74 protein-coding genes, 1 rRNA gene and 6 pseudogenes (1 of these 81 running past the window's edge) are annotated in these 85,081 nt (G+C 37.0%); 63 read left to right on the top strand and 18 right to left on the bottom strand.

Annotated elements, in window-relative coordinates:
* Nucleotides 1-294 precede the first annotated feature (294 nt).
* Nucleotides 295-410, top strand: a 5S ribosomal RNA gene (rrf, locus tag J0N78_RS14795).
* Between the two features lie 244 nt (nucleotides 411-654).
* On the opposite strand, the gene J0N78_RS14790 is transcribed toward rrf, so the two are convergent.
* Nucleotides 655-1,155 (bottom strand): metallophosphoesterase family protein, encoded by a 501-nt coding sequence (locus tag J0N78_RS14790; RefSeq protein WP_209123870.1) that lies wholly within the window; start codon nucleotides 1,153-1,155, stop codon nucleotides 655-657.
* A 219-nt stretch (nucleotides 1,156-1,374) separates the two neighbouring features.
* Between J0N78_RS14790 and J0N78_RS14785 the strand changes: the two genes are divergently transcribed.
* From J0N78_RS14785 to J0N78_RS14770, 4 genes are all read left to right on the top strand, one after another.
* Complete coding sequence (locus tag J0N78_RS14785; RefSeq protein ID WP_247747335.1) at nucleotides 1,375-2,331, top strand: CAP domain-containing protein; 957 nt, start codon at nucleotides 1,375-1,377, stop codon at nucleotides 2,329-2,331.
* Nucleotides 2,332-2,479: 148 nt separating this feature from the next.
* The gene (locus J0N78_RS14780) at nucleotides 2,480-3,175 is read left to right on the top strand and encodes a hypothetical protein (protein WP_209123869.1); all 696 of its coding nucleotides are present in this window, start codon (nucleotides 2,480-2,482) and stop codon (nucleotides 3,173-3,175) included.
* A 581-nt stretch (nucleotides 3,176-3,756) separates the two neighbouring features.
* On the top strand, nucleotides 3,757-4,620 hold the full coding sequence (locus tag J0N78_RS14775) for a polysaccharide deacetylase family protein (RefSeq protein WP_307794948.1): 864 nt from the start codon (nucleotides 3,757-3,759) through the stop codon (nucleotides 4,618-4,620).
* Between the two features lie 29 nt (nucleotides 4,621-4,649).
* On the top strand, nucleotides 4,650-5,519 hold the full coding sequence (locus tag J0N78_RS14770; RefSeq protein ID WP_209123868.1) for an SDR family oxidoreductase: 870 nt from the start codon (nucleotides 4,650-4,652) through the stop codon (nucleotides 5,517-5,519).
* A gap of 234 nt (nucleotides 5,520-5,753) precedes the next feature.
* Here the strand turns inward: J0N78_RS14770 and J0N78_RS14765 are convergent, their stop codons facing one another.
* A complete protein-coding gene (locus J0N78_RS14765; protein ID WP_209123867.1) occupies nucleotides 5,754-6,398 on the bottom strand; it encodes a glycosyltransferase in 645 nt (214 codons plus the stop codon).
* A gap of 159 nt (nucleotides 6,399-6,557) precedes the next feature.
* Here J0N78_RS14765 and J0N78_RS14760 point away from each other — a divergent pair, with 159 nt between their 5' ends.
* The 5 genes and pseudogenes from J0N78_RS14760 to J0N78_RS14740 all read left to right on the top strand — a co-directional run bounded on the left by J0N78_RS14760 (nucleotide 6,558) and on the right by J0N78_RS14740 (nucleotide 12,312).
* Entirely contained in the window at nucleotides 6,558-6,896 is a 339-nt protein-coding gene (locus J0N78_RS14760) for a tyrosine-type recombinase/integrase (protein ID WP_209123890.1), read from the top strand.
* Nucleotides 6,872-7,552, top strand: a pseudogene (locus tag J0N78_RS14755) (cation:proton antiporter domain-containing protein); the annotation flags it as partial. The gene J0N78_RS14760 and the pseudogene J0N78_RS14755, both read left to right, overlap by 25 nt.
* A 412-nt stretch (nucleotides 7,553-7,964) precedes the next feature.
* A complete protein-coding gene (locus J0N78_RS14750) occupies nucleotides 7,965-8,744 on the top strand; it encodes a class II aldolase/adducin family protein (RefSeq protein WP_247747334.1) in 780 nt (259 codons plus the stop codon).
* Nucleotides 8,745-8,979: 235 nt separating this feature from the next.
* Nucleotides 8,980-11,115 carry an ATP-dependent Clp protease ATP-binding subunit gene (locus tag J0N78_RS14745; RefSeq protein ID WP_209123866.1) on the top strand — a complete coding sequence of 712 codons (2,136 nt, stop codon included), beginning with the start codon at nucleotides 8,980-8,982 and terminating at the stop codon, nucleotides 11,113-11,115.
* Nucleotides 11,116-11,283: 168 nt separating this feature from the next.
* Entirely contained in the window at nucleotides 11,284-12,312 is a 1,029-nt protein-coding gene (locus J0N78_RS14740) for an LLM class flavin-dependent oxidoreductase (RefSeq protein ID WP_209123865.1), read from the top strand.
* 138 nt (nucleotides 12,313-12,450) lie between these two features.
* Here J0N78_RS14740 and J0N78_RS14735 read toward each other — a convergent pair whose 3' ends face one another.
* The gene (locus J0N78_RS14735; RefSeq protein WP_209123864.1) at nucleotides 12,451-12,876 is read right to left on the bottom strand and encodes a DoxX family protein; all 426 of its coding nucleotides are present in this window, start codon (nucleotides 12,874-12,876) and stop codon (nucleotides 12,451-12,453) included.
* Nucleotides 12,877-12,992: 116 nt separating this feature from the next.
* Entirely contained in the window at nucleotides 12,993-13,361 is a 369-nt protein-coding gene (locus J0N78_RS14730) for a DODA-type extradiol aromatic ring-opening family dioxygenase (RefSeq protein WP_209123863.1), read from the bottom strand.
* 414 nt (nucleotides 13,362-13,775) lie between these two features.
* Here J0N78_RS14730 and J0N78_RS14725 point away from each other — a divergent pair.
* Nucleotides 13,776-14,720: pseudogene (locus J0N78_RS14725) on the top strand (aminotransferase-like domain-containing protein); the annotation flags it as partial.
* Nucleotides 14,721-14,942: 222 nt separating this feature from the next.
* Here J0N78_RS14725 and J0N78_RS26680 read toward each other — a convergent pair.
* The 5 genes and pseudogenes from J0N78_RS26680 to J0N78_RS25830 all read right to left on the bottom strand — a co-directional run bounded on the left by J0N78_RS26680 (nucleotide 14,943) and on the right by J0N78_RS25830 (nucleotide 16,352).
* On the bottom strand, nucleotides 14,943-15,239 hold the full coding sequence (locus J0N78_RS26680; RefSeq protein WP_483860601.1) for an AAA-type ATPase lid domain-containing protein: 297 nt from the start codon (nucleotides 15,237-15,239) through the stop codon (nucleotides 14,943-14,945).
* Nucleotides 15,234-15,494, bottom strand: a pseudogene (locus tag J0N78_RS26675) (sigma 54-interacting transcriptional regulator); the annotation flags it as partial. The pseudogene J0N78_RS26675 and the gene J0N78_RS26680, both read right to left, overlap by 6 nt.
* Nucleotides 15,440-15,660, bottom strand: a pseudogene (locus J0N78_RS26205) (sigma 54-interacting transcriptional regulator). The pseudogenes J0N78_RS26205 and J0N78_RS26675, both read right to left, overlap by 55 nt.
* The gene (locus J0N78_RS25835; protein ID WP_247747333.1) at nucleotides 15,660-16,175 is read right to left on the bottom strand and encodes a PAS domain S-box protein; all 516 of its coding nucleotides are present in this window, start codon (nucleotides 16,173-16,175) and stop codon (nucleotides 15,660-15,662) included. Before J0N78_RS25835 ends, J0N78_RS26205 begins: the two are co-directional and overlap by 1 nt.
* A gap of 18 nt (nucleotides 16,176-16,193) precedes the next feature.
* On the bottom strand, nucleotides 16,194-16,352 hold the full coding sequence (locus tag J0N78_RS25830) for a hypothetical protein (protein ID WP_247747332.1): 159 nt from the start codon (nucleotides 16,350-16,352) through the stop codon (nucleotides 16,194-16,196).
* 285 nt (nucleotides 16,353-16,637) lie between these two features.
* Here J0N78_RS25830 and pruA (J0N78_RS14715) point away from each other — a divergent pair, with 285 nt between their 5' ends.
* From pruA (J0N78_RS14715) to J0N78_RS26530, 13 genes are all read left to right on the top strand, one after another.
* Nucleotides 16,638-18,185: an L-glutamate gamma-semialdehyde dehydrogenase gene (gene pruA / locus J0N78_RS14715; protein WP_209123861.1), complete on the top strand. Its 1,548-nt coding sequence runs from the start codon at nucleotides 16,638-16,640 to the stop codon at nucleotides 18,183-18,185.
* Nucleotides 18,186-18,293: 108 nt separating this feature from the next.
* A complete protein-coding gene (locus J0N78_RS14710; protein WP_247747331.1) occupies nucleotides 18,294-19,211 on the top strand; it encodes a proline dehydrogenase family protein in 918 nt (305 codons plus the stop codon).
* A gap of 713 nt (nucleotides 19,212-19,924) precedes the next feature.
* Nucleotides 19,925-21,532: an ABC transporter substrate-binding protein gene (locus J0N78_RS14705; RefSeq protein WP_209123860.1), complete on the top strand. Its 1,608-nt coding sequence runs from the start codon at nucleotides 19,925-19,927 to the stop codon at nucleotides 21,530-21,532.
* Nucleotides 21,533-21,596: 64 nt separating this feature from the next.
* Complete coding sequence (locus J0N78_RS14700) at nucleotides 21,597-22,544, top strand: ABC transporter permease (protein ID WP_209123859.1); 948 nt, start codon at nucleotides 21,597-21,599, stop codon at nucleotides 22,542-22,544.
* A gap of 15 nt (nucleotides 22,545-22,559) precedes the next feature.
* On the top strand, nucleotides 22,560-23,465 hold the full coding sequence (locus tag J0N78_RS14695; RefSeq protein ID WP_209123858.1) for an ABC transporter permease: 906 nt from the start codon (nucleotides 22,560-22,562) through the stop codon (nucleotides 23,463-23,465).
* Between the two features lie 17 nt (nucleotides 23,466-23,482).
* Complete coding sequence (locus tag J0N78_RS14690) at nucleotides 23,483-24,484, top strand: ABC transporter ATP-binding protein (RefSeq protein ID WP_307794947.1); 1,002 nt, start codon at nucleotides 23,483-23,485, stop codon at nucleotides 24,482-24,484.
* Nucleotides 24,477-25,475 carry an ABC transporter ATP-binding protein gene (locus J0N78_RS14685; protein ID WP_209123856.1) on the top strand — a complete coding sequence of 333 codons (999 nt, stop codon included), beginning with the start codon at nucleotides 24,477-24,479 and terminating at the stop codon, nucleotides 25,473-25,475. The genes J0N78_RS14690 and J0N78_RS14685 overlap by 8 nt, the downstream gene beginning before the upstream one ends.
* Nucleotides 25,450-26,307, top strand: a complete 858-nt coding sequence (locus J0N78_RS14680; RefSeq protein WP_209123855.1) for a nitrilase family protein — start codon at nucleotides 25,450-25,452, stop codon at nucleotides 26,305-26,307. The genes J0N78_RS14685 and J0N78_RS14680 overlap by 26 nt, the downstream gene beginning before the upstream one ends.
* A gap of 12 nt (nucleotides 26,308-26,319) precedes the next feature.
* Nucleotides 26,320-27,714: an amidase gene (locus tag J0N78_RS14675; RefSeq protein ID WP_209123854.1), complete on the top strand. Its 1,395-nt coding sequence runs from the start codon at nucleotides 26,320-26,322 to the stop codon at nucleotides 27,712-27,714.
* Nucleotides 27,715-27,802: 88 nt separating this feature from the next.
* A complete protein-coding gene (locus J0N78_RS14670; protein ID WP_209123853.1) occupies nucleotides 27,803-29,227 on the top strand; it encodes an amidase in 1,425 nt (474 codons plus the stop codon).
* A 42-nt stretch (nucleotides 29,228-29,269) separates the two neighbouring features.
* Nucleotides 29,270-29,440: a hypothetical protein gene (locus J0N78_RS14665; RefSeq protein ID WP_209123852.1), complete on the top strand. Its 171-nt coding sequence runs from the start codon at nucleotides 29,270-29,272 to the stop codon at nucleotides 29,438-29,440.
* 1 nt (nucleotide 29,441) lies between these two features.
* Nucleotides 29,442-30,842, top strand: coding sequence for an amidase (locus tag J0N78_RS14660; RefSeq protein ID WP_209123851.1), 1,401 nt, complete (start codon nucleotides 29,442-29,444; stop codon nucleotides 30,840-30,842).
* 237 nt (nucleotides 30,843-31,079) lie between these two features.
* Nucleotides 31,080-31,190, top strand: a complete 111-nt coding sequence (locus J0N78_RS26530) for an amidase family protein (protein WP_209123887.1) — start codon at nucleotides 31,080-31,082, stop codon at nucleotides 31,188-31,190.
* A 286-nt stretch (nucleotides 31,191-31,476) separates the two neighbouring features.
* Here J0N78_RS26530 and ureC read toward each other — a convergent pair whose 3' ends face one another.
* From ureC to J0N78_RS14630, 5 genes are all read right to left on the bottom strand, one after another.
* Nucleotides 31,477-33,195, bottom strand: a complete 1,719-nt coding sequence (ureC, locus tag J0N78_RS14650; RefSeq protein ID WP_247747330.1) for an urease subunit alpha — start codon at nucleotides 33,193-33,195, stop codon at nucleotides 31,477-31,479.
* Complete coding sequence (ureB, locus tag J0N78_RS14645) at nucleotides 33,179-33,535, bottom strand: urease subunit beta (RefSeq protein ID WP_374193916.1); 357 nt, start codon at nucleotides 33,533-33,535, stop codon at nucleotides 33,179-33,181. The genes ureC and ureB overlap by 17 nt, the downstream gene beginning before the upstream one ends.
* Nucleotides 33,536-33,601: 66 nt before the next feature.
* Nucleotides 33,602-33,955: an urease subunit gamma gene (gene ureA / locus J0N78_RS14640; RefSeq protein ID WP_209123850.1), complete on the bottom strand. Its 354-nt coding sequence runs from the start codon at nucleotides 33,953-33,955 to the stop codon at nucleotides 33,602-33,604.
* A 27-nt stretch (nucleotides 33,956-33,982) separates the two neighbouring features.
* Nucleotides 33,983-34,555, bottom strand: a complete 573-nt coding sequence (locus J0N78_RS14635) for an urease accessory protein UreF (protein ID WP_307794949.1) — start codon at nucleotides 34,553-34,555, stop codon at nucleotides 33,983-33,985.
* A gap of 106 nt (nucleotides 34,556-34,661) precedes the next feature.
* Entirely contained in the window at nucleotides 34,662-35,474 is an 813-nt protein-coding gene (locus tag J0N78_RS14630; protein WP_209123849.1) for an urease accessory protein UreD, read from the bottom strand.
* 413 nt (nucleotides 35,475-35,887) lie between these two features.
* Here J0N78_RS14630 and J0N78_RS14625 point away from each other — a divergent pair, with 413 nt between their 5' ends.
* Nucleotides 35,888-37,927, top strand: coding sequence for a molybdopterin-containing oxidoreductase family protein (locus J0N78_RS14625; RefSeq protein WP_209123848.1), 2,040 nt, complete (start codon nucleotides 35,888-35,890; stop codon nucleotides 37,925-37,927).
* Nucleotides 37,928-38,176: 249 nt separating this feature from the next.
* Here the strand turns inward: J0N78_RS14625 and J0N78_RS14620 are convergent, their stop codons facing one another.
* Complete coding sequence (locus J0N78_RS14620) at nucleotides 38,177-38,602, bottom strand: organic hydroperoxide resistance protein (RefSeq protein ID WP_209123847.1); 426 nt, start codon at nucleotides 38,600-38,602, stop codon at nucleotides 38,177-38,179.
* Nucleotides 38,603-38,776: 174 nt separating this feature from the next.
* Here J0N78_RS14620 and J0N78_RS14615 point away from each other — a divergent pair, with 174 nt between their 5' ends.
* The 5 genes from J0N78_RS14615 (at nucleotide 38,777) to J0N78_RS14595 (ending at nucleotide 43,359) form a co-directional block, all read left to right on the top strand.
* Nucleotides 38,777-39,220, top strand: a complete 444-nt coding sequence (locus J0N78_RS14615) for a MarR family winged helix-turn-helix transcriptional regulator (protein WP_209123846.1) — start codon at nucleotides 38,777-38,779, stop codon at nucleotides 39,218-39,220.
* Between the two features lie 33 nt (nucleotides 39,221-39,253).
* Nucleotides 39,254-39,496: a hypothetical protein gene (locus J0N78_RS14610; RefSeq protein ID WP_209123845.1), complete on the top strand. Its 243-nt coding sequence runs from the start codon at nucleotides 39,254-39,256 to the stop codon at nucleotides 39,494-39,496.
* A gap of 302 nt (nucleotides 39,497-39,798) precedes the next feature.
* Entirely contained in the window at nucleotides 39,799-40,953 is a 1,155-nt protein-coding gene (locus J0N78_RS14605; RefSeq protein ID WP_209123844.1) for an acyl-CoA dehydrogenase family protein, read from the top strand.
* Nucleotides 40,954-41,295: 342 nt separating this feature from the next.
* Nucleotides 41,296-42,303, top strand: coding sequence for an NADP-dependent oxidoreductase (locus J0N78_RS14600; RefSeq protein WP_209123843.1), 1,008 nt, complete (start codon nucleotides 41,296-41,298; stop codon nucleotides 42,301-42,303).
* A 75-nt stretch (nucleotides 42,304-42,378) separates the two neighbouring features.
* On the top strand, nucleotides 42,379-43,359 hold the full coding sequence (locus tag J0N78_RS14595) for an NAD(P)H-dependent flavin oxidoreductase (protein ID WP_209123842.1): 981 nt from the start codon (nucleotides 42,379-42,381) through the stop codon (nucleotides 43,357-43,359).
* Between the two features lie 80 nt (nucleotides 43,360-43,439).
* Here the strand turns inward: J0N78_RS14595 and J0N78_RS14590 are convergent, their stop codons facing one another.
* Nucleotides 43,440-44,000 carry a CBO0543 family protein gene (locus J0N78_RS14590; RefSeq protein WP_209123841.1) on the bottom strand — a complete coding sequence of 187 codons (561 nt, stop codon included), beginning with the start codon at nucleotides 43,998-44,000 and terminating at the stop codon, nucleotides 43,440-43,442.
* Between the two features lie 186 nt (nucleotides 44,001-44,186).
* On the opposite strand from J0N78_RS14590, the gene J0N78_RS14585 reads away from it, so the two are divergent.
* From J0N78_RS14585 to J0N78_RS14565, 5 genes are all read left to right on the top strand, one after another.
* The gene (locus J0N78_RS14585) at nucleotides 44,187-44,498 is read left to right on the top strand and encodes a TIGR04104 family putative zinc finger protein (RefSeq protein WP_209123840.1); all 312 of its coding nucleotides are present in this window, start codon (nucleotides 44,187-44,189) and stop codon (nucleotides 44,496-44,498) included.
* Between the two features lie 679 nt (nucleotides 44,499-45,177).
* On the top strand, nucleotides 45,178-46,134 hold the full coding sequence (locus tag J0N78_RS14580) for an NAD(P)H-dependent flavin oxidoreductase (protein ID WP_209123839.1): 957 nt from the start codon (nucleotides 45,178-45,180) through the stop codon (nucleotides 46,132-46,134).
* Nucleotides 46,135-46,359: 225 nt separating this feature from the next.
* Nucleotides 46,360-46,791 (top strand): MaoC/PaaZ C-terminal domain-containing protein, encoded by a 432-nt coding sequence (locus J0N78_RS14575; protein WP_247747327.1) that lies wholly within the window; start codon nucleotides 46,360-46,362, stop codon nucleotides 46,789-46,791.
* A gap of 56 nt (nucleotides 46,792-46,847) precedes the next feature.
* Nucleotides 46,848-48,473, top strand: a complete 1,626-nt coding sequence (locus J0N78_RS14570) for an acetate--CoA ligase (protein WP_247747326.1) — start codon at nucleotides 46,848-46,850, stop codon at nucleotides 48,471-48,473.
* Nucleotides 48,474-48,681: 208 nt separating this feature from the next.
* Nucleotides 48,682-50,412 carry a CocE/NonD family hydrolase gene (locus tag J0N78_RS14565; RefSeq protein ID WP_209123837.1) on the top strand — a complete coding sequence of 577 codons (1,731 nt, stop codon included), beginning with the start codon at nucleotides 48,682-48,684 and terminating at the stop codon, nucleotides 50,410-50,412.
* Nucleotides 50,413-50,620: 208 nt separating this feature from the next.
* Here the strand turns inward: J0N78_RS14565 and J0N78_RS14560 are convergent, their stop codons facing one another.
* On the bottom strand, nucleotides 50,621-51,055 hold the full coding sequence (locus tag J0N78_RS14560; RefSeq protein WP_209123836.1) for an Rrf2 family transcriptional regulator: 435 nt from the start codon (nucleotides 51,053-51,055) through the stop codon (nucleotides 50,621-50,623).
* Between the two features lie 186 nt (nucleotides 51,056-51,241).
* On the opposite strand from J0N78_RS14560, the gene hmpA reads away from it, so the two are divergent.
* The 6 genes from hmpA (at nucleotide 51,242) to J0N78_RS14530 (ending at nucleotide 58,665) form a co-directional block, all read left to right on the top strand.
* Entirely contained in the window at nucleotides 51,242-52,477 is a 1,236-nt protein-coding gene (hmpA, locus tag J0N78_RS14555; protein ID WP_209123835.1) for an NO-inducible flavohemoprotein, read from the top strand.
* A 102-nt stretch (nucleotides 52,478-52,579) separates the two neighbouring features.
* Complete coding sequence (locus J0N78_RS14550; protein WP_247747325.1) at nucleotides 52,580-53,698, top strand: MFS transporter; 1,119 nt, start codon at nucleotides 52,580-52,582, stop codon at nucleotides 53,696-53,698.
* A 453-nt stretch (nucleotides 53,699-54,151) separates the two neighbouring features.
* Nucleotides 54,152-54,940 (top strand): VOC family protein, encoded by a 789-nt coding sequence (locus J0N78_RS14545; RefSeq protein ID WP_209123833.1) that lies wholly within the window; start codon nucleotides 54,152-54,154, stop codon nucleotides 54,938-54,940.
* A gap of 296 nt (nucleotides 54,941-55,236) precedes the next feature.
* The gene (locus tag J0N78_RS14540; protein WP_247747324.1) at nucleotides 55,237-56,358 is read left to right on the top strand and encodes an amidohydrolase; all 1,122 of its coding nucleotides are present in this window, start codon (nucleotides 55,237-55,239) and stop codon (nucleotides 56,356-56,358) included.
* Nucleotides 56,359-56,651: 293 nt separating this feature from the next.
* The gene (locus J0N78_RS14535; protein ID WP_209123831.1) at nucleotides 56,652-57,215 is read left to right on the top strand and encodes a GNAT family N-acetyltransferase; all 564 of its coding nucleotides are present in this window, start codon (nucleotides 56,652-56,654) and stop codon (nucleotides 57,213-57,215) included.
* 322 nt (nucleotides 57,216-57,537) lie between these two features.
* On the top strand, nucleotides 57,538-58,665 hold the full coding sequence (locus tag J0N78_RS14530; RefSeq protein WP_307794946.1) for a cysteine desulfurase family protein: 1,128 nt from the start codon (nucleotides 57,538-57,540) through the stop codon (nucleotides 58,663-58,665).
* Nucleotides 58,666-58,847: 182 nt separating this feature from the next.
* Here the strand turns inward: J0N78_RS14530 and J0N78_RS14525 are convergent, their stop codons facing one another.
* Entirely contained in the window at nucleotides 58,848-60,302 is a 1,455-nt protein-coding gene (locus J0N78_RS14525) for a sigma-54 interaction domain-containing protein (RefSeq protein WP_209123829.1), read from the bottom strand.
* 534 nt (nucleotides 60,303-60,836) lie between these two features.
* On the opposite strand from J0N78_RS14525, the gene J0N78_RS14520 reads away from it, so the two are divergent.
* The 22 genes and pseudogenes from J0N78_RS14520 to J0N78_RS14420 all read left to right on the top strand — a co-directional run.
* Nucleotides 60,837-62,030, top strand: coding sequence for an ornithine--oxo-acid transaminase (locus J0N78_RS14520; protein WP_209123828.1), 1,194 nt, complete (start codon nucleotides 60,837-60,839; stop codon nucleotides 62,028-62,030).
* A 32-nt stretch (nucleotides 62,031-62,062) separates the two neighbouring features.
* On the top strand, nucleotides 62,063-63,325 hold the full coding sequence (locus tag J0N78_RS14515) for a Glu/Leu/Phe/Val family dehydrogenase (RefSeq protein WP_307794945.1): 1,263 nt from the start codon (nucleotides 62,063-62,065) through the stop codon (nucleotides 63,323-63,325).
* Nucleotides 63,326-63,344: 19 nt separating this feature from the next.
* Complete coding sequence (locus J0N78_RS14510; protein WP_209123826.1) at nucleotides 63,345-63,596, top strand: biotin/lipoyl attachment domain-containing protein; 252 nt, start codon at nucleotides 63,345-63,347, stop codon at nucleotides 63,594-63,596.
* Nucleotides 63,597-63,651: 55 nt separating this feature from the next.
* On the top strand, nucleotides 63,652-65,199 hold the full coding sequence (gene pruA / locus J0N78_RS14505; RefSeq protein WP_209123825.1) for an L-glutamate gamma-semialdehyde dehydrogenase: 1,548 nt from the start codon (nucleotides 63,652-63,654) through the stop codon (nucleotides 65,197-65,199).
* Nucleotides 65,200-65,275: 76 nt separating this feature from the next.
* Nucleotides 65,276-65,596, top strand: a pseudogene (locus J0N78_RS14500) (proline dehydrogenase); the annotation flags it as partial.
* A 410-nt stretch (nucleotides 65,597-66,006) separates the two neighbouring features.
* Nucleotides 66,007-67,041: a mannonate dehydratase gene (gene uxuA, locus J0N78_RS14495; RefSeq protein ID WP_209123823.1), complete on the top strand. Its 1,035-nt coding sequence runs from the start codon at nucleotides 66,007-66,009 to the stop codon at nucleotides 67,039-67,041.
* Between the two features lie 11 nt (nucleotides 67,042-67,052).
* Nucleotides 67,053-67,904, top strand: a complete 852-nt coding sequence (locus tag J0N78_RS14490) for an SDR family oxidoreductase (protein WP_209123822.1) — start codon at nucleotides 67,053-67,055, stop codon at nucleotides 67,902-67,904.
* Nucleotides 67,905-67,918: 14 nt separating this feature from the next.
* Nucleotides 67,919-68,920, top strand: coding sequence for a sugar kinase (locus tag J0N78_RS14485; RefSeq protein WP_209123821.1), 1,002 nt, complete (start codon nucleotides 67,919-67,921; stop codon nucleotides 68,918-68,920).
* Between the two features lie 53 nt (nucleotides 68,921-68,973).
* On the top strand, nucleotides 68,974-69,174 hold the full coding sequence (locus J0N78_RS26525; RefSeq protein WP_247747323.1) for a hypothetical protein: 201 nt from the start codon (nucleotides 68,974-68,976) through the stop codon (nucleotides 69,172-69,174).
* Nucleotides 69,167-70,045, top strand: a pseudogene (locus tag J0N78_RS14480) (glycoside hydrolase family 2 TIM barrel-domain containing protein); the annotation flags it as partial. The gene J0N78_RS26525 and the pseudogene J0N78_RS14480, both read left to right, overlap by 8 nt.
* A 192-nt stretch (nucleotides 70,046-70,237) precedes the next feature.
* A complete protein-coding gene (locus J0N78_RS14475) occupies nucleotides 70,238-71,446 on the top strand; it encodes an MFS transporter (protein WP_209123820.1) in 1,209 nt (402 codons plus the stop codon).
* 310 nt (nucleotides 71,447-71,756) lie between these two features.
* The gene (locus tag J0N78_RS14470) at nucleotides 71,757-72,398 is read left to right on the top strand and encodes a bifunctional 2-keto-4-hydroxyglutarate aldolase/2-keto-3-deoxy-6-phosphogluconate aldolase (protein ID WP_209123819.1); all 642 of its coding nucleotides are present in this window, start codon (nucleotides 71,757-71,759) and stop codon (nucleotides 72,396-72,398) included.
* Nucleotides 72,399-72,411: 13 nt separating this feature from the next.
* The gene (uxaC, locus tag J0N78_RS14465) at nucleotides 72,412-73,842 is read left to right on the top strand and encodes a glucuronate isomerase (RefSeq protein WP_209123818.1); all 1,431 of its coding nucleotides are present in this window, start codon (nucleotides 72,412-72,414) and stop codon (nucleotides 73,840-73,842) included.
* Nucleotides 73,843-73,857: 15 nt separating this feature from the next.
* The gene (locus J0N78_RS14460; protein ID WP_209123817.1) at nucleotides 73,858-74,700 is read left to right on the top strand and encodes an HAD family hydrolase; all 843 of its coding nucleotides are present in this window, start codon (nucleotides 73,858-73,860) and stop codon (nucleotides 74,698-74,700) included.
* Nucleotides 74,701-74,741: 41 nt separating this feature from the next.
* Nucleotides 74,742-76,460 (top strand): glycoside hydrolase family 3 protein, encoded by a 1,719-nt coding sequence (locus J0N78_RS14455; protein ID WP_209123882.1) that lies wholly within the window; start codon nucleotides 74,742-74,744, stop codon nucleotides 76,458-76,460.
* 225 nt (nucleotides 76,461-76,685) lie between these two features.
* A complete protein-coding gene (locus J0N78_RS14450; protein WP_209123816.1) occupies nucleotides 76,686-79,004 on the top strand; it encodes a glycoside hydrolase family 2 protein in 2,319 nt (772 codons plus the stop codon).
* A gap of 294 nt (nucleotides 79,005-79,298) precedes the next feature.
* Nucleotides 79,299-80,765 (top strand): MFS transporter, encoded by a 1,467-nt coding sequence (locus tag J0N78_RS14445; protein WP_209123815.1) that lies wholly within the window; start codon nucleotides 79,299-79,301, stop codon nucleotides 80,763-80,765.
* Nucleotides 80,766-81,036: 271 nt separating this feature from the next.
* Nucleotides 81,037-81,645 carry an AraC family ligand binding domain-containing protein gene (locus J0N78_RS14440; protein ID WP_209123814.1) on the top strand — a complete coding sequence of 203 codons (609 nt, stop codon included), beginning with the start codon at nucleotides 81,037-81,039 and terminating at the stop codon, nucleotides 81,643-81,645.
* Nucleotides 81,646-81,652: 7 nt separating this feature from the next.
* The gene (locus tag J0N78_RS14435) at nucleotides 81,653-81,874 is read left to right on the top strand and encodes a helix-turn-helix domain-containing protein (protein ID WP_209123813.1); all 222 of its coding nucleotides are present in this window, start codon (nucleotides 81,653-81,655) and stop codon (nucleotides 81,872-81,874) included.
* Between the two features lie 55 nt (nucleotides 81,875-81,929).
* Nucleotides 81,930-82,817, top strand: a complete 888-nt coding sequence (locus J0N78_RS14430; RefSeq protein WP_209123812.1) for a sugar phosphate isomerase/epimerase family protein — start codon at nucleotides 81,930-81,932, stop codon at nucleotides 82,815-82,817.
* A 3-nt stretch (nucleotides 82,818-82,820) separates the two neighbouring features.
* Nucleotides 82,821-83,975 (top strand): Gfo/Idh/MocA family protein, encoded by a 1,155-nt coding sequence (locus tag J0N78_RS14425; protein ID WP_209123811.1) that lies wholly within the window; start codon nucleotides 82,821-82,823, stop codon nucleotides 83,973-83,975.
* 174 nt (nucleotides 83,976-84,149) lie between these two features.
* On the top strand, nucleotides 84,150-85,081 hold the 5' portion of the coding sequence (locus tag J0N78_RS14420) for a Gfo/Idh/MocA family protein (protein ID WP_209123810.1). 70 nt of this gene lie beyond the right edge of the window; 932 of the gene's 1,002 nt are visible here — the first part of the coding sequence; the start codon lies at nucleotides 84,150-84,152; its stop codon lies off the right edge, out of view.

Raw genomic sequence — 85,081 nt, 5'->3', positions numbered from 1 at the left:
GCGGAAATGCCTTGGTCAGATTTGCCGTGCATTGGAGCTTCAGAAGGCGAAGTGGTCACACTTCAACTGAGGAAGCGAAATGACACAAAAATCTAGGCATTGAAGCTGGACATTGAAAAGCGTTGAACTTGATCTAGCACATTATCCAGTTTTGAGAGAATCACTCTCAATAATTTAAGCAAGAAATTTGAGGCGGCAAGTTCACGAGTAGCGGAGTGTACGTTTGAAGGGTACATGAGCAACACAGTGGACGCAGTCAACGAAGAAATTCGCCGCTTATCAAAATTCGTAGAGTCTAGTGGCGATAGCGAAGAGGCCACACCCGTTCCCATGCCGAACACGGAAGTTAAGCTCTTCAGCGCCGATGGTAGTTGGGGGCTTCCCCCTGTGAGAGTAGGACGTCGCTAGGCATAAAGCACAATCCAATAGGGTTGTGCTTTTTTTAATACATAAAAAAAGGATGGCGAAATTCATTTAATGAGTAAACGAGGCGTAAATGTCATTCACTGTCCACGTACAAAATGAAAGATGAGCAAAAAGGGTATTATGGGATGGACCCCGAGCAAAGTCTACAGTCGGTTAGCTTCGCTACAACTGAAAATGAATATTTAAATGAATTTTCTAAGAAGACCCAAAAGATAAAGCTGAACTAACTTAATGATGTTTGTCGGCATAGAAAATGTGCTCAGCTGCCAATGTTTTTCCTATCCTCAAAAGGCCGTAGGAAAAGTTGGCTTGTCTTCGTTTATCTGTTGCAGATCCTGGGTTAAACAGTAGTATATCATTTACTTTTTTTAAAACAGGAATGTGTGAATGGCCAAAAATGATACAATCAACAACATCTTCTTTAAAGGCTGCTAACGCTCGCTTTTCTGTTGTTAATTTCTGTCCATGCCCATGAAAGACCCCAATTTTATAATTCCCAATTGGTAATATGAGTTTTTCTCCAAACCGCTGTTGAATTTCAAGGTCATCAACGTTTCCAGTTACTCCTTCTACTTTTGCATACTGAGCTAGTTCTTCGTACACGTCCATCGTTTGCCAATCCCCTGCATGAATAATTAAATCTGTATTTTGTAAATCTTCCACTAGTCGAGCCGGTAATTTTTTCGCTTTTTTAGGCATGTGTGTATCTGATATAACTATAATTTTCATCGTGGAAACTCCTTTATAAAAACGGTATAGCCATTTTTTATTAAAGTTTATCATAATAACCTGAAATAATTTATTTTTAGGAGCATAGAGCTGGTCAGACCTCATTGTTTTCGGTTTTTTGCCAAGATCTTATATTATTCTCGAAATTTACCAACTATATTTCATGTCCATAAAGAAAAATAATAACGTAAGAAATAAGCAGAAAAGGAGCTGACGATAATGAACAAAAGATATCTTTTGATTTCTATCATCGGATTCATGGTATTGCTTTTAATTGGATGTGGACAGTATGGTAGTAATGTTTTTGAAGCTGATCAAGGGGCACAAATACAAGGAGACGATGTGAGATATGGCCAGGTTTCGAGCCAAGAAACTACGATACCAAGTAAAGAGTATCCTCATACGAAACCTGTTCAAGTGCAACACGCAAAGTATGAGTTTATTGTTACAGATGGACATGAACAACATCAAGGAGGAAATGCTGCACAGTTAACTCGACAAGATATTGAGCGATTATTACCTAACGATATGGCGCGACTTCTTCCAGAAGGAGAACAATTATCTCATGAAGATATTGCAAAGCTGTTACCAGAAGGTGCTCAGTTAAGCCCTGAAGATATTCAACGACGTTTACGAGAAGGAGTTACACAGCAGCCAGGAGCACCGCAACAGACTGCGCCACAGCAGCCAGGTACTGCGCCGCAGCAACCTGATGCAACACCTCAACAGCCTCAGGAACCGACAGAACAACCTAAAGAAGAGCAAGCAACACCTACAAAGAATGAAAGAGCCGAAGGAATTAGTGAAATTGAACAGCAGGTGATTAACTTAACGAATGCAGAAAGAAGAAAAAATGGACTGTCTGATTTACAAGCAGATACTTCTTTAAGTAATGTGGCAAGAACAAAATCAAATGATATGCAGGAAAATAATTATTTTTCACATACGAGCCCTAAGTATGGCTCTCCGTTTGATATGATTAGAGACTTTGGTGTTGACTATAATGCAGCTGCTGAAAATATTGCACAAGGACAACAAACAGCAGAGCAAGTCGTACAAGCATGGATGAACAGTGCAGGCCACCGAGCTAATATTTTAAACGGAAACTTTACGCATATTGGAGTTGGACATAACAGTAATGGAAATTACTGGACACAGATGTTTATTAGCCGTTAAGTGAATATTAGCAAAAAGTGAACCTAATTGGGTTCACTTTTTGCTAGGATAGTACGAAAGCCACACCATGTTTCGGTTATTTTTGTGGATGAAGAAATAAGGTTTTTCCTCTATAATAAAGAGATGATTTTCGATTTAGGGGGAAGACATGAGTAAAATTGGATATATGTTTGTCGGAGCACTGTTTACGCTAATCATTTCATTTGGTTATGTCGTTTTTGCAGATAGCTTTAATTCTACAGAGTCTGTAATAGATCAAGATAAAGGGACTGTAAAAAATAATAACGAAGCTGAAGGTATTTCTACTTCCAGTGAAGTAGAAACAAACAAAGATGATCAAGAAATGTTTGAAGTCGTGAATGAAAATCCAGTGTATGTCCTAGCAAATCAGAACGAAAATGGACAAGATAGTAGCACTTTTAGTAAACAAGATGTTGTCCATTTACCTTCGCCTGAAGAAGAAGCAAAGGAAATACCAACAAAAGAGCTAAAGTACATGGAAAACGTAGTTGCACCATCTAATTTCTTAAAGGATATCGATAAACTTGAAATAGAAATTGAAAATGATCAAATTGAAATTGAGATTATGCAAGAACGTAAGAAGAAAGAGGTAAAGACTGAAGTTGAAATTGAACTAGAAAATGAAAAAACAAAATTGAATGGAGAAGAAGCAGAAGAATTTGTTGCACAACTGTTTGAATCTGTTGTGATTGAATCACAAGAGGACTTACAGCTTGCTGTAAAAAACATGCTAGCATCATATGGAGTGGATATCGATACCGTCGAAATGGAAATTAAAGTTAACACAAAGGATAAAGAATATGTATTCAAAAATCAGCCGTAGCTTCAATAATTGTTGATATAACAATAAATTATGAAAGCCCAAATCAATATGAGATTTGGGCTTCTAATGGATACGCTAATCCCCAGGTTTCTCCACGACAACCAGGACTACTTCCAATATAGCACCTTCTTTTTTATTACACTTCTATAGAAAGTCCTACCAAAATACATATTTCCTAAAAAAGTAAATAATAATATAGTATGATTAATTTGTTCTAATCAATAATAAGAACTAGAAAATGGCTAAAAAATTGCCCTAGTAAAAAAGTGTTTCTTAGAAGTGAGGGGTAAAAATGAAAGCTAGACGAAAAATGCCAATGTTCATTTATGTGTTAATAATCATCATTTTAATTTTATATATAATTATTCGCTAAATGAGAAACAAAAAAGGAACGGACTATTGACTTAGGGATCAGTAGTCCTTTTTGTTTTGAAGTGCATCTAGGAGAAACTTTTATTTATTCCGTTTATCTAGCACAGAAACCCAATAATTGAAGTTTCACTTTTTTGATCATTCTCATGTATAAAATGCCTTTTTGAATAAAAAATAACATGGTACTAAATGAATAAGGAGATGACTATGTGATAAAGAAAGTATTGCAGTGGTTTTTAATAACTGTTTTTTTGACGGGTTTTTTAGTTCAAACAAATATTGAAGCTAAGGCGAATGAAAAGCATGCTGATGAGGTCAATCAAGAGTGGTGGTTTAAAAAAGATAAAGACAACCCTAGACAAGTTGAAGGTTTGCCTAATCTAGAGGGTGGAGATGAAGAAGCGGTACGACGCCCAATCTCCAATATTGTTCTACAGCAGCAGTATCCAGATACAGTGATATTACGTGGTCCTGATACGGCAAATCGAGTAGCATTAACCTTTGATGACGGTCCTGATCCTCGCTATACTGAGCAAGTGTTAGATGTACTAGCCCAATATAATGTCCCTGCTACTTTTTTTGTAATGGGTGCTAGAGCAGAGGCGTATCCTGACATCGTTAGGCGGATGGTTAACGAAGGTCATATTGTCGGAAATCATAGTTATTGGCATCCAAACTTAGTAGATGGGGATATACCTACCCTTGAACACGAAGTCAACCAAACGGAGGAAGTGCTTAACAATATTATTGGGTACCGACCAAGTCTATTTCGTGCCCCATATGGATTTTTAGATAATCAAGCGGTTGAAAAATTAGCAGAAATGAACTATAACGTCATTGGCTGGTCGCTTGATACATTAGACTGGCGCGAACCACCACCAGAAGATATTGCCTTTAGTGTATTAAGTAATATTCATCCAGGGGCAATCGTTCTATTACATGATGGAGCAGAATGGGACGGAGATCGTACAAATACCGTACAATCTCTGCATCAGATCATACCTGAACTTCAGGAGTTAGGCTTCGAATTTGTTACAGTTCCAGAGCTATTAAACATTCCATATCAGAAGTAGCAGCAAAAAATAGGAAAGGAGTGCTTGGATTGTCCACTTCTAATCAACCTCATAAAACGTTTCCTGAACAGCATCAAAACCAACAACCAGGTATTGAATCGCAAATGAACCCGCATCCGACTGATGAAAATTATAGCTATCAAGGTTCTGGGAAATTGCAAAATAAAGTAGCAATTATTACTGGAGCCGATAGTGGAATCGGACGGGCCGTAGCGATTGGCTTTGCAAAAGAAGGAGCAGACGTAGTTAACGTGTACTTGAGCGAGCATTCGGATGCGGAAGAAACGAAGAAGCAAGTCGAAGAAGAAGGGCGCCGTTGTCTAAATATTGCTGGAGATTTAGGGGATGAAGCGTTTTGTCAGCAAGTTATTACAATGACGATCAATGAATTTAATCAACTTGACATACTAGTCAATAATGCAGCAGAACAGCATCCACAAACGGATTTTGAGAGCATCACTAGTGAGCAGTTAGAACAAACATTTCGAACAAATATCTTTTCATTTTTTTACTTAACAAAAGCGGCATTGCCACATTTAAAATCAGGAAGTTCCATTATTAATACAACTTCCGTTACGGCGTATAAAGGTCATGAAAAGCTGGTTGACTATTCTGCAACTAAAGGGGCAATTGTTACATTTACTCGTTCTCTTTCTCTTTCATTAATCAAAAAAAGGATTCGTGTCAATGGAGTTGCTCCTGGCCCAATCTGGACTCCGCTTATACCGTCTACCTTTACGCCAAAAGAAGTATCCGAATTCGGAAGCACGACACCGATGCAGCGCGCAGGTCAGCCGGTGGAACTGGCACCCGCGTACATTTATTTAGCAAGTGATGATTCCTCTTACATGTCTGGTCAAATTCTCCACCTCAATGGCGGTGTCATCGTAAATGGATAAAATTATTTTACTTTCATTATTGTATTAATGGGTGCAAGAGTTAAATAACAGAAGTTGTCGTTCTAAAACAAGAACAATTAGGTTTAGCATAACAACGATTTTTTTGTACATGGCATTTATTGAAATTACTTCTTTTTTGAAGCTTCTTACATTAGCCATTACAGGTTTAAGTAGTTGTTTTTGTCAAACTAAATTTAAAAAGAAGCTTCAGCTCAATGCTGGAGCTTCTTAGGATTATTTTTTAAACTTTTCCGGAAACTGTTTCACAACTCCCGAAGAGATAGCATCTGCCATTAAGATTATATGTGTAACCCCTTCATCAATCGAAACGATTCTCGCATCCCAATTTTTTTCTAAGCTCGCTGATAAGTCATTTGTTACTAATTCCAAATGCATATATAGTAATTTTTTTAGGTCTTCATTCTTTAAATGAGGGTTAGCACCACTAAGGAAAGCCGCTATATCATCAGCATTTCTATACCATTCTTTGTTTTGTTTATATACCATGTCTTCTTTCCTGTTTTTAGCTGCATCTACGATCTTGCCGGCAATAACAATATGCTCCTTAAACAAATCCGTAAGTTTGTTCCCGGCTTTCTCACCGTATAACGGCTTTACAGCATTACCGATATCCTCCTGATTTTTCAGAAGTCTCGACAGTACCTGCTTTTGATCCTCAGCTCCTGCTGTTGTTGCACTTGTAATATAATTACTTGTCCACAATACATGATCAATCCAAAGTCTCCGAAATTCATTTTTGAACTTTACCTCTGATTGGCTCATACATTGTTCCTGTGTTTTAGCTTCGGCACTAATTGACCCAGCTAACATGTTTAGAAGACATAATAAAGTCAATCCCATCAACAATAATTTTTTCATCAAACCTGCTCCTTCCAAAATGAAAAGTTTCTTTCTTATTATTGGTATAGGGGATTTTTTCATTCCTCAAAGTGTAAGAGTTACTTGAATAGGAGAAAGACATGGGAAGGTTACCTTTTGATTAACTTTGAATTATCATTGTTTTTTTAGTAAAAGAATATTATTTTTTTACAAGAACAAAAAAGTGATGAAACCAAACCTTATTATATAAACAACAAGGTAAAAAGTGCCTTAATTGAATATATAAACTTAGCTAAATTAAAAGCAGAAGATTACCTTTTCAAGTCACAGAAAAATAACCAACCAATAACTCGCCAACAAGCCTATCGAATTATTAATACTGTCGCTAGAGAAGTTGGCATTTCTAAAAAAATAGGTACACATACATTACGGAAAACATTTGGATACCATGCATACAGTAAGGGAATTGCAATTTCTTTATTACAGTCTATCTTTAATCATTCTTCTCGTGATTCAATGAAGGATTTGCATGGATGATGCAAATTTTAATGTTTATTATTTTGGGCTTATTAGTATTCCCTTCACAATTCCTATCAATAGATATTATCCTTAGAGGTCTCTTGCTTTCTATTATTCTAATTTTCATTGCTCGTCCTGTTGCTGTTTTCCTCTCGACTGTAAAAATGGGATTCGATTTAAAAGAAAAAGTTTTTCTTTCTTGGGCAGGATTAAAAGGGGCAGTTCCAATTGTACTCGCCACGTTCCCAATGACAATGGGACTTGAAAATAGTCAGTTATTTTTTAATGTTGTATTTTTCGTAGTATTAACTTCAGCTTTGATTCAAGGTTCAACAATTTCCTTTATTGCTAAGAAATTAAACTTAAATGGTCCGAGGAAAGTGGAAGCACCTCATTCTTTGGAACTCGTTTCTATTGGAAAAGCAAACGCTGAGATTATTGAATTTGTTGTAAATGAGCAGGCAATTATTACAGGGCAAAAGTTAAAAGAAATAACATTCCCTAATGATGTTCTAATAAGTGCGATTATCCGCACTGGTGATTTAGTAACCCCACATGGAGAAACAAAAGTTCAGCCAGGAGATATTCTTTATATTCTTGTATCAAAACAAAGAAAAAAAGAATTGAAATGTTTTTTGAATAAAAGTAAGGAAGCTGTTATTCCGTCAATTTAAGAAGTAACGGGTGTAAGAGTGTAAGAAGGGCTGCTGGTTGGCAGCTCCTATTCTTGTTGTGCTAAGGAGGCGTTAGTAGAATAAGAAAGGACATAACATATTTTATATGACTATAATGTTATATAATTTAATTTATCTAATCTTTATTTAATTTAGGTCTTGATAATTATTTATTCAAAATAGCTTTTTTTATAGGGGCTATTTCTTTAATGAAGGTTTTTGTAACTGAATCATTATTATAAAAGAGCTTATTTATAACTTGAATCTTCTGAAAAAACAGTATACTATAGTTTTAGATACTGACCGGTTGGTATAGTGTTAGAAGTTTATATACTACGGTAAGGCTTCTTGTTATGTTTTGTAAACGCTTTCTATATTTATTATCAAACGTTTGAAAGGGTGTATGCAAAAAATGGGGAAATCTTTTGAAAAAGTGATGTCACTAGATAATTTGATGCCAAAATTTGATTCAGTGGAAGAGGAAAGGGTCTATTTAAAGCAACGGTTAGCAGCTGCGTTTCGACTTTTTTCAAAATTCGGATTTGATGAAGGGGTAGCTGGACATATTACTGTACGCGATCCGGAACAAAAAGATCATTTTTGGGTAAACCCGTTTGGCATGCATTTTAGCCAAATTAAAGCATCAGACTTAATACTTTGTAATCACGATGGTGATGTAGTGGAAGGAAATCGTCCAGTCAATCGGGCAGCATTTGCGATTCATTCTCAAATCCATGCGGCACGTCCTGATGTGATCGCAGCTGCACATGCTCACTCTATCTACGGTAAAACATGGTCAGCTCTTGGTCGATTACTTGATCCGCTTACACAAGATTCGTGTGCATTTTATGATGATCACGTGTTATTTGATGATTACACAGGAGTCGTATTAGATACAGAGGAAGGAAAACGAATTGCCGAAGTACTTAAAAATCATAAGGCTGCGATTTTAAGAAATCACGGCATGTTAACGGTTGGTCGATCAGTAGATGAAGCGGCGTGGTGGTTTATTACAATGGAGCGTTCATGTCAAGCTCAGCTAATGGCAGAAGCTGCTGGAGCCCCTGTTTTAATTAATAGTGAATATGCTAAGCTGACGAGTACGCAAGTAGGCTCTGAAATAGCGGGATGGTTTAGCTTTCAACCACTTTGGGATCGAATTGTAAAAGAGCAACCTGATCTAGTGGATTAAACGATTGCTAGTTTAATAGTAAGAGGAGATTTTTACTGTTAATAGAGCTAAATTAATAAGTAAAATTTTTCCTGTATTATCCCTCTTGAAAGGTCAAAGAAAGTCAGATATAATAAAAATACAAAGTAACTAATCCAACCCCATTACACATGGGGTTTTATAAGAAATAAAAGGTCAAATATAGTCAAAGTCAAAAATTGAATTTTAAATCCAAACCTAAGAGGAGGTAGTTAAAATGTTATGTCAAAAATGTAAAGTGAATCAAGCAAATATTAAATTGAGTGTTATGGTTAACCAACAACATCAACAAGTTCATTTATGCTCTAAGTGTTACAACGAATCGTATTCATCACTTGGAGCGAACACTTTAAACTTCAATGATTATTTTAACGATTTCTTTTCAGCTGCAAGTCCATTCCAAAATGGCGGGCATAAGCAAACGGTGAAACAAATGCCGCCTCAGCAAGCAGGTGGGAACAGCTTTTTAGATCAAAACGGACGAAATTTAACTCAAGAAGCAAAAGAAGGCAGAATTGATGCGGTTATTGGTCGAGATAAAGAAATTGAGCGCACAATTGAAATTTTAAATCGCCGTAACAAAAATAACCCTGTACTAATTGGGGAAGCAGGAGTTGGTAAAACAGCGATTGCAGAAGGTTTTGCACTGAAGATTGTCGAAGGTCAAGTGCCAGCTAAATTAAAAAACAAACAAATATACACACTAGACTTGAACGCACTCGTTGCGGGTACGAGCTATCGCGGTCAGTTTGAAGAAAAAATGAAAGAACTCATTACTGAATTACAGCAACGAGAAGATGTTATATTGTTCATTGATGAATTGCATATGATGGTTGGTGCAGGAAGCTCTTCAGAAGGATCAATGGATGCAGGAAATATTCTAAAGCCAGCATTAGCTCGTGGTGACTTGCAAATCATTGGTGCAACAACACTAAAAGAGTATCGAATGATCGAAAAAGATCCAGCCCTAGAGCGTCGTTTCCAGCCTGTAATTGTTAAAGAACCGACAGAGGAGGAAGCGTTTGAAATTTTAAAAGGAATTCGTCCAACCTATGAAAAATATCATAATGTAAAATACTCTGACGACGTCCTAAAAGCTTGTGTGACGCTTTCGAAGCGTTATATCCAAGACCGCTTCTTACCTGATAAAGCCATTGACTTATTAGATGAAGCAGGCTCTAAGCTAAACCTCTCACAAGAGGAAACGGATAAAGGTCATATGCAGCAACGATTAAAAGAGATTGAACATCAAAAACAATTGGCTACACAACAAGAATTATATGAAAAAGCAGCAAAGCTTCGTGATGAAGAATTAGAAATCAAAGCTAAGCTAGCGAATGAACAAACGAAGGAACCAACTACAGAAGTGACAGTAGAGAACATTCAAGAAATTATCGAAAAAAGTACAGGTATCCCTGTGAGAAAACTGCAAAAAGATGAGCAATCGAAAATGAAAGATTTACCGAAAAGACTTGCGGAAAGAGTCATTGGGCAAGAACAAGCGATCGAGCAAGTTGCTAACGCGGTTATGAGAGCTCGTGTAGGATTAAAACCGAAGCATCGCCCAACAGCTTCATTCCTGTTTGTTGGACCTACGGGTACAGGAAAAACCGAGCTGACGAAGACACTTGCCAAGGAGCTGTTCGGAAGTAAAGATTCAATGATCCGCTTAGACATGAGTGAATATATGGAAAAACACTCTGTTTCTAAATTAATTGGTTCACCTCCAGGCTATGTTGGCCATGATGAAGCAGGGCAATTAACTGAACAGGTTCGTAGAAATCCTTATTCTATCGTTCTACTAGATGAAATTGAAAAAGCACACCCAGATGTCATGAACGTTTTCCTTCAAATCATGGAAGACGGTCGACTCACAGATAGCCAAGGAAGAGTTGTGAATTTTAATGAGACAGTTATCATCATGACGTCAAACGCTGGGGTAACGGATAAGAAAAAACCTGCGATCGGCTTTGGTTCAACTTCAACTGAAGCAGAAACGACGACTCAACTCGAAATACTCAAACATTATTTTAAACCAGAATTCTTAAACCGAATTGACTCAATTATTGAGTTTAAGCATTTGACCAAAGAAAACCTTGTACAAATTGTTGATATTATGCTTGATGAGCTAAAAGGATCGTTACAAGAACAAGGCATTTTAATCGATGTAACAAAAGAAGCAAAAGACAAAATCGCAGAACTTGGATACCACCCAGAATTCGGGGCAAGACCATTACGTCGTGTAATCCAAGATCAAATTGAAAATCAAGTAACCCAATTATTGATTGAAAAAGAGCAAATCGAAAAAATTACTGTAAACGTTGAAGATAACCAAATTAAAGTAAGTGAATAAGGAAAGAGGCTGCCACGGCAGTCTCTTTTCTATACCTAAAGTCGTATAACTAGAAAACGTCATCCATAAGTTGTAAAATGAATATCTGAAAGTTTATAAAGTATGTAATAAAAGCGCATTTACATAAAATTTGTAGCTTCATATAGAAAAATTTGAGAGGTGAAATTAATGTCTCGAAAACAATTAAAGGATATTAAATATTCTGTATTAGACTTAGCTCCGATTGTCAGTGGAAGTACGGCAGCAGATTCTTTTAAAAAAAGTTTAGACCTTGCCCAGCATGTGGAAAAGTGGGGGTATCACCGCTTCTGGGTGGCTGAACATCATAATATGCCTGGCATTGCTAGTTCAGCAACATCGGTATTAATCGGATATATTGGAGCGGGTACGTCAACGATTCGCGTCGGGTCCGGTGGGATCATGCTCCCTAATCATGCTCCACTAGTCATTGCTGAACAATTTGGAACACTAGAGTCGATGTATCCAGGGCGTATTGATCTTGGGTTAGGACGTGCCCCTGGAAGTGACCAACATACAGCGTTTGCATTAAGGAGAGATTTACGAAGTGGTCATGATTTTCCGGAGCAACTAGATGAATTACGAGCATACTTTGACCCGAGTTCTGTTGCTGGCCAAATGCAAGTTCGGGCGGTACCAGGCGAAGGATTACATATTCCTATTTGGCTTCTTGGTTCAAGTGGATTTAGTGCACAACTGGCAGGGAAGCTCGGTTTACCTTTTGCATTTGCCAGCCATTTTTCTCCTGAGTATACGATCCCTGCACTGAACTTATACCGCGAAAGCTTCCAACCGTCAGATGTATTATCTGAACCGTACGTAATGGTAGGAGTGAATGTCATTGCTGCTGATACGAATGAAAAGGCTCGTTGGCTATCAACATCCCACCAACAGTCATTTCTTAGTCTCATCAGAAATCGCCCAAGTCAATTACAACCGCCGATTGAATCGATGGAACAGCTTTGGACAAGTACGGAGAAAATGGCGATTGAAAAACAATTAGGCTCATCGGTCGTAGGCAGTCCAAAAATGGTTAAAGCAAAACTCCAAAACTTTTTGGATGAAACGGGCGCTGATGAAATGATAATCAATAGTCATATCTACGATCACGAAGACCGGTTACGCTCTTATGAGATAGTTAAGGAAGTATGGAATGACGAGGAAAAATTTTCTAAATAAACTGAATGAAGAACAAAATATTTTTTAGGTATTTAGCACAAAACTTATAGACAGCTATAAGCAAGTTCAACATATAAAATAAAAAAAAGTACCAGGCGCCTATACTACTTTAAAATAGTAAAGGCGCCTGGACTTACGTTATGCTACATGGCTATTATCTTTCTTATTGTTTGTAAATATTTTTTGATCTAAAGCATATAAGTGACTACCACTAAGGATCAGTGCAACGGACATAGTGAAGAAAGCCAAATCAAGTTCATAGCCAGCCATTTGACCATTTCCTAAAAATCCAATCGGTAGTTTTACTGTAATAAAAGCTCCTAGCATTAGTAAAGCAAATAAACTAGCAATCACCCGTGTACCTAGTCCAAGGATAAGAGCGATACCACCGACTAATTCAATCGTTGCTACAACATAAGCTAAAAATTCAGGAAGACCAATACTACCAAACCAACCTGCGATATTGCCAATCCCACTTTGAAACTTATCAAGCCCATGAACAAAAAAGCTTAACCCTAACACTACACGTAAAATCAATAAACTCCACTCATATTTCTTTTCCATTTTTTACAACCTCCATTATATTTAATAAATTACTTACAAAAAGAAACCAAATAGTTAAAATAAAGAGCTACTCAAGTAGCTTCCTTAAAATTCAAAACATATATGGCTAATTGTCCCTAATTCGTAGCCACGATATAACAATTTTGGTGTTTTTTCTCCAGCTCTTCCAAGCCTCTTTTCGTGTCTAATTGACTAGCAATCCCGTTTACTTTTAACATTTCTTGAAGCTGTGAAGCGACTTCTGTTGAGCCTTTTGCTGGATATTTGATGGCATACAGTTCCTCGGAGAACCCACCAAAATCATAAATCGTCTCATAGGTGTTATCTATAGACGAGATCGTAGCAACATCGTTTTCCCAATGAGCGGTAAAAAGGACAATGGCTTTAGGTTTTCCAATTTCTTGCCCTAGCTTTTGCAGAAATTGAGTGTAATCATTGTTCTCTATCGCAAGTGTTGGCGCACCATGACTAATAAAATAAGACATTATATCTCCACCTCCTAGGGTTTAATTAAACTTATTATTAATCAATAAGTTACTTTTAGTAACCAGTTACTTTTCGTAATTAAATATATAATGTATAGTGCAGATTGTCAAGCCGCTTTTAAAAGAAGAAGGGATAGTTATCGATCGTGTGTTTAAAAAATGGGAGAATGCCTAATTGGCATTTTCCTTATTTTCTGTAAAGACTAACTGAAAAGGGAAGATGTTCCTTTTGTTGAGACATTATGTGGTTCACTTTTGACAATAAACTAAAAAATAGTATCTCTATGTTATAATAGCGCTGGAACATAAAGCTTTAGAAGAAAAAATTTGAATTAATACTTAATAATATTATAATTATTGAAATTATGTTTTTAACTAACAAGTAGATATTTGAAATATGTTAGGAATGATTCCATGAATTGGACTCCAAATCGGAATGAAAAAAAGCCAATCTATAAACAAATTGCGGAATATATTGAAGGTGAAATTTCTTTAGGGAATTATTCGCCTAATAGTGTTTTACCATCTGAAAGAGAATTAGCTAAGAGGCTTTCGGTTAATCGCAGTACAATTGTTGCAGCCTATGATGAGCTTCAATCAATTGGATTAGTGGATAGAGTAAAAGGTAGTGGAACAAAGGTTAGTGGAGATATTTGGGGCTTACTTAATAAAAGAATTCCTAATTGGAACAAGTATGTTGAAGATGGTTCATTTCTCCCGAATTTTCCTATTGTCCAGCGACTTCGTCAACAAACTCAGGAAAATGACATTATTAATTTAGTTAGTGGGGAATTATCTTCTGATTTGTTCCCAGCAGAAAAACTGCAACAAATAATAACTTCGGTTTCTTTTAGGGAACATTTGGGTTATGATCACCCCCAAGGAAACGAATTTTTAAGAAGTACAATAGCACTGCATGTAAAAAAATATAAAAATATTGACACGAGTCCGTCATCAATTCTGATCACATCAGGGGCTCAGCAAGCGCTACATCTTATTGTCCAAGGTTTACTCAAGCCTGGAGATTCAGTTGCAATTGAAGATCCATCCTACTGTTATTCTTTACCTTTATTTCATTCAGCAGGATTAAAAATTTATCATTTACCAGTTGATGAAAAGGGTATAGATCCAGAGGATTTAATAGATGTCCTTCGTAAACATCGGATTCGAATGGTCTTCGTTAATCCAGATTACCAAAATCCAACTGGTACGGTTCTCAGCGAAAATAGAAGAAAATACCTTCTTGAGTTATCAGCTAAATTTGGAATCCCGATTATAGAGGATGACCCCTATAGTTTAACTGCTTATAATGGAAAGGTGAACCCCACTCTTAAATCAATGGATTCAAACGGAAATGTGGAGGTTTTTTTATTTTTTTCGGAATATTTTTAGTCAATTGGAAGGTTATCTTAAGAAAGAGTAAGGATAGAGTAAAGGTAGCTTAAATAAAGTATACTAGTTTGTCTTAGCCTACAACTTATTAGAGGGATACAAGATTAGGCTAGCAAGTAGATTGAACCTTCGGATGAAGATATGGGATACTAAACTGAAGAAGGGTTTGGTTAAAGCAATGGGGACTGTTCAAAATATCACTAGAGAAGTAATGCTATCATTAGTTAGGCTTGGGTGTTTGACAAAATTTTGCGGTAAATGATTTGGTTCAATTCGTTCTTTCTCATCAACTAAAATGATTAACCTTTCAATAATATTTCTAAGTTGGCGAACATTTCCTTGCCAAGAGTGCTGGAGAAACAAATACATGACTTCTGGATCGTTTTCTGGAATTGGCGTTTTATATTTAATAGAAAATTCTTGTAAAAATAATTGAACGAGTTCTGGGATGTCTTCTTTCCGTTCTCTTAGTGGGGGAACCGCTATTGAGATGACGTTCAGACGATAAAATAAATCTTCGCGAAACCGACCATCCTCTATCATCCTATCTAAATCACGATGTGTTGCAGCGATAATTCGAACATCTGTAGGAATTGGTTCGGTACCACCGACTCGGTAATATTGCTTTTCCTGCAATACACGAAGTAGCTTCACTTGAACTTCTAACGGTATTTCCCCGATTTCGTCTAAAAAGACCGTTCCACCCCTAGCCGCATTAAATTTTCCTTTTTTTCCTCCTTTACTGCCCCAGTAAAAGCGCCTTGATCATATCCAAAGAGATCACTTTCAATTAATGCGGTCGATATGGCCCCGCAGTTAATCGCAACGAAAGGGCGGCTGCCCGGTGACTCGATTTATGAATCGCTTCTGCGAACAATTCCTTCCCGACGCCGCTTTCTCCTGTAATTAATACAGTCGCATCGGTTTTGACACTTTTTCGACGAGGTGAAGTGCATCTTGTAGTACAGTGCTTCTTCCTTTGATTTTATTAAACGGGGACAAAGACTGTTCGTTTTGCACATTTCGTTCCAATTCATGCAGTGATGCAGCAGTTGAAGATAATTCGTCATTCAATTTAACAATGTCAGTAATATTTCGCTCCACCGATATGCCGCCAACAACCTCATCATCTACTAGAATAGGAGACATGTTAATTAAGACATGAACGTCAGGCTTCGGTTGGTTGTATTTTTTTATAACCCCTTTTCTGTCATGAATCGTTGACATGAGAACAACGGACTCCGTTTCAAAAAACGTCGTTATCGATTTTCCTTGGACGTCCGCAACAGTTAACCCATACATTTCTTCGGCTTTTTGATTCCAAGAGCGAATTACACCGTTCTCATCTACAACTGTAATTGCATCATCGACTGAATGAAGTAATGTATTGTAGTAGGTTAATAGTAACTTCCACTGCTTCAACATTTCGTTCACTATCTGTTAATATGGAATCCAGCCGACGATTTCCCCTTTATCATTTTCTAGTATGCTAGTAATCTCAGATAGCATCGTTCGATCTGAATAACGCATCATACTTGTATGAGCAGTACGGTTTTCTAAAGGCAATGCTAGTGAAGACAAAGGGATATCAAAACTCATCACAAACCCCTCCCGAAATGACTCGTATAACAATAGTGTATCCGTTTACAACAAATTAGACATAATTGTAAAACATTTAGACGATTTTTACATAATTGTATATTTATTTTTGCGATATATCTATCCCAATATTGATTTTAGTTCATTTTTTGGCTGCTTCAAAGTTGGCACAGTGATTGCAATAAAACAAGTGAGGTGAAAAGATAGACCTTTCACTCGTTCAGTTGTTCTTGAACCAACAGAATGTTCATACCCATATAAAAATTCTTCTTAGGAGTGATTTAATTGTTACCAACATATAAGCATGAGCCATTTACTGATTTTACAATTGAAGAAAATAAAAAAGCGTTTGAAGTAGCGCTTGAGTACGTAGAAGGACAATTAGGGAAGTCCTATGATCTTGTGGTTGGTGGAGAACGCATCTCAACAGAACAAAAAATTACATCCTATAACCCAGCAAATAAAGAAGAGATCATTGGAATCGTTTCAAAAGCAAACAAAGATATTGCAGAGCAAGCGGTGAATGCTGCTTATGAGACATTTGAGTCGTGGAGAAAAACATCCCCAGAAGAGCGTGCCAATATTTTAGTCCGTGCAGCTGCGATTGTTCGTCGTCGTAAACATGAGTTTTCTGCTTATCTTGTAAAAGAGGCCGGGAAACCATGGAAGGAAGCCGATGCGGATACAGCTGAAGCGATTGATTTTATGGAGTACTATGCTCGTCAAATGATTACAATAAAAGACGGGAAACCGGTAAATAGCCGTAAAGGAGAGCACAATCGCTATTTCTATACTCCGATGGGCGTAACCGTTGTAATTTCGCCTTGGAACTTTGCGTTTGCGATCATGGCAGGAACTACGGTAGCACCGATTGTGACTGGTAATACTGTTTTATTAAAGCCTGCGAGTACAACACCAGTTGTTGCTGCGAAGTTCGTAGAGGTTTTAGAAGAAGCAGGGCTACCAAAAGGAGTTGTTAACTTCATTCCTGGAAGCGGTGCTGAAGTTGGGGACTACTTAGTTGACCATCCGAAAACAGCATTAATTACTTTCACAGGTTCACGTGAAGTAGGCACAAGATTATATGAGCGTGCAGCAGTTGTCCATCCAGGTCAAAACCATTTAAAACGTGTCATAGTAGAAATGGGCGGAAAGGATACAGTCGTTGTTGATAAAGACGCAGACCTTGATTTAGCTGCAGAATCGATCGTCGTATCAGCATTCGGTTTCTCTGGACAAAAGTGTTCAGCGGGGTCTCGTGCAGTTATTCATGAGGACGTTTATGATGAAGTTTTAACGAAAGTTGTAAAGTTAACAAAAAATTTAACAGTAGGTGACCCGACGTCAAACAATAATTATATGGGTCCTGTCATTGATGAGGCATCTTTCAAAAAAATTATGGGCTATATTGAAATTGGGAAGGAAGAAGGACGCCTTGTAGCTGGAGGTACAGGTGACGCTTCGAAAGGATACTTCATCCAACCAACAGTATTTGCTGACTTAGATCCACAAGCTCGTATTATGCAAGAAGAAATTTTTGGCCCCGTCGTTGCTCTTTCAAAAGCGAAAAACTTCGACCAAGCCATTGAAATAGCCAATAACACGGAATATGGCTTAACAGGTGCAGTCATTACAAAAAATCGGGAGCATATCGAAAAAGCAAAACGTGATTTTCATGTTGGTAACTTATATTTCAACCGTAATTGCACTGGTGCGATCGTTGGATATCATCCGTTTGGTGGTTTTAAAATGTCAGGAACCGATTCAAAAGCAGGCGGTCCAGACTATTTAGTTCTGCATATGCAAGCAAAGACCGTATCTGAAATGTATTAATCGTAATAGCAGTGGAATGGTAGCATCATTTCACTGCTGTCTACCAAACTGAAATTATAAAAGAATGTTTAGTTAATAGGTGATGAGTTCATTTACGGAGGGGTAAATATGGTATTAGACCAACCTATGAAATTATTCTTTATGTATCTTTCGAAAAATAAGGCGATGAATAATGCTGCAAAACAGTGGGGCTTAAAATTCGGTGCATCTCAAGTAGTCGCAGGACAAAATATCGAAAGCGCCATCAAGAAAGTGAAAGAGTTAAATGCCAAAGGACTTGCATGTACATTAGATCACCTTGGCGAATTTGTTGAGAGTAAGGAGGAGGCGCTAGAAGCAACAGATTATTGCATTAAAACGTTAGAAGCGATCGCAGCATGTGGAGTAAAATGTAACCTGTCATTAAAAATGACCCAACTAGGTTTAGACATTAGTGACGAATTTTGCTTAGAAAATATGCGGTGCATCGTTCAAACAGCGAAAGACTATAACAATTTTGTTCGTATAGATATGGAGGATTACGCACACTGTCAACAAACGTTAGATATTTTGGCTAAGTTACGGCTAGAATTTGATAATGTCGGAACGGTCATTCAAGCATATTTGTTTAGGGCTGAACAAGACATTGTTGATTTACAAGGTGTTTCGTTAAGACTTGTTAAAGGTGCTTATAAAGAGTCTGCAGAGGTAGCGTATCAAGAAAAGAAACAAGTAGATGAAAACTATTTAAATATTATTAAAAAACATTTACAAAGTGGCAGCTACACAGCGATCGCAACACATGACCATCAAATTATTGATGAAGTTAAAAAATTTACGAAAGAAAATAATATCCCGAAAAGTCAAGTTGAATTTCAAATGCTTTACGGATTTCGTACTAACTTGCAACTAGAGTTAGTAAAAGAAGGGTATACAACACGCGTTTATGTCCCATTTGGACAAGACTGGTTTGGCTATTTTATGAGAAGAATGGCAGAACGTCCGCAAAATGTGAGCTTTGCATTAAGAGGATTAATTTCGAAGTAAAAAATTCATTCTATTTTTAGAGTAAGAAATTAAAGGTCATCAGTCATTTAACTCTGATTGACCTTTTTTTCATCTTTGAAGGTTGTTTGGATTATAAATTAAGAATTCAGGGTCTTACATCTTAAATTAGGATCATAAAAACTACATGAAAAACACTTTTTAATTATTCATGCTGTGGTTTTTGTAAACGCTAAAATAAAATTTACAGTTTTCTTTAGAATTTTCCTCGTATTAAAGATTGTTTTGATTTAATCTAATAGTTTTTTTATCTTTTTAAAATAGTGTAAAAAATTGTCTGTATTACAAATATGTGTTTAGGTTTTTAAATGCTATTCTAGAGGGAATATGGTCTTTATACAGGTGCTATCAGAATATAGGATAGTGCCTGTATTTTTAAGTAATATTATTATCCTAAAATAGTAATATCAAAAAAGAAGTTATTGAGTTTAAATATTTACATTTCTATATAATTTTTTATAAAAATCCTATATAACAACATAAAATTCGATTAATGATTAATTAATAAAAACCAAATCTTGTATGCGTTTTCAAAAATATACAAAAACACCCTGATGAAAATCCTATTTTTAAATAATATGTAATAAAATGTTACATTTTTTTAGACAACTCTCAATTTTGTGACTATTATGAAAACAGAAAAGGAGGTAAATACATAGAAAACATAATTCAAATTAAAAAAGGGGTTGAATGAATTGAAGAAAACTCTGTTGTCGTTGTTTACACTTATTGCATTAACTTTAGTTGCTGCCTGTTCATCTGAAGGGACACAATCAAATACCCCTAGTGAAGAAGGAGCTGAAGGTGGAGGAGATGGTGGAACGTTAATCATTGGTATTGAATCTGAAGCTGATGTATTGGATCCACATCGTGCAGGAGGATGGGTAACATTCAGAATTAACAGACAAATTCATGAGTCACTTGTAACAGGAGATTTATCAGATCCAAATGCAATGTACCCTCCAATAAAGCCAGGCTTAGCAGAATCATGGGATATTTCAGAGGATGGTTTAACATACACATTCCATTTAAGAGAAGGTGTTAAATTCCACGATGGAACTGATTTTAATGCAGAAGCCGTTGAATTCAACGTTCGTAGAGCGTGGGACCCAAGCTTTGAATACTACGATGCAAAAAGCGCTGGGAATTTAAGTCTAGTGTATGAAAGAGTAAAGGATATTCGTGTTGAAGATGAATACACTTTTGTATTTGAATTTGATGAACCTTTTTCAGCATTCCTAAGCTTGTTAACACAAGGTGGAATGGGATCGACTGGTATTTTAAGTCCAACAGCTCTGATGGAAGTTGGTAATGACCAGTACGCTGAAAATCCAGTTGGTACAGGACCATTTAAATTCGAATCTCGTGAAAGAGGACAAAGAATTGAACTCGTTCGTAATGAAGATTATTGGGGTGAAAAACCTAAGCTTAGTGGGGTAATTTTTAGACCAATTCCAGATGGATCAGCTCGTGTGTTAGCTTTAGAGTCTGGTGAGGTGGATATAATCGCTGTTCCAACACCAGATAGTGTTGAGCGTTTAGTGGATAGCGGATTTAAGCTTGAGCAATCTGCACCGCCACATTCATGGTATTTGAACTTTAACTTTGACCATCCTGCAATATCAGATTTAAGGGTTAGACAGGCAATTATCATGGCGATCGATAGAGAAGGGATGGCAAAGGATTTATTAAGAGGGACTGCAACCCCTTCAACAAGTGCGCAGGCACCTGCGAATTCAGCATATGATCCTGATTTTATTGATTATGAGTATAATCCTGAAAAGGCAAAAGAGTTATTAGAAGAAGCTGGATATGGTGACGGATTTGATGTTACGTTCCAAACGTCTATCGATGGTTCAGGTCAGCTTATTCCAGTGCCAATGGCTGAATGGATTCAAGCAGATTTAGCAAAAGTGGGCATCAATGTTACTTTGGACACTTACGAATGGATTACGTATTTAGGATTTTGGACCACAATGGAGCCAGAGGTGGGCTTTAATCAAATGTCATGGGGCATGTCAACACCATATTTCCTTTCAATCATCGGTACTGAGAATGGGATAGGAAATGCAGGTAACTACTATAATCCAGAATTCGATGAGCTCGTTGAGAAAGCAATAACAGAAGTCGACCCAGATGAAGCAGATGAATACTGGAAACAAGCGAATCAAATTTTAGCTGATGATGCTGCTTTTGCTCCAATTGTTAATGATACAGCACCATATTTAATGGCTGATTATGTTGAAGGATTTGTTGCACCAAATGAAGAGTGGTACGACCTAATTGATGTGACAATAAACTAAAACGAAAGTAGGTTGCTAGATATTATACTAGCAACCTACATTCTAACAAGATAGGAGGATATGTATGCTTGTTTATTTATTGAAAAGAATATTATCTATCATTCCCATCCTATTAGGTGTTTCATTCTTAGTGTTTTTGATGGTGTACTTGATTCCAGGCGATCCTGCTAGAATTATCCTCGGTCAAGCGGCAACAGAAAAAGCGGTACTTGAATTAAGTGCTGAACTTGGATTAGATCAACCATTTTTCGTTCAATACGGAATATGGTTACTGGACGTTCTTCAAGGAGATTTAGGAACTTCGATCGCAATGCGGATTCCAGTGGGAGACTTTTTATTTCCAAAATTAATTAATACATTAATTTTAACTGCAGGAGCACTTATTATTTGCCTTTTGGGTGGCGTCCTTATTGGGTTAGTTGCTGCGCTAAGAAAGTACACTTTCTTTGATCGTTTTATTATGTTTTTAGCTCAGTTTGGAGCTAACACTCCTGTTTTCTGGTTAGCGATTGTGATCATGTGGTTCTTTTCCATTCAATTAGGTTGGTTACCGTCATCTGGAATGTATAATATGAGAACTGGTCCTAGTTTTGGAGGTTTACTGCAACATATTATTTTACCAGCCTTTGCGACAGCAACAGTATCATTAGCAGTTATTGCTAGGTTAACGCGTAGTAGCATTATTGAGGTGTTAAATGCGGATTATATTAAAACGTTCCGTGCCAATGGGATACCAGAATCTAAAATTATCGGTAAACATGTATTTAGAAATATCCTTCCGCCACTATTAAACATGTCTGGATTACAAATTGGGTATTTGCTTGGCGGAGCTTTATTCGTAGAAGTTGTTTTCTCTTGGCCAGGAATTGGAAGTCAATTATATACTTCTATTAACGCTCAAGATGTTCCGATGATTCAAGCGGGTGTTTTATTTATTGCCATCAGTTTCGTAGTATTGAACTTGATAAATGACCTCATCGTAACGTCATTAAATCCAAGGTTAAAAAACTAGGAGGGTAAAAAGGAGATGTCAAAAAATTTAACTATTGATAAGCAGCCTGTAACAAATACGCAAATTTTTTTAGGGAGCAATGCATTTAAACAATCGATTCGAGTATTCAAAAAAGATAAGCTAGCGATTACAGGTGCTATTATTATCGCAATTGCAATAATCGCTTCGATCCTAGCACCTATTATTGCCCCTTATGATCCAAACGTAACGGATGGATCGAAACGATTAATGGGAATCGGGACAGCTGGCCATATTTTAGGGTTAGATGATCAAGGAAGAGATATACTGAGTCGGCTCATTTGGGGAGGAAGACTTTCATTAGTTTCTGCTATTGTTCCGATTTTGTTCATGTTTGCGGTGAGTCTATCTCTTGGGTTAGTTGCTGGATATTTCCAACGCCTTGGTGAAATCATCATGCGATTACTTGATGTTTTGTTTGCATTTCCAATGGTTTTATTAGCAGTAGCAATTGCTGCGATTGTTGGCTCTGGGATGACTGCGATTATGCTTTCGATCTGTCTTGTTTTATTACCTTACATGACAAGAGTCGTTTACACATCGACAGTAACAGAAAAAACAAAAGAGTATGTTGAGGCAGCTAGAGCTTTAGGGGCTAATAAATTTGAGATTTTATTTAAAGAAATCTTACCAAATGTTGTTTCTGACTTGATTGTTTACGCAACAACGTTAACAGGCGTTATGATCGTTTTTGCGGCAGGGTTAAGTTTCCTTGGACTAGGGATTCAACCACCTGATGCAGATTGGGGGAGGATGACAGCAGGGGGATTATCCGTCTTAACGCAAGGTGCTCCTCATGTGGCGACAATCCCAGGGCTTGTTATTTTAATTGTTGCAACGGCTTTTAACTGGTTAGGTGATGGGTTGCGAGATGCTTTAGATCCATTTAAACGTACACAATAATGAGAGGAGAGATGATTATGACTTTACTTGAAATTAAAAATTTAGAAGTCCAATTCTCTACTCCAAATGGCTTAGTAAGAGCAGTGAATGGTGTAGATTTAAAGATTAAAGCTGGTGAAATTATGGCTCTTGTAGGAGAGTCAGGTTCAGGGAAAAGTATTACAGGTCTATCGATTTTAGGTCTTATTCCTAAACCGAATGGAAAAATTGCCAATGGTTCAATTAATTATGAAGGTATTAATTTAGTCGAGAAAACAGAAAAAGAATATCGCAAAATTCGAGGCAATGATATTGCAATGATTTTCCAAAATCCTTTAACAGCGATGGATCCCTCTTTTACAGTTGGAAATCAAATGCTAGAAATTATTCGATATAGACAGGGACTATCAAAAAAGGCAGCACTTGAAGAAGCAAATAATTTACTGGATTTGGTTGGCATTCATGATCCCGACCGAGTGTTAAACTCATTTCCACATGCTTTAAGTGGTGGAATGCGTCAAAGGGCAATGATTGCAATGGCATTAAGTTGTAAACCTAAATTATTAATTGCAGATGAACCAACAACCGCATTGGATGCCACCATTCAAATGCAGATACTAGCCTTATTAAAAAAGATCAACAAAGAATTGAACACTAGTATTTTATTTATCACACATGATTTTGGAGTTGTAGCCAACCTTTGTGATTATGTATCCGTTATGTATGCTGGGCGTATTGTTGAATATGGAAAGACGCAAGAAATTCTCTCAAAACCAAAGCATCCATATACAAAAGGTTTAATGAATGCTATGCCTGAGACGTCTTTAGACGCACGGGAAACTAATACGACATGGAAGAAGAAACGTCTACAACAGATAGGTGGATCGCCACCTGATTTATTGAATCTTCCTACTGGTTGCAGTTTTTACAGTCGATGTAATGAGGCAACAAGTGAGTGTCAAAATAAATTTCCTAAAGTAAGCATTAAAGAGAATGGTCATTTAGTGCGTTGCTTTAATGAGGAGGAAGCTTATGCATAACTTATTAGAAGTTCAGGGCTTAGAAAAGGAATTCACATTAGGAAATGGTTTCTTTAAAAAAAACTCTAAGACATTTAAGGCTGTAAATGGAATTGACTTGACGATCAAAAAAGGTGAAATTATTGGTTTAATTGGTGAATCGGGTTCAGGTAAATCGACGATTGGGAGAATGGTTTTAAGATTATTAGAACCTTCTTCAGGTAAGATTATTTATGACGGGAAAGACATTACCAACCTTTCTCATAAGGAAATGAAAGAATATTATCGAAAAATGCAAATCATTTTTCAGGACAGTGCTTCTTCATTCAATCCTAGAAAAACAATTGGCGAGCAAATCGTAAATCCAATGTTACGATTGGGAGTTGCTAATAAGAGAAAGGAGGCTGAGGAAGAAGTTCTTAAATTATTAGTAAAAGTGGGTTTAAAAGAAGAGCATTTTGTCAGGTATCCACATGAGTTTTCAGGGGGGCAAAGACAAAGGATCGGCATTGCCAGAGCACTAGCATTGAAACCCGAGTTTTTAGTTTTAGATGAACCGACTTCAGCACTAGACGTGTCTATCCAAGCTCAAATTCTTAATCTATTACTTGATCTTCAAGAGGAGTTTAACTTGACCTACTTATTTATAGGACACAACTTAAGTATCATTAAATTTTTCTGTGACCGTGTAGCTGTATTGTATAAAGGAAGGTTAGTAGAGTTAGCAGATAGTGACACGTTATATCAAACTCCCTACCATCCCGTTTCAAGAATGTTACTTGACTCTGTTTTATCTTTAGATAAAAAGCCGTTGTTAGATAATGTTAATGAAACTACTGGGAGAGGAGGAGGATGTGTTTTTTCTGAAAAATGCGCCTATGCCACAGAAGTTTGTTATGAGGCACATCCAGAAGTTGTACACCTTGAAGGTGGTCATCAGTATGCATGTTATAACCCACCTACAGAAGAGGGAGTTGAATTCCAAGATGAACCACAAAGAAAACTTAGTTAATATTGCTTGCATACAGATGGAGCCAGTATTTGGGGATATCTCAGGAAATACGAGAAAAACAATTGAACTTATCAATCAAGCAAGTAATAAAGGGGCAAATATTATTGTTCTTCCTGAATTATGTAATTCTGGTTATGTATTTAAGAGTCGGATGGAAGCTCTATCGCTTGCAGAAGAGATCCCGAATGGATCTACTATTCAATCATGGCTTCATGCTGCCAAACAAAACGATGTATATATTGTAGCTGGGATTCATGAAAAAGAAGGTGATAAGCTTTATAACTCAGCTGTTCTTATTGGACCTGAAGGCTATATAGGGACGTATAGGAAAAATCACCTCTGGAATGAAGAAAAGCTTTATTTTGAGGAAGGGGATTTAGGTTTTCCTGTGTTTGAGACGAAATACGGTAAGATTGGAATTCTAGTGTGCTATGACATTTGGTTCCCAGAAGCTTTTCGTGTCTATGCTAAACAAGGTGTTGATTTAGTCTGTGTAGCAACCAATTGGGTTCCAATGGCTAACCAACCAAATGAAGAAAAACGAATGGCGGTTCATGTAGCGCAAGCCAATGCGCATATGAACAGTGTCTTTGTTGCCTGTGCAGATCGAGTCGGCGTTGAGCGAGGGCAACCTTTCATAGGTAGCAGTGTGATCGTGGATTCTGATGGCTGGTGTGTTTCTGGCCCTGCAAGCGTTGATAAAGAAGAGTTGTTGCTGGCTACTTGTGACTTATCAAAAGCACAATGCGGAAAATCGAAAACAAAGTTAAATTCTATTATGGGTGATCGACGAGAAGAAATCTATCAAGTGGTAGAAAAAATTAATAATTAAGGAGACTAAGAAATGGATGATCAATTGTTTCGTATGAGTATCTCTAAGTTAGCCCCCTTAGTACAAAACAAAATGATATCACCTGTTGAGTTGACCCAATCCGTTTTAAGCCAGGCCAAAAAGTATAATCCCCAAATTAATGCCTATGTTGACATCACCGAAGAAAATGCATTAGCGACAGCTAGGATTGCTGAGGATGAAATTAGTCAAGGAGGATACCGAGGGAAACTGCATGGGATCCCTCTTGCCCTCAAAGATATTCTTTATTTTAAAGATGAAAAAACGTCAATAGGTTCTAAAATTCATCAAAACTTCCGATCAACAGAAGATGCGACAGTTGTCTCTAAATTAAAAGAGGCAGGCGCTATTTTCACTGGAAAGCTGAATATGCATGAATACGCATGGGGAGGGACAACGAATAATCCTCATTTTGGACCGTGCAGAAATCCTTGGGACCTTGAAAGAATTCCAGGAGGATCTAGCGGTGGATCAGGAGCTGCTGTCATTGCAGATATGACGATTGGTTCGTTAGGAACGGATACTGGTGGTTCTGTCCGAGGGCCTGCTGCTCTATGTGGAATTGTTGGATTAAAACCAACTCATGGTCTTGTGAGCAAATATGGTTGCTTTCCTCTAGCATGGTCATTAGATCATATTGGACCGATGACCAAAACAGTCGAAGATAACGCAATAATGCTAGAGTATATTGCTGGTCAAGACGACAAGGATATTACAACTCAGTATACACACTCGATTGAATACTCCAAATGGTTAACTGGAGATATCAAAGGAAAAGTAATTGGAATCGAAGAAGATTACTTTTTTAATAATATAGAAAGTGGTGTAGAGAATGTTGTCAGAGAAGGCATTAAAAAATTAGAACAACTTGGTGCGAAGATCGAAATTGTCAAATTACCTTCCTTACAATATACCGTCTTTGCTGAAATGACCACCATTATTACCGAAGCAACAACCATTCATCAAAAGAATATTAAGATGCGTCCAGAAGATTTTGGTGCAGATGTCCAGTGCCTTTTGAAACTAGGGGAAGTACCTTCTGCAGTAGATTACTTACAAGCTCAACAAATTAGAACGATCATGAAACGAGAGTTTTCGAGCGTATTTGAAAAAGTAGATGTACTAGTTTCTCCACAGCTTCCGTTTACAGCTCCAAAAATCGGAGATGATAATGTCGTTGGAGAATCTGTTCGTTTAATGGCTCCTGCTAATTTGACAGGTTTACCTGCAATTTCGGTTCCTTGCGGGTTTAGCGAAGGGCTTCCAGTTGGTATGCAAATAATTGGGCCGGGATTTAGTGAAACTTTGATTTTAAACATTGCTTATGCGTTTGAAAAAACCAATCCGCTTCAAGGGAAAAAACCTAACCTAAATAAAGTATTAATTTAATCTAACATTTCTATATTAACCTATCAATCTAAGGAAATGATTAAAAGTGAAACAGGTTTTCTTTAGAAATAATGGAAGGAATGATGGAATGGAACAACCGCTTTTCCAGAAAACGATTGCTGAATTAGCCCCCTTGATCAAATCTAAAGAAATCTCACCAGTTGATATAACAAAATCAGTATTAAACCAGGCTAAGGATTACAATGCTCAAATTAATGCTTTTATTAGTATTGATGAGGAAAAAGCATTAAAAGCAGCTAAGCAAGCAGAAGCTGAAATCAGCCAAGGAATTTACAAAGGAACCTTGCACGGAATTCCACTAGCGCTTAAAGATATCCTTCACTTTGAAAACGAGCGAGTTACATTCGGTTCAAAAATTCATCAAAGTTTTATTTCTAGCGAGGATGCTACTGTCGTATCAAAGTTAAAAAAGGCAGGAATAACATTTACTGGAAAACTTAATTTGCATGAATATGCATACGGACCTACAAACAACAATCCCCATTATGGACCTTGTCGGAACCCATGGAATATCGAAAAAATTCCTGGAGGGTCTAGTGGGGGCTCTGCCGCCGTAGTCGCAGCAGATTTAACGATTGCATCTCTTGGTACAGATACGGCTGGTTCTGTTCGAATTCCTGCTTCAGCATGCGGAATTGTTGGGTTAAAGCCTACACATGGACGAGTGAGCAAATATGGATGCTTCCTGTTATCTTGGTCGTTAGATCATATCGGTCCTATGACAAAAACAGTGGAAGACACTGCTGTATTGCTAGAATATATTGCTGGGTATGATGAAAAAGATCCTACTACAATTGATAAGCCAGTTGAAAACTATGCTTCTTCCTTAACGGGTGACATTAAGGGAAAAGTCATTGGAATTGAGGAAGATTACTTTTTCAATACGGTTGACAGCAATGTAAAACAGCTTGTTGAAGCTGCCATACTGCAGCTAGAATCTCTAGGAGCGAAAGTGGAACTGGTGAAAATTCCATCATTAAAATATTCAGAATATACAGAATACATTACATTTATGGCAGAGTCAGCGACAATCCACCGAAACAACTTTATGAATCAGCTGGATCAATATGGTTCAGATGTTCAACATTTATTGAAATTTAGCAACATCCCATCAGCTGTAGATTATCTTCAAGGCCAGCAAGTTCGTACGATGATGATCAAAGAATTTGCAACGGTTTTTAGTCAGGTAGATGTGTTGATATCTCCAACTTTACCAGCCCTGCCACCTACGATTGGAGATGAGATGGTTACTATTGATGGAAAAGAATATCCAGCATTAGCTAGTTTAATCCGTTTAACAAGCCCAGGAAACTTAGTAGGAATTCCCGCAGTCTCAATTCCATGTGGGTTTAGCGACGGTCTTCCAGTAGGCTTGCAAATAATGGGAGCTGCTTTCCAAGAAAAAGAAGTGTTAAATTTCGCTTACGCTTTTGAGAAGTCCAACCCGCAGTTTACGAGGAAGCCAAATTTAAAAGAGTTATTAACAAATTAACAGTAGCAATGAAATAAATTATAAAAAGAGGAGTGTTTTCATATGACAATGTATGATCTATTAACAGCAAAAGGAATTGAAGTTACGGAAGAGGAAAGTTTAGCACTTCAAGCTCAATGGGATGCGATTCAAGCGTTAAAACAGGATTTAGAGGATGTCCTCCAAAATGACTTAGATATTGCCCTTTGCCATGCTCCAAAGGAGGGGAAATAATATGAGTGAACTTGCTAAAAAAACGATTGCTGAATTAGCTCCCTTAGTGAAATCTAAGAAACTATCACCTGTTGAAATCACGGAATCAGTTTTAAAAAGAACGAAAGAATATAACCCAACCATCAATGCCTACATTGACATTAATGAGGAAACAGCTCTTCGGGCTGCCAGGGCAGCGGAGGCTGAAATCAGTGCTGGAGATTACAAGGGGATTTTGCATGGAATTCCATTAGCGTTAAAAGACATTCTTAATTTTAAAGGGGAAACAGTTACTTACGGATCAAAAATTCATAAAGAATCTGTTCCAGATTTTGATGCAACAGTTGTAGTAAAGCTAAAAGAAGCGGGATCGGTTTTTACAGGAAAATTAAATATGCATGAATATGCATGGGGGGCGACAACAGACAACCCACATTTTGGGGCTTGTCGTAACCCTTGGGATCTTAAAAGAAATCCAATGGGTTCAAGTGGAGGATCTGGTGCAGCTGTTGCAGCAGATATGACGATTGCTTCGTTAGGTACCGACACGGGTGGCTCGATTCGGATGCCAGCAGCAGCGTGTGGTATTGTGGGTTTAAAGCCTACGCACGGTCGTGTTAGTAAGTATGGATGTTTCCCTTTATCTTGGAGCTTAGACCATATTGGTCCAATGACCAAAACAGTCGAAGATTCTGCAATTCTTCTTGAGTATATTGCAGGCTATGATGAAAAAGATCCTACAACCATTGAGAAACCAATTGAGACATTTTCTAGTTATCTAACAGGTGATATTAAAGGAAAAGTCATCGGTGTAATTGAAGATTATTTCTTCCAAGATATTGACAAAGGCATTGAAAAAACAGTTAGAGATGCGATCAAGCAGCTTGAAAGCTTGGGTGCAACCGTTGAAGTAATCAAAGTGCCATCTCTTAAATATGCGATGTACGCAGAGTATATTACTATTCTAGCAGAATCAACAACCATTCATGATCGTAACATTAAAAATCGCCCGAATGATTTCGGTGAGGATGTAAGACTGAACCTGAAATTAGGTATGGTTCCAAGTGGTGTTGATTATCTCCAAGCACAACAAATTAGAAGAATGATTGATATCGAATTCTTAAAAGCGTTTGAAAAAGTCGATGTCATCATTGGACCATCTTTACCTGTTGCTCCTCCTACCATTGGAAACGACACAACTAGTCAAGGTGTTCGTTTGTCTTGCCCTGCCAACCTTACAGGACTTCCGTCTATTTCGGTTCCTTGTGGTATAAGTGAAGGGTTGCCAGTAGGAATGCAAATCATCGGGCCGGCCTTTAAAGAAGGAGAGATCCTTAATTTCGCTTATGCCTTAGAGAAAACAAATCCTTTAAATGGACAAAAACCATCGTTTGAAGAGGAATTAAATAAAAGCGTAATTTAATGAAACTAGGTTATGGGAAATCATCAAAAATTGAGAAAACAGGCAGTAGCTTGTTTCTCAATTTTTATCTATCTACGTTTTCTTAGGAGGAACGATCGTGGAGACAAAAGATATAAAAGTGGTAGCAACTTTTGCGAACCTACCTTTATCAAAAGATCGACTAGAAGTCATAAAACCAGAATTAAAAAGCTGAATAGAGGCTGCAAATCAGTTAAGTGCGAAAATGAGTAAACCACAATCTCGAGAGTTAATGCAACCGTTGTTAGTCGTTTAAAAAGTAGTGGTGCCAATATTATTGGAAAAACAAATCTTCATGAATTCGCTTGGGGAGGTACCTTGTGGATTTGATGATAACAATTTGCCAATTGGGAATGCAGATTATTGGAAAGCCATTTGATGAAGTCACATTATTTAGGGTAGGACAAGCCTTTCAAAGAGATAACGAACTTCCATGAAAAATCACCTAATACTAAAAGATCTCTTGTCTAGGATCGAATACGTCAGATGAAACGAAAAAGAAGAAGATAAGAGTTATCAAAAAGCCGTACAAAAGAAATGATTATTAAATAATCATAATAGCATAATGGATTGACAAAGAGCGTTCCTATTTTTAGGAACGCTCTTTGTCTGCTGTCTATCGTAAAAAATATAATTTGTTTAAAGGCAAATCACTAATAGGCTCTGCTTTAATAGGAACTCCGTCAATAAATACTTTATATGTTTCAGGATCAACCTTAATGTTGGGACAGTAGTCGTTTCGAACCATATCCTTTTTGGTGATGTTTCTAGTGTTTTTTACCGGCAATAATTTTTGTGCAGAATTTGGAACTTTTTCTTTCAGGCCTTTCTCTAATGCTAATTTATTTGTAAATACATATGAAAGTCGATTTGGGTTGCTTCCAAATGCACCAAACTGAGGTCGATAAGTAATAGGCTCGCATGTCATTACTGAAGCGTTAGGTTCTCCCATAGCGGACCATACAACGAAACCGGATTTAATGATTCGCTCAGGCTTCGCACCAAAAAAATCATGCTTCCATAACACAATGTCAGCGATTTTTCCTGGTTTTAGTGATCCAACATAATCCTGAATTCCAAGTGCAATCGCTGGATTGGTCGTATATTTTGCTAAATATCTAAGAACACGTTTATTATCATTATACTCTGAATCACCTTCTAGAGGGCCACGTTGCAACTTCATTTTGGCAGCTAGCTGCCAAGTTCGTGAAATCGTTTCTCCGACACGACCCATCCCTTGTGAGTCAGAACTCATCATACTAATTGCTCCTAGGTCATGTAAGATATCTTCGGCTCCAATCGTTTCGTAGCGAACACGAGAGTCAGCGAAGGATACATCTTCAGGGATCAGTGGGTTTAAATGATGGGCAACCATAATCATATCTAAATGTTCATCTACTGTGTTGACAGTAAAAGGATTTGTTGGATTAGTAGAAGAAGGAAGAATCCAAGGGTACGAAACTGACTTTAATATATCTGGTGCATGTCCACCACCGGCTCCTTCTACATGGTAAGCGTGTATAGTTCGCTGCTTAATGGCATCTAAAGTATCATCTACAAAGCCTGATTCATTTAACGTATCCGTGTGAATTTGTACTTGAACGTCAAACTGATCAGCAACAGATAGGCAATTATCGATAACGGAAGGGGTCGCTCCCCAGTCCTCGTGAATCTTAAGTCCAATGACCCCAGCCTCAATCTGCTCAATGACAGCTTCTTTTTTACTTAAAGTTCCTTTTCCGATAATGCCAACATTGACCGGAAACGACTCAAATGCTTCAATCATTCGTTGTACATTAAATTCACCAGCAGCGTCAATAGCTAATGTTACGGCACCGCTCCCTCCACCTATCATCGTTGTAAGACCACTACTAAGTGACTCTCCGACAAGATCGGTTGAAATAAAATGAATATGAGTATCAATTCCGCCGGCTGTAGCAATCATACCGGGAGAAGCTGAGATTATGTCAGTACCTGGGCCAATGATAAGACCAGGTGTTATATCCATTATTTCAGGGTTCCCTGCTTTTCCGATCCCGACGATTTTACCGTCTTTTATACCGATATCACCTTTGATAACACCTAGTTCAGGGTCCATAATAATCACATTCGTTATTGCAAAATCAAGCGTTTCACTTTTGCTAGAAGTGTTTGATAACCCCATTCCATCTCGAATGGTTTTTCCGCCCCCAACAACTGCTTCATCTCCGTAAGATTCTGAGTTATAATCTTTTTCGATTTCAATCCATAAATTTGTATCAGCTAAACTAACCTTGTCACCAACTGTTGGACCATAAATTTCGCCATAGTTTCTTCTACTATATTTCATTATCATCCACCTCACCTGAAAATAAAAATCCCCGTTCACGTGCTTTTTTAATTGCTTCTTGTTTGACCAGTTCATCTCCAACGTTACCCATCGTTAACCCATTAAAGCCAATGATATTTTTATTGCCACTATACTCCACTAAAGAAACAATGGTTTCATCTCCTGGCTCAAATCGAACAGCTGTACCAGATAATATATCTAAATGCATACCAAAAGCCTTTTCTCTATCAAACTTAAGTACTTTGTTAGCCTCAAAGAAATGATAATGAGAGCCAATTTGAATAGGACGATCACCACAATGAACAACTTTTAGCTTTATTCTTTTTGAACGTTTATGGATCGTGATGTCTTCCTCTTTAAAAATAATGGATCCAACTTCGAGCCCTTTAAAATTCAAGAGAATCACTCCTAGCTATTTGAGAGTTATATACGGTTCATTTTCAAGCTCAGACCGGGTCGAACACGTAATAGGGTCATAAACAGTAATTAATTTTGCACCATCGTCGAAAACTCCTTCAACTTGAATGATAGGGATTAGCTTAGGGACTCCAGTCATAACGTCTTCTTTTGTAAGAATCCTTCTTCCTAAAGCAATGACATCTGATAGGCTTTTATTTCCATAACGGGCCTGTTCTAAGAGCTCGTCACAAATAATAGCAATCGTTTCAGGGTGATTTAATTTAATGCCGTCCTTAAATTTTCTTCTTGCAAATTCGGCTGCTACAAAAAGTGTTAATCTTTCATTTTCCCTCGGGGTTAAATGCATGGCTTACCCTCCAAATCTGAATATAATCTATGACATACATAATCTTGAAAATAATGTCTCGTGTTTCATTGAAGCTAGCTGAAGTCCGGGGCTAAAAGTGGAAATGTCGTCTAAGGTAAGAGATTCATAGTCAAATTCTTGATCTGTCATATCCTCTCGAATCACAGCTAACACTCTTTGAGCTTCTGTTTGTCCTAATGGGATAATCCGGCTAGATACATAAACAAGATTTGAAAGAGAAGAGTATAGATATGTGTAGATGGCTTCCTCCAAAGATAAATCTAAAATTGAGGTGATCGCTCCATAGATAACGGGATAATGACTTATTTTTAAAGCTTTTAATTTGTTTAACGCTACTACTGCTTCTCCTGAATATAATGGAATAACACCGTATAAAAGTGAACGACCTGTTTTTATGCTAGCTGCTGTTAACTCATCTTCAATTTTAAAAGCTGAATAATATTGATCTAAATAGGAGAGCTTTTCCCACATGTTATTACATGTGGCGTAATAAGCTTCTTTTATGAAAATAACATCCGAGTATTTCATCGTTTTTAATTGAACATGTAAAATTTTTCCGAGATCTTTTCCAGTCTTTATGGTGGAGGATTGGATATAGGTTTCAAGTCCATATGAATGATTAAAACCACCTGTTGGAAAAGTTCCACCTGATAATTGTAGCCAAGTTAATAAGTTAGAAATCTGTTTATTTGCGAATATAAGGCAACCTCTCCTTTAACAACTTTGGCCGAACATGCTGCCATATTAATTTAAACAAAGCTTTAATAGAATAGTGGTTGTTAGAAAGTGCTTTTATGACAATAACACCACTATGATGAAGGCTGCTTGCTATATGTGCATTTTCATGAGAGTTTTCTAAGGAGCTGCGAATAGTTTCTAACAATGCACGATCATTTTGAGGAGAGTATAAATATAGACTTCCATAGTGGCTATAATTCTCCATAAAACCTAAACCTTTATAATTCTCTTTTTGCGGGTCCATATTAAATCTCTCAAACAATAAAATGTTTCCCTTCATTCTTATTTCAAAATGACTGGTGAGGTTTTTGAAATTAAGAACCTCGCCATAATTTTTCCGTCCCATAAAAAGAATCTCAGATGCGGCGATACAGGAATGTTCATGTAAATCAATGATCGTACTCGTCTTTAATGAGCTATCTTTATATAATGTGATTTCTTCGGGGAAGTATTCTAAACTTGCACCTTCTTTAATAAGAAAATAATTGTTGATCGTAGCGAAACCTTCTTCCATTGGATGGATTTTCGTAGCTGAATTATTCGTTATGTATAAATGTGAATCTTTTTCTACTCTGATATCAAAATCAAGTGTATCATTTGAAAGCATACCTCCAGAAATATCCATTATATATAGATAAGCGGTACCGATATCATCTAGATAGAATGGCCTCATTACTTTGACAGGTGAAGAAAAATTGAGGTTGGATAAAATGCTTTTTTCTTCACTAAGTTTGACAGTTAGATTAAGTCTTCCTAACAATACGAAACCTCCAGGATACTTATTTTTTGAAAACAAATTTCTCTATTAAAAAAGTGATAGTAAATGCCTTTTCGTGTTTATGAGTAATTAAAGTATTTACTCTTCTTTAAATATTTCAATTTCTATTAATTTAATCATATGAGATTAGGGATGATATTCAAGGGGTTTGTAAGGATACCTCCTAATAATTTCACATAGGTCTTGCTAACTATAAATAACTTTTATTTATAAAATATTGATATTATAGTATTATTATTTTATTTGATAATTAAAACTTTTATAGGATGAATCAGATGCGAAGTGGCACGAAAAATGATAATCTTATTCATATGGTTTGAATTGAACTGATTAATTTCTGATAGATAAAAGTGTGCCTTGAAATCATAGATTAGTAGGAAGAAAGGAATTTTTTTATGGCATTTACAGAAGAAAAAGATGGTATTTTTCCAGCAGTTTGTCCGCTTGATTGTCCTGATCAATGTGGGCTTCTGTTACACAAAAAAGATGGAAAAATTATCAAAGTTGCTGGGAATCCTGATCATCCCGTAACACAAGGGAATATTTGTAATAAAGTTCGGCATATGACAGATCGTATCTATGATAAAAATCGTCTCCAATATCCACTAAAACGTGTCGGACGTAAAGGAGAAGGAAAATTTGAGCGAATCAGTTGGGATGAGGCAATTCAGACGATCAAAGACCGATGGACAGATCTTATAGAACAGACTGGGCCAGAAAGTATTCTTCCTTATGGTTTTTATGGCAATATGGGGAGACTTAGTGCAGAAGGTATGGATCGTCGATTTTTCAATCGATTGGGGACGAGTATTCAAGATCAAACGATTTGTTCGGCAGCTGGATCAAAAGGCTACTACTACACAATGGGTGGGAGCTTTGGTACAGACCCCGAAGAGACCGTACATTCGAAATTATTCATTTTCTGGGGTGTGAACGCAGTAAGTACGAATATGCATCAAGTGGCTTTAGCCCAAAAAGCGAGAAAAAACGGAGCAGAAATCGTGGTCATTGACGTTCATAAAAATCAAACGGGTCGCTTAGCAGACTGGTTTATTCCCATTTTACCAGGAACCGATGGTGCTCTTGCGCTTGGGATCATGCATATATTATTTGCAGAGAACATGGCAGACAATGAATTCCTAAAGGAGTATACGGTTGGACATGATGCATTGCGTCAGCATGTTATTCAATATGATCCAGCGACCGTAGCTGGAATTACAGGTGTTCCTGTAGAAGACATTTACCGCTTAGCTCGTATGTATGGGCAGACGTCTCCTTCGTTTATTCGAATCGGGAATGGATTGCAGCATCATGATAACGGGGGCATGGCGGTACGAACGATTTCCTGTCTTCCAGCACTTACAGGTCAATGGAAGGTAAAAGGAGGCGGCGCAATTAAAGGCAATAGTAGTTTCCTAAGCCACAATGTAAATGCTTTGCAACGCCCTGATTTAAGGAAAAATAGAAACTCACGTGTTATCAATATGAATCTCATTGGTCAAGCGTTACTAGATAAACGTGAGCCGATTAGGTCAATCTATGTGTATAATAGTAATCCGGCGATAGTTGCCCCTGAAGGAAATAAAGTCCGAAAAGGGTTTGAAAGAGATGATTTGTTTACCGTTGTCCATGATTTATTTTTAACAGAGACGGCGATGTATGCAGATCTTGTCCTCCCAGCAACATCATCCTTCGAGAATACGGATTTTTATACGTCTTATTGGCATCACTACATGCAAATTCAACAGCCAGTTATCGAACCATTTGGGGAAAGTAAGTCAAATCCTGATGTTTTCAGACTGTTGGCGAAAGCTTTCGGTTTCCAAGAAGAAGCATTTGAACAAACCGATGAACAATTAATTCAGCAGTCGATTACAGATGTGAACAACCCATATTTAAAAGATGTAAGCTATGAAACTTTCGTTGAAAAGCAATTTATAAAGGCTGATAGAAGCATTGGGCTTCTAGATAACTTACCAACACCTAGTGGAAAAATTGAGCTTTACTCTGAGCAAATGGAACGAGATGGGTTTCCACCGCTTCCTACGTATACGCCGATTATTCACGATGGGGATTTCCCATTTTTGTTTATTCCGGCGCCGAATCATAACTTTTTGAATTCAACCTTTTCGAATAATGAAAAGCATATTACGTTAGAAAAATTCCCGCGACTGCATATGAATGAAGCGGATGCAGCAAAACGTTCGATTGAAAACGGTGATACAGTCCGAGTTTGGAATGGACGCGGCGAATGTGAGCTCGTTGCAGCGGTAGGAGAAAATGTTCTGCCTGGTGTCGTCGTCAGTCAAGGTCTTTGGGCGGATATGCCACATACTAAAAGCTTCGTTAATTCACTTGCCCCTGACCGAGTAGCTGATATGGGCGGCGGTGCAACGTTCTTTTCTGGCAGAGTAGATGTTGAAAAATTAAAGTAAGACTGCTTGGCGGGTTAAGAAATAATGAAAGATACAGCGATAAGGCTTTTTCATCCTATCCTTTACCTGAAAATAGGGTGAAATCTAAAATTATAAAAATCATGGGTGACTCATAAGGATAGAAGTACGTCTCACTAACTTTCATATATTGATCGTTAAGGTACGAGACGTATACCTTTAGAGCCACCCAATTTTTTATGTTTATGTTAATGTAGTGATTGAATATCTATATATATTGATCGATATTTGTTACATTAATTCTGTTCTTAATTCTACTTCAATATTGCCTCCTGTAGCTTTAGAGTATGGGCAAACCCCGTGTGCCTTTTTAACTAACTCCTCAGCTTCTTCTAATGAAACGCCATTAATTAATACAGTAAGTACTGACGCTAATTTAAATCCACCGTCTGCAGGATCTTTACCAATACTAACTTCAGCGACTACTTTTGAATCGATTTTCTTTCTTAATTGTCTAGCCACTAAATTTAAGGCGCTATCAAAACAAGCAGCATAACCAGCGGCAAATAATTCTTCTGGATTTGTTGCATTTTCCTTTCCGTCTCCACCTAGAGCCTTAGGCATCGATAACGCTAAATCTAGAGCTCCGTTACTACTTTCTATTTTCCCACTTCTACCTCCACCAGCTGTTACTTTAGCAGTATAAAAAATATGCATGAAAAGTCACTCCTTTAATTTCACTATTATAATTGTGCGCAATTTAATTTTACAAAACTATAATAACGTGCATTATTAAAATAGTCAACAATTAAATTTCGTGCAATTTAATTTTGTCTAGGATAAATTTTGTTGTAAAATATGAGCAAGGAAAAGATAGAAAGGGAATGAACGATGGATAATATGAAGCTAAAATTAGAAAATCAAATTTGTTTTAAAATTTATACTGCTGAACGACAGATTACCAAGCTTTATAGAGAGCTGCTTGATGAATTGGAAGTCACCTATCCACAATACTTAGTTTTATTAGTATTATGGGAGGAAGAGTCGATGACGGTAAAAGCACTAGGAGAAAGATTGTTTTTAGATTCAGGGACACTAACTCCAATGTTAAAACGGATGGAAGCAAATGAGATCATCGTCCGTCGTAGGTCACTGGAGGATGAAAGAAGTGTTATCATTTCACTAACAGAAAAAGGGACAAAATTAAAAGAAAAAGCAGACTGTATCCCCACACAACTAATAGAAAATCTTTCGATGAGCAAAGATGAATTGAAAATATTAAATCAAACATTAAATATTATCTTGGATAGAATTCAGTCAAAAGGGCAAACTTAAGGCAATAGTGTCTAATAAGAAAGGAATGTAGAAATGGATAAAGAAGAAATCTTACATAAGATTGCAAATGTGAAAAATGGTAAGTCAGAGAGCGAAATCTTTAATATCGTTAGACCTCCTGAAGACTTTGGCGATGCTGTAGAATTATATTACAACGATCAAGAGGGACGCTTCAAAGCGGTAGTCTTTGACCCGCAAACAAGTACTGTTTTTAGTGAAGAAATGATTGAAAAGGAAGAAGATGTGAGCTCTTTTATTACGAAAACAGTGAAATGAAATATATGAATACTAATAAGGTGTTTCTCCAATGGGAAGAAGTACCTTATTTTGATTCTGAGACAGATTTAGGGGAATACTGTATCTATTTAGCGTTAATAAAACTCCTGATTTTCCCAATGGATTGGAAATCGTGAACTGATAATAGAATTTGACCGATCTCTACATAAGTCCTCTATTAATTCAAAAAATAAACCATTGTTTAAATTGCTGGAAATTGGTATGATTAATTTGACAACATGTAAGTGTTTACATAATGGTGAGTGACCTTACGATTTTCACCATACAGAGGAGTGAATATTATGAGCCGTCCGTTTCTAAATGAAGATCATGAAATGTATAGGAAGTCACTTAGAAAGTATATTGAAAAAGAAGTTCTTCCGTACTATGAGCAGTGGGAAGAGGACAAACAAGTTCCACGCTCGTTCTGGAAGCAACTTGGTGAGCAAGGATTTATATGTCCGTGGGTCGATGAAAAGTATGGAGGTATGTATGCTGATTTTGGGTATTCTGTCGTTCTTGCTGAAGAACTTGAAAAGGTGTGTACTGGAATTAGTGGTCCGTCCCTTCATGCAGATATTATCGTTCCATACATCGATTCGTTTGGATCTGAAGAACAAAAACAAAAATGGTTACCGCGATGCGTAACAGGAGACATCATATCATCCGTTGCGATGACTGAACCAGGAACAGGATCTGACCTTGCAGCGATTAAAACAACAGCGGTGAGAGATGGAGATCATTATATTATTAACGGAGAAAAGACATTCATTTCTAATGGATATACGACTAATTTTGTCGTTGTTGTTTGTAAGACCGACCCTAAAGCAACTCCAGCTCATAAAGGAATAAGTTTAATTGTTATAGATGCGGTTGATCAAGAAGTTCCAGGGTTTAAGAAAGGAAAAAAGCTGAAAAAAATCGGGCAGAATGCAGCTGATACAGCAGAATTGATATTTGAAGATGTGAGAGTTCCTGTCGAGAACCTTCTCGGTGAAGAAGGGAAAGGGTTTTATTATTTAATGGAAAAATTGCAGCAAGAACGATTAATGGTTGCGATTGGGTCGATGACAGCTGCAGAGAGAATGCTAGAAATTACAATTGATTACGTAAAGCAAAGAAAAGCCTTTGGAAAATCAATAAGTCAATTTCAACATACACAATTTGAAATTGCAGAAATGACAACTGAAATACAAATTGGGCGGACATTTGTTGATGATCTTATCGTCAAACATATGGCTGGGGAAAACGTAGTCAATGAAGTTTCCATGGCCAAGTGGTGGGTGACAGATATGGCGAAGAAGGTTGCCTCCCGTTGTATGCAGCTTCACGGTGGATACGGGTATATGGAAGAATACGAGATTGCGAGAAGATATCGTGATATACCGATTTCAAGCATTTATGCAGGAACTAATGAAATTATGAAAATTATTATCGCCAAAAATCTCGGACTGTAATGATTATGTTGAAAAAGGTATTAACTGATACTATGCTGTCAGGAGAAAGAATTTAGCTTGTGGAGCTAGAGTCATCATTCATTCCACCAATATAATAATAGATTTGAAATAGGTAGCAGTTATTCTGTTCACTTGGAATCTTTTAGTAATATAGTATAGGAAAATAAAGGATAAAAAATAAAAAAACTCTTTAAATAATGATTGTTAACTCCAGTAAAGGATATTTTAATGGAAAATTCCAAAAAAAATGACACCGTTTTCAAGGATTTTTAAAAAGTGTAAAGAATTATTAAAGAGAACGGACAATCGATTAATCATTATAGTAAAAAAGAGGTGGGGAACATGGTCAGTAAAAACAGACAAATTTTATTAGCAAAAAGACCTCAGGGTATGCCCGATGAATCAACGTATAATTTTATCGAAACGGACATACCTGAACTAAATTCGAATGAGGTGCTCGTACAGGCTCAGTATTTATCTGTAGATCCTTATATGCGAGGAAGAATGAGTGATGCGAAGTCTTATGTAACGCCCTTTGAACTGAATGAACCATTAAAAGGTGGAGTTGTCGGTACGGTTATTGAATCTATGCACCCAAAGTTTCAACAAGGAGACACAGTAACAGGCCTACTAGATTGGGCGGACTATACCGCTATTGATGGCAGTCAATTACGCAAAATTAATCCAGACAAAGCTCCAATCACAACGGCACTTCATGTGAGCGGAATGCCGGGATTAACGGCGTATTTCGGCTTACTAGACATCGGTCAACCGAAAGAAGGGGAAACGGTTGTTGTTTCAGGTGCCGCTGGTGCTGTTGGGATGGTTGTTGGACAAATTGCTAAAATTAAAGGTTGTCGTGTAGTTGGGATTGCTGGTTCTGAAGAGAAGAATCGCTATTTGGTCAATGAATTAGGTTATGACGCAACAATTAACTACAAAACGACAGATAATATTCGCCAAGCATTAAAGGAAGCTTGCCCAAATGGAATAGATGTCTACTTCGATAATGTCGGAGGTGAAATTTCCGATGCCGTATTTTCACTGTTAAACTTCCATGCTCGTGTCGCCCTTTGTGGTCAAATTGCCCACTATAACGATACAGAAGTTGAGATGGGACCGCGGTTTTTAACGACTTTTCTAAAACATAGTGTATTATTAAAAGGGTTTATCGTGTCGAATTATACGAATCGATATGAAGAAGGAGTCCGTGATTTATCAAAGTGGCTCAGTGAAGGGAAGCTCAAGTACAAAGAAAATATCGTTGAAGGATTAGAAAATGCACCAGATGCTTTCCTTGGATTGTTCCGCGGAGATAATCTCGGAAAACAACTCGTCAAGATCCGATAAAAGAGTAAACATACTAACCGTTCATTATATGCAATTAAAAGAATAGTAAAAATTTATAAAGTGAGGTTGATTGATATGTCTAATCAAATCCCTGTTAATATTTCAGAGCAGCTTGAAATTCCTGTCATTGCTGCACCGATGTTTTTAGTCTCTAGCCCGCAAATGGTTGTGGAAGGATGTAAAGCTGGTATCGTCGGTACGTTCCCACTTTTAAATGCACGTACAGTTGATATATTAGAAGAATGGATGAGAGAAATAACCGAAGGGCTTGAAAAAGCAAGAAACGCAGAACCTAATCGTAAAATCGCTCCTTGGGGTGTAAATTTAATCATTCATAAATCGAATAAACGATTTGAAGTCGATTTAGAGCTATTAAAGAAATATCAACCACCGATTGTCATCACATCTTTAGGGAACCCGTCGGCGGTCGTTGAGGTCGTACACGAGTACGGTGGCCTTGTCTTTTCCGATGTCATCTCTACGAAGCATGCAAAAAAAGCAGCTGATTGTGGAGTGGATGGTCTTATTCTCGTATGTAACGGAGCGGGGGGACACGGGGGAACAATTAACCCTGTTGCTTTTATCGCAGAGGTGAAACAATTCTGGAATGGTATTACGATTTTAGCCGGTTGTTTATCGAGTGGAAGAGATGTACTTGCAGCGCAAGTGCTTGGTGCTGATTTTGCATATATGGGAACTCGTTTTATCGCAACAACTGAAGCAATCGCAAATGAAGAGTATAAATCGATGCTAGTAGAATCAGATGTCGATGACATTATATATACAGATGCGATTAGTGGTGTAAATGCGAACTTCCTTATTCCGAGTCTCGAGAAGGCTGGATTCGACTTAGAAAATTTGCAAAAACCAGACACGATTGATGTGACTCACGATCAAAACGAAGCCAAAGCATGGAAGGATGTATGGTCTGCTGGGCAAGGGGTTGGTGCGATTAAAAAAGTTCAGCCAATTGCCGATGTCGTAGGTGAGCTAAAAGAAGAATATCAACAAGCAGTTCAACTTGTAAGTAGCCAATCGACTACTTCAAAGGTTTAATCATAGATTTCATTTTTTAAAATGACATATCTTACTAAGTGCCAGGAAAAAGAGGTTCGCTTATTTTGGCACTTAGTTTTTTATTCTGAAATCTCTTCAAAGTTTTTACTACAAATCATCCGGTGTCCGATTAAATATAAAACAATGTAAATAGTAAAGGAATAAAATTCGTTCCAATTTATCGCATTATAAAATCCAAGCCACTTAAATAATGGTTCACCGATAAAAGCACAAATTATCGAAAAAAGGAAAGCTTTAAGAAGTGGATGGACGTTTGGCTTAATTTGGACTATAAATAGAAATAGTACAGGGAGTAGACTTAAATCCCATGGCATGAAGGATGGGAGGAATGGGATCACTTCATACCGATAGTCCCATAAGTTTAATTCTGAACCGAGTGAGTCCAGAAACATGGATATGCTTATGATAAAAAACCCCCCTAATAATAACCGGTTAGTACTTTTTTTCTGTCTAAATTTATACCAAAACAACCACGGGAGGGTCGAAAGCACAACACAAAGCCACCATTGCCAGGATAAAAATACATATTCAAGCCAAATCGCGTGATCTATTTGATTTGCAGAGACTAATAATTGATAAGCATCATTAATTTTTTGACTTACTTTTTCAGGGATGATCAATGGCTCCATTCCTTTATTTTGTAATTTGCTCCTCTCCAAAGTATTTTTGGTTGCTGACATTTTTATACTTGAAACGCAGCTGTTGTGGTAAGAACAATGAAGTCTTATATTAATTCATGAATAATGATATGATATGAGTATCGTCAATTTGAGTGATTAACAAAGCTTGAGCAAGGAGGAGCATTAATGGCACAACAAAAATGTGATAACTGCGGTCAAGTTATTACGAAAAAAGAAATTCAACATTCATTATTAAAAGGGTACCGTCCAATCACATGCAATAATTGTGGGACAGTCCATCAAATAAAGGAAATATCTAAACTAATCATTGCGATGTTAGTGACCTTCCCAGTTGTTTTACTCGTATTATTATTATCAACTGCTATAGGATTATCGGGCATTCAAACGTTTGTTGTAGGGTTAATAATTCTTGCTATAACTATCGTTTCATTACCATTTATTGCAAAATATGAGTTAGCTAAAAATCATGAATTGTAAGTACTTAATTTAATAACGTTAATAAGAAATGATTCTGACATATGGTGCAGAATCATTTTTTTATGAATACTAGGCCTTAAAAAGCAAATAGTATTCGTTGGTAATAAAATACATAATTATCCATTTTTGTAAAATATCCCCGATACATTTCTTTTTCCTTATTCTAAATATTTCTTAGACTTGGCATAAATTAATTCTTTGATGCTTGTCAAGATACAAAAGGTAATGTGATCCTAATAAATTCCAAATAGATAGACAAAAAATATAGAAGGATATATCTACACACGAAATAAATTCAGAATATTTTAAATTTAATATTGCCATTATTTTTCTGTCATTGTATAATAAAACAAACGGTGGTTTGAATTATTGGTAGTGCCTTTTTAAAATTAAGGTTACCTCCAAATTGAAAGGTTAGCATATGTAGGTGCTTTTAAAAAGGTAAATAGTATGTTACGAAGTGTAAGCGTTTACCAGTATAGGGGATTGTTTAATTTTAGTTATTAAAGGTAATTAAAGCAATCTGTTAGTAAATGAGAAGGCTTTTAGATATAAAAGGTAAAGAAAAATTTATTTGTGCTGAATACACAGGATTTACAAAAGGAAATTCAACTTTATTAAAAGCGGCTTGCTAAAAGAAAATATAATATTTTTGGACAATAATGTAGGCGGTGATGACATGAATCGGATTTGTGAAGTATTAGACATAGAAGTCCCAATTATTGAAGGGGGACTCGCTTATGTAGGAAACGGCTTGCTGGCAGCAGCTGTATCAAACGGTGGGGGATTCGGTCAAATTGGTTCTGCTGGACGGACTCCCGAAAATTTTGAGGATGAAATACTAATAGCTTGTGAAGCGACAAAAAATCCGTTTGGCGTAAATATCCCCATAAGTCAGCATACCGATTTTACCCCATATTTAGAAAGGATCAAGAAACATAAGGATAAAATTAAAGCCGTCAGTTTAGGTGCTGGTAATCCAAAGGAACTAATTCCATTTATTAAAGAAAATGGTTTGAAGGCACTAGTATTAACTTCAACTGCGTTTCACTCTGCAAAAGCAGAAAACCTTGGTGCGGATATTATTATTTGCGAAGGGTATGAAGCAGGAGGAAGTAATGGTCCTTCTGAATTAACTACGTTTACACTTGTTCCCCAAGTGAAACGAGTAGTTTCTATACCAGTAGTAGCTGCAGGTGGAATTGTTGACGGTAGAAGTATGGCTGCTGCAATGATATTAGGTGCTGATGGAATTCAAATGGGAACGAGATTTGTAGCTACGAAAGAGTGTGAAGCTCACGATCATTTTAAAGCAGCCATACTAGAGGCCAAAGATGATTCCACTACAATTATGACCCGTATGTTAAAAGGTCCACTACGAGTTTTAAAAAATGAATACGCAAAACAAGTTCAGGTAACAGAAAAAAATCATCCAACATTAGAGCATATTTTACCGATGGTTCGCGGAACTTATAACAAACTTTCGATGTTTGACGGAGATATTCAAGGTGGCTTTATGAGTTGTGGCCAAGTAGCTAGTTTAATAAATGATTTAGGAAGTGCAGAGACGGTTGTTCAACAGATTTCAAACGAGGCACGTCAATTGTTTCGAACAAGTGATACATTAGGTTTTTAATACATTAATTGAGTAGAAAAGTTAACATGTAGAGTACTCGTAAATTACATACCATGAGCCTTAGAGTAAGGTATAGTACTGTCAATTTATAAAAATAAATGATATTATCAGAATACTAATAATTATTAAATTATTAATTAATGGTAAGTAAATGTACCAACATTACTCAGAGAGCCTACTATATAATAAAACATTGAACCTACTGTTAAGAAAGGGATGTTACTATTGAAATTTGACGATATTAATACTCATTTAACTTATCGGACTGAAACCTATGAAATAACAAAGGAAGATATCTTTAAGTTTGCTAATGAATATGATCCTCAATACATGCATGTCGACGAAGAAAAAGCAAAACAAAGTATGTTCGGAGGTGTTATTGCATCCGGTCTTCATTCGTTAAGTATATCTTGGAAACTTTGGGTGGATATGGGTATTATTGGGGATGACATTATTGGTGGAGCAGGAATGAATTATGTTAAATTTGTAAAACCAGTTTACCCTGAAGATCGTCTAACAGTAGAGGTGAAAATGATTGATAAAAAGGAACATCCAAAGTATTTAGATAGAGGTTTTGTCACGACATTATTAAGAACGCTCAATCAAGACAATGAGCTAGTACTAGAAATAGAGATGGTTGGGTTAGTAAAAAGATAGTATTCATTTTGCATTGAAGTATTTAGAAAATCAAAATGGATGGAGGTTAGATAAAATTGAAATATCAAGTACTAAAAGAGGATTTTTCATGGGAAAAAGTAGTGAAAACCTTCGATTGGAATGTAAATGAGAAGTTTAACATGGCTAACGAATGTTGTGATCGGTGGGCGGAAGATCCAAATCGTATTGCAATTTTATGGGAAGATGAGTTAGGAAATAAAGATACATGGACATATCGAAGAATGAAAGAAGAGTCTAACCGGATGGCCAACGCCTTAGTTTCGCTAGGTGTTAATAAAGGGGACCGAGTAGCAGGTCTTCTTGGTAAAGATATGGAGTTAATTATTACCGTTTTAGCTACATGGAAAATTGGAGCAGTTTATGTCCCTTTATTTACTGCTTTTGGTCCAGAAGCGATCAAGTACCGATTAAATGATGCTGGATGTAAAATTTTAGTTACAAATGAGGAGCAGGAGCAAAAATTTGCAGGGCTTGAAATTCCAAGTCAAATTATTTTGACAGACGGGTTATCCAGCAATGGTTTGTCATTTTGGGACTTTATTCAGACATTTTCACCTGAATATACTATTGAGCCAACAGATGTAATGGACCCATGTGTTATTCAATATACATCTGGTTCGACAGGGATGCCCAAAGGCGCATTATGGGCTCACAAATTGCTCATTAGCTCTTATCCGTATGTGAAGTATGCAATTGGAGTAGAGGAAGAAGACACTTTTTTTGGTGGGGCTGATTTAGGCTGGGCATTTGGACTCGTCAATTGTACATTTGTTCCATTAAGTTTTGGTACTACGATCCTTGTCTATAAAGGCCCATTCAAAGTTAAAAAAACATATCAATTATTAGAAGAATATAAGGTTACAAATTTTGCATACGCACCGACTGCCTACCGAATGATGATGGCAGCTGGATCTGAATTGGTTAAACAACATACGTTCAAAGTGAAAAAGTTCAGTAGTGCAGGTGAACCATTAAATGCTGAAGTGGTCCGATTTTTTAAAGAAAATTTTGGAAGGGCAATTTATGACCACTATGGTGCAACTGAAACAGGTATGATCGTGAATAATTTTAATGTTACTGATATGGTTGTAAAACCTGGTTCAATGGGACTGCCGACTCCAGGCTATAATATTACATTATTAGATGAGAATGGCAATTCTGTAAATAGTGGCGAGGTTGGTCAAATTGTAATAGATACTACTGCCTTTCCTTACTTTTTCCTTGGCTATTGGAACGATCCAAAGAAGACAGCGGAAAAAATTCGGGGTAAATGGTTTTGGTCAGGAGACCTAGCTTTACAAGATGAGGACGGATACTTTTGGTTTCAAGGTCGATCTGATGACATTATTTCTAGTGCAGGATATAGAATTGGTCCTTTTGAAGTCGAGAGTAGTTTAATTGAACATCCTGCTGTGTCTGAAGCTGCTGTTGTTGGAAAACCAGATGAATCTAAAGGTGAAATTGTCAAAGCATATGTGGTATTAAGCTCAACGTATCAGTCATCAGATGAATTAGCACAAGAGTTAAGTGCTTTTGTAAAGGCGAAATTATCAAAACATCAATATCCAAGAGAAGTAGAGTTCGTAGATAGCCTACCTAAGACACAGAGCGGAAAAATTCAGCGATTCCTTTTAAGGAAAAGCATGCAAGTCAGTGAATAGAACTGTGTTGGGTGAATAAAAGAGTAACTGCAAAATATATGCGTCTACACCATTTACAAGTGGTAGAAGAGTTCCCAAGGACTGCTTCAAAAAAATATGAAAACGTAAAAAGAGAGAAGTGCTTCAAAATTCATAGTCTAATAACATCCTCACTCAAACATATAGTTGGAAGTGGGGATGTTTTTTTACAAGTGAGAGGAGGAAATAAATGAGTAAAATCATTCATGAAAGAAATGTTGAAGCTGTTATGCGGGACGGGACTAAATTATACGCGGATGTTTACCGACCGGAGCGAGAGGGAACATTTCCGGTGTTGTTACAACGAATCCCGTATAATAAAGAATTTTTAATGCTTTCCACGCTGGTGTTGGATCCAATAGCTGCTGCTCATAAAGGCTATGTCGTTATTATTCAAGATGTCCGTGGAAGGTTTGAATCAGAGGGTGCCCCTTTTTATATTTATAAAAATGAATTTCATGATGGCTATGATACGGTGGAATGGGCAGCGAACTTACCTTATTCTGATGGAAATGTCGGGATGTACGGCTTGTCCTATATGGGAATGACCCAATTTCAAGCTGCCGTCATGCGGCCCCCGAGCTTAAAGGCGATATTTCCGATTACATGGGGAACCGATGTATTTATGTACCGAGGAGGGGCTCTTGAACTTGGCTTGTTACAGTCTTGGAGTTTAGCGACAATCGGACCGAATGCAGTAGTGAAAGCGAAGCGGGGGAAAGAAGACTTTATCCAAGAATTTATGGCTCTTATTCATGCGATCGATCATATTGAGGAATCGGCGTTCAATAAATTACCGATTAAAGAAAGTGAGTGGTTCCAGCTCGGGGAAGGTTATGCTACATTTGTTCATGATATTTTAAATCACGACACATATGACGAATACCATCAGGCTATTAGTGTAAAGGAAAAATCTGCAGCATTCGATGTACCTGCATTTTGTATCGCGGGCTGGTACGATTGTTTATTAGGGCAAGATCTAGAGCATTATGAAACCTTAAAAGAAAAGAAGAATATAAAATTAATGATCGGTCCATGGTCACACGGAAGCTTTCTCCCAGCTGTGGGCGAACGGAATTTTGGCTTGAGCGCCTCCAGCTTGCTCCTCGATTTAAAAACTGATTTAACGAGCTTACAGTTAAAATGGTTTGATTATTGGTTGAAAGGTATCGATAATGAAATAGCTCAAGAGTCGCCTGTCAAACTATTTGTTATGGGTGAAAATAAGTGGCGAAATGAACAGGAATGGCCATTAGAACGAACGCTGTACACTTCGTTTTATTTTCATAGTAACGGGAATGCGAATACAAAAACAGGAGATGGAAGCTTGTCAACTAAGCGACCAAGTGGAGAAATGTACGACAGTTATGTCTATGATCCGACCGATCCTGTGCCGACTGTTGGCGGTAATCATTTATTACCGATGCATTATCCAAGAGGACCTGTCGATCAGAACCGTGTTGAATCTCGTGAAGATGTGTTAGTTTACACGAGTGATGTATTGGAAGAAGACCTAGAAGTAACCGGACCTATCAAGGTGGTTGTATACGCATCAAGTACTGCTTGTGATACTGATTTTACCGCAAAACTAGCAGATGTTCATCCTGACGATAAAGCCTATAACATTGCAGATGGCATTATCCGGGCTAGCTATAGACATAAAAATAGGTCGGAGCCTTCACTTATTCAACCAAACAAAGTATACTGCTATGAAATCGACTTATGGGCGACTAGTAATCTATTCAAAAAAGGACATCGAATACGAGTAGAGCTATCAAGCAGTAACTTTCCGCGTTTCGATCGAAATTTAAATACTGGAAAATCAGGAAGTAACAGTAAGGAATTACTTTCCGCGACCCAACGTGTCTTCCATAGTGAAGAGTATCCTTCACATATCGTTTTACCCATCATACCAAGGTAAGGTACTGGTCATCAAATGGAAATAAATCACCTCGGACAATAAATCGCAAGTTAGACCGATAATCAAAACTCGGGGTACAAATCCCCTGTCAACTCAGGATTTCAATCGGCATCTATAATAAAAAAAGCAGCACAGGTTGTAAAAATACAACCTGTGCTGCTCTTTTTTCGGGAAAAGTTCACGGAATTTAAGGGGAACACAATGATTATTATCCTTTTGGTAATAACATTCTTAAATAATCTCTATTAATTAATATATCGTCAAGTGTATATTGATCGAGTACGTTTAAATATGCTTTTAAGGCTTCGTTTAGTACATTTTTTAAACGACAACCTGAACTTATAATGCAGTGGTTTTCTTCCTCATTAAAACATTCGACAATTTGTAAATCCTCTGTTTGCCTTACAACTTTCCCAATGTTGATTTCTTTCGGAGATTTAGCTAGTTTTATGCCACCATTACGACCTCTAATGGTTTCAATTAATCCTAGTTTGCCTAATTCAAAAACAATTTTACTGAGATGGTTATTTGAAAGTCCATATGCCGAGGAAATTTCTCTAATACTTGATAGCTTATTCTCGGGCTGAGTCCCTAAATAGAGAAGGACACGAAGAGAATAATCGGTATATGATGTTAACTGCATAAGGAACCCTCCGATCAAAAAAGTGTTGAATATATTTTAACATAGTATTCACAAAAGAGTGCTCCGATTTAAATTATGACTATTTAGTGAAAACGTGTATTTAAAATATTGCTTTATTAATTGTGACGTGTTTAAATAAAACATGTATTTAAAATATAGGTTTTAATTTTTAGGGGAGCTGATATAATGACTGCTACAAAAACATTAAGTCAAGAAACAATCGATATTATTAAATCAACGGTACCTGTTTTAGCTAAGCACGGGGAAGCGATTACAAAACGTTTCTATCAAATGATGTTTACAAATCACCCAGAATTACTTAATATTTTTAACCACGCGAATCAAAAGCAAGGAAGACAACCGAAAGCGCTAGCAAATTCCGTTTACGCGGCAGCTGCTTACATCGATAATCTTGAAGCAATAATACCTGTAGTAAGGCAAATTGCTCATAAACATAGAAGTTTAAATGTAAAAGCAGAACATTACCCAATTGTCGGGAAGCACTTATTATTAGCGATTAAAGACGTATTAGGCGATGCAGCAACCGATGACATTATTAATGCATGGGCAGAAGCATATGAAGTGATCGCAGATGTTTTCATTTCTGTTGAACGCGAAATGTATGAGGAAGCTGAGCGTAAAGCAGGCGGTTGGAAAGAATTCCGAAAGTTTACAGTAGCTAAAAAAGAGCAAGAAAGTGATGTTATTACGTCGTTTTACTTAAGACCAACTGATGGCGAAGAAATTTCTGATTTCCTTCCAGGACAGTATATTTCTATCAAAGCAGTCATCGATGGTGAAGAATATACCCATATTAGACAATATAGCTTATCAGATGTAGCAAAGAAAGGGTACTACCGTATTAGTGTAAAAAGAGAAGATGGCAGAGATGATATTCCAGCAGGGATCGTGTCAACATATTTGCATCATGATGTCAATGAAGGCGATATACTAGAAGTCACAGCACCAGCAGGCGAATTTGTCCTCAATACAGAATCAGATCGTCCGGTCGTTTTACTGAGTGGTGGTGTCGGCCAAACACCAATGATCAGTATGCTAAAAACATTAGTTGATAGTGCTCCAGAAAAACAAGTAACGTATATTCACGCAGCGATTAACAGTAAATATCATGCGCTAGGTGAAGAAGTAACTGCTGTTGTTTCAGAAAGTAATAACGTCGATTACTATGTCGTTTATGAACAGCCAACGGACGAAGATCGCTCGATGCAAAACTATCAAAAAGAAGGATATATTGATCTCGATTGGTTAAAATCAGTTGTTAAAAATAACGATGCAGAATTTTATTTCTGTGGTCCAGTGCCATTTATGAAAGTGATCAATCAGTCTTTAAAAGAATGGGGAGTTCCACAGGAACAAATTCACTTTGAATTTTTTGGCCCAGCTGGAGATTTAGATAAGTAAAAATGAGATAAACTATAAAAGAAAGATAAGAGGAAGTTCACATGGCTTCCTCTTTTATTTGATTTCACGTAGATGATTTCTTCAGTAGTGAAGGTGAAACCTATGATTTTAGTATACATCATTATTGCCGTTGCTTTTATTGATACTTTTTCACAATTACCGATCATTTCTCCATTTGCTGTGAGTGTTGGAGCTAGTCCGCTTCTAGTCGGTATCATTATTGGGATGTATTCTTTCTCAAATATGCTTGGGAATATTTTGGCAGGCATCTGGATTGACCGAATAGGTTCCAGGCGAATTTTATCATTGGGTATGCTGTTAGTAGGAGTCATTCTTTTTTTCTATTCTACCGTGTCCAATCCATATCAGCTACTAACGGTTCGTTTTTTTCACGGGTTTGCAGGTGGATTCATTGTACCTGCAGCCTTCACTTATCTAGGGTCTAGAGGAAACCGAGAAGAAAAGGGAAAAACGATGGCTTTTTCAGGTGCTGGTGTAGGTATCGCAGCAATAATAGGACCGGCACTGGGGGCAATAGTAAGTGGTAAACTTGGTTATGAAGGACTATTTTACTTCGTATCGAGTGTAATGCTTGCTTTTGGTGTGATTACTGCAATTTTTCTAAAAGAAAAAAGTAAAATATCAACGGAGGAAATGGCCTCTAAGCCATTTACCTTCCCGAAATTAAAACGCTTAGTACTTGCGTATCTATCTATCTTTTTATTGCTTTATACTTTAGGACTATTAACGTACTTATTACCATTTAAAGTAGATGAGCTGCATGGAAAGTCTGAAATTACGGGCCTTTTATTAAGCTTTTTTGGACTGATTGCTATTTCCTTATTTATCCTACCTACGAATAAGCTATTTGATCAGTGGAAAAAGACCAATTTAATGAAAAGTGGCTTAATTGTAATAGCTATTGCGCTCATTTTTTTATCGATTTCATTTGCATTATGGCATTTGTTTATCGCTATGGCTATTTATGGTATAGGCTTTGCACTAATTTTTCCTTCAACTAGTGCTTCAGTAATCGAGTTTTCAAAAGAAAATGAAAGAGGTAAAGCTTTTGGACTATTCTATGCTTGTTTTTCACTTGGTGTTATATTCGGGTCATTCACTGCAGGGTTAATGCCCTTCTTACCAACGTACCAATTTTTAATCGGTGCTCTTTTTGTAATGACGGTTGTTATCATTCATAGCGCAATATCAAGATTATGATAATAGAGCGTGCACTGTTTATACAGTGCATTTTTTAAAGAATAAGAAAATTTAAATTTCGAGGATGTCTAGCTTCAGGTGTCATCGGCTCGAGGTCGCTTCGGTCCATCAAACGTGTCAAAAAGTCAGGACACTAATTGCTGGCCCTCCAGCGCTTGTCGCCGATAAGCAGACACCTTCCGCTTTTCTTGTCTAGCTTCAGCGCCCAGCGTCTAGTGGACTTCGCTCCTCCTCCTTACGATAAGTCAACATCGCCTCGTTAGCACTCGCCGTGTTTCCTTTATCTCATACGTTGGGGCTCCAGTCCATACGCCGCTGAACGAGCGCTTCCGCTTTTCTTATTTTTCTGTGGAATCAAATAAATCATCCATACGTAAAAGTAAAACAAAAAGAAGGATTAGGAGCCTAAAAGTTGAAATAATAGAGATAGTGAAAGTAAATTGGGGGCGTATTATGAGTAGTTTCATTAAAAGCACGATTAATTGTGTTTTTGTTCATGTAAATCAACTTCAACGTTCGGCTGAGTGGTACAGTAGGCTGCTTGGGTTAAAGGTATTGGATGAGCGGTTAAACGGTGGTCCCGTGTATTGGATGGAGTTGGATCGATACACGGGGCTAATTTTAGATGATAACAGCGTAAATATAGCAAGAGGTGAATGGAGCAAAGAGAAAGCTCCATTATTTATGTACAAGACAAAAAGTGTTCCATTAGCATATGACGAACTTCAAAAGAAAGGGATCAAGATTACCCTAAAGATCGAAACGCCACAAGAAGGACTTACGTTTTTTAATTTTGAAGACCCAGATGGAAATGTCTTTATGGTATGTAGTGCGGATGAAGATAACGTTCCCATTGAAAAAGTGGCACCCTCTCCCATTCATAACAGCATACCAGCGGTTTTTGTAAATGTTACGGATATCCACAAAGCAGCTGAATGGCATTTCGATTTATTAGGTCTTGAACAACGACCAATGGCTCCTAAAGAAACGATATTAGAAATAAAAAATGAAAAGGGAGCAAATATTTTATTAGATTATAATCGTCATCTGAATGGTGAAGATTTTAAGGTCCTTTTTATGTTTGGAACAGACAATATAAACGAAGCGTATTCCTTTGTAAACAGTAACAATATTAAGGTATTTACGGAAATAGAAGAACATAGAGATGTATCATTTTTTACGATCCTAGATCCAGACGACCATGTAATTATGATATGTCAATCGCATAAGGAGACTGAGTAATTGATTAGAATAGACTGTTAAATGGTGGCTGTATGTGTATTTTAAGACGGTTTTCTTGTACAGAAACAAGTAAACGGACAGCCATTCCTTTATTTGTGACAAAAACGGTAATGGTAATTAATGTACTGTTGGAATAGATATATATCAATTAGAAATTTATTGATGAAATGCTATCATTCTATTAGTTTTTACTAGTAGGAAAATAGCATTTTTTTCTTCACAATTTTGATTTACTCATTTATTAAAGGTAAAAATAGTTAATGCTATAGATGCTATATATAAGGGAGGCTGCCATATTGAAATTAATCAAAGGTGCAATCATTTATCCAATTACTTCTGAAAAAATAAAAAAAGGGGATTTATTAATAAAAGACGGTAAAATTGCGGCGATTGCAAAGGAGATTGAACAAACTTCTTCTATGACGGTTATTCATGCAAAAGGTCTTCACTTACTCCCAGGATTTATAGATGCTCATACTCACCTTGGCCTTTATGATGAAGGAACAGGGTGGGCTGGTAATGATGCAAATGAAACGATTGAAGCGACGACTCCGCATATACGAGCGATTGATGGGGTATATCCACTTGATATCGGTTTTAAAGATGCAGTGAAATTTGGAGTAACTACGGTTCATGTCATGCCTGGTAGTGCCAATGTGATTGGAGGGACAACTTCAGTCATTAAAACGCATGGAAAAAACATTAAGAAGATGATGATCAAGGAAACCGCAGGCTTAAAAATTGCGCTAGGTGAAAACCCAAAACGAATTCATAGTCGTTCGACCAATAATGACTCTATTACGAGAATGGGGATCATGGGGATGCTGAGAGAAGCGTTTATTTCCGCTAAGTACAGTGATGATCCAGAAAGCTTAAGAGTGGCACCTTTAGTTGCTGCGTTAAAACGAGAAATACCCGTTAGGATTCATGCCCACCGTGCGGATGATATTTTGTCAGCTGTTCGATTTGCTGACGAGTTTAACCTTGATTTGCGAATCGAACATTGTACGGAAGGACATCTTATTGCCGGTGAATTAAGTGGCCGGAACTTACATGTTACGGTAGGTCCAACACTGACTAGACGCTCTAAAATTGAATTAAAAAATAAAACGTGGGCAACGTATCGAATTTTAACGGATTACGGGATCCACGTTTCGATTACGACCGATCATCCGTACACGCCCATTCAGTATTTGAATATTTGTGCATCACTAGCTGTCCGTGAAGGTTTAGATGAACAAAAAGCATTAGAAGGGGTGACCATTAACCCTGCATTGAACCTTGGTGTTGATCATAAAGTCGGAAGTCTTGAAGTGGGTAAGGATGCTGATTTAGTACTATGGAATGAACAGCCATTTCACTACTTAGCAACACCTGTTATGACGTTAATAAATGGGGAAATTATTTACAAAAAATAAATAAAAAAATCGGTTCCCTTTTTGTTATAAATCGATTATTATATTAAAGGTGGTTGAGAAAATCACATTATTATAAAGGATTTTGATCATATCACAAGCTTATATAGGAATATTAATAAAATAAACAGAAATTCGACGTTTTTTCACTGATTATAAGGAATGGGAAGGCAATTGGTGCGGCACCAGTTCGTACTGGTTCTAGTGGGTTCGATTCCCACCCCGAATTTTTAAAAACATATTCGAGGGTGGATCTTACACTACAAGACTGCCCTCTAAAATAAGGAGGGATTCAAATGCTAAGAAAACGCGAACTGTCGGACTGTCATGTGTTATACGATTTAATGATTGATCCCGCTGTTTTTCCTTTTGTTCGTCACAAGGCCTATTCATATGATGAGTTTCTATTTTTAACGAAACAAACGATTGAGGCTGAGGAACGTGGTGAGCTAATTTCACGTACAATTACAGATGAGTGGGGTAATCCGATAGGAACCATCAATTTATTTGATGTTCAAGCTGGTACTGGTTTTCTTGGTACTTGGATTGGCAAACCTTACTTTGGAAAAGGCTATAATCAGTTGGCAAAAGACGCTTTTTTTAGTGAACTCTTTTTTGAGCTTGACATTCAAACAGTTTTTATGAGAATTCGTAAAGAAAATATCCGTTCGCTAAAAGCAGCACAAAAGCTACCTTACAATACGTTAGCGAATGAGATTCGACCAGATGTCTATGAATATATTAATTCGAACGGTCCGATTTATGACTTATTTCAAATAGAAAAAGATCAATATCATCTTTATAATATTAGAGAACACAATACACAGGCTAACGATGAAAATCACTTAAAGGAAGCATAGTATAATCCATTAAAAATATTGTACCTCTGAAGTAGACTTTAAATTCTGACCTTACACTATTGTGAGGGTAGGAACTCGGTCTATTTCAGGGGTTTTAATTTTTCATGGAATTATTGTTTTTTATGATTTAGCAGATTTAAACGTTTTAAAAGAGCTGGATAGTCGACCTGAAGATTATTAAAAAAATAGCCTGTATCAATGATGACTTGGTAACCTTAGATACAGGCTTTTCTCTTGCGCGTTTACCCATAAGAGGGACAACGTTTGTGTTATAGTTATTTTGTAGGGAAGCTGACTATATGGTAGCTAGATAGGATAAGGAGTGAAGAAATTGAAACAAGTATATTTAGACTACAATGCTAGTACACCAATTGCACCGGAAGTACGTGAAGCAATGCTTCCTTTCTTAGAAAAGCATTATGGTAATCCATCTGCTCTGCATTTTGAAGGAGTCCATGGAAAGAGAGCTGTAGAAAACGCTAGAAAACAAGTATCCACTATCCTTAAGTGCCAACCGAGTGAGATGATCTTCACTAGTGGTGGAAGTGAGTCAAATAACCATGTGCTAAAAGGTGTCTATTCTACTTTCAGGCAAAAAGGAAACCATATCATCACAACTACTATTGAGCATCCATCGATTATCAACCCATGTAAATACCTTGAGTCAATAGGGGCGAAGGTTACATATGTTAGAGTAGATCATTTTGGTAGAGTAAATCCGAATGATATTAGAGCTGCAATAACAAAGGAGACGATTTTAATCTCTGTCATGCATTCGAATAATGAAGTAGGAACCATTCAACCTATAAAAGAAATTGGTGAAATAGCTAAAGAGCATGACATCTTATTTCATACAGATGCTTCCCAATCAGTTGGAAAAGTGCTGTTAGATGTTAAGGAATTAAATGTTGACTTTTTAACCATTGCAGGGCATAAATTATATGCTCCTAAAGGTATTGGAGCTCTTTACATTCGTGAAGGAATAGATATTGAGCAATTGATACATGGAGCTGGTCATGAAGGTGGAAAAAGAGCGGGAACAGAAAATGTTGTATTTGCCGTTGGTTTAGGAAAAGCTTGCGAAGTAGGTAATGAGTCTATGGAGCAAAATGAACACGTAAGAGCGTTACGTGACTACTTTTGGCAGCAATTAAAAGCGCATTTTAAAGATATGGTTACTTTAAATGGTCATCCAGAATATCGTTTACCAAATACATTAAATATTAATTTTACCAAACGAATCGGTCAAGATATCCTAACAACAATTCCTCAATTAGCTGCATCCACTGGTTCAGCATGCCATTCAGGTGAAGTAACATTATCACCTGTATTAAAGGCAATGGGGGTAAACGAAGAGGAAGGTAAGGGTGCTATACGCTTTAGTTTAGGGAGGTATTCAACAAAAGAGGAAATTGATTATGCATTATCTCTCATTAAACAAGGATATTAAAATGGTATACAGTTAAGTATTTAAGCCAATAGCATACCTTCAATAAGATAATAAAAACATTGGGCATAATAACCCAATGTTTTTATTGTTACTGTTACTTTTCAAGTGCAATTTCAAACTACAACCGATAAGACTGACCCGTTGTTTTTATCTGGGAATTGTTGACGATAAAGATTTTTACACTAGGCATCGATATCCAAGCGCTTAATCCGATATTGAAGTGTTTGCCTACTTAATCCTAATTCTTCGGCAGTATTCGTTTTATGATACTTATGCTTTTCGAGTGTTCGTTGGATATAATATTTTTCAGCGTTGAGTAAATACTCTTTTAAATTTCCAACTGGAGTTGGAGTGCTTTTATCATTATTACCTATGCTGTTACTCACTTGTTTTTCTTGATTTGGATCATAAACACTAACAATCGAAGACTTTTGTTGCATCCCCAATGTTGATTTGTTTTTAAAGTGATATGGTAAATGAGCGGTTTCGATCGTGCTTGTTCCAACAAGGACGTTCATTGCAGCCTCGATAACATGTTCAAGCTCCCTGACATTTCCTGGCCAGTCATATTGCTCAAATAATTGCATTACATCATCACTGATCTCCGTAACATCCATTTGAAAGATACGGTTATATTTCTCGATAAAATGATGAACTAATAACTGAATGTCTTCTTTTCTCTCTCTAATCGGAGGGATGAATAAAGAAACAACACTTAGACGGTAGTATAAGTCTTTTCGCAAGCGATTGTTAGCGATCGCTTCGACTGGATCCTCGTTTATTGTTGCAATAATACGTACATTCACTTTTCTATTTACTGTATCGCCAATCCGACGTATCGATTTTTCTTGAATCGCTCGGAGTAGCTTCGCTTGAAGCATGGGACTTAAGGAGTTAATTTCATCGAGTAACAAAGTTCCGCCCTCGGCTTGTTCAAATAGGCCAATTTGATCGGTTGCCCCTGTGAAGGCGCCCTTTTTCGTACCAAAAAGTATACTCTCAATAAGCGTATCAGGCATGGCTGCACAGTTTTGGGATATAAAAGGACCAGATGAATGCTCACTTCCATTGTGAATACTTTGTGCGAATAATTCCTTACCCGTTCCAGTTTCGCCGATAATGAGTACAGAGGAAGGGGTTCTTGTCGCTCTTTTTGCGACTGCGATCACTTCTTTCATAGCTGAACTGTCACCTATTAAACTATCAAATGTAAAACGAGTATCGCCTTTTAACTTCATATTATTTTTGATTAAGTTTTCTATTTTTGTTACATCTTTAGCTATTTCTATTGCACCAATCACTTTATCATTTTCATAGATCGGAAATGTGTTATTAATAGTAGTGATTGCTTTTCCATTTTTAGTAAAGTACGTTTGTTTCATATTTTTAAATTCTTTTTCTTCAAACAAAGCTTCTAGCAATGTACTGCGCTGACCATCTTCAAATTGAAAGACTTCTAAGAAATCTTGGTCAAAAACCTCTTCTTTTGTAAGTGACTCGATTTCGGCCATCTTATTATTGTAAATAATTGTTTTTCCTGCTTCGTTAATAACGTGAACTCCAACATCTATTTCATTTAGTAATGTTTCGTAAATCGTCATAAGCTGTGTGGAATGGTTTGATTTAGAAGAATTCATGGAGGTTCCTCCTTTGCAATTTTTAAAGAATAAGAAATTTCGAAGGTGTCTAGCACATGCCCCACCGACTAGCGAGACTTCCCTCACCTCCGTCAACATCGACTCACTAACGAACACCCGAGTTTCCTTTATCTCCTGCGGCCGAGGCTAGTAGGTACGTCGGTAATCGGGCGCTTTCGCTTTCTTATTAGAAGGCACTTTACTTGAAGATTTAAAAATAAATGTAGCCTATGAGTAGCCAATGATTAAATTGTTCAATTTTTTAGTATTCTTCTATTATTAATTATTAATTGTATCGGGTAAAGTGGAAGAATGACAGTTTTTTTTCGTTTTTTTTTAATTGGCTATTAAAAATGAACTTAGTTTAGCAGAAAACGAAAAATTTCTTTCTTAATGAAAAATAATTTTACGACATCGCAAATTTTTTTTCGGAAAAAATTGATAAATAGTTATTTTACAAGGTTTAAAAAGTTGGCACGGAAATTGCATTATTGAAAGTGTGTAGGGAAAAGAAAGTTTTAAGGAGGGATTGTTTTGTTAGCAACAACAACAATTATTGAGAAAACAGAAACTTTTGGTGCGAGAAATTATAATCCTCTACCAGTAGTGATATCAGAAGCAAAAGGCGCATGGGTGAAAGATCCTGAAGGAAATAAATATTTAGATATGTTAAGTGCGTATTCAGCTGTGAACCAAGGGCATTGTCACCCGAAAATTATAGGTGCATTAAAAACGCAAGCAGAGCGAATTACGTTAACTTCGCGTGCATTTCATAATGATCAACTTGCACCGTTTTATGAGAAGGTTGCAAAAATGACCGGGAAAGATATGATCCTCCCAATGAATACAGGTGCTGAAGCAGTGGAAACAGCCGTTAAAGCTGCTCGTCGTTGGGCTTATGATAAAAAAGGAGTTCCAAATAATCAAGCTGAGATTATTGTCTGTGAAGAAAACTTCCACGGACGTACAATGACAGCTGTCTCACTTTCTTCAAACGATGAGTACAAAAGAGGCTTTGGACCAATGCTTCCAGGAATTAAAATCATTCCATACGGTGATTTAGAAGCATTGAAAGCAGCGATTACACCAAATACAGCTGCATTTATGCTTGAACCGATTCAAGGGGAAGCTGGAATTCGAATTCCGAGAGATGGATTCTTAAAAGAAGCTTATGAACTATGTCAAAGCGAGAATGTTCTATTTATAGCTGATGAAATTCAAGCGGGGTTAGGGCGTTCAGGTAAGTTGTTTGCATGTGATTGGGAAAGCGTTAAGCCAGATATGTATATTTTAGGTAAAGCGCTTGGTGGTGGAGTATTCCCGATTTCAGTTGTAGCTGCAAACCGTGACGTTTTAGAAGTCTTTGAGCCAGGTTCACACGGTTCGACGTTTGGTGGAAACCCACTTGCTTGCGCAGTTTCTATTGCTGCACTTGAAGTTATCGAAGAAGAGAACCTCGTTGCACGTTCGTTTGAGCTTGGAAACTACTTAAAAGAGAAATTACAACAAATTGATAACCCAGTGATTAAAGAAATTCGTGGGAGAGGGCTATTCATCGGTGTTGAACTTACAGAGTCTGCAAGAAAGTATTGTGAACAATTAAAAGAAGAAGGGCTTTTATGTAAAGAGACACATGAAACTGTGATCAGGTTTGCACCGCCGCTTGTAATCGAGAAAGAAGATCTTGATTGGGCAATCGAAAAAATTTATAAAGTGCTAGGTAAATAATCTAAAGCAAATGAAAAATGAGGTGGATGTCGGTGGGAGTAGTCGTTGAAAAAAAAGTTGAAAACAATGTACTGTCGGCAACGCAAAAAGTCATTCAAGAAGCGATCAATAAATTAGGCTATCGAGATGAAATGTATGAGCTACTTAAAGAGCCAGTTCGAATGTTAACCGTTCGTATTCCAATCCGAATGGATAACGGGGATGTCAAAGTCTTTACTGGTTATCGTGCCCAACACAATGACGCAGTAGGGCCAACAAAAGGTGGTATTCGTTTTCATCCCGAAGTAACGGAAGATGAAGTGAAAGCTTTATCAATGTGGATGACCTTAAAGTGTGGAATTGTCAATGTTCCATATGGTGGTGGAAAAGGTGGGATCGTTTGTGATCCTAGAAGTATGTCTTTTCCAGAAATTGAACGGTTGAGTAGAGGGTATGTTCGTGCAATAAGTCAGATTGTTGGTCCGACAAAAGATATACCGGCACCAGATGTATTTACGAACTCGCAAACGATGGCTTGGATGATGGATGAGTATAGTCGAATTCGTGAATTCGATTCGCCTGGGTTTATTACCGGTAAGCCTGTAATATTAGGAGGTTCTCACGGTAGAGAAACGGCAACAGCAATGGGTGTTACGATTTGTATAGAAGAAGCGGCTAAGGCGAAAGAAATGGATCTCGTCGGAGCGAAAATCATCATTCAAGGCTTCGGAAATGCTGGGGGCTACTTAGCTAAAATTTTAACAGGACGCGGGGCAAAAATTATCGGTATTTCCGATGCATACGGCGCTTTATATGATGAAGCTGGTTTAGATATTGATTATTTATTAGATAAGCGAGATTCTTTTGGTACCGTTACGAAACTATTTAAAAATACGATTCCGAATCATGAACTACTCAAGCAAGAGTGTGACATATTGGTTCCTGCAGCGGTTGCCAACCAAATTACTGGCGAAAATGCTCATGAAATCAAGGCAAATATTGTTGTAGAAGCTGCGAATGGACCAACGACAATGGAAGCAACGAAGATCTTAGCTGACCGTGGCATATTAATTGTTCCTGATGTGTTAGCGAGTTCCGGTGGTGTGACTGTATCCTATTTCGAGTGGGTTCAGAATAATATCGGTTACTATTGGTCAGAAGAAGAAGTCGCTGAAAAGCTTCGTGAAAAGATTGTATCTGCTTTCAATACCGTGATTCATACCGCATCTCTTCATAAGGTGGATACTAGACTTGCTGCGTATATGGTTGGAATTCGAAAGACTGCTGAAGCATCAAGATTCCGCGGATGGGTTTAAGAACTAAGGAGGGAGAAAATTGAGTAGCTATCGAACAGTGGATAGTTTATCGGATGGTATCGTAGAGAAGGTTTTTGTAGAAAAAGGGACGTATGTTCATGAATGGGAACCGTTATTCCTTATCAAAACGGCTAATGGCGCCATAAAGAAAATTGAAATGGGTGTAAGTGGCGTCATTTCAAAAGTAAATGTTGAGCCAGGTGAACGCGTTTGTTCTGATATGACGTTAGCACTTTTAGAAGAAGATACCGTTTCAAACGGTTGTGACTAATCTATTAAAATATCAACAGAAAAATATATCAAAGAAAATTTTGGAGGGAACATATATGTTAACAACTTATAAACATGAACCATTTACTGATTTTACTGTAGAAGAAAATCGCATCGCTTTTGAAGAGGCATTAAGAAATGTAGAAAAAGTGCTAGGAAAAGAGTACCCATTAATTGTTGGTGGAGAGCGAATTACGACAGAAAATAAAATCGTCTCTATTAATCCTTCAAATAAAGAAGAAGTAGTTGGAGTTGTTTCAAAAGCAAATAAAGAAATCGCTGAAAAAGCAATGCAAGCTGCAGATGAAGCATTCCAATCATGGAGAAAAGTAAACCCTGAAGAAAGAGCGAATATTTTAATTCGTGCAGCTGCGATGATCCGTCGCCGTAAACATGAGTTTTCTGCATACCTTGTAAAAGAAGCAGGCAAGCCTTGGAAAGAAGCAGATGCAGATACAGCTGAAGCAATTGATTTTCTTGAATATTATGGCCGTCAAATGATTGCTTTAAAAGATGGTAAACCAGTAAATAGCCGTGAAGGTGAACATAACCGTTATTTCTATACTCCAATTGGGGTTTGTGTAACGATTTCACCATGGAACTTCGCACTTGCCATTATGGCTGGTACAACAGTTGCACCGATTGTAACTGGTAATACTGTTTTATTAAAGCCTGCAAGTACGACTCCTGTTGTCGCTGCAAAATTCGTTGAGGTGCTTGAAGAAGCAGGTCTTCCAAAAGGGGTAGTTAACTTCATTCCAGGAAGCGGTGCAGAAGTTGGGGATTACTTAGTAGATCATCCGAAAACAAGCTTAATTACGTTTACTGGTTCACGTGATGTAGGTGTACGCCTATATGAAAGAGCTGCTGTTGTTCATCCAAGTCAAAACCATTTAAAGCGAGTCATCGTTGAAATGGGTGGAAAAGACACAGTTGTTGTGGACAAAGAGGCAGATCTTGAATTAGCTGCACAATCTATCGTTGTATCAGCATTCGGTTTCTCAGGACAAAAATGTTCAGCAGGTTCTCGTGCTGTTGTTCACGAGGATGTGTATGATGAAGTATTAGAAAGAGTAGTGGCATTAACTAATGAATTAACAGTTGGTGAACCGTCAACACGCGAAATGTATATGGGGCCAGTTGTAGACAAAGGCGCATTTGATAAAATCATGAACTATATTGAAATTGGAAAAGAAGAAGGTCGCCTAATGGCTGGAGGAAAAGGTGACGACTCCAAAGGCTTCTTCATTCAACCAACGATTTTTGCAGATCTTGATCCGAATGCAAGACTTATGCAAGAGGAAATCTTTGGTCCAGTTGTTGGGTTTAGTAAAGCAAAAGACTTTGATCATGCCATTGAAATTGCTAATAACACAGAATATGGATTAACTGGAGCGGTTATCACGAATAATCGTGAGCACATCGAACAAGCAAAACAAGACTTCCATGTTGGTAACCTATACTTCAACCGTAATTGTACAGGAGCAATTGTTGGATACCACCCATTTGGCGGATTTAAAATGTCCGGTACCGATTCAAAAGCAGGTGGACCTGATTATTTAGCACTTCATATGCAAGCAAAAACAGTATCAGAAATGTACTAAAATACTTGAGGTAAGCTTCCCTAATCCAATCTGTGAGTAGGGGAGTTTTTCCTATGAAAATAAAGGGGTTTTTCAAATGATTATTGAGAAGATATCAAAAAATTTCTTTATCTCGTTATCTCAAAATAAAGTATTAAACAATGGTGCGAAGAAATGGGGATTACGTTTAGGGGCGTCGCAAGTGGTAGCAGGTGTATCGATTTCAAGTGCTATCGATACGGTACGACAGCTTAATGAAAAAGGATTAGTTTGCACAGTTGATCACTTAGGAGAATTTGTATTAAACAAAGCTGAAGCGATTGAGTCCACTTATATTTGTATTGAAACTTTAGAAGCCATTGCGGAATCTAAGGTTAATTGTAATTTATCTGTGAAATTAACTCAGCTTGGATTAGAGTAGCTTTATTTAGTCCGGTTATCCTTGCTAGCTCACTTCTTGAAAGTGAGCCTTTTTAATAATCTCTTCAATAATCAATATCCTGCGATCTAATTGTTTAATATAATTTGCATCCCCGGTGTTCATATTTCGCCCTCCAATAAACCGTATTCTTTTCATACCTTTTTAGTATTAAAAAGTTCCACTTTAAGCGGATGAATAAATTCCTATCGAGTAAATAGTTTAGCTACTAAACAAAAAACTCTTGAAATTTAAAACGTTTACATAGTATTATATAGTTAATAGTTTGTTTAATAAACAAATAAATAAATAAAAATAAATCCATTAGGGAAATTTCACGAACTTAGGATTTGGATCAATATTTATTAGAAAAGTAGTACGTTAATTAATAAAAAAAAGAGGTGTGTCAAATGGAAATGAGCTTTCGTTGGTATGGAAACGAGGATCCAGTAAAGTTAGAACAAATTAAACAAATTCCAGGAATGGTTGGAATCGTTTCTGCGATTTATGACATTCCAGTAGGGGAAGTATGGCCGCATGAAAAAATTATCGAGCTAAAGCAAACAATTAAAAATCATGGATTAACTCTAAACGTAATTGAAAGTGTGCCTGTTCATGAGGAAGTAAAAATGGGTTTAGATAGTCGCGATAAATGGATTGAAAATTATAAAACAACATTGAGAAACCTTTCAAAAGCAGGGATCAAAACCGTTTGTTATAATTTTATGCCAGTGTTTGATTGGACGCGCACTCAGTTAGATGCACCGCTGCCAGACGGATCGAATTCATTACTCTATGACGAAGCGATGGTACAAAATATAGATCCTTTAAGTGGAGAATTAGAGTTACCGGGGTGGGACTTATCGTATCAAACTGACGACTTAAGAAAGATTATGGAGCAATACCAAACAATTTCGAATGAACAATTAATGGAAAACCTAATTTATTTCTTAAAAGAAGTAGTACCTGTCGCAGAAGAAGAAAATATTTTACTAGCTATTCACCCGGATGATCCACCTTGGCCTATTTTTGGATTACCTAGAGTGATTACAGGGAAAGAAAATGTGCAATATTTACTAGAAACTGTAGATAGTCCAAATAACGGAATTACATTTTGCTCTGGTTCTTATGGTGCCAACCCGGAAAATAACTTAGAGGAAATTATTGAAATTGCGAAAAATCGTATTCACTTCGTCCACGCTCGAAATGTGAAGTGGATTGGAAAATTATCGTTCCAAGAAACTTCTCACTCAATAAAAGACGGTTCTCTTGATATGGTGGGTATTATTCGTAAGTTACATGAAGTTGGCTTTACAGGACCGATCCGTCCCGACCACGGAAGAATGATTTGGGGAGAAGAAGGAAGACCAGGTTACGGTTTATATGATCGTGCATTAGGTGCAACCTATTTAAATGGAATTATCGATACATTGAACAACAAATAGGAGGGATTGCTATGAATTTACCATTTCAAATAAGTCTAGAAAATAAAGTAGCTGTTGTTACAGGTGGGAGCGGTGTCCTTGGTTCAACCATGTGTGAGGCATTAGCAGCAGCAGGTGCAAAAGTAGTCATTTTAGCACGAAATAAAGAGAAGATCGATAAAGTAGTAGACCGAATTAATGCCAATGGTGGAGAAGCCTACGGCTATGCTGTGAATGTTTTAAGTAAGGACGATTTAGAAGCTGTTCGTGAAGAGGTTTTATCTAAAGTAGGTCCTTGTAACATTTTAATAAATGGAGCGGGTGGTAATCATCCGAAGGCAACAACGTCAAGAGAACGTCTTAAGCTAGAGGATTTAGAGGACGCAGAGCAACAAACATTTTTTGATTTAGATTCAAATGCAGTCGAAGGCCTATTTAATCTTAACTTTTTAGGGACATTGTTGCCAACACAAGTATTTGCAAAAGATATGGTGAATCAAGCAGATGCAACGGTTATTAACATTTCATCGATGAATGCATTCCGTCCTTTAACGAAAATTCCAGCCTACAGTGGAGCAAAAGCAGCCATAAGTAATTTTACACAATGGTTAGCTGTTCACTTTTCTAAAGTAGGTATACGTGTAAATGCAATTGCTCCAGGCTTCTTTCTGACAGATCAAAATCGATCATTATTAATAGGGGAAAATGGTGAGTATAGTGACCGTGCCAATAAAATTTTATCACAAACTCCTGTGGAACGATTCGGTGAACCAGAAGAATTAGTTGGAACTCTATTGTGGTTAGTTAATCATAAAGCGTCAAGTTTTGTGAATGGAGTTGTTATACCTGTTGATGGTGGTTTCTCAGCGTATTCAGGAGTTTAAAAGGAGAGTAAACAATGGCGAAAATCCTTACGATCGGTGAATTATTATTACGTTTAACGCCTGTCCAGCTTCAACGATTAAACCAAACTCGAGAACTAACAATGAGTTATGGCGGGGCAGAAGCAAATGTTGCCGTATCACTAAGTCAATTTGGTCACCATGCTTCTCTTTTATCTGTAATACCAGCCAATGATTTAGGTGAAGCAGCTTTGTCACACTTAAAAGCATTTGGGGTTGATACGTCATCGATATTTCGAGGTGGCGAACGGTTAGGATTGTATTTTTATGAACAAGGGTTTTCTAGTAAACAAGCAAAAGTAATCTATGATCGTAAATATTCTTCGATCCTTGAACTACCAAATGAAAAAATCGACTGGGACCAAGTTTACGCAGGAGTTGACATTTTGCACACGACTGGTATTACACCTGCATTAAGTGAAAAATTACAGCAGTTTACAATAAAAGCTATTCAGGAAGCAAAAAAGCGAAAGGTTCAAATTAGCTTTGACTTTAATTATCGTGCAAAGTTATGGTCGATCGAAAAAGCTAAAGAAACCTTTCTATCCATTCTGCCTTACGTTGATATTTGCTTTGTTGGTTATAAAGATTTTAAATTTCTTCTTGGTAATGATGGACCAGAACATTTTACTAAAGACGTGTTAGAAAACTGGTACCGTGAATTAGCAATAAAATATGAGATAAGCTATCTTGTATGTACTAACCGTACAATCATTTCCTCATCAAAAAATGAAATAGTCGGTTATGTGTATTTTGAAAATTGTTTATATGAAAGTGAACGTATTTCATTTGAAATTTTAGATCGTATCGGTGGTGGGGATGCGTTTGCAGCTGGTGTTCTACATGGTATTGCAGCTGGTTATGAGTCAAAGAAAATGATTGAATTTGCTGTGAGTTCAAGTGTATTGAAGCATACTGTTTATGGGGATCATAATCAATTTTCCGTAGATGAAGTAAAAACGTTTGTTGCCAATCGAGGCGGTGATGTAAATAGATAGCCTTTAATGGATTTCGATATAGGTTTTATAATTTTTATAATTGAGTGTAAGTTATGTTATACCCTATTATTACGAAAACACGTAGAGTCATTGACTTAAATGGAATTTGGAATTTTAAATTAGACGATGGTAGTGGACTGAAAGCTGGATGGGAGCAATCAAAGTTAACGGGTACTATAAATATGGCGGTTCCTGCTTCATTCAATGATGCAGGGGTTACTGCAGAAATACGTAACCACATCGGTTGGGTTTGATGAGACGGTTAATGTGATGGACTTTCAATTAATGCGATGGATTGGTGCGAATTCTTTCCGTACAGCACATTATCCATATTCAGAGGAATTAATGCGACTAGCTGACCGTGAAGGCTTTGTTGTGATTGATGAGACACCAGCAGTTGGTGTACATTTGAACTTTGCAGCCACGTTACTAGGAGGAAAAGAAAGACGCAATACGTGGGAGCATATCCAAACGTTTGAACATCACCAACAAATTATTAAAGAGCTTGTCGCTCGTGATAAAAACCATCCAAGTGTGGTCCTGTGGTCTGTAGCCAATGAACCTGCATCAGAAGAAGAGGGAGCCTATGAATATTTCAAACCTCTCGTTGAGTTAACAAAGGAATGCGATCCGCAAAATCGTCCAGTAACGATCGTAACACATCTAATGTCCACGCCAGAAACCGATAAAATTGCCGAGTTAATCGATGTCCTCGGTTTAAATCGTTATTACGGGTGGTACGTTGAAGGTGGAGAGCTTGAAGTCGCAAAAGTAAAATTACGTGAAGAGTTTGAAGGGTGGAATAAACGTTGCCCTGAAAAGCCAATCATAATGACCGAATACGGGGCAGATACGGTAGCGGGTTTACACGATGTCGACCCTGTCATGTTTACTGAGGAATACCAAGTCGAGTATTTACGTGCTAATCATGAAATCTTTGATCAGTTTGAAAATTTTGTGGGCGAACAAGTTTGGAACTTCGCTGATTTCAATACGAGTCAAGGGATCTTAAGAGTTCATGGAAATAAAAAAGGCATCTTCACCCGAGATCGAAAACCGAAATATGCGGCTCATGCACTTCGCAAACGCTGGACGGAAATTCATGACTTTAACTATAAAAAGTAAAAAGAAACCCTGGTTTTGCCAGGGTTTTTATACTATATCAAGACATGACCTCAAAATTTCAGGCAAGAAATTAGTAAGATTTCTGTAGGATCTTTTATAATAGAAATATACATTAAACATTCGTCATGAAATTCTATGAAAGTAGAGAAAAGAAATGTGCATTTAATTTAATAGTTTGGAAGAAGGGAAATCATGAATAAAAGACTAATTAAAATAGCGATACTTTCTGTTTCGTTATTAACCGTAATGGCGGGAGCTGCCGTATCACCTGCGTTAGCTGACATCGCCCTTGCTTTTCCTGAGTCTAATGAAACAACAATCAAGTTAATATTAACATTACCATCTGTTATGATTATACCTTTTATTTTTGTATCTAGTTATTTAACAACACGTTTTTCAAAAAAAAGTATTCTTTTTATTGGGATCCTTTTTTATTTAATTGGTGGGATTGGCGGCGGACTCGTCTCAACGATTGAATTGCTTTTATTATGTCGTGCAATCTTAGGGATAGGTGTCGGGCTTATGATGCCAATTTCCACTTCTCTTGTAGCTGATTTCTTTGATGGAGAAGAGCGGACGGCTACAATGGGGCAAGTAAGTGCTGCAAACAACCTAGGTGGAGTCGGCTTATTTTTAATGTCTGGGGTACTAGCGGCCATTAGTTGGAGAGTTGCTTTTTTTGTATACATTTTAGCACTTGTTTCAGCCATTATTGTTTACTTCCATTTACCGAAAACGAAAAGTGATGGTGCACCATCAGGTAACTTTGTAATAGGTGTACCGAAAAAAATATATGGTTTTGGTTTGAGTGCGCTTTTTATTGTGTTAATATTTTTTGCTATCCCTGTAAATATGGCTTTGTATATGCAACAAGAAGGAATTGGAAGCTCACAGCTTGCTGGAGTAATTATTTCAGTAGGAACGATGGCTGGGTTTATTGCTGGGTTGCTATTAGCACGTATTAGACGGTTGCTACAAAACTATTTTACCGGAATTCAACTGTTAATCATGGCAATTGGCTTTTTTACTTTAAGCTTTTCAAATCACTTAATAATCATTGCGTTAGGTGTAGGTATTACGGGGTATGGGTTTGGTTCAATTCTACCTACCGTTTTTGATCAAGTTACTCGTGAAGTGCCTAGGTCTGAAACCGTTCAAGCAATGGCAATTGTTACGAGCATGCTCTTTTTAGGTCAGTTTATTTCACCACTCGTTCTTGATGGGATAGGTATGGTTTTTGGAAATGAAACGGTCCGGTTTTTATATCAGTTTTTAGCGAGTGCTATATTACTAGTAGCGGCAACATTTTTAGCCCTAGCAATTAAGGTCAGTCTAAGCGAAAAGCGAGAAGTGCTGTTTAAAAGTATGAATAAAAAAGACATGCAATTACAAAAAAAATGAGCATAAGTAATAAATAGCTTTTATTTATCCGAATCCTTTAACGAGGGTTCGGTTTTATTTTTGAATCGTTCTTAATCTATCGAGTGACCATGTAAAAGGATGTGGTGAATTTTGTCTCAAGGATTTTCTATGAAAATATATTAAGCATTAGTTGCGCTTATTCAAAATAACGTGTTAAAATAGAATTAATTAATTTGTTTATTAAACAAATTAATATGAAGCGGTAATTTTAAAATGTATGCTAGTTAAACTAGTATTATAAAAAGCTTTAATCCGAATTCGGATAATTTAAATAGTTGAGGTGAAATGAATGTTACAAAAATATGAAATACTCAATGAGATGCATAATGGCTACATAGTAGCGGTTATCCGGGGTCAAAACAAAGAGGAAGCAGTAGAAATTTCGAGGCAAGCATTCAAAGGCGGCATCCGTTCCCTTGAAATAACTTTTACTACTCCTGGTGCGGAAGAAGCGATTGAAGAGCTAACTCGTCTAGGTGACAAGCAAATGATCGTTGGTGCAGGTACTGTATTAGATGAAGCAACCGCCAGAGTAGCGATTATGAAAGGCGCTCAATATATTGTTAGTCCGCATTTTGATCCATCTATTGCTAAAATGTGTAATCGCTATGCAATTCCATATTTACCTGGTTGTGGCTCAGTAACTGAAATTATGAGTGCACTTACGTATGGGGTTGATGTCATTAAACTATTCCCAGGTAGTTTACTAGGACCAGGCTATATAAAAGATGTGAAAGGTCCCATTCCTCATGCTGAGTTAATGCCTTCTGGTGGGGTAAGCTTAGACAATTTATCACAATGGGTTAAAAAAGGTGCCTTTGCAGTTGGAATTGGTAGCGCTTTAACTAGTTGTGTTACTGAAGGTGATTATCGCGCTGTTGAAAAAGCAGCACGTCAATTTGTAGATAAATTAGCTGAAGTAAAAGAATAGGGAGGGAATTTCTTTGGGAACGTTTATCCATGAAAATTTTATTCTGAAAAATAAAACAGCAATTAATTTATACCATCAATACGCTAAAAAAATGCCAATATATGATTACCATTGTCATTTATCTCCAAAAGATATTGCAGAAAATAAGAAGTTTAGCACGATCACAGAACTATGGTTAGCAGGTGATCACTATAAGTGGAGAGCAATGAGGGAAAACGGGATTGAGGAACGTTTCATTACAGGTGATGCAAGCGACAAAGAAAAGTTTGCTGCATGGGCGAGGACTGTTCCAAATACTATTGGAAATCCGCTTTATCATTGGACACATTTAGAATTGAAAATGTACTTTGGGATTGATGAGTTATTAAATGAAGAACGCGCAGAACGAATTTGGAATCAATGTAATGAGTTATTAATGCAAGATAACTATTCCGTCCAAGAGTTAATTAAACGTTCAAATGTAAAAGTGATCTGTACGACAGATAATCCAACCGATGACCTGTATTATCATGATCAAATTAAGGACCAACAGGATTTCAATGTTCGCGTTCTACCAACATTCCGTCCCGATAAAGGTTTAGAAATCAATAAGGATACATTTGTTCCATTTGTAGAAGCTCTTGAGACCGTTGTTAATAAAAACCTTACAACGTATGAAGAGTTTATCGAAGCGCTTGAACAAAGAGTAGTGTATTTTCATGAGAAAGGTTGTCGAATCTCCGACCATGGTTTAAGTGAAATACCATTTGCAGCATTTGAAGAAAGTGAATTAGAACAAATCTATCAAAAAGGACGAAACGGAAAAGGCGTTTCTGTTGAAGAAGAAACTAAGTTCAAAACGGCAACATTTATTGCCTTAGCTAGCTATTACAAAAAGAAAAACTGGGCGATGCAAATCCATTTTGGGGCGATACGTAATAATAATACGAAAATGTTTAATAAGCTTGGACCTGATACTGGATTTGATTCGATCAGTGATCAAGGAGAAGTGGCAAGACCATTAAACGCATTTTTAGACGCACTCGATCGGGGTGACCAATTACCGAAAACGATCCTTTATAACTTAAACCCAGTATACAATGATCTAATTGGAAGTACGATTGCTAATTTTCAAACTGAAGCTGGAGTGAAAGGAAAGATTCAACTAGGGTCTGGTTGGTGGTTCAATGATACGAAACCAGGGATGGAACGGCAACTATCTGCTTTAGCAGATCAAGGTTTACTAATGCATTTTGTAGGTATGCTAACAGACTCTCGTAGCTTTATTTCATATAGTAGACATGAATATTTTCGTAGAATCTTATGTAACTTAATTGGGTCTTGGGTAGAAGATGGAGAAGTGCCAGATGATCCAGCATTATTGCAAACGTTAATCGAAAACATATGCTATAACAATGCAAAAAACTACTTCAGTATAAATGTAGACGAAAAGCAACTGGTCTAAAAAAGGGGTGAGAATATGAAAGAGGGCATTAAGGATTTTGAGAAAACAAAACCGTATTTAGTCTGTGTTGATTCTGACGGTTGTGCGATGGATACGATGGATGTGAAGCATCAAAAATGCTTTGGACCAAAGGCGATCGAAGTTTGGGGATTACAAGATATTGAAGAAAGATTTATGGAGATTTGGAATGAGGTCAATTTATATTCGATATCAAGAGGAATTAATCGTTTCAAAGGTTTAGTTCGAACATTTGATCTAGTCGCCGAAGAAGGATATGAAATTTCGGATTTATCGACAGTAAAAGAGTGGACTGAAACGACAGATGAATTATCCAATCCATCCCTTGAACGAGAAATTGCTAAAACAGATGATCAGCAGTTAAAGAAAACGCTCGATTGGAGCCTGAAAGTAAATCAAGCAATTACTGAGCTATCTGATGATGATGAGCCATTTTCTGGAGTTAAAGAAGGATTAGCAAAAATTAACGACGGAGCAGATATTGCGATTGTTTCATCGGCAAATGGCGGTGCAGTACGTGATGAGTGGACAAGACATGAACTCATAAGTCACGTTCAAGCTATGCTAGGTCAAGAATCAGGAACGAAAGCACATTGTATAGCTGAATTACAAAAATTTGGTTATGAACCTACTAAAATCTTAATGGTAGGAGATGCGCCTGGAGATTTAGAGGCTGCAAAAGTGAATTGTGTACTCTATTATCCTATTCTTGTCGGAAACGAACGGTTTTCTTGGGAGCGATTAGCGAGTGAAGCATTGACTAAATTTTATGAGGGAAGCTTTGCAGGGGAATATCAGCAACAACTGATCAATGAATTCCATTCCAACTTACAGAAATAAAGCAGGGGGAGTAAATTATGGGAACTAAAGTAGAAATTAAATTGCCAAAAGTAGACTTAAAGGCAAAACCTTACAATTTATCAGATCAAGATATCCAATGGGTCAAAGACACGATTGCTAGTATGTCTGATGAAGAAAAAATAGGTCAATTATTTATTAATCTATTCTTCTTTGGTAATGATCAATACAGTGGAAATGATTTTACTAATCAACAACTGCTTGAAAAATTCCATATCGGTGGTGCACGATACCAAGGTGGAACATCTGAGCAGGTTCAAGGTTTAATCAATGAATTACAAACTCATTCGAAAGTGCCATTATTAGTAGCTGCCAACTGTGACGCGGGTGGTAATGGTGCATGTAACGATGGAACATATATCGCTTCTGCTGCAATGTGTGAAGCTTCAGGAGATACACAAGTTTCATATGATGCGGGTTATGTCAGTGGGCGTGAAGAACGAGCAATTGGTGTAAACTGGAACTTTGACCCTTGTGTCGATATTTTAAAAAACTGGAGAAATACGATCGTTAACACCCGTGCTTACGGTACAAATGCGGAAACAGTAATAAAACACACGAATGCTTATTTAGAAGGGTTAGCCGAAAGCAATATCGCTGCTTGTATTAAACATTGGCCAGGAGACGGTACAGAAGAGCGGGATCAGCACTTAGTATTAGGTGTCAATGAATTGTCAGTAGAAGAATGGGAAGAGTCTTTCGGTAAAGTATACCGTAACCATATTGAAAACGGTGTTGATTCGATTATGGCTGGACATATTGCTTTACCAGAATACCAAAAAGCTTTAGTTCCTAGTTTAGAAGATAAAGACATTCTTCCAGCCACTTTAGCACCAGAATTAATCAATGGCCTACTAAAAGGAGCACTCGGCTTTAACGGCTTAGTTTTAACAGACGCGACTCATATGTTAGGAATGACTGCGGCGATGCGTCGTGAGGATTATGTTCCACAGGCGATTGCTGCAGGTTGTGACATGTTTTTATTCTTTAATAATATTGAAGAAGATTTCGGATTTATGATGAACGGCTACAAAAAGGGTGTTATAACAGAAGAACGCCTTCAAGATGCATTAGAAAGAATTCTAGGCTTAAAAGCAAAATACGGTCTACACAAGGCAAAAGAAAACGGCACATTATTACGTTCGAAAGAAGATTTGGAAGTCATTGGTTGCGATGATCATATAGAACGGGCAAAACTAGCGGTCGATAAAGGAATCACATTGGTTAAAAACTCGCTAGATCAATTACCCATTCGCCCTGAAACCCATAAGCGTATTCGCCTATATTTCTTAGAAGGTGAAGTTGGCGGAATTTACGAACCGAACGAAAAAACATTATCTTTTATTGTAGATGAGTTAGAAAGACGTGGCTTTGAAGTTACGGTTAATGACGGTACTTCTCGGATTAAAGGGCCTACTTTAAAGTATCGGGAAGAAGTGGATGCTGCATTCATTTTTGCAGATGTTGTCGGTTATGGTGCAGAAAACAACTACCGCATCAGATGGAAAACGGCGATGTCAAACGAAGTACCTTGGTATGTCCATGAAGTCCCAACTGTGTTCGTTTCATTAAACTTCACCACTCATTTAACGGATGTACCGATGGTTAAATGCTATATTAATGCATATAAAGATACGGAACTTACCATTAAGACGGTCATCGATAAAATCATGGGAGAATCAGAGTTTAAAGGAACACCAAATGAAAATGTTTGGTGTAACAAATGGGATACTAGACTATAGAAAAATATTATAAAAATATATAGCAGGCTGATTTATTCGTTTGCTGGATTAGGCATTGGGTAGAAATACTCAATCCTTGTCCAAAATGAATATTTTTTATGAAAGCGGTTAAATTTAGCCTTACTTATAATTTGTTGAGGTCGTCTGATAGAGATTTAGAATCGTAATGTATGCCCTTAAAATTAATTCATATATAAATTTATAGAAAATTAGGAGGTTCAACTAATGAGAAAAATAATCAATATAAATGATGCTTGGAAGTTTGAAAAAGATGATAAAGAAAAAGCTTTTAATAAAATTTACAATGATGAAAATTGGGAAATAGTCAATGTACCACATACGTGGAACGCGATTGACGGTGCTAATGGCTTTGACTTTTATAAAGGTGAATGCTGGTACCGAAAAGAGATATTTTTAGACACAGTTCATGAAGGAAACAAAGTATTTATTGAGTTTAATGGGGCCAACAGTATAACGGATGTATATGTAAATGGGGAATATTTGGGTCAACATCGTGGCGGTTACTCGATTTTCCGCTTTGATATTACAGATGTAATTGAATTCGGAAAAAAAAATACGATTGCTGTTAAGGTCGACAATACCGTTGTCGATGATGTGTATCCTCAATTGGCTGACTTTACTTTTTACGGTGGAATTTATCGTGATGTTAACCTAGTCATTGTAAATCCTGTTCATTTTGATTTAATGGATTATGGATCTCAAGGTGTTTACATTGTGCAAGGTGAAGTTTCTAATCAGCGAGCTAATTTAACGGTGAAGTCAAGGTTAGTTAATGATAATGATGAAGACAAGAAAGTCAGGTTATGGGCCGATATCTTGAATGCAGAAGGTAAAAATGTGGCATACGCAACAAAAGAAGTAATATTAGCAGCAGGGGAAACAAAAATAGTTGAAATCCCAGCAGTGATTGAAAATCCTACATTATGGAATGGGAGAAGGAATCCATATATGTATGAAGCGAAAGTATCGATGGTAAGTTTTAATGATACGGTTGATGAGCTTTCAATACCGTTTGGGGTAAGATACTTTGAAGTTGATGCACAAAAAGGATTCTTCCTAAATGGTGAGCCGCTTCGGTTAAATGGTGTTTCAAGACACCAAGACCGAAAAGATATGGGCTGGGCGATTACGAAGAAAGAACACAAAGAAGATATGGCATTAATTAAAGAGGTTGGTGCCACTTCCATTCGCTTAGCACACTATCAACATGATCAATATTTTTATGACCTATGCGACCAAGAGGGAATGGTTGTCTGGGCGGAGATCCCATTTATTTCAGTTATGTCCAAGACAGAGGTAGAAGGCTTGAATGCAAAGCAGCAGATGATCGAATTAATTAGACAAAACTTTAACCATCCATCAATTATTTTCTGGGGGATTCAAAACGAAATTCAAATTAGTGGTGAAAGACCAGAATTAAGAAAGCTTGTCAAAGAATTAAATGAGTTAACCAAAAAAGAAGATCCGACAAGACTATCGACAATGGCCAATGTAATGTTTGTCCCTGATAAGGATGAATATAATTTTATTACGGATACCGTGGGCTACAATAAGTACTACGGTTGGTATCAAGGGAAGGCAGAGGATTTTGCTGACTGGCTGGATGGATTTCATAAGTTAAACCCTAATGTAAAATTAGGGATTTCTGAATACGGGGCAGAAGGTATATTACAATACCATTCGAATGACCCAAAAGTAAAAGATTACTCAGAAACCTATCATACTTTGTATCATGAAAAAGTTTGGGAAATCTTTTCTGAGCGCCCGTTCCTTTGGTCTACCTATGTGTGGAACATGTTTGATTTCGGTGCCAACATCAGGGATGAGGGCGGTGTAAAAGGCAGAAACAACAAAGGTTTAATCACTTATGACCGCAAGATTAAGAAAGATGCCTTTTACATGTATAAAGCTCACTGGTCGGATGAAAGATTTGTTCATATTACAAGCAAACGTTTTGTTGACCGTGCAGATGAACAAATTACGGTTAAGGTTTATTCAAATTGTAATGAAGTAAGCCTTTATGCAAATGGCGAAAAATTTGAAACAAAAACGGGCGAGTCACGTGTCTTTATTTTTGACAATATTCCATTACAAAAGGCACTCAATGAAATAAAAGTTGTTGCTAATCAAGAGGGTGAAGTATTTGAGGATGTGGCTAGATTCAATAGAGTCGCTGAACCTAACCCAAGCTATGAAGCTCCTGAGGAAGATAAAGGTGGGATTGTAGCGAACTGGTTTGAAATGCCTGAGGATTTAGCTGATGTTGAGGTTGAAGAAATTCAGATTACCGATGATGTTTATTCTACTCGTGACACCTTTAATGAGCTTATGGAAAACCCAGAAGCAAAAGCTGTAGTTGAAAAGTATTTAGGCAATTTTTCAGAACATCCGATGTATGGTATGGCACAAGGAATGCAAATAGATTTTATTGCATCAATGGCTGAAGATCTTTTTAACGATAAACTAATGTTTTCACTAAACAAAGAATTAACAAAAATTAAAAAGACTCAACATCAAAATTAAGTGATCTCTTACTGTTTAATGAACGTTTTTTAGATTTGTTACCCATTATTTAGTAACCAAATAGGCAGGATAAATAACAATTTTCTTAATCATAAGAGACGATCAGGTTTCTCTAAAGCTATATATTTATGTATGGTAATTTTTCAAAATATTTAAAAAAAAAAAAAAAACACTTGTTATTTAAAGCGCTTTCATATATATTAGTTTTATAGATTAATTTGTTTAACCAACAAATTAATAAGAAGGTAATTTTGAAAGCGTTTTATTATAGTGGAATTTTAAGGGGGTAATACTATGTCAACAGTAACAGTAGGAAATGAAGAAAAGTATCACACGGCGAAATTATGGCAAATTGGTTGTTTTGCTTTAAACAACACAGCGACAAACATTTATTTCTTTGTTATGTTTTTTGTTTCTTATTATGCAACTGGTGTCGCTGGACTAACAGTTGTTGTTGTTAGTACAATTATAACTTTCATGCGAATATTTGACGGGATAACAGATCCATTGATTGGTTATGTCATTGATAAGACCGAATCGAAATTTGGTAAGTTTGCGCCGTTAATGGTTCTTGGAAACATCATTTTAGCGGGAACCCTTTACGTGATGTTTACAGTTACACATCTCTTACCAGATGCCTTTCAGTTTGTCTTCTTCTTAGGTATTTATTTCATTCATATTATTGGATATACGTTTCAAACGGCTTGTACAAGAGCAGCACAAACCGTACTAACAAATAGCCCGAAACAACGACCACTGTTTGGAATTTTTGATGCAACGTATAACAGTTTGTTATTTACGGGAGCGCAAATGTTTATTGCTATGTATCTCGTAGCCAAGCATGAAGGGTTTACATTAGGTTTATTTACGGAATTAAAGTATTATGCAATCATTGTGTCAGCAGTTTTTACTGTATTGGCAGTTATCGCCATTAAAGGCAAAGACCGTAAAGAATACTATGGGTTAGCAGAAAAAAACGTGAAAACAAGTTTCCGTGATTATTGGCCAGTAATTAAAGGAAATCGTCCATTACAAATGCTAATTATTGCAGCATCAACTGATAAATTAGCTAACTCAATGATAAGACAAGGTGCAGTCGGGGTTATGTTCTTTGGTATTTTGCTAGGAGATTACGCATTAAGTGGTACGATTGGGTTAATTACACTCGTTCCAATGCTCTTAATTACTTTCTTTGGTATCGGTAAGGCAAGAAAAATTGGCTTGAAACGTTCGTTTGTAATGGGGACTTGGGCAGCATTAATTACATTTGGAGCCGTTGCTGCTTACTTGTTAATGGTTGATACTCAGCAAATTTCTTTATCAAACCTTGGATTTGTAACGATTATGTTCTTAGTCCTTTATTGTCTAGCAATGGGCTTCAATGCGTTAACTGGAAATATGGTTATTCCGATGATTGCAGATGCTTCAGACTATGAAACATATAAAACAGGTCGCTATGTACCTGGGATGATTGCAACGATTTTCTCTTTTGTTGATAAATTAATTTCATCACTTGCACCAGCTCTTGTTGGTTTTGCAGTAGCACTAATTGGTTATCGTGATGAACTTCCTCAAGTAGGAGAAACGTTAACGACTTCGTTACTTGTTATGGCATTAGTTCTAAAGTTTGGTATTCCAATGTTTGGTTACATTTGTTCATTAATTGCGATGAAATTTTATCCACTTGATGATCAGAAAATGGAAGAAATCCAAACGGCAATTGCAGAAATTAAAGCTGGTGGAAAGAAAGAAGTTGTATAATTTCAGGAAAAAGCTTGCAGGTTGATTGTGTTCAGCCTTGCAAGCTTTTCTTATGGGCAAAGTAATATACACATTATAAGTAAGTAGGATACTAAAATAGGCTCTTGAAAAAGGTTAGGTACACTTTCATACAAAAGTTAAATACTGCGTTTTGTCATGTTTTGCGAAAGCATTCTCAGTCAATTCTGGCTCAAATAAAGGCATTTTGAGGTAATGAAATGTTACGATATTATTATTATACTTAAACTAGTTTCATTGGAGGCTGACCTATATGAATGAACCGATTTTAGTTAATTACCGAATGCATGGTGGAGGAGACCAATCATTTGACTACCATTCGCATCAGGAATATGAAATTTATTTTTTTCATGCAGGTTCATGCCGTTATTTGATTCATAACCAAATTTATGATTTAGTACCAGGGGATATTATCTTAATGGATGGGATGACGCTTCATCGACCTAATGTTCGTTCAAGTAGTGAGTATGTCCGTAGTGTCATTCATTTTTCACCACATTGGATTAAAGGTGTATTACATGAAATAGGGGGTATGTATTTACTTGAATCCTTTCAGAGATTGCACCATTGTTTGATACGAACGAAGGAAAACACTGCATCGAAAAGTTTAGAACAGCACATTAGCCGTTTAGCTGAATTGAAGAACAACTCGGACATAAACAATCCTAAAGTAGAAACTGAAATGAAGGTAGTATTTTTACAAATATTGATTATTCTCCATCAACTAGGTCAAGAGGAATTTACGATAACCCCAGAGCAAAAAGTCGACAAAGCTAAGCATGCTGAAAATATAGCAGGCTATATCCAGTCAAACTACATGGAGAAATTATCTTTAGATACCATTGCAGACGCACTAAAGTAAATCTTATGTGTCACATGTATTTAAAGAAACGACGGGTTTTACAGTCATGGAGTATGTAATGGGGTGTCGACTAACACAAGTCAAATATTTGCTTGAAATCGAGCTAGATAAACCGTTAAAAGATATTGCTTATGAGTGCGGATTTGAAAGCGTTTCCCACTTTAGTCGTTTTTTCAGGCAGCAAGTAGGAATGACTCCGAAAGAGTATCGCCGTTTCCGTCTCAGGTAAGTGAAAAAGGGTTGTTTTAGTAATATATAACGCAATTAAGGAGGAATAGTCGCTTATGAATCAAGATTTAAAGATTTCAGGATTTTCAGATGAAATCTCATCAGATTTTAATACCCAGTTAGGAGTCGTTTCAAAGTTAGGGATGAACTATATATCATTACGTGGAATCGATGGAAAAAATATTGGGGATTTTACAGTGAATGAAATTAAAGAAAATGTGTTGCCACGTCTAAAAACAGCAGGGATCCATGTTTCATCGATCGGATCGCCAATTGGAAAAGTATTCATTAACGATGCTGAAGGTTTTGTAAAACAAAAGAAAGTGTTAGAAACACTTTGTCAAATTGCTAATCTCTTAGATTGTCAATATATCCGTATTTTTAGCTTCTATATTCCAAAAGGTGAAGATGCTGATCATTATAAGGAGCAAGTGGTCAGTCAATTAAAGGAGTATACGGCAATTGCTAAGAAGTATGATGTGATTTTAGTCCATGAAAATGAAAAGGACATCTATGGGGATATTGCTAGACGTTGTCACGAGATCCTTTCAGAAGTTGATTCTCCATATTTCAAAGGGATATTCGATTTCGCTAACTTTGTTCAATGTGGGGAAGACCCTCAGGCTTGTTACGATTTGCTCAAAGAGGAGATCGTTTACATTCATATTAAAGATGCTGTTACAACAGATAGTCAAAACGTTGTATGCGGAACAGGTGAAGGGAAGATTCCTGAGATCCTATCCCAATTTATTGAAAGCGGCTACAAAGGCTTCTTAACACTTGAGCCCCATTTAGTTCTATTTGACTCCTTAAAAGATTTAGAGCTTGAAGATGCCAAAGAAGTAATTAAAGATAACAAAGGATTAGATGGTGAAGGCGGTTATAAGCTACAGTATGAAGCTTTATTAGAAATACTTAAAAAAATTGAAAGTGAGGCGAAGTAAAAAATGACAGTAAGATTAGGAATTATAGGATTAGGTGCACAAGGTGGAACTTACGCTGGATTTATCTCGGAAGGAAAAGTGAAAAACATGGTTATTGGGGCTATTTGTGATATTGACCCTGAGAAAAAGAAATTGAGCAAAGAAAAATATCCAGACGTACCTTTTTATGATAACTATATTGACATGCTTGAAAGTGGTACCGTTGATGCAATTGTGACGACTGTACCGCATTATCTTCATCCAGAGATGGGAATGGAAGCATTAAAAAGAGATATACATGCACTAGTTGAAAAACCAGCGGGTGTCTATACAAAGCAAGTAAAAGAGTTAAATGAATTTGCACAAACAAAACCAGAGTTAACCTTTGCTATTTTCTTTAATCAAAGATCGAATCCACTTTATCAAAAGTTAAAAGAGCTGATTGATCATGATGAGATTGGCAAAATTCGTCGGACAAACTGGATCATTACTACTTGGTGGAGACCTCAAGGTTATTACGATCAAAGTGAGTGGCGAGCAACGTGGGGGGGCGAAGGCGGTGGTGTCCTTGTAAATCAAGCGCCACACCAAATCGATTTACTTCAGTGGATTTGCGGGATGCCGAAAAAGGTCAATTCTAATGTGAAGTACGGTTATCAAAGAAATATTGCCGTTGAAGATGAAGTAACAGCGATGCTTGATTATGGAAACGGTGCAACAGGTGTATTTATTACCGCAACACATGATGTTCTTGGGACAGATCGTTTAGAAATACATGGGGACAAAGGAAAGATTGTTGTGGATGATAGTAAGAAAATTACGATCAAACGACTAAAGACTCCAGAGGCTGAAATGAGTACGACGATGTCGATGCAAGATGTTATGAAAATCTTCATGGGTGGCGACCTTTCAGATGTATACAGTGAAGAAGTCCTTGAGTTTGAAAGTGTATGGGGGGCTCAGCATATCGCTGTATTAGAAAACTTTGCAGCTAATATTGTAGAAGGTAGTCCTTTAATTGCTCCAGGCAGCGACGGTATCCATGGGGTTGCTTTAGCTAATGCGATCCACCTATCTAGCTGGTTAGGTAAAGAAGTAGAGCTACCAATTGATGAAGATTTATATGTAGCTGAACTTAATAAAAAGATTGAAGAAGAAAAAAGCTTAGTTAAACAATAATTGGTAACAAATGTATTTTTTAATAAAAAGCTATATTAAATATTGAAATTATTAAACTAAGCTAGTAAAAATCTTTAGAGGCTGTTTCAAAATAAAACAGTTAGCCTTACTTATCTAGAAATTTAAGGGGCTGGACACTTATGAGGCAGCCTCATTTTTTAAGGAGGTGGAGGGATGTTAAGAGTTGCAGTAATTGGACTTGGAGATGTTTCAAAAGTTCATATTCAGGCGATACAAGATGCCCAAAATGTTGAATTAGTCGCTGTATGTGACATAGATCAAACTTTAAAGGATTCGGTACCAAGTGTTAAATTTTACAGCAATTATCTTGAATTACTAGAAAAAGAAACAGTAGATTGTGTCCATAATTGTTTGCCACACTTCTTACATTACCCAGTGACCAAGGCTTGTATTGATAAGGGAATTCATGTTTTTCAAGAAAAACCATTAGGATTAAACACTGCAGAAGGGCTTGCTCTTGTAAAACTTGAAGAAGCTAACAAGAAAGTTAAATTGTGTGTGTGCCTTCAAAATCGGTATAACGAGTCTTTTGAAAAGTTACAAGAGATGGTTGCTGCTGTTAACTTCGGCAAGTTGATTGGTCTCAAAGGATTAGTAGCTTGGTTTCGACCGAAATCTTATTATGTTTCCAAACCATGGCGCGGAATAATGGAGTTTGCTGGTGGAGGAGTGATGATCAATCAGGCTCTCCATACATTAGATTTGATGCAATTAATTGGTGGGGAAATTGAAGCTATTAAAGGCTCAATTTGTAACTTATTAGATTATGGGTTTGAAGTAGAGGACACAGCCACTGCTTCAATTATTTTTAAAAATGGTGCAACGGGATTGTTTTTTGCATCAAATGCGAATTCTGAGAATGCTAGTGTTGAAATCGAAGCCGTTTTTGAAAAGGGAAAACTAGTTATCAAAGACAATAAGCTGATGATGACTAATGACGGAATTACAAAAGAAATTATTGAGGACATGAGGATGCCTGGCACCAAATTTTATTATGGCCCTAGCCATACGAAGCTAATTCATCACTTTTACTCGTGTATCAAAAACAATACAGGAAATTATGTCGGGGCAAAAGATGCATTCAC

Origin of the sequence: Alkalihalobacillus sp. BA299 (assembly GCF_017745675.1) — a bacterium.
GTDB lineage: Bacteria > Bacillota > Bacilli > Bacillales > Bacillaceae_F > Alkalihalobacterium.
Note: the sequence above shows the minus strand (reverse complement) of the source record. Positions and strands in the feature narration are given on the sequence as shown.

Bases quoted from the DNA above. Each gene is read 5' to 3' on its own strand.
- J0N78_RS14790 (WP_209123870.1), bottom strand. From the start codon at position 1,155: ATGAAAATTATAGTTATATCAGATACACACATGCCTAAAAAAGCGAAA.
- J0N78_RS14785 (WP_247747335.1), top strand. From the start codon at position 1,375: ATGAACAAAAGATATCTTTTGATTTCTATCATCGGATTCATGGTATTG.
- J0N78_RS14780 (WP_209123869.1), top strand. From the start codon at position 2,480: ATGAGTAAAATTGGATATATGTTTGTCGGAGCACTGTTTACGCTAATC.
- J0N78_RS14765 (WP_209123867.1), bottom strand. From the start codon at position 6,398: ATGAAAAAATTATTGTTGATGGGATTGACTTTATTATGTCTTCTAAAC.
- J0N78_RS14750 (WP_247747334.1), top strand. From the start codon at position 7,965: ATGGGGAAATCTTTTGAAAAAGTGATGTCACTAGATAATTTGATGCCA.
- J0N78_RS14745 (WP_209123866.1), top strand. From the start codon at position 8,980: ATGTTATGTCAAAAATGTAAAGTGAATCAAGCAAATATTAAATTGAGT.
- J0N78_RS14740 (WP_209123865.1), top strand. From the start codon at position 11,284: ATGTCTCGAAAACAATTAAAGGATATTAAATATTCTGTATTAGACTTA.
- J0N78_RS14735 (WP_209123864.1), bottom strand. From the start codon at position 12,876: ATGGAAAAGAAATATGAGTGGAGTTTATTGATTTTACGTGTAGTGTTA.
- J0N78_RS14730 (WP_209123863.1), bottom strand. From the start codon at position 13,361: ATGTCTTATTTTATTAGTCATGGTGCGCCAACACTTGCGATAGAGAAC.
- J0N78_RS25830 (WP_247747332.1), bottom strand. From the start codon at position 16,352: ATGAGTTTTGATATCCCTTTGTCTTCACTAGCATTGCCTTTAGAAAAC.
- J0N78_RS14710 (WP_247747331.1), top strand. From the start codon at position 18,294: ATGGTATTAGACCAACCTATGAAATTATTCTTTATGTATCTTTCGAAA.
- J0N78_RS14700 (WP_209123859.1), top strand. From the start codon at position 21,597: ATGCTTGTTTATTTATTGAAAAGAATATTATCTATCATTCCCATCCTA.
- J0N78_RS14695 (WP_209123858.1), top strand. From the start codon at position 22,560: ATGTCAAAAAATTTAACTATTGATAAGCAGCCTGTAACAAATACGCAA.
- J0N78_RS14690 (WP_307794947.1), top strand. From the start codon at position 23,483: ATGACTTTACTTGAAATTAAAAATTTAGAAGTCCAATTCTCTACTCCA.
- J0N78_RS14685 (WP_209123856.1), top strand. From the start codon at position 24,477: ATGCATAACTTATTAGAAGTTCAGGGCTTAGAAAAGGAATTCACATTA.
- J0N78_RS14680 (WP_209123855.1), top strand. From the start codon at position 25,450: ATGAACCACAAAGAAAACTTAGTTAATATTGCTTGCATACAGATGGAG.
- J0N78_RS14675 (WP_209123854.1), top strand. From the start codon at position 26,320: ATGGATGATCAATTGTTTCGTATGAGTATCTCTAAGTTAGCCCCCTTA.
- J0N78_RS14670 (WP_209123853.1), top strand. From the start codon at position 27,803: ATGGAACAACCGCTTTTCCAGAAAACGATTGCTGAATTAGCCCCCTTG.
- J0N78_RS14665 (WP_209123852.1), top strand. From the start codon at position 29,270: ATGACAATGTATGATCTATTAACAGCAAAAGGAATTGAAGTTACGGAA.
- J0N78_RS14660 (WP_209123851.1), top strand. From the start codon at position 29,442: ATGAGTGAACTTGCTAAAAAAACGATTGCTGAATTAGCTCCCTTAGTG.
- ureC (WP_247747330.1), bottom strand. From the start codon at position 33,195: ATGATAATGAAATATAGTAGAAGAAACTATGGCGAAATTTATGGTCCA.
- ureA (WP_209123850.1), bottom strand. From the start codon at position 33,955: ATGCATTTAACCCCGAGGGAAAATGAAAGATTAACACTTTTTGTAGCA.
- J0N78_RS14625 (WP_209123848.1), top strand. From the start codon at position 35,888: ATGGCATTTACAGAAGAAAAAGATGGTATTTTTCCAGCAGTTTGTCCG.
- J0N78_RS14620 (WP_209123847.1), bottom strand. From the start codon at position 38,602: ATGCATATTTTTTATACTGCTAAAGTAACAGCTGGTGGAGGTAGAAGT.
- J0N78_RS14615 (WP_209123846.1), top strand. From the start codon at position 38,777: ATGGATAATATGAAGCTAAAATTAGAAAATCAAATTTGTTTTAAAATT.
- J0N78_RS14610 (WP_209123845.1), top strand. From the start codon at position 39,254: ATGGATAAAGAAGAAATCTTACATAAGATTGCAAATGTGAAAAATGGT.
- J0N78_RS14605 (WP_209123844.1), top strand. From the start codon at position 39,799: ATGAGCCGTCCGTTTCTAAATGAAGATCATGAAATGTATAGGAAGTCA.
- J0N78_RS14600 (WP_209123843.1), top strand. From the start codon at position 41,296: ATGGTCAGTAAAAACAGACAAATTTTATTAGCAAAAAGACCTCAGGGT.
- J0N78_RS14595 (WP_209123842.1), top strand. From the start codon at position 42,379: ATGTCTAATCAAATCCCTGTTAATATTTCAGAGCAGCTTGAAATTCCT.
- J0N78_RS14585 (WP_209123840.1), top strand. From the start codon at position 44,187: ATGGCACAACAAAAATGTGATAACTGCGGTCAAGTTATTACGAAAAAA.
- J0N78_RS14580 (WP_209123839.1), top strand. From the start codon at position 45,178: ATGAATCGGATTTGTGAAGTATTAGACATAGAAGTCCCAATTATTGAA.
- J0N78_RS14565 (WP_209123837.1), top strand. From the start codon at position 48,682: ATGAGTAAAATCATTCATGAAAGAAATGTTGAAGCTGTTATGCGGGAC.
- J0N78_RS14560 (WP_209123836.1), bottom strand. From the start codon at position 51,055: ATGCAGTTAACATCATATACCGATTATTCTCTTCGTGTCCTTCTCTAT.
- hmpA (WP_209123835.1), top strand. From the start codon at position 51,242: ATGACTGCTACAAAAACATTAAGTCAAGAAACAATCGATATTATTAAA.
- J0N78_RS14550 (WP_247747325.1), top strand. From the start codon at position 52,580: ATGATTTTAGTATACATCATTATTGCCGTTGCTTTTATTGATACTTTT.
- J0N78_RS14545 (WP_209123833.1), top strand. From the start codon at position 54,152: ATGAGTAGTTTCATTAAAAGCACGATTAATTGTGTTTTTGTTCATGTA.
- J0N78_RS14535 (WP_209123831.1), top strand. From the start codon at position 56,652: ATGCTAAGAAAACGCGAACTGTCGGACTGTCATGTGTTATACGATTTA.
- J0N78_RS14525 (WP_209123829.1), bottom strand. From the start codon at position 60,302: ATGAATTCTTCTAAATCAAACCATTCCACACAGCTTATGACGATTTAC.
- pruA (WP_209123825.1), top strand. From the start codon at position 63,652: ATGTTAACAACTTATAAACATGAACCATTTACTGATTTTACTGTAGAA.
- uxuA (WP_209123823.1), top strand. From the start codon at position 66,007: ATGGAAATGAGCTTTCGTTGGTATGGAAACGAGGATCCAGTAAAGTTA.
- J0N78_RS14490 (WP_209123822.1), top strand. From the start codon at position 67,053: ATGAATTTACCATTTCAAATAAGTCTAGAAAATAAAGTAGCTGTTGTT.
- J0N78_RS14485 (WP_209123821.1), top strand. From the start codon at position 67,919: ATGGCGAAAATCCTTACGATCGGTGAATTATTATTACGTTTAACGCCT.
- J0N78_RS26525 (WP_247747323.1), top strand. From the start codon at position 68,974: ATGTTATACCCTATTATTACGAAAACACGTAGAGTCATTGACTTAAAT.
- J0N78_RS14475 (WP_209123820.1), top strand. From the start codon at position 70,238: ATGAATAAAAGACTAATTAAAATAGCGATACTTTCTGTTTCGTTATTA.
- J0N78_RS14470 (WP_209123819.1), top strand. From the start codon at position 71,757: ATGTTACAAAAATATGAAATACTCAATGAGATGCATAATGGCTACATA.
- J0N78_RS14460 (WP_209123817.1), top strand. From the start codon at position 73,858: ATGAAAGAGGGCATTAAGGATTTTGAGAAAACAAAACCGTATTTAGTC.
- J0N78_RS14450 (WP_209123816.1), top strand. From the start codon at position 76,686: ATGAGAAAAATAATCAATATAAATGATGCTTGGAAGTTTGAAAAAGAT.
- J0N78_RS14445 (WP_209123815.1), top strand. From the start codon at position 79,299: ATGTCAACAGTAACAGTAGGAAATGAAGAAAAGTATCACACGGCGAAA.
- J0N78_RS14440 (WP_209123814.1), top strand. From the start codon at position 81,037: ATGAATGAACCGATTTTAGTTAATTACCGAATGCATGGTGGAGGAGAC.
- J0N78_RS14430 (WP_209123812.1), top strand. From the start codon at position 81,930: ATGAATCAAGATTTAAAGATTTCAGGATTTTCAGATGAAATCTCATCA.
- J0N78_RS14425 (WP_209123811.1), top strand. From the start codon at position 82,821: ATGACAGTAAGATTAGGAATTATAGGATTAGGTGCACAAGGTGGAACT.